We start from the raw sequence: 115,343 nt of genomic DNA, 5'->3' as shown, positions 1-115,343 counted from the left end.
CTGATAATCGCAGTGCCGGATGCGCACTTCGTTTGAAGGATGAGCTAAACGGTCATGAATTGTATCTACGCACAGGTACACCTATACACCCAATGTCTCCGATCACCAAGCTAATGTGGCTTCGTGAAGAGCAGCCTGACGTATTCCAACAAACCTATAAATTTATTTCCATTAAAGAATACATATTCGCAAGATTGTTTGGCGAATACGTCATCGATCATTCCATTGCCTCTTCCACAGGCATGCTCAATCTAGAGAATCTAGAGTGGGATAAAGAAGCTTTAGAGATTGCTCATATTACAGCGGATCAACTCTCGCGGCTTGTTCCCACCACACAGATCATGCAAGGGCTGCTCCCTGGTCTAGCTGAGGAACTTCTGCTGCTCCCTACAACCCCATTTGTTATTGGCGCCAGTGACGGCGTCCTGTCCAATCTCGGCGTAGGTGCAATTGAACCCGGTGTAGTGGCCGCTACGATTGGTACGAGTGGAGCAATTCGTACCGTGGTGGATCACCCGCTCACCGATCCCAAAGGACGGACCTTCTGTTATAACTTAACTCCAAAACATTGGGTAATTGGAGGACCCGTCAACAATGGCGGTATGCTGTTCCGTTGGGTAAGGGATGAGTTCGCGGCCTCTGAAGTTGAAACCGCCAAACGACTAGGCATTGATCCTTACGAGGTTCTGACTCGTATTGCAGAGCAAGTTCCTGCGGGAAGCGGTGGACTTTTATTCCATCCTTACTTGACTGGAGAACGGGCGCCGCTGTGGAATCCGGATGCCCGCGGCTCCTTCTTTGGCCTTTCTATGAACCACCATAAGGAGCATATGATTCGATCAGTACTAGAGGGCGTAATCTTCAATATGTATATGGTTCTCCTTGCTATGGAAGAACAAATCGGACGCCCAAGCAGAATCCTTGCCACTGGCGGATTCGCCCGCTCCTCAGTGTGGCGGCAGATGATGGCTGATATCTTTGATCAGGAGGTTGTCATTCCGGAGAGTATCGAGAGCTCCTGCCTCGGTGCGGTTGTACTTGGCCTTTATGCTACGGGTCGTGTAGATTCCTTTGATGTGGTGTTTGACATGATTGGTTCAACCTATAAGCATGAGCCAATGGATGAACATACCAAAATATACAAGCAGCTGCTGCCGATCTATATTTCTGTCTACCGTAGTCTCGAAAGCCAGTATCAAGCCATTGCAGAATTTCAGCGAGAACAAGCTGGAGAATAAGGCAAAAATAAAAAGCGTCGGTCTACCCACATATGTGAGAAAACCGACGCTTTTATATTTCCTTGCAATAGACTATGCACTTTTGGATCCTGCTTTTGCTTTCTGTGGACCCGATCCGAAGATGATCCAAGCCGATTTAATATATCGGAAGGCAAAGGCGACTACCACCCATGAACCTAACAACGCAAAGAGCCAACCCCCAGCGATCGCTGCGGTATATGCAAGAGAACCCCCGTGAAACGGTAATTTTCTATAGAAAAATAGCAGTAACGGATGCAGTAAATAGATTCCGAAAGAGCAAGCTCCGGCAGATAACAACAGTCTTGTGAGCAAGCCTCGGCCCGCTCCGTACAATAAGAAGGAGACTTGTAACAACACCACACAAGAGAGTAGCGCATGAAGGTTAGAGAATCCCTCATACCATAAACTATTGATGACTGTTTTCTTCGTATAGTTGTTAAACCATAACTCTACATGAACAACCCCTGCTACGATCCATAACAACCACAACGTAATCCATACCGGACCTTTACCGGCGCGCCAGCCTTCACGTGAAGGTACCAGCCATTTTTTCAAAGAAGGATAATATACTGCAATCCCAGCACCCAGCAAGAAATACGAGAAATAAGTGATTGCCAGACTGCCCTTGGACAACTGCCAATACCCGTTATTAGTCATGTATTTATTCAGCAGCACAAAACCCCATTGTAGAGCCAATCCGATTAGCGGTGCCCAAGCCGCCAGACGACGAACCTTTTGCAGACACCACAGAATGAGCGGAAACAATACGTAGAACTGAATAATGATAATAATATAATACAAATGCGTGTATGCTGTTCCTGTCCACAAATACTTCCAAAGCTTAGAAGCCATCTCCCCTGGAGGTAAACTCCATGTATGTCCCGCCGTCATTTTTAATGCAAAATACAACAGTGAAAATAGTACATAAGGCACGATAATATAAAGCAGCCTTCTACTGTAGAACTTCCCCAGCGTCTTTCCGCCCAGAGGACGATCAATATAGTTATAGAACAGCACGAACCCACTCAAAAATATGAATGAAGGTACAGCGAACTGGCTGAATTTATTAATAAATAAGAACGGATGAAACATGTTTGTACCTAGTGTCTCCGCCAACGTTCGCGAAGTAGCATGAATAGCCAGCACTGCAAAAATAGCAATCGCTCGAAAAATATCCAGCTGCGGAATTCTTTCTTTTTGTCTCATTATCTTTCCTCCTGTTAAGCTCCGCATCAAAATGATGCCAAATCAAGTATTAACCTTCCTCATCTCCTCCGAGGCATGTCCTGACCTTACCTTGGAACTAGACTCTAGAGACCGAGGAACACTTCCCAAGAAGATCCATGACTTAGGAATTCGGCGAAAAGCAAACTGCACCATGAACCAGCTTCCTCCCATTGCAACTACAAGTCCTCCATAGATGAAGAAAACATAAGTTAGCGATTCGAGGGGAATATGATATCGGAACCTGCGATATATCGCCAGCAATAGCGGATGAATCAAATAAATTGCAAATGACAACTCACCTAAACGAGTCAAGAAAGCAACGATCACACGAGGGGCCCTACGATAAAGCAAAAATGTAGCGTACAACAGAACCAATGCCGATAACATCGTATGAACATTCCATAACAGCTCGTACCACAGCGAATCCGTCCACACCCCAAAATGGCGGGCTACATACCATAACTGCACATGGATAAAGGCTGCAATTAACCACAAGCTCACTAATAAGGCAGTCCACCTCTTTTGCTTGTCAGCCAGCTCACTCCATGGCTTTATCAGCCACAGCTTCACCTTCTCAAAGTGAATGGCGAGATAAGCACCCATCATATAATAAGCTAGGTAGGAGATTGCCAAGCTCCCTTTTTCAACAATGTGCAATTCGTACTTATTCCAAAAAATAAAACCCCACTGAAGCGCCAAACCCACCGGTATCGCCCATTTCATTAAGAACCGGGAACTCTGCAGTAGCTTAAGCAGCACTGGAAAAAGCAAATAAAACTGAATGCTAATAAAGACAAAATACAAATGCGCATATGCGGAACCCGAGAATAACGCTCTAGAAAAGCTTAACAAGTTATCTCCAAGGCTCTGCATCAATCGTCCGTTCACATATAGAGTTAGTGCATAATAGCCCATAGAAGCTAGCAAATAAGGCAGTAAGATATACTTTAATCGCCGACGATAGAAATTAATGATCAAGCTACGTGTCACAGGACGACCATAATAATTATAAAACAATACGAAGCTGCTAAGGAAAATAAATGAGGGCGTACCGAATTTAAAGAAAATGTTAATCCAGTTCAGCCAGTAATAATAAGGTGAATGCAGTGCCTGCTCTCCAGCAGCAAAAGATGAGGCATGCACATGCAGCACACCTAATATAGCTAGAGCTCTGAAAATATCCAGCTGGGGCAGCCTTTCCTGTCTCACAGTATTCATATTAAATTCCTCTTCTCTACTATGATGGTTGTTCATAGAGACGCTAAGCGGAATGTGGAAACTGAACATACCAGGAAGTCTGCACTTGCTGAATTTACATTCTGATATTTGACGCTGAATGCCTAGCGTGGGATTTACGTGATTACTAAGGTTAATTATACCGCCTACATCCGAATAAAAAACTTAAGAAGATCTTAAAGTTTTCTTAATATGCTTCTCCAAGACGCAAGAAACCCTGCAGATCCTGCGCTAAAAAAACGCAATATGAAACTGCAGGGTTTACGAAGCATCTTTTACACTTGTTCCGAAGAATCTTCCGATGAAGCTGGACGTAGCTCTCGCAGTGGATTGCCTCCTACAAAAGAGCCAGCCGCCACATTCTTGTGTACTACTGATCCTGCGGCAACAACTGCCCAATCACCGATGGTTACACCGGGAAGAATCGTTGTATTCGCGCCAATCAATACATTTTCACCAATCACTACTTCTCCCAGGCGATACTCCTTGATTAAATACTCATGCGCCAGAATCGTCGTGTTATAACCGATAATAGAGTTCTCACCCACCGTTATTTTTTCCGGAAAAAATACATCCACCATCGCCATCAGACCGAAGGAAGTATGCTTGCCTACCTTCATCCCGAGAATCCGACGATAGATCCAGTTCTTTAACGGTAGAATCGGGCAATAACGGGCAATCTGAATAAAAATAAAGTTGCGGACACCCTTCCACGGGCTGACCGTACGGTAAATGTACCAAAGTGAGTTATGACCTTCTACAGGATATCGGGTTACGTTTCTCACGATTCACTCGTTCCTCGCTCCACAATTTCTATAATATCCTTCATGTTATGGATGATATAGTCGGGATCATACTTGCGGAGAGTCTCTTCGCCTTTTAAAGACCACGATACTCCAGCCGCATATACACCAGCAGCTTTTGCTGACTGAATATCAACCGTACTGTCACCCACCATAAGAGTTTTACGAGGATCAACGCCAAGGTTATTGACTGCTGTCAGAACAGGCTCTGGATGTGGCTTTGGTTCAGTAACATCGTTCACCGTCACAATCGTATCCATGTACTTTAGCAAATCAAACATCTCAAGTGACTTAATCGTTGTTGGACGAATTTTTGTGGTCACAATCCCCATTTTAATTCCACGACGTAAGAGCTCTTCCATTGTCTCATTCACTTGAGGAAAGGGACGTACTAACTCATCGTGATGTTCATAATTATAAGAACGGTAGGATTTCTCAAGCGCACCACTTACATCCTCAAGTCCAGAGAAGACTCTCATCTGTTGCTGAAGGGTTGTGCCCATATGCGGAATAATCTCTTCCCTAGTGAGTGGAGCTAGACCATTGTCCTTCAGCGCGTACATAAACGAACTAATAATTAGCTCATTCGTATCGACAATCGTTCCATCTAGATCAAAAAGAACGCATTCTATCATAAGCTTTACTGCTCCTTCTTATCTCCGTCCGCAGGCTGTCCTTGCTCAGGTTGAGCCCCGTGACGAGCTTTCTGCGGTGTATTTACTGCGCTTTCAGGCACTATGGTATCTGCTTTGATCGGTTTAGTACATACGATAGGATCAGAATAATGTGCTTTAGGCTCTCCAGTGACCCTACGAATAATGATAAGCAGTACAGCTGCGACGATGATCAGTAGAGCAAGCAGCTGAGAAATACGAATATTTCCATAGCTTGGGTCCAAGTATCCTTGCTCAAAGCCTAACCATTCCATCGGTTTCCACAATCCGTTCATAAAGGATGCCAAGCCTGCACTTCCATTAAAGGCCAAGCTGTCCGTACGTATGGCTTCAATGAAGAAACGACCGATGGAATACCATATAAAGTAAGACATGAAGATCTCACCGGCACGCACAAACTTCTGGCGACGAAGGACCATGAGTAGCGCGATACCCAGTAAGCTCCAAAGAGATTCATACAAGAAGGTCGGATGATGAAAAGCATCCCCTATGTACATTTGGTTCACAATGAAGTCAGGTAAATGCAGTTTATCCCGTAAAAAAGACTCTTCAACCACGCTGCCGTATGCCTCTTGGTTGACAAAGTTTCCCCAGCGTCCAATCATTTGACCTGCAAGTAGTCCAGGTGCACAAATATCAACGATACGCCAGAAGGGGTAGCCTTTATAGCGGAAATAAATAATTCCGCAAATAATGGCTCCAATTAACGCACCGTAAATGGCGATGCCACCATTCCAGATCTTAAAGACATCTATTAAATTATCCTTATAATCCTCCCATTTAAACGCTACAAAGTAAATCCGTGCCCCAATAATGGCCGAAGGCACACCTAGCAGCAGCATATCCATAAAGAATTCTTGTGGTATACCAAACCGTTTGCCCTCGCGGATCGCAAGAAATAACCCCGCGAGTGCACCGAAACCTAGTATTAATCCGTACCAGTGTACTTGCAGTGATCCAATTGAGAAGACAATAGGATTTAGTGCTAATGGGAACATTCTCTCACACTCCTAATCGAGATCATCCATATCTTCAGATATGGTCGCAGTTAGCTTATTCGTGAACTGCAGGGCTGCATTAAAGCCCATTTGTTTCAGGCGATAGTTCATCGCTGCAACCTCTATAATAACTGCAAGGTTACGTCCTGGGCGTACGGGAATCGTTACAAGCGGAACATCAGTGTCAATAATCCGTGTCGTTTCCTCATCAAGTCCAAGTCGATCATACTGCTTGTCTTGCTGCCAAGCTTCCAATCTAACAACAAGTGTAATCCGTTTATGATTACGAATGGCACCCGCACCAAAAAGTGTCATTACATTAATGATACCTACTCCACGGATCTCCAGTAAATGACGGATTAACTCAGGGGCTGTACCATGCAGCTGGTTATCTGAAGTCTGACGGATCTCTACGGCATCATCAGCAATCAATCGATGACCGCGTTTTACAAGCTCAAGGGCTGTTTCACTTTTACCAATCCCACTACTACCCGTAATTAGCATACCTACACCATATACATCACAAAGTACGCCATGAATAGTCGCCGTAGGGGCTAATTTCCCTTCTAGGAAGCTCGTCAAACGGCTGGAGAAAATAGTCGTAGCCATCGAGCTGCGAAGCACAGGAAGAGCCTTTTCATTACTTATGTCAATTAACTCCTGAGGCACTTCCAAACCACGTGTAATTACAATACAAGGTGTGTTATCATTACAAATTCCACGAAGTCGACTTTTCCGCTCAGCTTCGGGCAGCATGGAGAAAAAAGCGAGTTCTGTTTTGCCTAGCAATTGAACACGTTCTTCTGGATAATATTCAAAATAACCAGCAATCTCTAGTCCAGGGCGATTCAGGTCATCGACCGTAATGGGTCTCTTTAGACCTTCCTGGCCGGAAATAACCTCTAATTGAAAATGCTGTACCAATTCAGATACTTTTACTTTCTTAGCCATGTAATTTCGTCCTTTCGTCACCTGCGGTATTTGTCCGCTTACTGCGTCCGGTTGGCAGCGATCTCTTTACATTCCGGAGGTAATTCTCCTGCTATCTTAATTGATAACGCTTATGAATGCAATCTTAGCGCCTAACCAAACAGGGGCCATCTAAACAATAAAGCCACCCTTTCGGGTGGCTTTATCAAGAGAGAAAAGATCTTTACAATCTTATCCCAACAAAATGTTAGCTTCGGATTCTTTATCAAAGAAGTGAATTTTGTTCATATCAATAGCCAATTTAGGCTTGCTGCCTTCGCGAGTAGTGGAACGTCCATCTACACGAGCGATTACAGTAGATTTACCAAGGCCGCTCAAGTAAAGGAGCATTTCGTGACCAAGGTTTTCAGTAACATCAACCAAAGAAGTGAAGATTGTGTTCGGGGAAGCTTCCAAGAATACTGGCTCTTCATGGATATCTTCTGGACGAACGCCCATGATTACTTCTTTACCGATGTAACCTTTGTTGCGGATGATTTGAGCTTTTCCGCCTGGTACTTCAACATCAAGGTTCTCAGCACGGAAACGGATAGAACCGCTCACTTCGGACAAAGTACCATTGATAAAGTTCATTGTAGGGGATCCGATAAATCCAGCTACGAACAAGTTTGTAGGTTCATTGTACAACTCTTCAGGGGAAGCTGCTTGTTGAATGATACCATCATACATAACTACGATGCGATCACCCATTGTCATAGCTTCTGTTTGGTCATGCGTTACGTAGATACAAGTAGTTTCAAGGCGCTTAACCAGTTTAGTGATTTCAGCACGCATTTGACCACGAAGTTTAGCATCCAAGTTGGAAAGAGGCTCATCCATCAAGAAGACTTGTGGATCACGTACGATAGCGCGTCCCAAAGCGACACGTTGGCGTTGACCACCGGAAAGCGCTTTTGGTTTACGATCTAGCAAATGCTCGATATCAAGAATTTTAGCAGCTTCGCGAACTTTCTTGTCGATTTCATCCTTCTTCACTTTACGAAGTTTCAAACCGAAAGCCATGTTTTGGTATACGCTCATATGCGGATACAGGGCGTAGGATTGGAATACCATCGCGATATCGCGGTCTTTAGGTGCAACGTCATTAACTACACGATCGCCAATGTACATTTTACCTTCGGAGATTTCTTCCAAACCAGCGATCATACGCAAAGTTGTGGATTTACCGCAACCGGAAGGTCCAACCAATACTAAAAATTCCTTATCTTTAATATCAAGATTGATATCGATTACTGTTGCTTTATCTGAACCCGGGTATTTTTTGAAAATATGCTCTAAACGTACGCCTGCCATTGTATTTCCCCCTCGAGTTAATTATTAATTAGTTAATATAAAAATTCTGTTTCCTTGTACATTTATATTACCCCAGTCGGGACACTATGGCTATTTGTAAGGTTCACAAAAAACCTATTTCCTTTTCGTCACTTTATACAAAAGCATAGTAAGCTTAACAATAGCAGCGTCCCCAAAGCTTCGTACATCTGCTCCGGTCTCTTGTTTTATCTTATCCAGACGGTAAAGCAGCGTATTTCGATGGATATACAACTTCTTGGCGGTTTCACTTACATTACAGTCCATCTCAAAAAAGGTCTCCAAAGTCAGCAGCATTTCTTTATCTGATAGTACAGAGGAGTAGTCACCAATTTGTCCAAGTAACTGTTTGCGGCGTACATCAGGAATGCTGTTAACCAGACGTTCCAAATGCAGTTCCCAAGGTAAATGAATATACTCTCCTACTTGAAAAATACGACCGAGTACAATCGTCTCCCTGAGCAAAGCTACAGATCCAGTCAATCCCTTAACAGGGACTATAGCCGGAGCTACTGCCAAATGGAATACTCCTACCCATTCACTAGCTATCAGCTCATGTAACCCCATACTAGTCTGTGCTAGAAGATCATCCACACTCTCTTCTTCATCATCCTTATCATCCCCGCCCGTAAGTAATTCTTTACGAGCTAAAATTAACCATTCCTTCTCTTGAAGGGGAATGAGCAGAATTTCGTTCTCAAAATAGCTACGCAGTAATTTCATCAGTGAACGATAAGAGATCTGTGGACTATGGGCAATCTCACTACTAAGGAGGAATGGAATCATATCTCCGAACAGACGTCCCTTTAGGGTGATCTCATCGGGAATTTCAGTGTCATTCTTCTCTTGCTCTAGCTCCGTGTTCAACCAAGCGCCAAGCTGCCGCGCCTCCACTTCACCTTCTTCTCTAAGCCCTGTAGCTTTAAGTGCAATAGCAAAATTTCGAACTGCATAGTTGACCAGTTGTACTTCCAGAGAAGTGAGCCCCTCCATTTCTACCCAGACAGCGGTTATACGTCCGTCACTCTCATACAAAGGTGCCCAGAGATGACCCTCATGGATTACCAGCTGATCCTGTCCTTCTAATCCCATGCTAAAAAGAGAAGCTGAATGCTGCCTCCCTAACTGCTTGATTCCGGTTCTCTTTCCGGTGAGCTGCTCTAATTTTTTCCGCAATGTCTCACTATCCATAGTCACCATGCTCCACCACTTTTGCTCTTTTCGCCTATTTTAGCATATTCTTTTATATTATGTTAATCGCTACAGTAGCGCGCTACTATAATACAACCATAAAACACAAAAAAAGCCACCACCATAAGGTGATGACTTTCTGTTTGGGATGAGCCATGAAGGACTCGAACCTTCGACACCCTGATTAAAAGTCAGGTGCTCTACCAACTGAGCTAATGGCTCATAAATGGTGGGGGATGATGGATTCGAACCACCGAACACGTACGTGAGCAGATTTACAGTCTGATGCGTTTGGCCACTTCGCTAATCCCCCAGGAAAAAGTGGCTCGAGACGGATTCGAACCGCCGACACGAGGATTTTCAGTCCTCTGCTCTACCGACTGAGCTATCGAGCCATATTAAATTGACATAAAAATAAAGTGGTAGCATTAAACTTCCCACCCTAGTCTTGTGGAAAAAAATGGCGGAACCGACGAGATTCGAACTCGCGATCTCCTGCGTGACAGGCAGGCATGTTAGGCCAACTACACCACGGTTCCGCATTGATAATAATGGTGCCGGCGAGAGGACTTGAACCCCCAACCTACTGATTACAAGTCAGTTGCTCTACCAGTTGAGCTACACCGGCACGGTGTAAAAAGTAATTCTAAAAAAGTAATAATGGTGGAGGCTGAGGGGATCGAACCCCCGACCCTCTGCTTGTAAGGCAGATGCTCTCCCAGCTGAGCTAAGCCTCCAGGTATTATGGTAGCGGCGAAGGGGATCGAACCCCCGACCTCACGGGTATGAACCGTACGCTCTAGCCAGCTGAGCTACACCGCCACAATAATTAGAAATGCTATGGATTGAAAATGGCGGAGAGAGTGGGATTCGAACCCACGCACCGCTTACGCAGTCTAACCCCTTAGCAGAGGGTCCCCTTATAGCCACTTGGGTATCTCTCCAAACGATATCAGTACCACAGCAATCCAAACAGGAATTTGACTCCCTGAAAACTGAATCCGAATTGAATTTGCGTTCTAAGTATAGGATAAGCCCTCGACCGATTAGTATTGGTCAGCTCCATGCATTACTGCACTTCCACCTCCAACCTATCTACCTCGTCGTCTTCAAGGGGTCTTACTAATTGGGAAATCTCATCTTGAGGGGGGCTTCACGCTTAGATGCTTTCAGCGCTTATCCCGTCCGTACGTAGCTACCCAGCCATGCTTCTGGCGAAACAACTGGTGCACCAGCGGTACGTCCATCCCGGTCCTCTCGTACTAAGGACAGCTCCTCTCAAATTTCCTGCGCCCACGACAGATAGGGACCGAACTGTCTCACGACGTTCTGAACCCAGCTCGCGTACCGCTTTAATGGGCGAACAGCCCAACCCTTGGGACCTACTTCAGCCCCAGGATGCGATGAGCCGACATCGAGGTGCCAAACCTCCCCGTCGATGTGGACTCTTGGGGGAGATAAGCCTGTTATCCCCAGGGTAGCTTTTATCCGTTGAGCGATGGCCCTTCCATGCGGTACCACCGGATCACTAAGTCCGACTTTCGTCCCTGCTCGACTTGTAGGTCTCGCAGTCAAGCTCCCTTATGCCTTTGCACTCTTCGAATGATTTCCAACCATTCTGAGGGAACCTTGGAACGCCTCCGTTACTCTTTAGGAGGCGACCGCCCCAGTCAAACTGCCCGCCTGACACGGTCCCCGTACCCGGTAAGGGTACTAGGTTAGAACCTAGATACGATCAGGGTGGTATCCCAACGGCGCCTCCACCGAAGCTTGCGCTCCGATTTCTACGGCTCCCACCTATCCTGTACAGATCGTACCCAAATTCAATATCAAGCTGCAGTAAAGCTCCATGGGGTCTTTCCGTCTTGTCGCGGGTAACCTGCATCTTCACAGGTATTAAAATTTCACCGGATCTCTCGTTGAGACAGCGCCCAAGTCGTTACGCCATTCGTGCGGGTCAGAATTTACCTGACAAGGAATTTCGCTACCTTAGGACCGTTATAGTTACGGCCGCCGTTTACTGGGGCTTCGGTTCATAGCTTCGGGTTACCCCTAACCACTCCCCTTAACCTTCCAGCACCGGGCAGGCGTCAGCCCGTATACTTCGCCTTGCGGCTTCGCACAGACCTGTGTTTTTGCTAAACAGTCGCTTGGGCCTTTTCACTGCGGCCCCCTCGTGCTATTCACACTACCGGGGCACCCCTTCTCCCGAAGTTACGGGGTCATTTTGCCGAGTTCCTTAACGAGAGTTCTTCCGCGCGCCTTAGAATTCTCTTCTCGCCTACCTGTGTCGGTTTGCGGTACGGGCACCTTCTCCTGGCTAGAGGCTTTTCTTGGCAGTGTGAGATCATGACCTTCGCTACTGTAATTTTCGCTCCCCATCACAGCCCAGCCTTAACGATGTGCGGATTTGCCTACACATCAGCCTCACTGCTTAGACGGACATATCCATCAGTCCGCGTCACTACCCTCCTGCGTCACCCCATCGCTCATAGCGGATTACGGTGGTACAGTAATTTCAAACTGTTGTCCTTCGACTACGCCTTTCGGCCTCGCCTTAGGTCCCGACTTACCCTGAGCGGACGAGCCTTCCTCAGGAAACCTTGGGCTTTCGGCGGATCAGATTCTCACTGATCTTTTCGTTACTCATACCGGCATTCTCACTTGTATGCTGTCCAGCGCTCCTTACGGTACACCTTCAACCCACATACAACGCTCCCCTACCCCAGATACATACGTATCTAGCCATAGCTTCGGTGGTGTGTTTAGCCCCGTTACATTTTCGGCGCAGAGTCACTCGACCAGTGAGCTATTACGCACTCTTTCAATGGTGGCTGCTTCTAAGCCAACATCCTGGTTGTCTGTGCAACTCCACATCCTTTCCCACTTAACACACACTTGGGGACCTTAGCTGATGGTCTGGGCTGTTTCCCTTTTGACAATGGATCTTAGCACTCACTGTCTGACTCCCGGCAATAAGTATATGGCATTCGGAGTTTGACTGAGCTTGGTAATCCTTGCGGACCCCGCACCCAATCAGTGCTCTACCTCCACTACTCTTATACCGAGGCTAGCCCTAAAGCTATTTCGGGGAGAACCAGCTATCTCCGAGTTCGATTGGAATTTCTCCGCTACCCCCACCTCATCCCCGCATTTTTCAACATGCGTGGGTTCGGGCCTCCAGTGCGTGTTACCGCACCTTCACCCTGGACAGGGGTAGATCACACGGTTTCGGGTCTACGTCCACATACTAAATCGCCCTATTCAGACTCGCTTTCGCTGCGGCTCCGTCTTCTCGACTTAACCTTGCATGTTAAACGTAACTCGCCGGTTCATTCTACAAAAGGCACGCCATCACCCATAGATAGGGCTCTGACTTTTTGTAAGCACACGGTTTCAGGTTCTATTTCACTCCCCTTCCGGGGTGCTTTTCACCTTTCCCTCACGGTACTGTTTCACTATCGGTCGCCAGGTAGTATTTAGCCTTAGCAGATGGTCCTGCTGGATTCATACGGGGTTTCACGTGCCCCGCACTACTCGGGATCCGTCTCGGAGAGAACACAGTTTAGGTTACAGGGCTTTTACCTCTATCGCGGGCCTTTCCAGACCTCTTCGCCTACCATATTCCTTTGTAACTCCATGTGAGACGTCCCACAACCCCTAAGAGCAAGCTCTCAGGTTTAGGCTGTTCCGCGTTCGCTCGCCGCTACTGACGGAATCACTATTGTTTTCTCTTCCTCAGGGTACTTAGATGTTTCAGTTCCCCTGGTCTGCCTCTACATCCCCTATGTGTTCAGAGATGAGTAACTGCGAATTACCACAGCTGGGTTTCCCCATTCGGACACCCCCGGATCAAAGCTTGCTTACAGCTCCCCGAGGCAGTTTCGTTGTTCGCCACGTCCTTCGTCGGCTCCTGGCGCCTAGGCATCCTCCGTGTGCTCTTATTAGCTTAACCTTGATTTTTCCTAAGAAAAATCTCACTAATAACATTTACTTGTTTACACAAGTTGCTAAAAGATGTTCTAAAACGCAAATTCGTTTCGGTATCCAGTTTTCAAGGATCAAGTTTAAAGAAGGTATTGAATTAAAATTATGGTGGAGCCAAGCGGGATCGAACCGCTGACCTCCTGCTTGCAAGGCAGGCGCTCTCCCAGCTGAGCTATGGCCCCATAAAAGGATATAATGTCATATGGTGGGCCTTGGTGGACTCGAACCACCGACCTCACCCTTATCAGAGGTGCGCTCTAACCAACTGAGCTAAAAGCCCATATAACATATATAATATTGTGAATCAACCAAAGAATGGTTGTCCGCTTGGCGGCGTCCTACTCTCCCAGGACCCTTCGGTCCAAGTACCATCGGCGCTGGAGGGCTTAACGGTCGTGTTCGGGATGGGTACGTGTGGAACCCCTCCGCTATCGCCACCAAACGCATACGAAAGAGACTTGCTCTTTCAAAACTGAACACGAGTGAGTGTTCGAACCCGAAGGTTCTATTGTGGAAGTTTAACTTCCGATTTGAATGTCTTCATTGCAGAAGACGATTCTCCATAGAAAGGAGGTGATCCAGCCGCACCTTCCGATACGGCTACCTTGTTACGACTTCACCCCAATCATCTACCCCACCTTCGGCGGCTGGCTCCCTTGCGGGTTACCCCACCGACTTCGGGTGTTGTAAACTCTCGTGGTGTGACGGGCGGTGTGTACAAGACCCGGGAACGTATTCACCGCGGCATGCTGATCCGCGATTACTAGCAATTCCGACTTCATGCAGGCGAGTTGCAGCCTGCAATCCGAACTGAGACCGGCTTTGATGGGATTGGCTTCACCTCGCGGTTTCGCTTCCCGTTGTACCGGCCATTGTAGTACGTGTGTAGCCCAGGTCATAAGGGGCATGATGATTTGACGTCATCCCCACCTTCCTCCGGTTTGTCACCGGCAGTCACTCTAGAGTGCCCAGCTTAACCTGCTGGCAACTAAAGTTAAGGGTTGCGCTCGTTGCGGGACTTAACCCAACATCTCACGACACGAGCTGACGACAACCATGCACCACCTGTCTCCTCTGTCCCGAAGGCCGCCACTATCTCTAGTGGATTCAGAGGGATGTCAAGACCTGGTAAGGTTCTTCGCGTTGCTTCGAATTAAACCACATACTCCACTGCTTGTGCGGGTCCCCGTCAATTCCTTTGAGTTTCAGTCTTGCGACCGTACTCCCCAGGCGGAGTGCTTACTGTGTTAACTTCGGCACCAAGGGTATCGAAACCCCTAACACCTAGCACTCATCGTTTACGGCGTGGACTACCAGGGTATCTAATCCTGTTTGCTCCCCACGCTTTCGCGCCTCAGCGTCAGTTACAGCCCAGAAAGTCGCCTTCGCCACTGGTGTTCCTCCACATATCTACGCATTTCACCGCTACACGTGGAATTCCACTTTCCTCTTCTGTACTCAAGTCACCCAGTTTCCAGTGCGACCTCAGGTTGAGCCCAAGGTTTAAACACCAGACTTAAATGACCGCCTGCGCGCGCTTTACGCCCAATAATTCCGGACAACGCTTGCCCCCTACGTATTACCGCGGCTGCTGGCACGTAGTTAGCCGGGGCTTTCTTCTCAGGTACCGTCACTCCGATAGCAGTTACTCTACCGGACGTTCTTCCCTGGCAACAGAGCTTTACGATCCGAAAACCTTCATCACTCACGCGGCGTTGCTCCGTCAGACTTTCGTCCATTGCGGAAGATTCCCTACTGCTGCCTCCCGTAGGAGTCTGGGCCGTGTCTCAGTCCCAGTGTGGCCGTTCACCCTCTCAGGTCGGCTACGCATCGTCGCCTTGGTGGGCCGTTACCCCACCAACTAGCTAATGCGCCGCAGGCCCATCCCTCAGTGACAGATTGCTCCGTCTTTCATTCTTTCTTCAGGAGAAAAAAGAAATTATCCGGTATTAGCTACCGTTTCCGGTAGTTATCCCAGTCTAAGGGGCAGGTTGCCTACGTGTTACTCACCCGTCCGCCGCTAAGTTATCTTGAAAGCAAGCTTTCAAAATAACTCCGCTCGACTTGCATGTATTAGGCACGCCGCCAGCGTTCGTCCTGAGCCAGGATCAAACTCTCCAATTAGTATTGAAAAGAGCGATATGCTCATTTTGAAACATCTGACGAGAAAATTAATTCTCTAATCTTGGATTTCACTTTCGTGATTTCCTACTCACTCGTTGTTCAGTTTTCAAAGATCAATGTCTCATCTTTCGTTGTCGTTGCTTGTCAGCAGCGACCTTTATAATATATCACAGCACCTTTGTTTTCGTCAAGCGTTTTTTTAATTTCTTTTTTTCGCTTACCGTTTCAGCAAGTTGTTAATCAACATCTTGTCCAAAGGGGCGAGACTTAATGTATCATATTTTTCAAACTCACGTCAAGCATTAAAACAAAATAATTCTTAATCCTATTAACATTACTACGCCTGGAAGGCCAAGAACCGTTACTGCGCCTATGGTTGCGGGATTCAAGGGAATATGAACTTGTGTGATTAAACCCGAGAAATTCACTACATATATCGCGAGCGCAGCCAGTACCAAATGAGCTCCGAACAGACTAAGCCATCCAAAGCCAAGTTTTTTCCGGAATACAATTACACTCAACAATACAACCGATATGACCAGTACTCCTATAGCTAACATTCTTAGCATGTTGATCCCTCCTATATTTCCATTTGGTTAGCGCCTACATCTGACTGCTATTTAATCCAATGCTCTTTGCATGTTTAAGATGTATCTGATACTTGCGCTCTGCTGCCTCTAAAATATAAATAGCATAATCAATTTGATCTTGACCCAACGCTTCATCAAACATTAGGTACGCTCTCTCCCACTCAGATTGCGCCTTACGAACCTCCAGCAACGTTTCCCAGCCCTCCGTATCTTTTCTACCCTGTTCTTCATCTACTCCCCGCCACAATGAGCTCCACCATCCCATTACTCATTCCTCCTCAGAATAATTTCGATGCAAAATTACATCTCGTTATTCTCATTCATATCGGGATAGGGACAAACTTAGAACAAAAAAAGGAGGCCCAGGGGGCCTCCTTTTGAAAAACACGACTTTAGAGCTACTAGAATAGCTCACGACGACCTTCCAACGCTTTGGACAAGGTAACCTCGTCAGCATATTCAAGATCGCCACCAACAGGCAAGCCATGGGCTATTCTGGTGATTTTAATCTCAAAAGGCCGAACTAAACGAGAAATATACATCGCCGTTGCCTCACCCTCAATGTTGGGGTTAGTCGCCATGATAAGCTCACTCACTCTTTCATCACTCAAACGAGTCAATAATTCCTTCAAGCGAATATCATCAGGGCCAATACCTTCCATAGGTGAAATCGCACCCTGAAGAACGTGATAATACCCATTAAACTCTTTGGTTCGTTCTATTGCCACCAAATCCTTGGAGTCTTGGATCACACAGATTACTGAAGGATCTCTAGTTTTGTCCTGACATATCTTACACGGGTCCGTATCCGTAATATTACAGCAGACGGAGCAATAATGAAGATTACGCTTGACACTTACTAGCGCTTTAGCAAAATCAATGACGTCATCCTCTTTCATGTTAAGCACATGAAAAGCTAACCGGGCGGCTGTCTTCGGCCCAATCCCGGGCAAGCGCGTAAAAGCATCGATCAGCTTGGCTAGCGGTTCGGGATAATACAAATTAATAATTCTCCTTTAGACGAAAGTGGAGTGAGTGAATTAGAACAAGCCTGGGATCTTCATTCCACCAGTAAATTTACCCATATCATTGTTCGCAAGGTCTTCAGCTTGAGTCAAAGCATCATTAACTGCAGTGATTACCAAATCCTGTAGCATTTCAACATCTTCCGGATCAACAGCTTCTGGCTTGATTTGGATAGAAAGCAACTTTTTGTGGCCATTAACTTGAACTGTAACTACTCCACCACCTGATGAGCCTTCAATCACCTTGCCACCTAGTTCTTCTTGAGCCTTAAGCATTTGCTCCTGCATTTTCTTAACTTGCTTCATCATTTGGTTCATATTATTCATACATCATCTCTCCTTTGGAATGCGCAATTTGCGCTAGTATGCTTACATTACTCTTTTATGACAACAAGGTCTTCTCCAAAAAGCTGGATAGCCTCATCAATCCAAGGTTCAGATTTCGCATCTGCAGTATCATGTTCATGCTCTAGCCGCAACTCTTCTTTGCTAGGCTGTCCCACTGACTTCTGAGCGGCTTCGTTCCAATCGCGCTGCATTATAGTTACCAGTCTATAAGGTTTACCAAGACGCGCTGCAAACACATTCTCAATGACCTGTCTGTTTGCTGGCTTCTCCGTTGTATCACGATGAATCGTGTTCTTAAACGCAACAAGCACAGCGTCGTCCATTACAGATACAGGTTCTCCGTCTACAAACCACGCATGAACCGTTACCTTCTCCTCTTTTACCCCTTGCAAGACAAGACTCCACTGTTTATAGATAGCTGCAAAATCAGGACTATCCTTACCAGCAATAAACTTATCAACATTTGGAGGCATTTTGGAGGTTGCAGAGATTCTAGGCGCAGAACTTGGAGTCGGATTCGATTTCGCAGAAGAGGCACCATCTCGCCCACCTCCGGAAATACCACCGGCCTGCAATGCCTGCTCCAGCTTTTTCTCCAGCGCAGTAATCTGTCTCTTGAGCAGATCCAGTTCACCAGAGTGGACTGCAGGAGCATTCGCCCCTGACCCAGCCTGCAATGCACCTAACGGAGCAGCTGATGCGGTCTCACTTTCCTCTTGCTGCAAGCTACAAAGCTTCATCAGTGCGACTTCAAACAAAGTCTGCGGATGAGTAGCATATTTCATTTCACCCAGGTACTTATTAAGTGTATCTACGATCTGAAACAGACGATCCCGGGAAAATGCGGTGGCCATATCTTTAAACTCGGCGGGATTAAGCACTCGCTCCGTCAGTTGATCGGCCCCAGGTACCATCTTAATCATCAATAAATCACGGAAATAATACATAAGATTCTCTAGACATTTATCAGCACTCTTACCTTCATGCATAAGCTGTTCAACAAGCTCCAGCAGAAGACCCATATCACCTTCCAATATGGCAGTGGCAAGACGTGCAAATTGCTCAGAGGGTATCCCTCCGGTCATCCCCAGCACTTGTTCGTACGTAACTTTGCCATCTGTAAAAGATGAAATCTGATCCAGCAAACTCACTGCATCGCGCATACCCCCATCAGAAAGGCGGGCAATATACTGCAATGCGTTAACATCGGCTGTAATCCCTTCCTTCTCACAGATAGCACTTAGATGTGCTGTCTGCTCTTCCAAAGCTACTCTGCGGAAGTCAAAACGCTGACAACGAGAAATGATCGTCGCTGGCAATTTATGAGGTTCCGTAGTCGCAAGGATGAACATTGCATGTGACGGCGGTTCTTCCAATGTCTTTAATAGCGCATTAAATGCTTCTGTTGTCAGCATATGCACTTCATCAATAATATACACTTTACGGCGCACCTCGGTAGGTGCATATTTCACCTTGTCCCGGAGGTCACGAATCTCTTCTACGCCCCGGTTGGATGCCGCGTCTATTTCCTGCACATCCATCACATTACCTGCAGTGATTCGCAAGCAGGAAGGACACTCGTTGCAAGGCTCCGGACCTGGCCCACGTTCACAATTGACCGCTTTCGCTAAGACTTTAGCAGCACTTGTCTTACCAGTTCCCCGCGGACCACTGAACAGATAGGCATGCGAAACCCGCTGTTCACGAATTGCGTTCTGCAGCGTTTGGATAATGTGCTGTTGTCCAACCATGTCTTGAAACGACTGCGGCCGCCAAGCACGGTACAGCGCGATATGTTCCACTATGCATTACCCTCTCTTAGGCTGCCTCTTTCCCGGCATTTGTCGCAAATTTATTATACTATATTCATCGGCTATTGACCAAAAACAAAAAGCATCTTTGCTTGTGGCAAAGATGCTGTTATAAACAGAATTATAAACCGTGCACCTGTTATTGATGACTACGATCCAAGCGGCAACCCTACATGACTGCTCGGGCTAGGCCACCCTCCGGCACAAGAGTAAACTTACTTATGGCTGCTTCCTTCCGGACCTGACCAGGTTCATAAGCACTCATTGCGGAGGACCCAACCGTCAACACAGCCCGTAGGAACCAAGGCCTCACATCGATAGCACCTCTAACAGGAATTCAACCTCGCTACAGCGGATTGCGAGTTACAGGGCACCGCTACCTCCCCGTCTAGCACGGCGAAGATAAGTATAGCTCACGCTCGGACAAAAATCAACTCCAAGACATAAAATGAGCCCCCAGCGAGAAAGCTGGGAGCTCGATCTAACCATTAAGCCGCTAAGCGGCTATTCCAATTAGATACCGTATTTCTTCTTGAATTTATCAACGCGACCGCCGGCATCCAGGAACTTCTGCTTGCCAGTGAAGAAAGGATGGCAGCTGGAGCAAATTTCAACACGAAGCTCTTGTTTAACAGAGCCAGCTTCGAAAGAGTTGCCACATGCGCAGGTTACCTTAGTTAAGTTATACTTTGGTTGAATTGCTGCTTGCATTTTGAATTTCACCTCTCATGCCCTAAGCCTCATGCGGACCCAGAGTTATATGATTACACTGTGGTATTTTAGCACGAAAAATTCAATTGATCAATATGTTTCATTGGTAATTCATTGGTACATTTAATCTATTAAATGTTGAGTTGCCGTTGCTTTACCCGAGCCATATTTGCTGGTGGTACATGTGTGTAAGAACCAATAACAACATCCGGCAATTCGTCCCGGAAAATTTCCAGCATCGTCTTCATGCCGAGAATTTCACCTTTAGCAGGAGGAATTAACTCCAGATAACTCTCTGGATCAATGTTCAGATTACGCATCTGAATAAACTTCAGATCCGTACGTCTTACAAACTCCACCATCGCCTCAATCTCTTCTTCGCGATCAGTTACTCCAGGGAAAATCAGATAGTTGATCGATGTGTAAACACCTTGCGAGGCAGCATATTTCAAAGACTTCTCTACATTAGCCAATGTGTAGCCACGTGGTTTGTAATAAGCATTGTAATGATCATCTAGAGCACTAATCGTGCTGACACGCATCAAATCCAGCCCAGCATCGACGATTCCACGAATATGATCGCTTAAGCCAGCATTGGTGTTGATATTAATGTAGCCCATGTCAGTAATCGAGCGCACTTCACGGATTGCTTCTATAATAAGTTTTGCCTGCGTAGAAGGCTCACCTTCACAGCCTTGTCCAAAACTGATAATCGATTCAGGCGTCTTCAAGTGCTCCAACATAACTTGTGAAATTTCATTGACCGTTGGCCGGAAATTCATACGAGTCTGCGGAGACACAAAACCACTATCATCAGGTTGCTCAGAAATACAGCCAAAACATCCAGCATTACATGAATAAGAGACAGGTACACCGCCCTCCCAACGCCCTAAGAAGGTGTTGGAGGAAGTCAGGCATTCATAACCAAGCGCACAGTTAGAAAGATGCTCATAGAGACGGTTATCAGGATATTTGGCAGTCAACTCGCCAACGCTTACCTCAAGATCCTGTTTATCACAGTTCAGTGGGTTCCACTTCTCCGGATTATCGGTTGGATCCGCCGCAACATAGAACCCGCCATCCTTCCACACTACAGCCGAATACCCAAACAGAGGAAGCTTGTAAGACTTATCTGTCTTTACATACCCAGGAAGACACAAGCGAGTATAGCCCTGAGGCAGCAGCGCGCCTACAGCCTGTGAGCCATCCGGCAACGCCATCATTTCACCTGTCTCAGGATCCATACCCACAGCCCGCGTACTAGGCAAGCCCACAAGAGTGGCGCCTTCAGGCAGCGGAATCAACTCTTCCTCCAACATTTCAACGATCATATCCCCACTACGGGCTAACCCGTACAGTTCTGGATGATCATATACGTTTCCTTGCCCGTCGGCATATACCAAATACATGTTAGTCTCCTCTTATTATCAATTCTCAAGTTGTAGGTACTGAAGAAGTCTTTGCCCGTGTTGTGCGACGAGCAGCCGTACCACTGTTGGAAGTTCCTCCGCTACTTGCAGTTCCATTTGGCGATTGTTTAGCTCCCGCAACGTCAAATGATGCTAAGAATTCAGCATTAGTCTTTGTATCACGCAGCTTTTTGATGAATCCCTCCACAAAATCGTAGGATTCATTCATATTTTTGCGAATCGCCCAGATCGTATCAAGCTCTTCTTTGCTCAAGAGCACTTCTTCACGACGTGTACCTGAACGACGAATATCAATAGCAGGGAATATACGGCGTTCCGCCAATTTTCGGTCCAAATGAAGCTCCATATTACCAGTACCCTTAAACTCTTCATAAATAATATCATCCATACGTGATCCGGTATCAATTAAAGCAGTTGCTAAAATAGTCAGTGAACCGCCCTCTTCTACATTCCGTGCAGAGCCAAAAAACCGTTTCGGCCGATGAAAGGCTGCTGGGTCAATCCCCCCACTAAGCGTGCGTCCAGATGGTGGAACCACAAGATTATACGCACGTGCAAGACGGGTAATGCTGTCTAAAAGAATAACTACATCCTTCTTGTGCTCAACTAAACGAAGAGCTCTTTGCAACACAAGTTCGGCCACTTTAATATGATTCTCTGGAAGCTCATCAAACGTCGATGCAACCACTTCGCCTTTTACTGAACGCTGCATATCAGTTACTTCTTCGGGACGCTCATCTATTAGCAATACAAAGAGTTCAATCTCAGGATTATTAGTGGAAATACTATTGGCAATTTCTTTCAAGAGGAGCGTTTTTCCTGCTTTAGGAGGTGCTACAATCAAACCCCGCTGCCCCAAACCTACAGGAGCGAGCAAATCCATTATTCGGGTAGACAAATGAGTAGGGGATGTTTCAAGCGGTAGCTTGTCTTGCGGATAAAGTGGTGTTAATGCTGGAAAATGTAGTCGCTCCGCTGCGCTAGCAGGGTTCTCGCCATTAACGGCATTGACTTGAAGCAGGCCAAAATATCGTTCATTTTCTTTCGGCGTCCGGCATTTCCCAGATACAAGATCTCCGCTTCTGAGATCAAACTTCCGAATTTGTGAGGCTGAGATATAAATATCTTCAGCGCTAGGCAAATAGTTAATCGGCCTTAGAAATCCATAACCCTCGGGTAGAATTTCCAGTACGCCTTCCATAAACATAAGACCGCTTTGCTCTGCCTGTGCCCGAAGGATCGCAAAGATCAGTTCCCGTTTCTTCAGCTGTCCGTAATAAGGGATCTGGTATTTCTTGGCCAGCTTATACAACTCGGTCAGCTTCATTTCTTCCAAATCGGAAATTTGAAGATCCATGTAATAACCACCTATTCAATTTTTAAATGAGTTCGCCCTAGTCTATCTACTAGGCAAAATGATGAGTCTATTAAAATGCCCATTAGGATATTAATACCCAATTTGGAAGGATATATGCGGTAAATAAGCAAATAAACCTCCTCCCAAACGGGATATCCTAATTTTATTCATTCTCACGCCAAACATGAGCACCAAGTTGTCGAAGGTTGCTCACTAAATTATCATAACCACGGTCAATATATTCTACGCCGGTCACCTCGGTGATCCCATCCCCTACTGTCAATCCAGCAATGACAAGAGCAGCGCCTGCCCGTAAATCAGTCGCTTTCACCTTTGCAGCGTTAAGCTTACCACCCTCAATAATTGCAGAACGGCCTTCAACGCGTATTTTCGCGCCCATCCGTACCAATTCTGGCACATGTTTAAAACGGTTGCTGTAGACGAAATCGCTAAGCACACTAACGCCTTCCGCCTGTGTCAACATACTTGTCATAGGAGATTGTAAATCTGTAGGAAAGCCAGGATAGGTCAACGCTTTGACATCTGCGTGCTCATATTTAGCTCTACCTATAACGCGAATACTTTCGTCAAGCTCTTCAATATCAACGCCCATCTCTAAAAGCTTGGCCGTTAAAGCTTCCAAGTGCTTAGGAATAACGTTATCTATCAACACATTACCACGCGTAGCCGCAGCGGCAATCATATAAGTTCCTGCTTGAATCCGATCGGGAATAATGGAGTGACGGCAACCGTGCATCTCCGATACCCCTTCGATTCTGATGGTTTCTGTACCGGCGCCTTTAATAACAGCGCCCATAGAGTTCAATAGGGTTGCTACATCTATAATCTCAGGCTCTTTAGCCGCATTTTCAATAATTGTGGAGCCTTTGGCACGTGAAGCCGCCAGCATGATGTTAATAGTGGCACCTACGCTTGATACGTCTAAATAAATCTTCGCACCGCGTAGCTCTTTAGCATATAAGTGGATAGAACCATGTTCGTTGGTAACTGTTGCTCCCAGTGCCTCGAATCCTTTGATATGCTGATCGATTGGACGAGGTTCGAAGTTACAACCACCGGGTAGACCTATTGTCGCTTCTTTGAATCTTCCAAGTAGAGCTCCCATCATATAATACGAAGCTCGAAGTTTCTTAACCGGACCATTAGGCATAGGTATAGATACAATACGCGAAGGATCAATTTTCATCTGGTTGCCTGACCAAGATACACTTGCGCCAAGCTCTTGCAAGATTTCGGAGTAAACGGCTACATCACTAAGGGACGGTAAATTATCAAGAACAACTTCAGATTCGGCCAAAATCGCCGCAGGAATAAGTGCAATAGCACTATTCTTTGCTCCACTGATGGTTACAACGCCCTCTAGCGGACGTCCACCGCCAATCATTAATTTTTCCATAGATTTATCAATTTCCCCCTACGTGTATTGCAGCTGTGTGGGCAATACGTGCTGTGGACTTTTAGTGATGAAAATGGAAAGACACCGGCTAAGCGGTGTGCTTTCCTCATCAAACTATTCAACTGGGCAGAGCTACACCCTGCCCTTTACAAATTGCTTGTCCACCTGTGGCGGAAGCTAACAATGATTAGGCTTTGTTGTTGGATCCAAATTCGCGGATTTTACCGATAACGGTTTCTTTGATCGCATCGCGACCTGGTGCGATGAATGTACGTGGATCGTAAGCATCAGGTTTAGCAGCTAGAACTTCGCGAACAACTTTTGCGAACACGATTTGGTTCTCAGTGTTTACGTTGATTTTGGAAGTACCCAAGGAGATAGCTTTCTTGATGTCATGTTCAGGAATACCTGTACCACCATGAAGAACCATTGGGATGTTAGTAGCGTCGCGGATTTCTTCCATTTCTTTAAATCCGAGGTTAGGCTCGCCATGGTAAGGTCCATGAACGGAACCTAGTGCAGGAGCCAAAGTGTCGATACCTGTTTCTTTAACAATACGTACGCACTCATCAAGCTTAGCATACATGATGCCGCCGATAACGTCGTCTTCTTGTCCACCAACAGTACCTACTTCTGCTTCTACAGAAACACCTTTAGCGTGAGCATATTCAACGACTTTTTTAGTCATATCAATGTTCTCATCGATTGGGTGGTGGGAACCGTCGATCATTACGGATGTAAATCCAGCATCAATTGCTGCTTTACATTTATCAAAGCTAGATCCATGGTCAAGGTGGATCGCTACAGGAACTGTGATATTCATATCGATAATTAGACCTTCTACCATTTTAACAACAGTAGTGAAGCCGCCCATGTGACGTGCTGCGCCTTCGGATACACCAAGGATTACTGGTGATTTCTCTTGTTCAGCGGCACCAAGAATAGCTTGTGTCCACTCCAAGTTGTTAATGTTGTACTGACCTACTGCGTATTTTCCTTCAAGTGCTTTGTTCAACATGTCTGTCATAGATACTAATGGCATGGTTTCATCCTCCTAAGAATGTTGGTTGGCTATGTTTTTAAACCGACATCACATACAGGCTTATTATAACACATCCTGAGTCAAATACTAAATAGGATAAACAAAAAAATGTCCCGGTGGGACGATTTTTATCCAGCCCGTATAGCATTTGCACTCAAACTGTTTATAATCACCATAACCAAATAGAATCGATACAGAAAATATCACTTTAACTGCATTGATCTACAGACTTATTATGAAGATGCATATTGACCGCTACCCGCATTTCATCGATGTCAAATGGCTTTGTGAAATGCATCAATGCGCCTAGCTTGGTTGCTTCCTTAATCATATCCAGCTCCCCATAAGCGGTCATCATTATGACCTTAATGGATGGATTTAGTTCCTTCAGATGCTTCAGAATCTCGAGTCCATCCATTCCCGGTATTTTCATATCGAGCAAAACCAAGTCAGGAGACTCACTGCGAACAATGTCTAAGGCCAATTTTCCGTTAGCTGCTTGAAATGTCGTATATCCTTCGCTATTGAACACTTCCATAAGAAGAATCCGAATCCCATTCTGATCATCGACAATTAACACTTTCTTTTTTTCCATATAATACCCTCCCAGAGATTAAGCCAGATTGACTATACCGCGCTCTCCACAGCTAACGGCCCCTTCAGAAACTAACCCATACGAAACCTATTATTCGTGCTTCACTGCTCAAATCCTGCTAATTGGATAAAATGGGTAAATAAAGAGTCTGAATTACAGTGATGTCATTTACGGAGCTCTTCAAAATGGACAAACAGGCATAAACACCTTCGGCGTCCCTATAAGGACGGTAAGCGTTTAAGCGAAAAATATTAGACATATAGGATAGATGAACAACTTATACTTTCGAATAGTTAAAAAAAAAGAGCCTCCTATGGGAGGCTCTTCAGGTTTGATATAAAACCCGTAGGTTCCAATTATATTTACAAAATTACTGCTGTTCGGAATGAGTCAAAGAAGCTTTGACGAAATCACGGAACAACGGTTGCGGACGGTTTGGACGTGAAGTGAATTCCGGATGGAATTGAACCGACAAGAACCAAGGATGTCCCGGAAGCTCTACGATCTCAACTAAACGGCCATCTGGAGAGGTTCCGGAAATAACCAGACCTGCTTTTTCAATCTCATCACGGTACGTATTGTTGAACTCATACCGGTGACGGTGACGCTCATAAACCAGTTCATCATCGTAGCAAGACATTGCCAGGGAACCCTCAGCAATCTTACAAGGATACAAGCCAAGACGCATAGTACCGCCCATATCTTCAATATCCTTCTGCTCAGGAAGCAGATCGATCAGTGGATATGGTGTGTTCGGATCGATTTCGGAGCTATTTGCACCTTGTAGACCTAGAACAGAACGGCCATATTCGATTACGGAAACTTGCATACCTAAGCAAATTCCGAAGAAAGGTATCAATTTCTCACGGGCATAACGAATCGCGGAGATTTTACCTTCAATTCCCCGATCACCGAAACCACCAGGAACAAGAATACCACCAATACCACGCAGCATTTCATCCACGTTCTCATCCGTAATTTCCTCTGCATTCACCCAGCGAATCTTAACCTCTGCATTAGCAGCAAAGCCTGCGTGTGAAAGTGATTCAACAACGCTCAAATAAGCGTCATGCAGTGCTACGTACTTACCAACAATCGCAATTTCCACTGTTTTTTCAAGCTTCTGAATCCGTTCAAGCATACTTTCCCATTCACGCATATCTGGTGCAGGTGTCGTAAGCTTCAAATGATTAACAACAATCTCGTCCAATCCTTCATCACGAAGATTCAATGGAACTTCATACAACGTTGAAGCATCGCGGCATTCCACAACAGCATTAGCATCAATATCGCAAAAGAGTGCGATCTTCGCTTTCATATCTGCGGAAAGCTCATATTCCGTACGGCACACGATGACATTCGGTTGAATACCGATACTGCGCAGCTCTTTAACACTGTGTTGTGTCGGCTTTGTCTTCACTTCTCCAGCAGCCTTGATATAAGGAATCAAGGTTACGTGGATATACATCACATTTTCCCGTCCGATATCACTCTTGATCTGACGAATGGCTTCCAGGAACGGAAGACTTTCAATATCACCTACGGTTCCACCAATCTCTGTGATTACAACATCAGAGTTGGTCTCGCGGCCTGCACGGAACACGCGTTCTTTGATCTCATTCGTAATGTGTGGGATAACTTGTACAGTTCCGCCCAAATACTCTCCACGACGTTCCTTGCTGATTACGGATGAATAGATCTTACCTGTCGTCACATTGTTGTTCTTTGACAGATTAATATCAATAAACCGTTCATAGTGTCCAAGGTCAAGGTCAGTCTCCGCACCGTCATCGGTTACGAATACTTCACCGTGCTGATAAGGACTCATCGTTCCAGGGTCTACGTTAAGATACGGATCAAATTTCTGAATCGTTACCTTTAGACCTCTGTTTTTGAGCAGCCTGCCCAGCGAAGCGGCGGTAATGCCCTTGCCCAGGGAAGACACAACGCCACCCGTTACAAAAATATACTTTGTCACTGTAAAACCCTCCTAAATAAAGTCCAGACATAAAAGCGGCGCATGGTGTTTATCGTAACCCGTTTTACTATCATCAAAACAGGGGAAATCAAAAGTTTGATTCACCGGGGAAAACATAAAATGTCGTCCCGCAAATTACATAAAACTACAGCTACTTTGCATCTAAAAAAACAAAAAAGTGACACCCGTAGAACCGGGGCACTTTTTATTTTAAGAAACGCGTTTATTAACTTACATGATAAGCCCATGCAATAGTTTACTCTGACGTTCCCCCACTGTCAAGGGAGGAATTATACCATCAGCAAGACTCTTTGAAATTATTTATCTTACTTGTCAGCTTCTGCATCGTCTTCATCTGAGTCATCTTCTGCATCGTCTTCATCTGAGTCATCTTCGTCTATGTCATCTTCATCGATCACGACATCTTCGTCGACTTCTTCTTCGCTGTCGTCGTCGGAATAGAGGTCGTCGCGATCTTCGTCGATAGCGTCGAAATCCTCTTCTTCAGCAGCGTAGTTTTCTTCTTCTTCAGCAAAGTCGTCATCTTCCAAATCATCGTCTTCATCGTTGATGATACGCACGCGTTTGGTGTTACCAACCGGATCATCAGAGCGCTCTAGAGGATACCAGCGTTTCAATCCCCAAAGGTTGGTTCCGACACAGGCAAAACGCCCATCAATGTTAATCTCGGTATATAACTGGGCAATAGTATCTTGGCTTTGTTGATCGGTCATGCCGCGCAACTTGGCTACCTCGACCATCAGATCACGGTAATAATACGGTGTATTGGCTGCCTTAAGCACTAGAAAGGCCAAATCCACCATCGGCATTTCTTTAACTTTCTCAGGGTCTAGCTTTAAATTGAGTGGCGTACTCACTAAAGGACACTTCCTCTCACGCATTGTTCACATTACGGTTTATTTCAATAATATCCATTAACAAAACTAAGTAAAACCTATTTGACAACAAATTGCAAGTCAAAAGCGGTAACAGCTGACAGAAAGAGCCTTCAGGCTGTTATCCATAGCAGAAACCTGTCTCCATCTTGAAGAAGGATAAGCCCATAACATATGTACCCGTGTGAAACTTATAATTCCTTTTAAATAAAAAAAGGCGGAGGAAACCCTCCGCGCATGACTGTATCCACGCCAAGGATCGGCTCCTTACGTGATGTTACAAAGAGAGTGTTAATCTCTTCTGTCTATTTTATGTAAAGCGCCGTCTTTTGACACGATGGGCAGCCCATTTCGTTAAAAAAGGGCAAGTTCCCATTCGGACCCCCTCTTCCACTCATACAATATGGCAGCAGGGCACCGAGGAGGGGACAGCGAAACCTATGGACTATTACAAATTTTGGCACATGCTTCTTGAAGAAATATCGGTTGCCCCCAACAATGGTGAGCGGCGTATTCTTACCTTCAATGATCCCCGCCAGTATGCCGGAGCTTTTACACAATGGAAGGCGCTGAAAGCGAAGCAGCCTGAGCTGCGGCAAGTGCAGGTATCTCCGCTGATTCGGGCCTTTTTTGTGCCTGCTGCCGGAGCTGGAAAACTAATGAACCGATTTGCAGATCTCCTAAATGTCGAAGAGGATCTACAAATACAAATCCATTCTATAGCTAACGAAAAAAGCGGAACCGCTACACTCCCTTGGGGAGTAAAAGCCATTCATGCTCCTCAGGCATGGTCCAAATCAACTGGAGTTCACGTCAAAATCGGCGTAATCGATACAGGAGCTGATTACCGCCATCCCGATCTGAAGCATTCATTAGCCTCTGGGGTCAACCTACTACACCGCGGAATGTTGCCGCTGGATGATAACGGGCACGGAACTCATATCGCCGGGACCTTAGCGGCAGCAGGGGGAAATCGTGGGATGATGGGTGTAGCACCACGGGCACTACTATATCCAGTCAAGGCTTTTGATCATAGTGGATCAGCCTATGTGTCTGATATTGTGCTGGGTATTGATTGGTGCGTGCAGAACAAAATAGATATCATCAATATGAGCTTCGGAATGAAAACTAGAAGCAAAGCGCTTCACAATGTGGTTATTAAAGCGTACCGAGCCGGAATCGCTATCATCGCCTCCTCCGGCAATGACGGCAAACGTGGCGGGGACTATCCCGCACGTTATCCTGAGACGATTGCCGTGGGCGCCATCGATAAAAGACATCGTGTTGCCGGCTTCAGCAACCGCGGTTCTTATATCGATGTCTATGGTCCCGGCGAAGGCGTGACCTCCTGTTGGCTGAAGGAGGGCTACAAAGAGATGAGCGGCACCTCCATGGCGACCTCGCATGTCACGGGAGCCGCTGCACTGCTGCTCGCGGTGCGACCGGGGCTCTCGCCAAGGGAGCTGAAGCTGCTCTTGCGCCGTACCGCGTCCCCGGTGCGGCTGCGCAAGGGGCAGCGACGCGCATCCCTTGGCGGCGGCGCTGCCGATGCCCTACGCCTGCTGAAAGCAGGAGTGAGGGCCAAGCGGGCGGTATCCGCGAACGTATAGACCCCACCCGGGCACCGGGTGGGTCACTCTGACGTGAGCGCAGCTTGTGCCGGTGCGAAGAACGGCACAAAATAAAATCCGCCTCCCAGAGAACCGGAAGGCGGATTTTTTGTCGTTTGATGCCCCAATTACATGCGGTCTGGTGCGGAAACACCAACAAGACGCAGGACATTAGCAATGGTGGTACGCGCAGCACCAAGCAGTGCAAGTCGTGCCACGGTTTGAGCGGCATCCTCAGTGATTACACGTTCAGCTTTGTAATAACTGTGGAACATCGCAGCCAGCTCATATACATAACGGATGAGGCGATGTGGAGCATAACCTTCAGCCGCAACAGCAATTTCTGCTGGGAGCTCACCAATTTTGCGCAGCAGGTCATATTCATGCACTGCTGTCAGCTTGGAGAAGTCAATCTCAGCGTAATCAGGAATGGAGATCCCTTGCTCCTCTGCCTGACGGAAGATGCTGCAGATACGCGCATGCGCATATTGAACGTAGAATACAGGGTTCTCATTAGAAGTAGAGATCGCCAAGTCCATATCGAAATCGAGATGGGAATCCATGCTACGCATGGTGAAGAAATAACGAATCGCATCGATTCCTACTTCTTCCATCAAATCTTCCATCGTAACCGCTTTGCCGGTACGTTTCGACATTTTAACCTTTTCACCATTCTGGAACAGGCTGACCATCTGAGCAATCAGAACCACTAGCTTCTCAGGATCATTGCCAAGTGCTGACATCGCCGCTTTCATCCGCGGAATATAGCCATGATGATCCGCACCCCAAATGTTAATCATTTTATCGTAACCACGGCCATACTTATCGCTGTGATAAGCAATGTCCGGTGTAAGGTAGGTGTATGTGCCATCGTTCTTAATCAGAACGCGGTCTTTATCATCGCCATACTTAGTCGTTTGCAGCCAGGTTGCCCCATCCTGCTCATAAACTTCTCCACGATCACGAAGCTCATCTAGCGAGCGTAACACTTCTCCGTTCTCGTACAGGGAAGTCTCACTGAACCAGATATCGAAGTTTACGCGGAATAGTCCCAGATCACGTTTGATTTTATCGAGCTCTTTATTAAGTCCATAAGTCCGGAAAAAAGCTGCGCGGTCACTCGGGCTCATTTCGAGTAGTGTATCACCCTTTTCAGCCACAAGCTCTTTAGCAAATCCCTTAATATCCTCGCCATGGTAACCGTCTTCAGGCATTTCTGCTTCTTGGCCCAGCTCCTGCAGGTAACGAGTTTCAATGGATTTGCACAGGTTGACCACCTGGTTACCGGCATCATTAATATAATATTCCCGTGTCACCTGATAGCCTGCATAATCAAGTACGTTGCAAAGCGCATCGCCGACAGCAGCACCACGAGCATGTCCTAAATGAAGGCTACCCGTTGGATTAGCGCTGACGAACTCCATTTCAACCTTCTGACCTTGACCGATGTTAATACGGCCATAATCATCACCCTGCTCAGCAACAAGGCTGATAATTGGATACAAATAATTCTTGGACAACGTAAAGTTAATAAAGCCTGGTCCGGCAATCTCAGCTTTTTCAATAGAAGCGCTGCTAGTATCCAAATGTTCTATAATTGCCTCAGCAATTTGGCGCGGGTTACGTTTTGCGATTTTGGTCAGCTGCATAGCAGCGTTCGTAGCCAAATCACCGTGTGCCTTATCTCTTGGTACTTCCAGTACGATATCCGGAACCTCTTCCGGTGCAACAATTCCTGCATTTACAATTGCATCGGCAATGGCTTCTTTTACCCGTTCATTCACTAGCTCCAACGGATTCTTTCTCTGTGTCATAATTTCGGTTCCTCCTGTATATGCAAACTAATAGCAAACTTTCCTGACAATTCCTCGTATACGTACAAATCATATTCCCATGCAACCGTTAGGGAGCGCCCTTCGCGCACCACGTCCAGCTTGTTCGTTTCTGTAGAAAGATTAAACTGTGTATATGGTGAACGATAGAATCCCGGCAGACGCCGTCCGGATTGAAAGCTCTGTTCCGACTGTATCCCACCGTGGCGGATTAGCTTTAGCTGATTGCCTGCAATCTTTATTGTTGTACGAACAGAAATTTCCTCTCCTCGAGGGCCTTGCTCTAACTCTTCATATTGAATATATAGATGCGGTCCTTTGGATACTACCTCTCCATTCGCTTTCATAACATTCCGCTGACCATCTTGAAGGCTCACGAGCGTAATAGAGACGTCATATTTGTTAGACTGTAGTTCGGGCATCACACGTTCCTCCATTCTGCAAGCCTCTGCATTCTGCATAAGAAAAACGCCTGTCGTAAAACTTAAACATTTTTATATTCATTCAAAGGCCTATTCGCTTTCCCATTGTACACTATATCCAGTTCAAAGAAGCATTTCAATCTCAGAATCCATTAGATCTAGCTTAGCTCATAAAATTTTACCATATTGATGGATAAAAGCACACTTGGAACATGTAGTAAAACTGTACACAAGTGCAACCAACTTCATAATCACAAAAAAAACGGTTCCCTTAGGAACCGTTTAGAAAACTAAAAACTATGCTCGCTACCTTTACTAACCCGCCCGTTACAAGGACAAAATTTTCAACGAAAATCTAAGTTGCCAAGATGCGCCGCCATCTTTAGTTACATATAACGATGAATAATCGCGTTCGCGAACGGCTAGCCAGCCTTCTTTATTGCTAGTGAACGAGATTACTCCTTCATACCCAGCAATCGCCGGAAGATTGGTCCACTGCTTACCACCGTTATATGTGCGTCCTACCGCTACTTTTTCTGCTGCGTCGGAATAACCCACCAAGAAGGCCGTATTGTTCCCTATCAGCTCCAAATTTCCCGGTCTGCCAGACGCAGGCCCTTTATTTACTACAGCTCTTCCACTACCCGGAGCAGGCCCACCCCCAGCAGTTTCCTGAGCGATCACTCTATTCCAGCTTTTACCCTTATTCGTACTTGTATATAGGGAGTATGAGGTTTGACTCATCCCTGAGCCGCCATAGAGAACCACATCAACTTGATCTCCCTTTGAAGTGATTTGCCCATACTCTGGATCGGTAAAGGCTACCTTTAACGATAAACTCCAAGTTTTGCCACCATCTGCGGTCTTCATTACCCGGTAGCTGGTTCCAGGCACAGTTACAACGGCCCAGCCGGTATTACGATCACTGAAATAAGCACCGCGTGTATTGGATGGGGTTGAAATCTTACTCCAGCTAAGTCCCCCGTCCTTGGTGTAATACGTTGATGCCCTGTTATACCCGAAACCAATCTTACTGTCGATAAAATCGATTCTTTCAAAGCTAACAGCTTTATTCGAAAGTCTTTTCCATTCTGAGCCGCCATTAGAGGTACTGATTAAATATCGAGCTTGACCGTCTTCTACAGAAGCAAGGGCAAAACCATGCACGTTATCGGGAAAATCAATCTGTTTAAAGCTCCATTGGCCTTCATAAATTTCTTGAAAATTGCAGCCTCCATCAGAAGTGCCAATCATAAATCCATTGCCTGCTGCCCGTCCGATATTTCCATTCAGAAACTGAACATCAGAAAAGGTAAGCGGTGTGGATACGTCTCCTGAATGCTTGTTTTGCAGAGACTGTAGTAGCCCATGATCTCCAGTGCCGCACGCCGCTGGTGTAGCCGATGCCGCAGCATGTACAGAAGAAGCTGATGCACCCCAGCCTAAAACCATTATTAGCGTCGCCGAAAGGGCGGTTATTGTCGATCTGTGAATCTTTTTCGTCCAGTTCATAATGACACCTCCTATTGTATATATACCCTCGCTTTCAATCTCTACTCTTTTATACCTCCTGAAGCACGCATGATCCACCATTGAATAGTCACAAAATGGAAACAGTTTGTCATCTCCTATTTAAATCTCCTCCGGTGATAGTCCCTTTAACAGATCACCTAGTTATACAATGAATATCCTTCCAGTTCCTTTCCCATAATACAAGGAGAAGGGAGTCTGGTGTCATGTCACGTGAATCAACGAGTCCACCCAAACGAAAAAGCCGCTTCCGCCGTTTATTCCGGCTGCTGGTAGCCATGATTATATTGTTTCTACTGACCACGGGAGCTCTGCTCGGTTACCTATACCAAAAAGATCTCCCTCCCATTAGCGACGATGTGCGCTCCAAGCTACTCGACTCCAGGGGCAATATTCTTGCCACCTTTACCTCAGACGGGCGTAGCCGTGAACCGGTCAAATTAAGTCAAATTTCTCCCCTGCTCATTGAAGCCACACTAGCCGTCGAGGATCGTAAGTTTTACGAGCATTCCGGATTTGACATGAAGGGAATGGCTCGGGCCGTGCTCGTCAATCTGGAAGAGGGAAACCGAACGCAGGGGGCTAGCACGCTAACTCAGCAGCTCGCGAGAAATCTTTATCTATCCCACGAGAAGACGTGGACGCGTAAAGCTAAAGAAGCCTTGTATACGATGCAGCTCGAGATGAAATACAGCAAAGATGAAATCTTGAACATGTATTTAAATAACATCTACTATGGCCATGGTGCCTATGGCATTGAAGCAGCCTCTCAAATGTATTTTGGTAAATCTGCAGCAGACTTAGACTTGGCAGAGAGTACCATGCTAGCTGGAATTCCAAAAGGACCAACCTATTATTCGCCGTACAATCATTTAGACAACGCTAAAAAACGCCAAAAAATCATTTTGACTGTCATGACCAATTTAGGAGAAATCACACAAGAAGAAGCAGGACAGGCTGTTCAGGAAGACTTGAACTTAAAACCACAAGGCCAGAAGGATAACACTGTGGTTGCACCTTATTTCAGAGATTATATCCGCAATCTGGCCACAGAATCTCTTCACATCAGCAGTGATGAGCTGGAACAAGGGGGACTAAATGTTTACACTACCCTTGACCCTGACATGCAGCATGCCGCAGAACAAGCAGTCGACAAAGAGATGGATCAAAAGAGTGATCTGGAGACCGCTCTTGTTTCCATCGATCCTCGCACTGGCCACATTAAAGCTATGGTCGGCGGAAAAAATTATCGTACCAACCAATACAACCATGCTCTAGCCACCACACGTCAGCCTGGCTCGTCCTTTAAGCCGATCATGTATTTAGCAGCACTCTCTTCTAAAGAGATGACTGGTCTTTCCGTTTTCAAAAGCCAGCCAACGATGTTCCATTATGATAACAATCGCAAAACCTACCAGCCTCGGAACTTCGGGGATAAGTATCTGGGCGAAATCAATATGCGACAAGCCATTGCAGCATCCGACAATATCTATGCTGTGAATACGATCATGAAGATCGGCGCAGATAAGGTGAGCGAGATGGCAGGCAAGATGGGCATTGATAGTCCGCTTCAAAGCGTGCCGTCACTGGCACTCGGTACCTCACCGATCAGTCCGCTAGAAATGGCTGCGGCATTCGCTGTTATTGGAAACAGTGGTCAGAAAATGCCCACCACAGCCATTCTAAAAATAACGGATTCTAATGGTATGGTGCTGTATGAAGCACCACAGCCAAAGGGTGAAGCCATTGTAGAACCTTCTGCCGCCTATGTGTTGACCCGTTTAATGGAGGGGGTATTTGAGACTGGGGGGACAGGAAATCGCGTAGCTTCTATAATCAAACGTCCGGTAGCCGGGAAGACTGGAACTACGGATACAGACGGCTGGATGGTAGGCTTCACCCCCGAGCTGTCCACTGCAGTTTGGGTTGGATATGACAAGGGGCGCGACATCACAACTACCGATGGCCGACGGGCAGCTCCAATTTTCGCGGAGTTTACTGAAAAAGCGTTGGAAAATATCCCGCCTAAGATTTTTCCCATTCCAGATGGCGTAGTCAGTGTATACATCAATCCGCAATCCGGTAAGCTAGCTACAGCAGCCTGTCCCGAAAAAGAACTGGAGACTTTCATTAGTGGAACTGAGCCCACCGAATACTGTGATCAACATGGCAAAGCTCCCGCTGTCGATGATGTACAAAGCAAAGTAGATCCTGCTGAAGAAAGTCGTTCCCTGTGGAACAATATTAAACGCTGGTGGTTGAATTAACCTCTTCATTAATTGAAGAGGTTTTTCTTTTTTATTACTTATTTATTGTAGAATCCATAGGATGGCCAAACTCGATTTTCACTTCTCCCACAAAGGATGTAACCGCTTCATTAATTATATTCACCCCATTCTCTTAACTCACAATTACTGCTATAATAGTTAGTAGCAACCAAAATATAAAGATGTAAATGAGGGACATGGGATGAAGGATACAGGCATGATCCGGAGTTTAGACAGTCTTGGGAGAATTGTGGTTCCCGCAGAAATCCGTATGACTCGTAATATCGACATTGGTGATCCTATCGAATTTTTTATATTAAACGATAACACCATCATACTCAGGAAGTACACCTCGACAGAATGTACGTTTTGCAGAAGCCACGACCATGTCACCTACTATAAAGAGCAATTTATTTGCAGTAGCTGTCTAAAAGAAATTGCCGACCCTGAACGCATGTCTCAAGTGCCTGAGGCGCGCCAAGATTTTGCAGGCGAAGTGTCAGAGCACAGCAGCACGATCCGGAAGACGAAGACAGAGGATATGTGCCAACGCCTGGAGCGGGCCATAGAAGAACATCCATATGCCAATCAGAAAGAGCTTGCTGAAATTCTTGGGATCAGTCAAGCTAGAGTAAGTCAACTAAAACGCAAACTTAGTACGGCAGGCAAATCGTAAACTAATTCATTGTGTTCAATTCAAAAAGGCTTCGACTCTCCTATTTCAGGATGTCGAAGCCTTTTTCTGTATCAGGTAACCTTGACCGGGTAATCGTTCCTACTCGGTCAGTGCAGCCTTAAGCTCATCGGAGGACGCAGTCCACCATGCCTCATTATGAGAGATCAAGAGGGATTTGAGGGCAGCTTTTTCAACTGTGCCAAGCCCTCCCACATCGATTTTGCGTTTTAGAGCAGCATCCAACTTATTGACATGCTCGGCGAGAATTTTCCAACCGCGACGTGCTTCCGTATCGATCCACATTTCGCAGGCCGTTATTCCACCATAGAATTGACTATCCTGTGTACGGTCCACTGCTACCCATACTACCCAAACCTGTCTACCATTAGGTACATCTTCACGGTTCATGGAGAATTTAATCCCCTTTTCAACCTTACTCTTGGCATGCATGGCACCAATATCAATGACTGCTTCACCGCCATCAATAATGACAGGCGATACGTTATTGAGCTCTATAGAGCCCGCTCCAAAGCCTTTATGTTTACTTTTGGCATTCACAATATTTAAGGCAATCTGTTTCTTGCCTTCCGGTTGTATGTTGTCCACGAGTGCACACCCTTCCTCTTACGAATAATTTAATTTTAGCTAATAATGCGGCGATTGCAAACATATACATCCCGTAGATGCTTGTCACGGGAGGAATCACACTATGAAGTCACTGTCATTAAGGTACATCATCATCTTTGCGACCCTGGCCACCCTCGTGCTATTAGGAGGCATATGGGTCTATTCGGGGGATAACTCCACATCTTCTGTTACTAGCTTTGTTTCAAAAGAGGCCAAGTCCTCAAGCGGCACAGCTCCTGCAGCTGCACCACAGCAGACACTGCCTGATAGCGCCCCCGTTCCAGCAGAAGAGGCATTAAGTCAACGAGTTGTCGAGTATCACATCGATGTTCAGCTTGTTCCTGATACAGAAACCTTAATCGCTTCTGAGACGGTAACCTGGACACACCCCGGTGTAAAACCGGTAAGTGATCTATATTTCCATATGTATCCAAATGCTTTTGCTTCACCAGATACTACCTTTATGAAGGAGTCCGGAGGAACGCTCAGAGGTGACACCATGCCAGAGAATGGCTTCGGAAGTATGACTTTAACCGATTTGCGCACAACAGAAGGAACATCACTAATGCAAAGAGTGCAATTTGTACAACCCGATGATGGTAACGTCAACGATAAGACACTCCTAAAGGTACATCTCCCACAGCCGGTTAATGGTGGAGAAAGTGTCACGCTTAAACTCCAGTACGAGGTTCAGCTCCCCAAAATATTTGCCCGTATGGGCGCATCCGGCAATTTCGTGATGGCTGGGCAATGGTTCCCTAAACTTAGTGTATACGAGCCTATGGGCACACGTGGGGTTAAGGAGGAAGGCTGGGATTTGCATCAGTACCACGGCACCTCTGAGTTTTACAGCGATTTTGGCATCTTTAATGTAACGATTGCGGTTCCTTCCGACTACACGGTAGCTGCGACCGGATTTCCTGTGAAGAATGCCAAGCTAAAGCAAGATCAGAAAATATATCAGTTCTACGCTGACGATGTCCATGACTTTGCGTGGGCGGCATCCCCTGATTTTACAGTAGCCGAAGAAGCCTTCTCTACGCCAGAAGTGCCTGGTGTACGGATTAAGGTCTATCTCGATCCATTACACAAAGACTTAAAGGAACGATACCTTCAGGCCGCTAAGGCAGCTCTGACCTACTTCAGCAAATGGTATGGTCCTTATCCCTACTCGACTCTGTCTATTATCGTTCCGCCTAAGGAGGGGAATGGGGCTGGAGGAATGGAGTATCCAACACTCATTACAGCGTTTGGAGCCACAGACTCATCTCCTGACACCTCACTTGAAAGAACCGTCGTTCATGAAATTGGCCATCAATACTTTTACGGCATGGTAGCCAGCAATGAATTCGAAGAGGCTTGGCTAGATGAAAGCTTCACTTCTTATGCTGAAGACAGACTCATGGAGCAAGAATATGGCATCAAAACGAATCTCCCTCTTCAGTCCAGCTTGGTGACCAAATCAGAGCCGCTAAATTTAGAAACATGGAAATATGCCGGGGCAGAATCCTATAGCCGGAATGTGTATATTCGCGGAAAGCTAGTACTTAAGGATATTGAACGCCAAGTAGGCACTAAGGCAATGAACAGCATCATGTCCACTTACGCACGTAAATTCCGTTTCCAGCACCCCACTACGTCTGACTTTCAAAAAGTCATTGAGAAGGTAACCAAAAAATCATGGCAGCCTTATTTCGAAGATTATATTTATGGTGGTGGTGCTCCTGATTTCTCAGTAGATACGATTACGATTAAAAAGAATGGCAACAGCGATGCTCAGAGCTATGAATCCATAGTAAAGATTACAAACAAAGGGAGCCATTACGTTGACGTTCCCATTAAATTCACATTCGCCGATGGCTCTGCTACAGAGCGGTTCTGGAGCGGTGAAGGAGCAGAGACTACCTTCCAATTGTTAAGCGATAAGCTTCTGCTCTCTGCTGAGGTTGATCCTGAGCATACCATTCTGTTAGAAAACAAACATCTTAATAACTTCAGACTGGCGGAAATAGAGCCCAAAACGCTCTCCCGCTGGACATTAAGTGTAACTAAACTAGTTGAAACCGTGCTCGGAACTCTTGTCTGGTGAGGTGAATGATTGTGAGAACATCGATAACCCGCGGCTGGCAAAGCATGAAGGAGCAATTTTATATTCTGATTCTGCTCTTCATCTACCGACTGCTCTGGGGCTACTTTATGTACGGCTTCATCCGATCTGCTATCGTTCCAATTCTACTACGTTATCCAGATAAAGACGCTGGGGGCAGCGGAATGGGCAGACTACTCTATTATGTCGAAGGGCAGTTCAGCTTGAACACAGATCCTGCGATACGTACTTGGTTATGGATGTTCCTAGGGCTTGTTGTCTTACGACTGCTACTCTCCCCCTTCATAAGGGCAGGATTACTGCATGAACTCCATCAGGAGCGAAAAGGAGAGCGTGGCCTGTTCTTTTTTCCAGGTATGAAGCTTTATGGATTTCCAGTGTTTATCTTCAGTCTAATCGAATGGGCGCTGGCTCTACTTCCGTTATACTGGCTTGCTCCAAAAATGTACGGGCTATTCTTGTCCTCCTTTCTGAACTACTCTTTGTTACTTCATCTAGTTCCATACGTATTGGCATGGCTTATATACATCTTTATCGTGCGCCTGTTCCTTCTATATATGCAGTTTGGGTATACCAGCGGCACGGGGATGTTCTCCTCCTTATTCATTTGCTTGAAGTCGCTGATTCCGGCAATAGGAATTTCAATCATACTTGGTGCAGCAGGCCTGATCCTTTTGCTAGTGTGCGGAATAACGGGTATCTTCTGTCCTGGCCTACCAGCACTTCTTATTCGTCAACTTTCATCACTGCCCTCAACACTCTTCAAAATGTGGGGAATTTCAGCTCAATATCATCTATGGCACAGTAAAGCATTTCCACAATAATTTGAAGCATTACAGAACATAATATAAGAGTCCCGGTTCCTAAATCAGGAGCTGGGACTCTTTCGCGTTATAGACAAATTATGAGGATTTGCAAAATCGTAAAGACTTTGTTACAATAAGTCCTGTTCCATTGGTAACAAGTTTGTAATCATTTGAAACGATTTCTACATAACTTCATGTATTTGTCGTAGTCATGTCGATAAGTCACTATCTGGTGCATAAAACGCCGAATTCCTTGCACCGGGAAGTGGGGGAACCATATTTTGGGTGAATTGATCTCGCTTTGCAGTGATCATAGGGGAACCTTCTACCGAATCCTTAAGCTAACCTCACAGGCATTGGAAGGGGTACAATTTTTTTGAAGAATTTAAGAAAAGCATGCGTCGCTGCGGCGCTAGGACTTGTGATGGCGTTCTCTATTGGTGGAGGAAGTGCCTTTGCAGATTCTAAGATGGACAGTGTTATTTCAAAGACAATTGGAGTTGCCTATAAAACCGGAGGCACTAACACTGCCGGGTTTGACTGTTCTGGATTTACTACGTATGTATTCAAGAAGGTGGGTCTTTCTTTGCCCCGTACTTCAAAAGCTCAATATAATGTTGGAACTCCTGTAGCCAAAAGCAAATTGCGTTCAGGTGACCTAGTTTTCTTTAACACATTGGGCAACGGCGTATCCCATGTCGGCATTTATGTTGGAAACGGAAAATTCGCACAATCATCATCTTCATATGGCGTGACCATCACTTCACTTAGCCAGTCCTACTGGGCCAATCGCTACGTTGGTGCTAAAAGAGTAATGAGTACTTCCTCATATCAAGCTATAGCCTACGATTAATACTTCCCCACAACTATAACCTCACAATTACATTATATAGACCTGGGTTTGATTATTGACTTAATCGAATCCAGGTTTTCTTTTGCCTTATTATATTCTTTACACCTCTAGAACGGACTTTAAACACTTTTATTTGATAAAAATTTCAATAAATATAAAAATTAGTTTAATATTATCGCTTACATATGCATTTTGTCTTTAAAAAAACGAATTTTTCTGCATGATTATGTTAAAAACGATTGCCAAGCGGCACTCTGTTTGTTACAATAACTGCAGTAAGATTTTAGTAACATTTTTGTAATCATTAAGTTGTTATTTACAAAGGTTTTGTCATGTATTGATTACAAGCTATTCCTAATCAACAGTATCAGCCGAGTTTCCTAACTATTAGGAAAACGGGGGAACCAACTTTGGGTGAATTGACCTCCATTTTTAGAGGGGTCATAGGGGACCTTCAACCGAACCCTTAAGCTAACCTCGTAGGCATCCGGAAGGGGTATAAACTTTTGAAGAAGAAGCTAGCAGCAGCAGTACTTAGCTTTTCCATTATTTTCACCATCGGAGCAGGAAGCGCTTTCGCGGATTCCAAAATGGATAAAGTGATCGACAAGACCATCGGAACTAAGTACGTATCCGGCGGCATCTCCACAAATGGATTTGATTGCTCCGGATTTACAATGTATGTATTTGATAAAATTGGTATAAACCTACCACACCAATCAGGTTCCCAGTATCAAATGGGTACTGCTATCTCCCAAGATGATTTAAGATCTGGAGATCTTGTATTCTTCAATACAAGTGGTAAGGGTGTCTCCCATGTCGGTATTTATGTCGGTGAAGGCAAGTTTGCACACGCATCTTCCTCACGCGGTGTAACGATTAGCTCCCTGAGTGATAGCTACTACGTGAAACGCTACATCGGTGCTAAACGAATTATGAGCACAGATGCTTATCATTCTGTTGCTTCTGAGACAGAAGATAATGATGATGTTCAATAAGTAAATCGTACATAGGCTCTTTTCCAAGATGTTGATTCTTGGGGAAGAGCTTGTTTTTTGTCTTATTTAGTATTTACCCCTCTCAGAATTTGTAAAACAATAATCTTCATAAATTTCTGAGTCGACCATGCCTCTTTTTGTATATAATTAGTTACAAGCATAAACGCCTTCGATGTCCTTATAAGGACCATAAGTATTTTAAGCTAGAAATATAAGACATTTTAAGTCCCCCCCCGTGAAAGGAGGTCCTTGACCTTATGATAAATCCCTCTGTTACTTTTCATGTAGCGCCTATGGAGACCAGTCACGCGGAAGAGATTTGCAACTGGGATTACACTGCCCCTTATAATATTTACGGCTGGATGCCGTGGGAGCAAATGCAGGCTCTTGGAATCGAGTTCGGTGACCCGCAGCTACGGAATGAGCAATATGTCTCCATATTAAATGGGCAAGGGATTTTGTGTGGATTCGCGCAGTTGTTTCCAATGGAAGGTATTGTTCGCTTGGGGATTGGCATGCGCCCTGATCTATGCGGTCAAGGTCTAGGAAAAATATTCATGGATGCAATCGTGCAATCAGCCTTGCTTCGTTATCCTGAGCGTGAGATTGATCTAGAGGTATTGACCTGGAACCAGCGGGCGATCCGAACTTACCAAAAGTGTGGATTTACGATTACCGATACGTATGAGCGCCTAACCCCCACAGGAAACAAACCTTTTTATTGCATGGTCTATGATAAATAATATTAAATTCCATATTTTTCAATGATTTGATGGCATTATCGTTCATTTTTTTGTCACAAACCCTATGATAACGCTTCACCTTGAGCTATAATGTAGGGAGCAGCTTACATAGAAGGGACGAACTGGGATGCAGAAATGGATCATGAGCGGTTTGTTTTTTGCCGCCTGTGCCTTTGCGGTAGTACTTATGTTTACACTTCCAGGTAAAGAAGAGGTAGCTGAACAGAATAAACCGACGATGCCGGAAGTCCAATTGGATGCGGCAAAGGCCGAAGCAACCGTGAAAGCCAGCTGTATCACCTGTCACGGCGATCAGCTTCAAGGTGGAGTTGGACCCAGTCTTCAAAATGAAGGCGGTCAGCATGATGCTGAAGAAATCTACAGTATCGTCACTAAAGGACGCGGTCAAATGCCTTCCTTTAAAGAAAAGCTAGCCCCTGAGGAGATTGCAAACGTCGCCCTCTGGCTCTCAGAGAAAAAGTAACAGTAACTACTACCTAAGCAACTAAAAACGCCCGTGCCAGAAGATAGTTCACTATCTGCGCACGGGCGTTTATTTATGAGTTTGGGTGACACTAACGATTTTTCTCAAAGGCTTCATTAAATTCATGTGCCTCTCGAATATCTAGAGCTGTAATACCGTCTTCCTCATTTGATTTCAGTCGTAAAGTCACTGTCTTATAATTAATCGTAATATGTGGATGGTGATCAAAGGCTTCTGAAATGGTGGCTACTTCATCAACGAAAGCAATACCCTTCATATATTGGCTGAACATATATTTTCGCACCATGGTATTCTCTTCCAGCTTCCAACCTTCCAGCTTGCTGATCTGCTCACGCAGTTCTTCTTCCGTAAATAACAATTCGTTTCCTCCCTTACTAAAAATTGCAGTAAAATCCGCAGGTCCCTTTACTCGTCATATTCGTTAAACAAAACATCCCTTAGCTTCTGAGGTCCAAGGGATGTGCCAGGATAAAGGCAATATTTTCGATTAAATGTATTCAAGAATCCCAGCGATTATAACTCGGCTACACCAATTTTAACACGGGCTACTAACTACGGGCAAATTACGCCCCGCCGCCCCCTCTTCTTAAATCAAAACAACAGAGGCTAAATCCTCTTCTCCGACTAAAATATTAATGCGGTGCGTGTCCTTATCGTAGATGATAACGCCGCTCCCCACCTCAATCATAGGTTCATTACCCAGCGCGAAGAAAAGATCCTCAGCCAGTGCCTCCCATACCTCCATCTTGGATTCCTGCGGCAATTCTTGCCACTCTTCTGGATCCATTTCAAAAAATAAGTACCCATCGGAAATTCTTCCGACAGCCTCAGTCAAATCCGTTAGGATTTCACCGTAATCTCTACCATGCTTTACACCCACATGTATCACTCCGTTTTCTCCACAGATGAATAATTACTTACCTTATCCATTATAGCCGAAAAAATGACTTCACAAAAAACGGAATGATGTCGATAAATAAGAATATACGTTATTCGGTTTCGAACAGAGTGCCTTGCCGCTGTTTCAAGGATGATATACGCGGCTTTGTCGGAACACATCTTATAATCTCATGGACGAGGTGCATAATGGAAATTTCAACAATACTTGGTTTAATTTTTGGTCTAGTTGCAGTTATTTGGGGTATGATCCTCAAGCACGCTCCTCTTCACGCTTTAGCCACACCTGCTGCTTACGTTATTATCTTAGTGGGTACGGCAGCTTCCATCTTTATGGCCTTTCCGTTCTCGGAGGTCAAGAAGATTCCAAGTCTGTTTAAAATGATTTTTGTCAAAAAGAAATTAATCAGTAAATCCGAATTAATTACTATGTTCATGGAGTGGGCTTCTATTACACGGCGTGAAGGTCTGCTGGCTCTTGAGTCGAAAGTCGATGAAATAGAAGATAACTTCCTCAGAAATGGCATGCGGATGATTATTGATGGAAATGATCAGGATTTTGTCCGCGATGTTCTCATGGAGGACATCCACGCCACAGAGGATAGACATAAAGCAGGCGCACTCATTTTCTCACAAGCAGGTATGTATGCTCCTACACTTGGCGTACTCGGGGCCGTTATCGGACTTATAGCCGCTCTGGCTGATATGAGTGATATGAACAAATTGGCTGCAGCAATCGGGGCTGCCTTCATCGCAACACTACTCGGTATCTTTACAGGTTACGTATTATGGCATCCTATTGCCAATAAGCTAAAACGACTTTCCAAACGTGAAATTGAAGTTCGAATGATGATGGTCGAAGGTCTTTTGTCCATACAATCCGGTGTATCCACTATTGCCATCAATCAGAAGCTTGCTGTCTTCCTGACACCTTCGGAACGAGCTAAGTTAAATGATGAGAAGGAGAGTGGATCGGGTGAGCAAAAAGACTAGACGACACGAAGAGCATGAAGAACACGCCGATGAATCGTGGCTACTGCCTTATTCTGATCTTATGACCCTTCTGGTAGCCTTGTTCATCGTAATGTATTCTATGAGTGCAACGGATGCCAAAAAATTCGAAGAGATGAGTCAAGCCTTCAGTTCTGCTCTTAATGGCGGTACAGGTGTTCTTGAAGAGCGGGCGGCAATGCCATCTAAGAGTCAAGAGGATTTAGGAAAAAATGATCAAATGGATAAATCAGTAACCAAGAAAAATGAACAAACAGAAATGGCTAAGCTGCGGCAAAAGGAACAAGAGGATTTAGAGAAGCTTAAGAAGCAGTTTGATCAATATATCAGCAAGAACGGCCTTACCGATCTACTCAGTACTAAGCTCAATCAATCCCAGCTTATGATTACGATAAGTGATAACGCGTTGTTCGCATCCGGACAGGCAGTAGTTAAAGATGATTCTCGGCAATTAGCAAAGTCCATCTCAACCATGCTGCAGCAATTCCCGGATTATGACGTAGTCGTGCAAGGACATACCGATAATATCCCTATCTCTAATAGCGACTATTCTTCCAACTGGGACCTGAGCGCCGATCGCGCCCTTCAGTTCATGAAGATCTTGCTAACAAATACGAACCTGAATCCACGGAAATTTAGTGCGATTGGATACGGGGAATACCACCCCATTTCTGAAAATACAACAGCTGTTGGACGAAGTAAGAACCGCCGGGTTGAAGTATCCATTATTCGTAAATATCAAGAAACCAAAGAGTTCTCAGGTATTGCTCCTTCCGATGAATAATGGTTATCCTATTACAAACATAAAGAGCTGTCCCAAGGTCTTAGACCGATGGAACAGCTCTTTTTTGATACATTGTATTCAAATCTAGGCTTTTCTAAGTTATAGAAGTTCGTAGTTCAGTGTAGCTCCAAGTTCTTGCTTCTCTTCAGCAGACAGCTCACGCCATTCTCCTGTTTGTAATGCCCCTAGACGAATATTCATAATCCGAATGCGTTGAAGCTTTCTAACCTCGTAGCCAAAAGCGCTGCACATACGGCGGATCTGACGATTCTTACCCTCCGTCAAAATAATACGGAATACACGCTCTGTAATACGAGTGACCTCACAAGGTAGCGTCTTCTCACCTAATATCTTTACGCCACTGGACATGCCGGTAATAAATGATGGCGTAATCGGTCTGTCTACAGTAACAACATACTCTTTTTCATGCCGACCTTCGGACCGTAAAATCTTGTTAACGATGTCCCCATCGTTGGTAAGCAAAATCAATCCTTCTGAATCCTTATCGAGTCGCCCAATCGGGAAGATTCGCTCATGATGACCTACAAAATCAACAATATTCCCCTTAATATGCTGCTCTGTAGTTGAAGTGATACCCACTGGCTTGTTTAACGCAATGTAAACCGTCTGGCTTGATGTTTCAAGCGCAACACCATCTATTCTCACATCATCGCCTGGAACGGCCTGACTGCCAAGCACAGCAGGTTCTCCGTTGATCGTAACTCTACCACCTTCCACCAGCTTATCTGCTTCACGGCGTGAACAGTACCCTGTCTCACTGATGAATTTATTAATTCTCACGTTGTCCTTCACTCCGTTCATCCTTAATATTAAGCCAAGGGGTATCCGTACCAGCTGCAGGCAGCTTGATCATAACAGTTGTCCCTTGACCCACTTCACTTTGTATTTCCAAATGACCCTTATGAGCCTGAATAATACGTTGGCTAATCATTAGCCCTAAGCCTGTTCCCGACTCCTTATTGGTGAAGAAGGGCTCACCCAGCTTAGGCAGCATATCCTTAGGAATTCCTTCGCCTTGATCTGAAATAAGAATGAAGACAGAATCCAAGGTATTTCTTAACTCCATTGAAATCACACCACCATCAGGCATAGCTTCAATAGCATTTTTGACGATGTTAATAAACACCTGCTTTAGCTGGTTCACTTCACAATGTACGGTGGATGGATATTCAGAGAATGTCGCACTAAACTGAATCCCAAACAAATGAGCTTGACTGTCTAATAGAGAAACCACATCACCAAGGATATCCCGCACATCTTTTTCCTGAAAATGAACAGCTTGAGGCTTGGCCAAAATCAAAAATTCACTTACGATCAGATTAATCCGCTCGAGCTCGGACAACATCAGTTCAATATGGAGGGGGACCAAAATCTGCTTTTCTTGTTGAAGCTGCAGAAATCCTTTTAGCGTCGTAAGAGGATTACGAATCTCATGGGCTACTCCCGCGGCTAATTGGCCAACTGTAGTCAGCTTCTCAGAGCGTCTAAGCAGTTCCTCCATTCGGTTACGTTCCGTCATATCACGTGAGACGTGAATAAAGGAATGTGGGTACCCGTCTTCATCACGAATCACTGAGGTACTAACACTAACTTCAACAATTGTTCCATCACGTTTAAGTCTTACGGTTTCAATTGGTGGTAGAACCGCACCACTCTTTAACGCATCAAGCCGCTCTTCCTCCTGCTTAAGCGCTGTCGCAGGCACAAGGTAAGGCTTATTCCCTAGCACCTCTTTGGCACTCCATCCATACAGCTCTTCGAAGGCTCTGTTCGTACTAGTAATTCGGCCGTCCATATCGATGGTATGTATCGCATCAGAGGTTCCATTAATAACCGATTCCAAATGCTCCTTAACTGCTCGGTTCTCTTCCAGTGTCTGTTTGAGTCGATTAGTGCGCTGCATGAGATGAGCCGTCATAGCGTTGATTCGTAGTGCCAGTTGCCCTAATTCATCCCGGCTAGTTACCTTAAGTGGAGGCTCGAATTTCCCTTTAGCTACATCGTTCACTTTGGCAAGTATCGCCTGAATAGGACGAGTAACAAATCCAGACAGTATGTAACTACATAACAAGAATAATGTAAGTAATAACAGTGAAGTTGTCAGATTATTAATTAATTGTTCATGAACCACAGATGAAATCACGGTGTAATCCAAAACGACTCCAATCACATAAGCTTTCAGTCCAGGAGATTGGATAGGAATGAAGCTTTTGAGCACTCTTTTTCCAAGCACTTTCGTCTCCAGTGTAACCGGCTTCTGCTTCTCCTGAGCCAATAGCATCGCTGTTCTATCCTGCTCCACATTACCATAAGTATAGGTGCCGTACTTAATGGGACGGTTACCAAGATTCTTATTCAATGTGTCAGTTCCGTCAGCCTTCATACTTGCTGAACCAAATGTTACCGGGTTAAATCCTGTGAGTTCTAAGATCCCTGGATTAGCTTCTTTAGTCTGCGCTGCGATTTGATCGGGATTGGTAATCTTGACATAGTCGCTGGCTGCAGTATTGAGAATAACAGGATTTATGATGTAGTTGCTCTCTTCATCATGGTAATATCCCCATTTTTCAATGAAATCAAGATTGTAGGTTGAATAATCAAAAGGGCCTGACCAAAAATGGTCCATGGCCTGCCCCTGACCCACGGATACCTCCTGATTATCGAACAACTCCAAAAAGGCCAGATACCAGTACCCCCAGTCCTTTGTGGACACCCCAATATCACTAGGTAGCGAAGACCTCGCTATTACAATATCGTTATCAGTCTTTACCAGAATTGAAATATTAGACACGCCCACCTTGGAAGTTAGGGCCTTAAGTTCTTCATTCGTCACATTCCTATAGTCGGGGTCCAGCTCTTCGGAGGCAAAGATAGCCGCCATCCTTAAATTATGCGCAATTTGATATTCTACATAGTTAGAGCTATAGTTACTTTGTTCTACAGAAACGGCCATTTGCATAGCGGTTAGTTGCATATTATTAATACTTTCATTCCGTAGATTATTTTGGGCGGCATAAAGGTTAAATGTCAGGTTCAGTGCTAAAATTAGCAACACCGCCCCAAAAATAATAGCAGATAGTTTTGTCTTTATGGACAAACTGTTTGTTCACCTCTTATCCACTGGTAAATCCTTGCGGGGCCTACAATAAACATCATACCTTTTGCCCTCACATTTGAAAAGACATTTCAATGTAGCGTTCCAATTCAAGAAATATTGAAATTCAAAAGGTCTTTCTCTACAATATACAAGTATAAATGCCTTCGGCGTCCTTATACGGACGGCGAGCGTTTAAGCGCGAAATATAAGGACAAAGTATAGCGTGAAACGTATACTTTCTTATATTTTAAGAAACCATCCACAGCTTATGCACATATAAACATTTTATTATAAAACGATGTGTACAAAAATGTGTATAAGTAGGCGGTTATCCACAGAGTTATGCACATTTTGTTAAGAACGAATATTTGTTCGTTGTACAATGGATATAAAGGAAGGGAAGATGATCTTGAATATTAAAGCAGGTGAATCGCTAGATGATATGCGAGCGGTTCATGAATACTGGATGAGGCAGGCGATAGCAGAAGCCCGCAAGGCTGAAGCATTAGGGGAGGTTCCCATTGGGGCGGTCATCGTACGGCATGGTGAAATTATCGGACGTGGATACAATTTAAGAGAAACTACAATGGATTCTACAGCTCATGCAGAAATGGTTGCCATTCGTGAGGCCAGCAATGTCATGAACTCATGGCGACTGCTGGATTGCCAGCTGTATGTTACTTTAGAGCCTTGTCCTATGTGTGCGGGAGCGATTGTACAATCAAGAGTACCCCTCACTGTATATGGCACTCCTGATCCTAAGGCTGGATGTGCCGGGACCCTCATGAATTTGCTTGAAGAACCGCGTTTTAACCATCGCACCGAAGTGATTCAGGGGATTTTACAAGAAGAATGTGCAGACCTACTGACCTCATTCTTTCGTCGTTTACGTCAAAAACCATCGAAACAAGCATAAACGCCTTCGGCGTCCTTATAAGGACGGTAAGCGTTTAAGCGAGAAATATAAAACATAAAGTATAGGTGCTAAACTTATACTTTCTTATATTTAAAAAAAGGAGAGACCTGAAATGACCCTTACTTTATATCATACCTCACATGGTATCTATATTTCTCCTCTAGAGCTAAAGGATACAGAGAACTTACTGGAGCTGCGTTTGAATAATCGGTTAACACATGAACCATTTGAACCAAAACGCGATGAGCAATTCTACACTTTGGAGAGTCAACAACGGATCATCAATCAGCGTCTGGTGGATGCTCAGGAGGACAAAGCCTATATGTTCGGTGTCTATCTGCTTGATGGACAACTAATAGGTCAAATCACGCTATCTAATGTCTCAAGAGGTATAGCTCAATATGCTGATTTAGGCTATTTAATGGATTATCGGATGCAAGGAAAAGGTTATATGACGGCAGCGGTCGGATTAATTCTAGGCTATGCTTTTCGAGCTTTAGGTCTTCATAGGGTTCAGGCAGCCATCTTATTGCATAATGAGGCTTCCCGGAGGGTGCTGGAGAAGAGCGGATTTAAACCTGAAGGTATCGCCCGCCAGTATCTCAAAATAAACGGTCAGTGGCAGGATCATCAAACCTACTCAATATTGGCCGAAGATGTATTACCGGATGAACATAAATAACTTCCTACTGACTCGTTCAGAATTAAAATCTTTTTTTCTAATAAAAAGACCCGCATGGGCGTATATCATACGCAACATGCGGGTCTTTCTCTCGTAACTTCTTATTAATAAGTCCCCAAGCTACCGAATTGCTCCTCTAGTTGATCCATTGTAATTACATCATCGCCCTGAGGAATACCAATCTTGAACTCTGGCTTCTCGTTAATCTTGCCATATTGACCTGTTCCGTTTACAGAGAAGGCTACGTTCGTGCCATCTTCCGGATCATTTACTTTAATGTCCATCAATAAATCCTGATACACAGGGAATCCGTCTTTATTGATCGCTGTATTGTAGTGGAACTGATTAATTGTAAGATACTTATCAAGATCCGCCAAACTCTTATCGAATTCAGTTCTAGTTTCACTTGATGTGATCTCTTCTTTAGCCTTAGCCAGATCAGCATCATTAATCTGCAGCATATCCTTGTATTCTTCCTTGCTCACAATATCAATGATTTTAGGCAGGGCATTATTCACAAAGATGGTGATTGCTTCTTTAACATTATCGTTTGTCACTTGGAACTGAACGACTTGTTTAGCTTCAACACCTTCTGGTAAATTTGCTTCCTTTGGACTAAGCTCTTTGAAATACTTTCCTTCATCATATTCAGCTAGTACAGTGTCCATCACTTCATTAGAGAACTTTTGCATTTTCTGCGTATCCAGAGAGCTTGGATTAAACTCAGCACCCTCTTGCTCTGCCAACGCCTTCAGATCCACCTCTACAAACTTGTTAACGATTGTCTCCGGAATCGGGAAGAACGGAATCGATGGAATCTTAACATACAACTTCTCAGTGGTCATCACCATAGGGACATTGAAGCTCATGCTCATATCGCCCTTGAGATTCAGAACCATAGTTAGCTCTGTCTGCATTGGATCAGCCTGATAAACCCCGTCGACGGTAATATCAGCATTCTTGAGCATGCTGAGTACCTGTGTGGTCATTGCAGCAGATTCAGCATCAGCAGTCTCGATGGTTAGATCATTGATCGAGAATTTACTCTTCATCTCATATGAAGACATCGTAGTCGCTTTTGACGCGGCTGATTTTAAGGCCTCTTTTGGCGCCTCCTGTTTACTTGCACATCCTGGCAGAATTACTGCTGCTGTAAGCAACAGTGCCGCGGCCGATAAACCCCATTTTTTGTTCATTATTTTTCTCCTCTCCCATGTAAAAAAAATCTCCCCCACTTATCATAAACTATTTGTAAAAATCAAGAAACACTTCTTTATAATTCTTATTGTTTTTATTTGTTATCCTTGCGGATTATGATGGTCTACATGATTAGCCTGCTTCACCTTTTTAGAGCCAGAAAGTGGTTCTGGTGCAGAAGAATTATGCTCCTTTCTACGCTGGCCATCGTTGGGCTGTGCCCCGGGAACTGGAATACTTTTTGGCTTTGACATTGTTCATTCCTCCTAAGGATTAGTTATATTCTGTAGAGCCTGAGCACATTCGTGAATTTGCCGTGAATACTGCTGTGCTAATAGCTGTACTGCATCACTATGCTCATCAATATGAATTCCACTCTGCTCCACATCAAGCAGATCAACAGCGACCTCCCTGCTATCTACATACCTGCAACGAAAATCAAGTGAGTACCCTTGACGTCCTGCTGCATTAAAATGAATAAGCAGACTATTCGGATCACCATCATCCGCTAGTACATTGAAACTGTCCCCATCCTCCATTAACGCAGGCAGGCGTTCTTGCCAGGCCGAGACAAGATTATGCTGATCTACTTCCAATTGTCTGTCCATAATTATGATCATCCTCCTTCTCTAATACATTGCGGAGAAATCAATCTTTTTATTCTCAATGGAACTAGGTTCATCAAACAATAACTAAAACTGTACCAGTTCAAGCACAACAAAAAAACCGCCTCCAAAGGAGACGGTTTCTATCTGCTTATTTCTTAAAGTTCATAATAAAGGAATGGCGGAGAGGATGGGATTCGAACCCATGTGGGCTTGCACCCTAACGGTTTTCAAGACCGCCCCGTTATGACCGCTTCGGTACCTCTCCAAATGCATATAAATTTCACATGCATTAGTAATTGTACCATATGGTGCGAAGAAAAAGCAACTATTTTCTTAAATAGTTTTAGGTTGGATCGATTTTACATTGCGCATATACGGTTGTAGACATTCCGGAATCAGAACACTACCATCCTCTTGCTGATAATTCTCAAGAATTGCTGCAACAGTACGCCCAACAGCCAAAGCAGATCCGTTCAGTGTATGAACAAATTCAGGTTTGGATTTCGGATCTTTACGGAAACGAATATTTGCCCGACGCGCTTGGAAGTCCTCCGTATTTGAGCAAGAAGAGATCTCACGGTACATTCCACTCTCAGGCAGCCATACTTCCAAATCGTACGTCTTAGCCGATGTAAAGCCCATATCAGCTGTACATAGCCCAAGTACGCGATATGGCAATCCAAGAAGCTGCAGCACACGCTCAGCATCTGCTGTCATTTTTTCTAACTCCTCATAAGAGGATTCAGGTGTAGTAAGCTTCACCAGCTCTACCTTGTTGAATTGATGCTGACGGATCAGACCGCGAGTATCACGGCCAGCTGAACCCGCCTCAGAACGGAAACAAGAGCTGTATGCTACATGATACTTAGGTAGATCTGCTGCTGTCAAAATCTCTTCGCGATAGTAGTTGGTTACAGGTACTTCCGCTGTAGGAATCAAATAGTATTCAGTGTCACGTAACTTAAACAGATCTTCCTCAAACTTAGGAAGTTGCCCCGTTCCGTACAAGCTGTCTTTATTCACAATGTAAGGCGGCAGCATTTCTTCATAGTTATGCTCACCACTGTGCAGATCCATCATAAAGTTAATAAGCGCCCGCTCTAAACGTGCTCCCAGTCCTTTATAAAAAACAAACCGAGATCCCGTAACCTTCGCTGCAGCTTCAAAATCAATAATATCGAGCTGCTGCGCAAGCTCCCAATGTGATTTCGGAGTAAATCCGAATTCTTTTGGCTCCGACCAGCGACGCAATTCAACGTTATCATCCTCAGATTTACCAACTGGAACTGAATCATGAGGAATATTCGGAATACTCATAGTAAGTTCAGCAATCTGAACTTCCAATTCACGCACTTCGTCATCAAGCTCTTTAATTCGGTCAGATACCGTACGCATTTCTGCAATTAGGTCATCTGCTGGCTCACCATTCTTCTTCTTCTTCGCTACTTCACCAGAAACCGTATTACGACGGTTCTTAAGACCTTCTGTTTCTTGCAGTAATTCACGTCTGCGTAGATCAAGTTGTGGAAAATCAGCAATTAAATCCAGTGATTTACCCCGTTTCTCTAAGGCTTGTTCAACTCGAGCGTAATCACTGCGTAATACTTTTACGTCTAACACAAAGTTTCCCTCCTGAAAACAGCCTAAACTCTTTCAAATTGCTGCTTACAGCTTTGAAAGAGTCAGGATGTTCTTATATGCGATTCTGTTGTTGCACTTGCATAGTAGCCTCTACCATATCAGCAAAATATTGATGCAGTCTGAAATCATCGGTCAATTCTGGATGAAAAGAAGACACCAGCAGGTTACCCTCCCGTGCAGTTACAATCTCATCATTATAGACTGTAAGCACTTCTACACCGGGGCCTACCTCGTTGATAAGCGGTGCACGTATAAAAACAGCACGAACCGGCTCATCAATTCCTTTAACCTCCAGATCACATTCAAAGCTTTCCCGTTGACGACCGAATGCATTCCGAGCCACCGTAATATCCATTAGCTCCAAATGCCCTGGTTCGCCGCCGGCAATTTGTTTGGCCAGAACAATCATACCCGCGCATGTTCCAAAAATCGGCTTGCCCTGATTGGAGAAATCACGTATGGCTTCGATGAAGCCATATTTTCGCATCAGTTTACCGATCGTTGTACTCTCACCACCAGGAATAATTAGGCCATCAACCTCCTCAAGCTGCTCTACTCGCTTGATAGGTACGCCCACTGCTCCGGTCTTCTCCATACTAACAATATGCTCCGTAACTGCGCCTTGAAGCGCCAGCACTCCTATTTTCATCCGGCAACCTTCTCTCTATTAACGGCCACGCTCCGACATACGTTCAGCCGGGGTTAGAGTTGCAATATCAATCCCCTTCATTGGTGCGCCAAGGTTCTTAGATACTTCTGCAATCAGTTTGTAATCAGTATAGTGTGTAGTGGCTTCAACGATCGCACGGGCAAATTTCTCGGGGTTGTCCGATTTAAAAATACCTGAGCCTACAAACACACCATCCGCACCTAGATGCATCATCAGGGCAGCATCGGCAGGAGTTGCTACACCGCCAGCAGCAAAGTTAACAACCGGCAGCTTACCAAGCTCATGCACTTCAAGCAGTAGCTCGTAAGGAACTCCCAGGTTCTTAGCTTCATTATATAGCTCATCCTTGGACAAATTAGTTACTTTGCGGATTTGACTATTGATAAAGCGCATATGACGCACTGCTTCAACAATGTTGCCTGTTCCAGGTTCACCTTTCGTACGGATCATGGATGCACCTTCGTTAATACGTCTCAAGGCTTCACCCAAGTCTTTAGCTCCACATACGAACGGAACAGTGAACTCACGTTTATTAATATGGAAGACTTCATCAGCAGGAGTAAGAACTTCACTCTCATCCAAATAGTCAACACCCAAGGATTCCAGAACCTTTGCTTCTACGTAATGGCCAATACGAGCCTTAGCCATAACAGGGATACTTACCACTTTGATAACTTCTTCTACAATTGTAGGATCGGCCATCCGTGCTACACCGCCAGCTGCGCGAATATCAGAAGGCACGCGTTCCAATGCCATAACAGCTACTGCACCCGCAGCCTCAGCAATTTTTGCTTGTTCTGCATTCATGACGTCCATAATGACGCCGCCTTTTTGCATTTCTGCCATGCCTCTTTTAACTCGCGATGTTCCAGTTTCCATGTCCTAGCCCCCCGAATGATCTATCTTAATCTAACTTGTAATTTTACCCCAATGAAGGGAAATATACAATCCACTTACTCGGATTTAACGCAATTTTCGATGCTAAATTCATTAGAACAAGTTCTTGATCCCTGTAAATAAATCGCCGAAGAAATCTCCAATGGCTCTAAGGAATAAACTGAACCAACCGGCTTTCTCCGCTTCTTCAGCAGTAATCAGATTAACTGTCTTCTGCTGAACATCAGACATGCCTTCAACTTGGTAGGAATAAGTAACCTTACCCACTTTAGCAGATTGTTCTATAGGAGCAACTAAGGTTGCTGGATCATTTATTTCAACAGTTGTTTTAATTTGAGGGGAGGTTGTTCCCTTAGGGACGATAAACGAAACAGCTTCATCCGTAACTACAGACACCTTTTTATTTTTCCCTTTAAGAACTGGCACGGTTTCGTTGCCGGCTAACACTGCTTTAGGGGCCACGACCTGTTTAATTTCAAAATTATTAAATCCGAAATCAAGTACTTTCTTCGTCTCTGTAAAACGGTGTGGCTCTGTATTAGCCCCCATTACTACACTTATCAGACGCATGCCATCACGTACAGCTGTACCTGCAAAACAATATTTTGCTCTAGCGGTATGGCCTGTTTTCAAACCATCCAATCCCTCATAAGCATAAGCCTTAAAATTCTGGATACTCTTGTTAGCTTCCAACATCCAGTTAAAGTTAATCATTGGTGCGGTATCACGTTCACGGAACTTATACGACTGAACCGTTGTAAATCTATTAAAATCAGGATGATCAGTAACGATATATTTGGCAAGAATAGCAGCATCCATCGCTGACATTACGTTTTCTTTTTTATCAGTTGAGCGGAACTTCTTAGGCATGTCAGCTTTGTCTAATCCAGTAGAATTAACAAAATAGGCAGTTTTCATCCCCATCTTCTGGGCAGTCTGATTCATTAGCTCTACGAATTCCAATTCTGATCCGGAAACTAGTTCTGCCAAAGCTACTGTAGCATCATTTGCAGATCCGACAGCCATTGCTATATACAGCTCTTCAACCGTATGCTCGTCATTTTCCGCTAGAAAAATACGTGATCCAACCTGTTTAGACGCATTTTCCCCTACTATGACTTTTTGATCCCATGAAAGCTGTCCAGTCTTTACCGCTTCTGCTACAAGATACTCTGTCATCATCTTAGTCATACTAGCTGGAGGCAAAGCCTCATCTGCATTCATAGATAAAAGAATTTCACCTGTTGTTGGTTCTATTAGAACCGCTGATTTCAAATTTAGACCCAGTGATTCCACAGAAGGGATCTTTACTGCTTTCTGAGTCGTCTGAGTTGCAGTACCAGCTTGTATTGTCGTTGTCGTACCTTCCTCAGCGAATGCCGGAAGTGGAGTGGAAACTAACATATTTAAAAGTAGACCTACTGTGACTGTCTTAATCATAAATTGCTTACCGTTAAATTTCTGTTTGTGCTTCAATGATTACTACTCTCCTTTAAACCTCATATCAATAGCTTGTTCTATTCTAACACAGGGGTACACGCAAAAAAAGACAGACAGGACGAAATAGTCCTGTCTGTCCAAAAAATAGTCTTTCTAGTCCATTACACGGAATAGTTTGGCGCTTCTTTCGTAATTTGCACATCATGTGGATGGCTTTCGCGAAGTCCGGCACTTGTGATGCGAATGAAAGAAGTGTCATTCCGAAGTTCTTCGAGTGACTTGGTCCCACAGTAGCCCATACCCGAACGCAGTCCGCCAATCAATTGATGAACGGTATCCGAAAGAGGCCCTTTAAAAGCGATACGACCCTCAATTCCTTCAGGAACAAGCTTCTTATCGTCATCCTGGAAATAACGATCCTTACTACCTTGTTTCATGGCACTCATACTGCCCATACCACGATATACTTTAAATTTACGGCCTTGATAAAGCTCCGATTCTCCTGGGCTTTCTTCTGTACCCGCAAACATACTTCCCATCATTACTGCATGAGCACCAGCGGCAATAGCCTTAGTGATTTCACCGGAATACTTGATTCCACCGTCAGCGATGATAGGAACTCCGTACTCACGAGCAACCGTTGCACAATCATAAATGGCTGTAACCTGCGGAACACCGATACCAGCGATAACTCGTGTTGTACAGATAGATCCAGGTCCAATACCTACTTTAACTACAGAAGCTCCAGCTTCAATAAGTTCACGGGTTGCTTCACCTGTAGCCACGTTACCAGCAACAATCGTAAGATCAGGATACAACTCACGAATTTGGCGAACCGCTTCAATAATATTAATGTGGTGACCATGTGCAGAATCGACGACGATCAAATCCACACCTGATTTCACTAACGCTGCAGTACGCTCGAATGTATCTTTAGAGATACCAACAGCTGCTCCAACCAGTAAGCGACCCTGTGCATCTTTCGCTCCGTTAGGGAACTGAATCGCCTTCTCAATATCTTTAATTGTGATTAGGCCCTTAAGAACGTTATTCTCGTCCACCAGCGGCAATTTCTCAATTTTATGACGTTGTAAGATGCCTTCTGCTTCTTGAAGTGTCGTACCTACAGCAGCAGTCACGAGATTCTCATGTGTCATAACTTCTTTGATTGGAATATTAAAGTCATGAATAAAACGTAAATCTCTATTAGTTAGAATACCGACCAGTTTGTTGTCACTGTCTACAATCGGTACTCCGGAAATACGATATTTACCCATCAGCAGTTCAGCATCGGATACCAGATGTTCTGCTGAAAGAGAGAATGGGTTAGTAATAACTCCGCTCTCAGAACGTTTTACACGATCCACTTCTTCCGCTTGCTGCTCTACAGGCATATTCTTGTGAATAATCCCGATACCACCCTCACGAGCAATAGCAATGGCCATAGCCGCTTCTGTGACTGTGTCCATACCTGCACTCATAAGCGGGATGTTCAACTTCACATTCTTACTTAGAACTGTAGTCAAATCTACTTCCTTCGGCAGTACCTCAGATTTACGCGGAACCAGCAGCACATCATCAAAAGTCAGACCTTCTTTACCAAACTTATCTTTCCACACCTGGGTCATTCCTCCTCGGTTGTTTTTAAATTATACCCGCCTACAAACTTTATAAAAGAAGAACCTTCGACTTTAAGTCCATTCACGACAGACAACTCTGTACATCTGGAAGTTGAACAAGTTCATATCTTCAATTTAGGTTTGAGATGCTTATCCAAAAATATATTATTGCCATCTTAGCAAAGGGCATTTGGACTGTCAAGAACATTACATCATCAGAGTAGGTATTCAAAAAACGACTCACGCGTAAGCGAATTATTGGACTATTGTCCGCACAGAGTGGACATTTAGTGGTGAAATTATACAATCCACCATACCCATCACCAATGCTTACACCTATCTCTAATGTAGTATCTCAAAATAAACCCTAATGAATTCTTCAATAATACAACAAAAAGACCACTGTCGATTACTCAACAGTGGTCTTGCGTGCTTGGCAACGTCCTACTCTCCCAGGACCCTTCGGTCCAAGTACCATCGGCGCTGGAGGGCTTAACGGTCGTGTTCGGGATGGGTACGCGTGGAACCCCTCCGCTATCGCCACCAAACGGGCATTTACATCGTAAATGCTCAGGCTTGATGCCTGAAAACTGAATCCGAATTGAATTTGCGTTCTAAGTATAGGATAAGCCCTCGACCGATTAGTATTGGTCAGCTCCATGCATTACTGCACTTCCACCTCCAACCTATCTACCTCGTCGTCTTCAAGGGGTCTTACTAATTGGGAAATCTCATCTTGAGGGGGGCTTCACGCTTAGATGCTTTCAGCGCTTATCCCGTCCGTACGTAGCTACCCAGCCATGCTTCTGGCGAAACAACTGGTGCACCAGCGGTACGTCCATCCCGGTCCTCTCGTACTAAGGACAGCTCCTCTCAAATTTCCTGCGCCCACGACAGATAGGGACCGAACTGTCTCACGACGTTCTGAACCCAGCTCGCGTACCGCTTTAATGGGCGAACAGCCCAACCCTTGGGACCTACTTCAGCCCCAGGATGCGATGAGCCGACATCGAGGTGCCAAACCTCCCCGTCGATGTGGACTCTTGGGGGAGATAAGCCTGTTATCCCCAGGGTAGCTTTTATCCGTTGAGCGATGGCCCTTCCATGCGGTACCACCGGATCACTAAGTCCGACTTTCGTCCCTGCTCGACTTGTAGGTCTCGCAGTCAAGCTCCCTTATGCCTTTGCACTCTTCGAATGATTTCCAACCATTCTGAGGGAACCTTGGAACGCCTCCGTTACTCTTTAGGAGGCGACCGCCCCAGTCAAACTGCCCGCCTGACACGGTCCCCGTACCCGGTAAGGGTACTAGGTTAGAACCTAGATACGATCAGGGTGGTATCCCAACGGCGCCTCCACCGAAGCTTGCGCTCCGATTTCTACGGCTCCCACCTATCCTGTACAGATCGTACCCAAATTCAATATCAAGCTGCAGTAAAGCTCCATGGGGTCTTTCCGTCTTGTCGCGGGTAACCTGCATCTTCACAGGTATTAAAATTTCACCGGATCTCTCGTTGAGACAGCGCCCAAGTCGTTACGCCATTCGTGCGGGTCAGAATTTACCTGACAAGGAATTTCGCTACCTTAGGACCGTTATAGTTACGGCCGCCGTTTACTGGGGCTTCGGTTCATAGCTTCGGGTTACCCCTAACCACTCCCCTTAACCTTCCAGCACCGGGCAGGCGTCAGCCCGTATACTTCGCCTTGCGGCTTCGCACAGACCTGTGTTTTTGCTAAACAGTCGCTTGGGCCTTTTCACTGCGGCCCCCTCGTGCTATTCACACTACCGGGGCACCCCTTCTCCCGAAGTTACGGGGTCATTTTGCCGAGTTCCTTAACGAGAGTTCTTCCGCGCGCCTTAGAATTCTCTTCTCGCCTACCTGTGTCGGTTTGCGGTACGGGCACCTTCTCCTGGCTAGAGGCTTTTCTTGGCAGTGTGAGATCATGACCTTCGCTACTGTAATTTTCGCTCCCCATCACAGCCCAGCCTTAACGATGTGCGGATTTGCCTACACATCAGCCTCACTGCTTAGACGGACATATCCATCAGTCCGCGTCACTACCCTCCTGCGTCACCCCATCGCTCATAGCGGATTACGGTGGTACAGTAATTTCAAACTGTTGTCCTTCGACTACGCCTTTCGGCCTCGCCTTAGGTCCCGACTTACCCTGAGCGGACGAGCCTTCCTCAGGAAACCTTGGGCTTTCGGCGGATCAGATTCTCACTGATCTTTTCGTTACTCATACCGGCATTCTCACTTGTATGCTGTCCAGCGCTCCTTACGGTACACCTTCAACCCACATACAACGCTCCCCTACCCCAGATACATACGTATCTAGCCATAGCTTCGGTGGTGTGTTTAGCCCCGTTACATTTTCGGCGCAGAGTCACTCGACCAGTGAGCTATTACGCACTCTTTCAATGGTGGCTGCTTCTAAGCCAACATCCTGGTTGTCTGTGCAACTCCACATCCTTTCCCACTTAACACACACTTGGGGACCTTAGCTGATGGTCTGGGCTGTTTCCCTTTTGACAATGGATCTTAGCACTCACTGTCTGACTCCCGGCAATAAGTATATGGCATTCGGAGTTTGACTGAGCTTGGTAATCCTTGCGGACCCCGCACCCAATCAGTGCTCTACCTCCACTACTCTTATACCGAGGCTAGCCCTAAAGCTATTTCGGGGAGAACCAGCTATCTCCGAGTTCGATTGGAATTTCTCCGCTACCCCCACCTCATCCCCGCATTTTTCAACATGCGTGGGTTCGGGCCTCCAGTGCGTGTTACCGCACCTTCACCCTGGACAGGGGTAGATCACACGGTTTCGGGTCTACGTCCACATACTCAATCGCCCTATTCAGACTCGCTTTCGCTGCGGCTCCGTCTTCTCGACTTAACCTTGCATGTTAAACGTAACTCGCCGGTTCATTCTACAAAAGGCACGCCATCACCCATAGATAGGGCTCTGACTTTTTGTAAGCACACGGTTTCAGGTTCTATTTCACTCCCCTTCCGGGGTGCTTTTCACCTTTCCCTCACGGTACTGTTTCACTATCGGTCGCCAGGTAGTATTTAGCCTTAGCAGATGGTCCTGCTGGATTCATACGGGGTTTCACGTGCCCCGCACTACTCGGGATCCGTCTCGGAGAGAACACAGTTTAGGTTACAGGGCTTTTACCTCTATCGCGGGCCTTTCCAGACCTCTTCACCTACCATATTCCTTTGTAACTCCATGTGAGACGTCCCACAACCCCTAAGAGCAAGCTCTCAGGTTTAGGCTGTTCCGCGTTCGCTCGCCGCTACTGACGGAATCACTATTGTTTTCTCTTCCTCAGGGTACTTAGATGTTTCAGTTCCCCTGGTCTGCCTCTACATTCCCTATGTATTCAGAAATGAGTAACTGCGAATTACCACAGCTGGGTTTCCCCATTCGGACACCCCCGGATCAAAGCTTGCTTACAGCTCCCCGAGGCAGTTTCGTTGTTCGCCACGTCCTTCGTCGGCTCCTGGCGCCTAGGCATCCTCCGTGTGCTCTTATTAGCTTAACCTTGATTTTTCCTAAGAAAAATCTCACTAATAACATTTACTTGTTTACACAAGTTGCTAAAAGATGTTCTAAAACGCAAATTCGTTTCGGTATCCAGTTTTCAAGGATCAAGTCTTACTTGAGAGCTTAAACTCTCAAAACTGAGCAACGAGTGAGTAACAGGCCTAAACCTGAGTTGTGGAAGCTTAACTTCCGATTTGAATGTCTTCATTGCAGAAGACGATTCTCCATAGAAAGGAGGTGATCCAGCCGCACCTTCCGATACGGCTACCTTGTTACGACTTCACCCCAATCATCTACCCCACCTTCGGCGGCTGGCTCCCTTGCGGGTTACCCCACCGACTTCGGGTGTTGTAAACTCTCGTGGTGTGACGGGCGGTGTGTACAAGACCCGGGAACGTATTCACCGCGGCATGCTGATCCGCGATTACTAGCAATTCCGACTTCATGCAGGCGAGTTGCAGCCTGCAATCCGAACTGAGACCGGCTTTGATGGGATTGGCTTCACCTCGCGGTTTCGCTTCCCGTTGTACCGGCCATTGTAGTACGTGTGTAGCCCAGGTCATAAGGGGCATGATGATTTGACGTCATCCCCACCTTCCTCCGGTTTGTCACCGGCAGTCACTCTAGAGTGCCCAGCTTAACCTGCTGGCAACTAAAGTTAAGGGTTGCGCTCGTTGCGGGACTTAACCCAACATCTCACGACACGAGCTGACGACAACCATGCACCACCTGTCTCCTCTGTCCCGAAGGCCGCCACTATCTCTAGTGGATTCAGAGGGATGTCAAGACCTGGTAAGGTTCTTCGCGTTGCTTCGAATTAAACCACATACTCCACTGCTTGTGCGGGTCCCCGTCAATTCCTTTGAGTTTCAGTCTTGCGACCGTACTCCCCAGGCGGAGTGCTTACTGTGTTAACTTCGGCACCAAGGGTATCGAAACCCCTAACACCTAGCACTCATCGTTTACGGCGTGGACTACCAGGGTATCTAATCCTGTTTGCTCCCCACGCTTTCGCGCCTCAGCGTCAGTTACAGCCCAGAAAGTCGCCTTCGCCACTGGTGTTCCTCCACATATCTACGCATTTCACCGCTACACGTGGAATTCCACTTTCCTCTTCTGTACTCAAGTCACCCAGTTTCCAGTGCGACCTCAGGTTGAGCCCAAGGTTTAAACACCAGACTTAAATGACCGCCTGCGCGCGCTTTACGCCCAATAATTCCGGACAACGCTTGCCCCCTACGTATTACCGCGGCTGCTGGCACGTAGTTAGCCGGGGCTTTCTTCTCAGGTACCGTCACTCCGATAGCAGTTACTCTACCGGACGTTCTTCCCTGGCAACAGAGCTTTACGATCCGAAAACCTTCATCACTCACGCGGCGTTGCTCCGTCAGACTTTCGTCCATTGCGGAAGATTCCCTACTGCTGCCTCCCGTAGGAGTCTGGGCCGTGTCTCAGTCCCAGTGTGGCCGTTCACCCTCTCAGGTCGGCTACGCATCGTCGCCTTGGTGGGCCGTTACCCCACCAACTAGCTAATGCGCCGCAGGCCCATCCCTCAGTGACAGATTGCTCCGTCTTTCATTCTTTCTTCAGGAGAAAAAAGAAATTATCCGGTATTAGCTACCGTTTCCGGTAGTTATCCCAGTCTAAGGGGCAGGTTGCCTACGTGTTACTCACCCGTCCGCCGCTAAGTTATTTTGAAAGCAAGCTTTCAAAATAACTCCGCTCGACTTGCATGTATTAGGCACGCCGCCAGCGTTCGTCCTGAGCCAGGATCAAACTCTCCAATTAGTATTGAAAAGAGCGATATGCTCATTTTGAAACATCTGACGAGAAAATTAATTCTCTAATTTTGGATTTCACTTTCGTGATTTCCTACTCACTCGTTGTTCAGTTTTCAAAGATCAAGTTCTCGTTGGCGCCGTTTAATGTCTCAGCAGCAACTCTTATACTATATCATGTTCGGCCGTTTAATGTCAAGCTCTTTTTTTAAACTTCTTTTTCGAGCTCGGCTTGTGTTTCTCGGCCAGAAATAGAATATATCATGTATAGAGATTCATTGCAACACTTTTTTTCAAACAAATTAGTATTAAGCTATATATCCTCATAACGATACCAGAATCTTTACCTTCTGATCAACAGTAGCCAAGGAGAACCGCCGCTAGACAGCTCCCCTGTGCTCATTGTTGTATAAATGCTATTCGTTTGTACGGTTACGCATATGCGGGAACAGCAGTACATCACGAATAGATGCAGAATTGGTAAGCAACATGATCAAACGGTCTACACCGATTCCCAGTCCACCTGTAGGAGGCATACCATATTCCAAAGCACGGATAAAGTCATCGTCCATTTCATGAGCTTCGTCATTACCTTGCTCTTTCTCCTGGATTTGCGCTTCAAAGCGTTGACGCTGGTCGATCGGATCATTCAATTCACTAAATGCATTCGCATGTTCACGACCCACAATAAACAATTCAAAACGATCGGTGAAGCGTGGATCCTCATCGTTTTTCTTCGCCAGTGGTGAGATTTCAACCGGATGTCCCATTACAAAGGTAGGCTGAATCAGAGTTTCCTCTACAAATTGCTCGAAGAAAGCATTAAGGATATGACCGAAAGACATGTGCTTCTCTACAGGTACACGGTGCTCTTTTGCCAGAGCCTGTGCTTCCTCATCTGTCATATGAACACTGAAATCAACACCGGTTACTTCTTTAACGGCATCAACCATAGTTACACGACGCCATCCTGGTGACAGATCTACCGGCTTGCCTTGATAGTCGACCTGTTGAGTTCCTAATACCTCTTGGGCAATATGAGCGATCATATTCTCCGTAAGGTTCATGATGTCCTTGTAATCAGCATAAGCTTCATACAGCTCAATCATAGTAAACTCAGGATTGTGACGAGTCGAAATTCCTTCATTACGGTATACACGACCGATTTCGTATACTTTTTCCAGTCCACCAACAATAAGACGTTTCAAATGAAGCTCAATAGCAATACGCATATAAAGCTGCATTTCAAGCGTGTTGTGGTAAGTAATGAACGGACGCGCTGCAGCTCCACCGGCAATCGCATGAAGTGTAGGTGTCTCAACTTCAAGATAGCCAAGTGAATCCAAATAACGACGCATAGATTGAATGATTCTTGAACGAGCAATAAAGGTCTGTTGAACTTCCGGATTAATAATCAAATCAACATAGCGCTGACGGTAACGCAGCTCTACATCTTTAAGACCATGATATTTCTCAGGAAGCGGCAACAAGGACTTGGACAAGACTTCGAGATTATGCACTTTGATGGAGGTCTCGCCTGTTTTGGTTTTGAATACTGTTCCGCGAACGCCGATGATGTCTCCTAGATCGAGAACATTGAACGCTGCGTATTGCGTTTCAGGAATGCTGTCTTGACGAACATAAAGCTGAATTCTTCCACTGAGATCTTGGATATGCGCAAAACTGGCTTTACCCATAACACGTTTTGCCATAATGCGACCCGCTATGCTGACTTCAACAGATAGCTCGTCCAATTCTTCTTTAGAAAGTCCATCATACTTCGATACTAGGTCGCCAGCGTTAGCTGTACGCTCATACTTTTTGCCGAAAGGATCGATACCAAGTCCTCTTAGCTCGTCCAATTTGGCACGGCGGATTTGCAAAAGCTCACTAAGTTCGTTCTCTGCATTCTCCACATTATTCATTTCCTCGGTCATGCTATTCATCCCCTTGCAGATATAAATCCCTTATATTTTGAAAAAAAGCTTCCCTAAGGAAGCTTTCCCAAACAATGTTCCCTTATCTGCCTGCATACAAGAAAACTACTTATACATTCGGCAGCACATCTATTTACAGACTATAAGATCTGTACACTACTTCATTCTGATATCGAGAATTTTATATTGAATAACGCCTGCAGGTGTATTAACGTCAACAATCGTGCCTATTTTCTTGCCGATGATGGCTTTGCCTACTGGACTTTCGTTGGAGATCTTATTATTCAGTGGATCGGACTCCGCTGTACCTACGATCGTGTATTCCATAGTGTCACCATATTCCAAATCTTCAACACTTACAGTAACACCGATACTTACCACATCAGTAACGATCTCGTCGCTATTAATGATGCGCGCGTTGCGAAGCATCTTCTCCAAGGTGATAACGCGTCCTTCGATAAAAGCCTGCTCATTCTTCGCGTCTTCATACTCCGAGTTCTCACTGATATCTCCGTAGCCAATCGCTACCTTAATCCGTTCAGCAACCTCGCGGCGTTTCACAGATTTGAGGAATTCCAGCTCATCTTCCAGACGCTTTAGCCCGTCCGGCGTAAGGATGACTTCTTTATCGCTCATCTCAACCGATTCTCCTGTCGTATACATTTATTGAAAACACCATACTATATGCTAATCTAGGAGGATAAGAACCCTCCCTGCTGCATTGCTCTTACTGTAACGGCGATTTTATACTGTGAAATTATATTGGAACCGCTACAAAATGTCAATGACACCACATATAAAGTGGGATGTGTTCAAAAAGCGTAAGGAAAACAACGTTTATACTGCGGAAGCAGACATTTCATTACCCTTATTCTCTTCTTCATGCTTTAGTTGAACGACAAAATCATTCAAAATCTTCACCATTCCATCACGTTCTGTCTCTAACATGAGCACATCCTTTACTCGTGCAGCAGACTTCAGGCCTTTTAAATACCAAGCCATATGCTTACGCATATCCCGAACGGCTACTGCTTCTCCCTTAAGTGCAACCAGCCGATCCATATGAAGAATGGCAACCTTAATCTTCTCATCCAATCCAGGTTCAGGCATCAGTTCCCCGGTGCTTAAATACTGAATCGTACGGTACAGCATCCATGGGTTACCTAGCGCACCACGCCCGATCATCACGCCATCACAACCGGTCTGATCAAGCATAGCCCGAGCATCTTCAGGTGTATTGACATCACCATTGCCGATAACCGGAATGGAGACCGCTTCTTTTGCCATCTTGATATAATTCCAATCTGCACGCCCCGTGTAGAGTTGCTCCCGTGTTCGTCCATGTACACTGACAGCCTTGCCACCGGCACGTTCTACTGCACGTGCATTATCTTCGACAAAAATATGCTCGCTATCCCAGCCAATCCGCATTTTCACGGTTACGGGTTTATCGACAACATCGACAACTGCAGAGACCATTTCATAGATTTTATCGGGATTCAAAAGCCAGCGGGCTCCCGCATCACATTTAGTTACTTTAGGCACTGGGCATCCCATATTGATATCGATAATATCAGCATTGGTTTCTTTATCAACCACTTTAGCTGCTTGCACCAGTGATTCTCTATCCCCGCCAAAAATCTGCAAACTAAGCGGTTTCTCCCGTTCATCTACAAACAACATTTCGCGAGTACGCGTATTCCCGTGAATAATAGCCTTGTCGCTCACCATTTCCGCACAGACTAAACCTGTACCAAACTCTTTAGCGATTAGACGAAAGGCCGGATTGCACACCCCAGCCATAGGTGCCAGAACAACTTGATTTTTCATCTCAATGTCGCCAATCTTCAGCATTCGTATCACTTCCATTATTCCTATTTAAATTGCTTAAAAATTATGAGTCAGGGTTTACCAATTCTTCGGTTGTAACCCCTAAGACATTCGCAATTTTATCTAAAATTTGATCTTCCAAACGTCTATTGCCCCTCTCGACTGCGCCAAGCACAGCCAAGGAAATCCCAGTGAGATCCGCAAGTTCCTGCTGAGTATAGCCTTTTAGCTTGCGGAATGCCCTGACCCTCCGTCCCATACGCTTGTTGTCCACAACCGAATTCCTTCCTTTCCGTCTATGTCTTGAAGCGCTGCTGTAATCAACTTGCGGAGTCCGGAAGACTGTTCATTCTGTGGAACGATATCACTGAGCGGAAGCATTACAAATGCACGCTCAAACATACGCGGATGCGGTAACGTTAAATGCGGAGTATCAAGTGTCTGGCCCTCTACCCACAATAAATCTAGATCTACCGTTCTCGGTCCATAGCGAATATCCCGGATACGACCCAGTTGCGTTTCGATCCCCAGCATTACTTCCAGCAAGGTCTCTGGCGCAAGCGTCGTGCGCAAAGCTGCTGCCATATTAAGAAACTGCGGCTGATCTAAATAACCTACTGGCTCTGTCTCGTAGACATTGGAGCAGCGAACTACCGATATTTCATCATGATTATTCAGTCTGTTCAAAGCCTCTGACAGCGTGCCCTCACGGTCGCCCAAATTAGCCCCTAAAGCAATATAAGCCTCTGATTCTTCAGAGGTGGAATGTATATTCATGGACTTTGTTCTCACTTTCTAGTTCTGCGCAGCTCCACAGTCACTCCCTGAAAATGAATGTCGAATGGCGGATGCGGTTTAGTTACCTTTACCGTTACTGCATTGATAACAGTATAAGTGTCCAGTACGGAGGATGCAATATATTCTGCCAGAGCTTCAATTAACTTAAAGGACTTTATTTCGACAATGTTTTTGACCAGTTCATGCACTTCAGCATAGTTTACGGTTTGGTTCAAATCATCGTTCTGGCCCGCTCCCTGTAGATCGAGTTCCAGCTCCAAATCAATGTAAAAACGTTGGCCCAGCTTACGCTCTTCTTCAAACACACCATGATATCCGTAATATTCCATTCGATGCAGTGTCATTTTATCCATCTTTAAACCCGCCCTTTTTATAAAATATCTTTATTCACGCACCAATGGAGGTGCAGCATACAACATCGCATCACACATCTTAACCGTTCGTTTTATTAGGGACACATCATGCACTCGTACGATCTGGCAGCCCTGAGCAATACCAAAGGCTACTGTAGCTGCGGTACCTTCCACAACATCATCAGCGGGCAAATCAAGTACGGTCCGGATGAATTTTTTGCGTGAAGTCGCCAGTAACAGTGGATAGCCAAACTCAGTCAACCCGTCCAAAAGCATCATCGCCTGCAAATTTTCATTAAAATCCTTCGCAAAGCCGATCCCTGGATCCAAGATGATATTGGCCGGCTTCACTCCTGCGGCTAAAGCAAGATCAATACTTTCCTTAAGGTCTGCCGACATATCCGCACTTAGATTCGTATAATCACGGTCCTGCCGGTTATGCATCAAAATAATGGGACAGTCCGCAGCAGCTGCCACTGCCGCCATTTCCGGATCAGCTTTACAGCCCCATATATCATTAATGATATGGGCACCAGCAGCAATAGCTTGGCGTGCCACTTCAGCTTTGTAGGTATCTATAGATAACGGAATATGCGGTGCCGCTCGATGAATACTCTCGATGACAGGCAATACACGAGCTAATTCCTCTTCAAGCCCCACTGGTTTATGACCAGGACGGGTAGATTCTCCACCAATATCTATAATATCAGCACCGTCTGCGGCCATTTGTAGCGCATGCTCTACTGCTTTGTCCGGATCATCCCAAAGTCCTCCATCTGAAAAAGAATCCGGGGTTACATTCAGGATGCCCATAATCAGCGTTCGATTTCCCAATTCCAAATCAGTAATTCCACAGCGGTATGTCCGCTTGAATATGGCTGGTCTCATTTCGGTATTCCCGTCCTTTCTCTATAGAATGAAATCAAATCCGAAGTCATTCTGCCGCAAAGGCCATCGCCTACGGTAAATTTTTTATCTTTTTCCCAAAGCGTTGTGACCGGGACAATTTCTTGTACGGAATTAGTAAGAAATACTTCGTCGGCTATTTTCAACTGCTCCCAATAATATGCGCCCTCTTCTACCCTAATTCCAGCACTACGAGCCAGCTCCATTACCATTTCCCGGGTAATTCCCGGTAGAATCCCAGTTGAGATATCTGGAGTGTGGAGAATATTGTTTTTTATAAAAAAGATGTTGCTGACAATGCCCTCTGCTATGACCTCTTGTGCAGTCAACATCAGTCCTTCAGCACCATTCGCCGCAGAAGCATAGCCCCTAAGCTCACGCTTGGCCAAAATATTATTCATATAATGCAGAGACTTGAATCGCACTGCTCCCTCCGGAGTGTTACGCCGTAAGGACAACAATTGCAGGCCTTTGCCTTCGCTATATATCTTTTCGGATACTTTCGGCAGCGCTTTGATGTACAGCAAATGATTGGGTTCGCAATAGTCGCCTGCAGGTAATCCGAGAATATCCTCACCAGCCGTCACGGTATAGCGTATATAAGCTTCTTTTAATTCATTTTTGTCCATAACACGTTGGATCCACTCCTGCAGCTGTTCAACATCCTGCGCAAATGGAATACCAAGCTCCTTGCAGCCCTCTGCCATACGCTTCAAATGACGCTCCAGCAGAAAAGGCACTCCCCCATACGTCCGAAAGGTCTCGAACAATCCTATGCCGTATAAAAAACCGTGATCCAGGGCGGAAACCACGGCTTGTCTTGCATCAATGACACCATTGTTAAATCCTATATATTTCATGCCGTTTCTCCGGCTCTCCGTTTCAAGAAATTACGCAGCATCGTATGACCATGATCCGTAATAATCGATTCCGGATGGAATTGCACACCTTCGATAGGGTATTCTTTATGGCGCAGTGCCATAATCTCCCCTTCTTCGGTCTCCGCTGTAATCTCCAGACAATCCGGCAGACTCTCGCGCTCTACAATCAAAGAATGATATCTTGTTGCCGTAAAAGGAGACTCCAGACCTTCAAAAACCGACGTGCCCTTATGATGAATCGGGGATGTCTTTCCATGCATCAAACGCTCTGCACGAATAACATTTCCACCAAATGCTTGGCCTATCGCCTGATGCCCAAGGCATACGCCGAAGATCGGAATAATACCTTTGAAATGATGTAACAATTCCAAACTGATCCCCGCTTCATTAGGTGTACATGGTCCTGGAGAAATTAAGATATGATCGGGAGCCATTTTTTCAATCTCTTCAATGGTAATTTCGTCGTTGCGGTGTACTTTAACCTCTTCCCCAAGTTCACCCAAATACTGTACGAGGTTATACGTAAAGGAATCATAATTATCGATGACCAAGATCACAGTGTTTCTCCCCCTTCGGCGCCGCTGGTAGTTTGGGATTCCTGCTGTAACTCACTACAGAGTACTGCCTTCACTACCGCTTTGGCTTTATTATGGCATTCACGGTATTCACGATATGGATCAGAGTCGATCACGATGCCCGCACCTGTCTGAATATATCCGACCCCATCCTTTACAGCCAGTGTTCTAATAATAATATTTAATTCCATATTTCCGTTATAGTCAATAAAGCCCATGGATCCTGTATACGGCCCACGCCGAACCGGTTCCAGCTCTTCAATGATTTCCATTGTTCTTACTTTGGGCGCGCCTGTAATCGTTCCCCCTGGGAACAATGCTGCGATTACAGCATAAGCATCCTTATCCGGTGCGACCTGGCCCTCTACCTGCGAAACGAGATGCATCACATGAGAGTAGCGCTCCACCGTCATTAGCTCAGGCACGCTGACGGATCCATACGCAGCGACACGCCCGATGTCGTTGCGCTCCAGATCGACAAGCATAATATGCTCGGCGATCTCCTTTTCGCTCCCGCGAAGCTCCGCCTCCATGGCGGCATCCTCCGCGGAAGTCAGGCCTCGCCGCCGGGTGCCGGCGATTGGCCGTGCGCTCACTTTGTCCCCGTGCAGCTTGACGAGCAGCTCCGGTGAAGCGCTGGATAGCGCGAAGCCGGGCGACCGCAAGAGCCCCATGTACGGGGACGGATTGAGCTTGCGCAGCCATTCGTAAACATCCTCCGGCGAGGACTTCAGCTGCGCCTCCTGGCGCAGCGAGAGGTTCACTTGAAATACATCGCCTTGGCGGATGTATTCCTGAACGTCCAGCACGGCCTGTTGGAACTTCTCAGGTGAGAAGGCCGAGGTCATACCCGGCCACTCCCCTGAGGAATCTGTGAGGGCCTCAATGCTACCTTTGACCTCTTCGTTCAATCCCGAAGCAGTGGATATCAACTGCCACTGCTCTACCATTCGCCCAGCCTGTTCTATAGCACCGAGATAAAGGTTCTGCAAATCCTCCATCCCACATTCTGCTGGAACCGGGACATGAACAGCACAATAAAGCACATGCTCTTCGTGATCATAAATCCATACCTCATCCATCCTCATAAAGAGATAATCAGGAAAACCGGGATCATCTTGTGCGAGAGACGGTAAACGCTCCAATGAGCGAACCACATCGTACCCTAGAAATCCAATACATCCACCGGTAAATGGAGGAATGCCCTGAACGTTTAGACTTGGCGAGGTGAAGCCTGACATCCACTGCTGTAGCAGCTCTAGCGGCTGACCTATCAGCGTTGTAGTCTCATGTGAACCCTCATCGGCTGTATGACCCAATGATTCGGGAGAAAGGCTAAACACCTCAGCGCCTTCTCCCTTGCCTTTTAATATTGATACAGGATTTAAACCTAAGTACGTATAGCGGCCACCCTTGCCACTCTCCAACACTACGGAGTATTCGGAAGCTAGTTCCCAGGCCTTCTTCCAGGATGCGGGCAATTCCCCCGAGCACTTGGGTGATTTTATAATCAAGGGGAACATGCTCCAGTCTTCAGCTGCCCATTGTTCCCACTCATTCCATGTCGTTATGATTTCCAAAGCCATCCTCCTAAAAGTTTTATGAAGCAATTACATCATAGACATCACTTCGCAATAAAACTTACTTCGTAAGCATTTGCTTAGTTTTGTCTAGCATAATCCTACAGTTTAATCTTCGGGACAAAACTTACTTCGTAAGCATTTGCTTAGTTTTATCTAGCAATCACTTATTATTAATCATCAGTAGTATATTGCCTGTCAGTATACTGTACTTAAGGCATTATTGAAAAGCCCCCAGCTATAGGAAATTAATATGGCTTTTGAGTCTTCGGTAAAAACCTTAGCATTTTTCAAAAATATAAAATTAACACGTCTAGGGTGTAGTATATCCACAGAACCTTTTGCCCATATAATCAACGAAAAGAGTCTCCATCACCACCAGAAAAGTGGTATGAAGACTCTTATAAATTACGTTATTGCAAACAATTACGCTTCGAAATTATAAAGTGGTGTACTCAGGTAACGTTCACCATTACTTGGGATGATGACAACTACCTTCTTGCCAGGACCGAGGTCTTTAGCAACCTTAAGTGCTGCAAATACTGCTGCACCGGAAGAAATGCCAGACAAGACGCCTTCTTCTTTAGCTACACGGCGTGCAGTTTCGAATGCTTCATCGTTCTCAACATGGATGATCTCATCATAAATGTCCTGGTTCAGGATTTCAGGAATGAAGTTTGCTCCGATACCCTGAATTTTGTGAGGGCCTGGTTTGCCTCCTGCCAAGATTGGAGAAGCAGCAGGTTCCACAGCATAGATCTTCACGTCAGGATATTTGCTCTTCAGCACTTCACCTGCACCCGTGATCGTTCCACCTGTTCCGATACCTGCAATAAAAGCATCCAGTGGGCCTCCGATGGACTCAATAGCTTCAACGATTTCAGGTCCAGTGGTCTCACGGTGGATCTTCACGTTCGCTTTATTCTTGAATTGCTCCGATGGGAAATAGCTTGGGTTCTCTTTCAGAATTTCTTCCGCTTTCTTAACCGCACCATTCATGCCTTCCGATCCTGGAGTCAGAACCAATTCTGCTCCGTATGCACGAAGTAGATTACGGCGTTCCAAGCTCATGGTTTCCGGCATTACGATAACTGCCTTATAGCCTTTAGCCGCAGCCACAAGTGCCAAGCCAATACCAGTGTTACCACTGGTTGCTTCTACAATTGTACCTCCAGGTTTCAGTAGACCTTCACGTTCAGCTTCTTCAACGATGCTGATTGCGATACGGTCTTTTACGCTTGATCCCGGATTCTGATATTCCAATTTCAAATAAATATCTGCGGAGCCTTCCTGTGCCAGACGATTCAAACGAACGAGCGGAGTACCTCCGATCAATTCTGTTACGTTGTTAACGACTTTAGCCATGAGCAAAAACCTCCTTAGAATGATAAATGCGATATAAGAACGTAAATTGTGACTTTACTCTTCTGTATGTGTGTCCCTATTATGCAATAATAACTGCTATAAAGGGGTATAGATATTGGACCACCGTTAGTTATTTCCGACTAAAACGGTAGGTTTTACGTTAATATCATATTATCAATCTTGCAGGCTGTTGTCAATATTTATTGCCACATCATATTTCGTGCGCAAATCACTCTCCACTTGCTGTAGAGGGGGTGCTTGCTCCAACGCTAGCTCTTGACGTATCAGCGCCCGAATTTCCTTTTGATCAGGAATATTTTGTGTGTGAATACTCTCTAGTCGAATGATAGCGAAGTCGTCCTCCGCCTGAATCGGCCCCGCTATATCACCCTCATCCAAACTAGCAGCGGTCTTAAGCAGTCCCTCAGGCCAAAAAGGATCGTCTTCCTCTACTTTGCCCAAACGGCCTCCTTGCAGCCGACTCTCTGCATCAATGGAAACTTCCCTAGCTAAATCAGCAAAATTCTCGCCCTGCTCCAAGCGATCCATTACTTGCTCGCCTTCGTCATAAGATGAAACCTTAATCATGGAGAGTTCCAATTCCCTTTTGGGAGTGAAACGCTCCGTGTTTTGGTCTAAATAAGTATCGATATCAGCTTCCTTAATCGTAATACCATCAGTGGCTATTGCTTGTAAGGTCAGACGATAAGCCGTTTCTGCGAACACTTCCTGACGAGATAACCCCAGCTGAGACTGCATTTGTGCATAATACTGTTCTTCCGATCCGTATCCAACCATAGTTCGTGCAAGTTCTTGCTCAACCTCATCGTCGGTCACGGTAATCCCCAGAGCCTTTGCTTCCTTCTCCACAACAATATGATTGATCATTCCAACCAGCACTTCGTGGCCATGCTTTTTTTTGAGCTCATCCATCCACTGCTTATCTGTTATCGGTAATCCGCCTGCAGTCGCTGCATCCGGTGTTTCGTTTTCTGTTGTATCCCCTTTTAGAAGAGCCATGGCGCGTAAGCTCCAGAACAATAGGCCCCCGAGCATTAAAGTTGCGACAGCCAGAATAACAACCGTATTGCGAAGTGCACGTTCCTGTCTCGTCATCATCCCATGCCCTACGATTTCGCTTGTTCTAAAATGACCTGTAATTCGTCCTTATTAAAAACATAAGCCTCGTTGCAAAAATGACATACAACTTCAGCCTGCTCATCTTCTGCAATTAATCTCTCCAGTTCATCTTGCCCTAAGCTAACCAATGTCTGCTCTACCCGCTCACGCGAACATTGACAAGCAAAGTTAATATCCAGTTCATCCATAACTACCGCATCCGGCAAAAGAAAACGCAGCATTTCTTCTGGCTCTAGACCCTGATCAAGAAGTGTTGTCACGGAAGGCATAGCCCCTAGAGCTTTTTCGATCTCCGTAATCTCCGCATCCGTCAGTCCTGGAAGAAGCTGCACGATAAACCCTCCGGCTACAATCACTGACTCATCGGTATCCACTAATACACCTAATCCAACTGCAGCTGGGGTTTGTTCAGAAACAGCGAAATAATAAGTGAAATCTTCCGCAAGTTCTCCGGAGATGATAGGAATACTACCTCGATAAGGTTCCTTCAAACCTAAATCCTTTATAATATCTATGAACCCTTCAGTTCCTACGGCTCCAGCGACATCCAATTTGCCCATACTATTGCTAGGTAAGTGAATGTGAGGATGGTGTACATAACCGCACACTTCTCCCAACGCATTGGACTCCGCAACGATTTGCCCGATCGGTCCATCCCCTTTGACCATGATACATAGCTTCTCTCTTCCTTTGAGCATAGCGCCCATCATGGCTGCAGCGGTAACTGTACGTCCAAGTGCGGCTGTAGCCGTTGGATACGTATCATGTCTGCGCCGCAATTCCTCGACCAATTCTGTTGTGCGGACAGCAAACGCTCTCACTTTACCATTCATAGCTGTTCCACGGATAAGTCGATCCTTCTTTTTTTCCATTGGGTGCATAGCCCTCCTATCTCTTCGCCCTTTAGGCTTCTTTATCTTTATTGGTTACGGTCATAAATAATTCGTAATCCTTCTAGTGTTAACATAGGATTTACTTCGTCGATACAATCCGTCTCCCCCGCAATTAGCGAAGCGAGGCCTCCAGTAGAAATAACCTTCAGTTCCGGAGCGTTCATCTCGATTTTGATACGCTTTACAATCCCCTCGACTTGGCCTGCATACCCAAAAATAATACCAGCCTGCATAGCGTGAACTGTATTACGTCCGATAACCTTTTTAGGCTTCTCCAACTCAATTCGTGGCAGTTTCGAAGCCCGCTGGTATAAGGCCTCTGTAGAAATAACAAGACCCGGAACAATCGCTCCTCCAAGATAATTAGCCCCTGCATCGATACAGTCGAAGGTCGTAGCCGTACCAAAATCAACAACAACAAGCGGACATTTATATTGTTCAATCGCAGCCACAGCATTAACAATCCGGTCTGCGCCAATCTCACGCGGATTCTCATAGCGAAGATTAAGTCCCGTTTTTATCCCTGGTCCTACGAGTAACGGATCTTTGCCTATATACTTTATACACATATCCACGATAGTCTTAACCAGAGGTGGAACTACCGAGGATATAATTACACCTTCCACATCTTTAACAGAGATCCCTGACATCTGAAAAAGATTGTGTATCAGCACTCCATATTCGTCCACGGTGGATTGGCGCGCAGTACTTAGCCGAAAATGATGCAACAATTCGCGCTTTCTGTATACACCGAGAACAATATTGGTATTACCGACATCGACAGCAAGCATCATGATGAGGACCCTTCCTTCTTGGCATTAAGGTCTAGACTAATATCCAGACTGGAGAAGGAGTACGTAAGGCGTCCTACAGAAATCACATCCACACCTGTTTCTGCGATCCCACGAACCGTTTCTAACGATACATTGCCGGAGGCCTCTGTCTTGACATGTGGAGCTTTAGCTTTAATCCTAGCCACCGCTTGCTTCATCATCTCGTTAGACATATTATCAAGCATAATAATATCAGCACCTGCTGCCAGCGCCTCTTCGACTTGCTCTAAGTTCTCAGTCTCTACTTCAATGCTCATCGTATGTGGAATGTTCTTCCGCGCACGACCTACTGCCTGCCTAATACCACCTGCACCTTTGATATGATTGTCCTTGATCATAACCGCATCATATAGACCAAAGCGATGATTAAAGCCTCCACCAACACGAACTGCATATTTTTCCAGCATACGATGTCCTGGTGTAGTCTTACGTGTATCTACTAGACGAGTCGGTAATCCATCGAGCACCTGTACGAAAGATGACGTACGTGATGCTACACCGGAAAGACGCTGCATCAAGTTGAGTGCAAGCCGTTCACCCGTAAGAATTGCATGTGTGCTTCCCTCTACCTCAATAATTACAGTCCCTTTTGTCACTGCTTGACCTTCTTCTACAAGGGCTGTAAAGCTAAGCGTAGGATCAACAATTTCAAAAACCAACTCTGCAATCGGGATACCACAAATTACGCCATCTTCTTTAGCATGAATAATCCCTTTAGATTCATGGCCAACAGGTATTGTCATTTGTGTTGTTACATCACCGGAACCAACATCTTCCCGTAGCCAAGCCTTAATGGATTGTACTAGTTCTTCATTGTAACCATTAAACATCATCGCTTAATTCCTCCACTATTCCCAGATCGCGAATTTGAAGCAGGTGCTTGCGCCACTGATCATCACTTCGCTGCGGGTAATCCTCACGGTAATGTGCCCCGCGACTCTCTTCCCGTGCTAGAGCAGACTCTGTCACGAGCAAACAGCAGGTCAGCATATTAGCGAACTCGTATTCCTCTCGTTTAGTCAATACGGATCCAAAGATGGGTAGCTGCCGTTTCAATTCTTCTATTCCCTTAGACAAGGTCTCTTCATTACGTCGTAATCCAGCATATCGAACCATTACCTTTTGTAGCTTCAAACGCCGTTCCACAATAGCTTGAGTTGGCGAATCAACACGCCCTTCGTTGCTACTAACTGATGTAGCATCACGTCCAAGCGGAGATAATTGGCGAATCCGCTCAATAATACGATGTCCAAAAACAACTGCTTCTGATAATGAATTGCTTGCTAATCGATTAGCCCCATGTACGCCTGTGGAAGAAACCTCCCCGCAAGCAAACAAGCGAGGAATCGTACTCTCCCCATTTAGATCGGTCTTAATGCCCCCCATCATATAATGCGCAGCTGGAGCCACTGGAATCCAATCACTTGTAATATCCAGTCCATAGCCCATACAGGTCTCATGTATTGTAGGGAAACGATGCTTCACCATTTCTGGGGATTCATGCGTAATATCCAAATAGACAAACGTTGACTTTGTAAGCTCCATTTCACTTACAATAGCCCGAGCTACAATATCTCGTGGGGCTAGCTCAAGCAACTCATGATATCGTTCCATGAACCGCTCTCCATTAATATTGCGCAATACCGCTCCTTCCCCACGGACTGCTTCGGAGATTAGGAATCTAGGAGCTCCAGGATAACTCAATGCTGTAGGATGAAATTGAATAAATTCCATATCTCGTATATGAGCCCCGGCACGATAAGCAATGGCTACCCCGTCGCCTGTAGCTACTTCAGGGTTGGTAGTGTATCTAAATAATTGTCCTGCTCCACCAGAGCACAAAATAGTCGCATCCCCTTGCAGGAATAACCGTCCGCCGCCGGGACGCTGCAACAATGCGCCTACACATTCTCCACCTTCAGTGATGAGATCAATGACATAATGATCATCCCACACCTCAATGTTCTCATGTTCAGCTACCTGTTCAGCCAAGGCACGAACAATCTCATAACCTGTAGCATCTCCATTAGCATGCAAAATACGACGGTGACTATGCGCTCCTTCCTGCGTCAAAGCCAGTACCCCATCTTCCTTATCAAAAAGAGTACCTAAACGAATTAGCTCATGAACTCTATCTGGTCCTTCATTAACAAGTGCATCGACAGCTGTGGATGAGCACAGACCTGCTCCCGCCATTAATGTATCCTGCCGGTGGTAAGCAGGGGAATCGTCCTCAGCTATTACAGCTGCGATCCCCCCCTGTGCATAGCGAGTATTACTCTCCATTACTGATTTCTTTGTGATCATAATGACACGCCGATCTTCACTAGCTTTAATAGCTGTGAACAATCCGGCAATCCCTGAACCGATAACAATACAATCTGTCTTTACTTTAGGAATATCCCGAAGATCAAAATCAACCAAATATTGTGGAATCATGACCGCGTTTCACCTGTTTCAACGAAAGAGTAGCGCATACTACCGGACTTGTAGCATGCGCTCTAGGGAAGTTCTGGCCTTGTCGGCGACAGCAGGCGGTACATAGATTTGTGGCTTCATCGTCTCCAGGCATTTCACCAGTTTTTTTAGATTGTTAACTTTCATATTAGGACAAACAAGAAATTTTGTAGCAAAATGGAATTCTTTATCCGGACTATCTTTACGAAGCTGATATCCTGTACCATCCTCAGTTCCAACGATAAATTGCTTACGGTCAGATTTCCGGCAATACTCGAGAATGGATGTAGTACTACCTACATAATCACCCATGGCCACTACTTCCGGACGACATTCTGGATGAACTACAAATTCTGCTTCTGGGTATTTCGCTCTCATTTCTACTACATCTTTAACAGTCAACATATCATGAGTGTTGCAATAGCCTTCCCAGATAATCAGTTTTTTGCCGGTCTGATCTTGTACGTATTGACCAAGATTCTTATCGGGTACCCAGATAATTTCTTCAGCATCGAGGGATTCGATTACTTTCACGGCATTGGCAGAGGTACAACAGATATCAGTTTCCGCTTTAATCTCTGCAGACGAGTTGATATAAGTCACCACTTTAGCATTTGGATGTTGCGCTTTAAGCTTACGCAAACCGTCTACATTAACCATATCAGCCATTGGGCAGCCTGCACGTTCATCAGGAATAAGGACGGTTTTGTTTGGAGCCAGAATTTTAGCACTTTCCCCCATGAAATGAACACCGCAGAATACGATAACCTCTGCATCAGTCTCTGCAGCCTTCTGAGCGAGTAAAAAAGAGTCTCCCCGGAAATCGGCAACCTCCTGAATTTCATCACGTTGATAATAATGAGCTAAAATGATTGCGTTTCTTTCCTTCTTAAGCTGTTCAAGACGTATACGAAGTTCTCGATTCTGTTCCTGCTTACGCTCAAGTGCCAGAGCTTCCACCGATTGTTCTCCCCCTTAAATCTTCGCGGCTTTACGCCGGTGCGATGTTATCAAATGGCATGAGCCATCATCCGAAAAAATGAATAAGCTGATGTTAATAGTAAGTAATATTAATCACTAATGTACACAACGTTCCAGCCCCTGTCAATGTGACTAGACAGGCTTCCAAGCATGAAATTACCTAAAAATTAAAATAAAAAATCCGGAGAGCAATTACGCTCTCCGGATTAATTTACATCTTATGAATAGTGATCCTGCTTAGGTAAGGCTAGTTCCGCCGCCTTTATTGTCATCATCAGATCCGTCATTACCCTCAGATTCAGGTTTGTTCGGGATTTCCTTTGATAGGTTCGGAGGCGTGGAATCAGTATCTTCAGACTTGCCTTGAATGCGGACACGCACATCACCGATATTATCAATGACAGGTTCGCCAACTTCAAGCGCAACGCCTTCGCCACCCTCAGCCTTACCATCTTCAGAAAGGAATCCTTGTTCAATCAGCTCTTTAATCTGATCAAGCTCAAGTGTTTCCTTCTCAAGTAACGTATTGGCAATCAGGTGCATTTCTTTAGAGTATTTGAGCAACAGTTCTTTACAACGTTCGTAGCTAGAAGTAATAAAGTTCTGCATTTCTTGATCAATCTCATAAGCGATGGAATCACTATAATTCTGTTCATGCCCAATATCACGACCCAAGAATACTTGGCCTTGAGAAGAGCCGAACTGCATAGGTCCAAGCTTATCGCTCATACCGTACTCCATGATCATGGCACGAACGATGCGCGTAGCCTGTTGGAAGTCACTGTATGCGCCCGTACCGATCTCACCAATAAACAATTCTTCGGCAACACGTCCACCAAGTAATCCAGTAACCTTATCCAAAAGCTCCTGCTTGGTAACGATCATCCGATCTTCCTTCGGAAGCATAATAACATATCCACCGGCACGTCCGCGTGGGATAATTGTAACTTTATGCACCATATCAGCATGCTCAAGGAAATAACCAGCTATAGTATGGCCTGCTTCATGGTAAGCAACAATGCGTTTCTCACGGTCACTGATAACCCGACTACGTTTCTCAGTACCCACGATAACACGGTCAATGGCTTCATCCACTTCAATCATGGAAATATCTTTGCGGTTACGACGTGCAGCTAGCAATGCTGCTTCATTTAGCAGATTCTCTAGATCAGCACCCGTGAATCCAGTTGTGCGTTTAGCGACAACATCCAGTCTTACATCTTTCGTAAGCGGCTTGTTACGGGCATGAACCTTAAGTACAGCTTCACGGCCTTTTACGTCAGGGCGGTCAACCGTAATTTGACGGTCGAAACGTCCTGGACGAAGTAATGCAGGATCAAGTATATCAGCGCGGTTAGTTGCCGCAACAATAATAATGCCTTCGTTACCACCGAATCCATCCATCTCAACCAGCAATTGGTTAAGTGTCTGCTCGCGCTCGTCATGTCCGCCGCCGAGTCCGGCGCCGCGTTGACGACCCACAGCATCAATTTCATCAATGAAGATAATACATGGCGCGTTCTTCTTAGCGTTCTCGAACAAATCACGTACCCGAGAAGCACCGACACCCACGAACATTTCTACAAAATCGGAACCGGAAATACTGAAGAAAGGAACACCGGCTTCACCTGCTACTGCACGTGCAAGCAATGTTTTACCTGTTCCCGGAGGGCCTACAAGCAGTACGCCTTTAGGGATACGTGCACCGACAGCTGCAAATTTGCGCGGATCTTTCAGGAACTCAACGACTTCGACAAGCTCTTGCTTCTCTTCGTCCGCCCCTGCAACATCCTCGAAGCTGATTTTCTTCTTCTCTTCATTATATAACCGAGCCTTGCTCTTGCCGAAATTCATGACTTTACCGCCGCCACCTTGCGCCTGGTTAAACAGGAAGAAGAACAAGATGAACATAATGACTAGCGGGATAATAGAAGAAAGGAATGTCAGCCAAATGCTGGTACCTTCCATTTTCTTCTGAGTTAATTCAATCCCATTAACATCACTGGCTTGAATCAGTTCATTAATAGCAGCATCTGTTGGAGGAATATATGTGGAGAAGCTTTTCGATTTAGTATCGGCAGGCAACTCTCTATATTCGCCTGTAACTAAAAAGGCATTACCCTCAAACTGAACCGTCAAATCCTTCACATTGTTGCTCTTGATCTCCTGCCGTAACTCGTCGTATCTAGGGAAATCGGCGGCTTCATTTCCATTGCTCACAAACTGGACAATACCCACCACGACTAAAAATAAAATCAAATAAAAACCAGAATTCCGGATGAACCGATTCATCCCCTACCTCCTCTCGCAACACTCAAGTTATTGTACCATAGCCTCTTGGGACACCTCAAATAAAGGAAGCCAAGGGTGCCCGATCCGTATGATCAAGGCAATCAATAGTTCAATTGGAATAAATCTCAGGCTTCAGTACTCCAACATATGGGAGGTTCCGATACCGCTCGGCATAATCCAATCCGTAGCCTACTACAAATTCGTCTGGCAACACGAAGCCTGTATAGCTGGCTTCCAGATTAACCGTACGACCTGAGGGCTTATCAAACAAGGTAACCACATTGATAGAAGCAGCATTGCGGTTGCGGAGTAGCTCAATCAAATAGCTGAGCGTAAGGCCACTGTCAATAATATCTTCAACGATCAAGATATCGCGGCCTTCTACCGATACATCTAAATCCTTAATAATTTTGACAACACCAGAGGACTTGGTGGATGCTCCATAGCTAGATACTGCCATGAAATCCATCTCAACAGGTACTGTAATGGCTTTAACCAGATCTGCCATAAATATAAACGCGCCTTTTAGTACACAAATGACTAAAGGGGTACGTCCTGCGTATTCTTCGCTCAGTGTTCGACCGAGCTCCTTAATTTTCTGCTGAAGTTCCTCTTCGGTGATCAAGACTTCTTGAATATCATTTTGCAACTTGCGAAACCTCCTAAGTTATACTATGAAAGACTTACATCGACCATTACGTTTCTTCACGGTCATCCAGCTCTGCTAGAGACAATAGAAGTACCGAGGTCGTTTGCCGCCCTACTGCGGCATGCATCGAGCGTCTTACGCCCGGAATCCAGACGATATTGCCCAAACCATCACAAACGAGGGGGATCATTGAGCGTTCAGCAGCAGGTATTTTATCATCAATATAAATATCTTTTACCTTTTTGCTTCCGTTTAATCCCATGACTCTTATGGTATCTCCAGGCAATCGGGAACGTATCGTTAGTGGAAAGACCAGTTCATCACGGTCAAACCAAGCCGACATCTTCCCATAATCCTCCCCCTGTACAAAAAAGTTTTCTCTCTCCAGCACCGCCATCGACATCACCTTACCTATTTCCTCCAGCTTAAGCTCGGAATCCGGTAAAAACAGACGATATGTATAGCTTGCCTGTTGCTGCGCGGGCTTGGACGAGAACAAGATGATATCATATTGCCGCACACAAGTCAGGCCTCCACCTAAATCCAAACTCCAGGTGGTGGGATAGCTCTGCAGCGTTCCCCGACGTACAGATTCAATCTTGGAGAAATCAAGGGCAGATAGATCCGCCGACAGATAATTTAATATTAGTTTAATCAAACGCCGTTGTAAAGCGGAGGGTATGGCCGCAAATGAAGCTCTGTTAAAGGTATATTTCCCTTCCCCTTCCGAAACCAGCTCCTCAAAGCATTTTACCGCAGATGCCTCCATATATTCATCCTCAGCTCCTGCAATTTCCGCAAGCTGCACAAGTGACTGTCTCACTCTGCCGTTATACCTTTCCAGAAAAGGAAGAACTTCCAATCGAACAGCATTCCGCTTGTATTTCGTCAGCAGATTAGTTGCATCCTCGGCATAGGTGAAACCTTCATTCTGACATAACCCAAGAAGAGCCGTTTTGTTAATACGTAGGAATGGACGAATGAGTTCCACCTTTTTTTCTGTTCTTTTCCACTTGATACCGGACAGCCCCGATAAACCGCTTCCTCGCAATAGACGCATAATCACCGTTTCTGCCTGATCATCCGCATGATGAGCCAGAGCAACGGAGCGCGCCCCATAACGGTGTGCGGTATCAATCAGAAATTCGTATCGCTTCTCGCGTGCTGTCCCCTCAGGACCGAGTCCACTCTCTTTAGCCAAAGAGGGAATATCGAATTCTGCCAACTCAAAGGGCAGTCCCAACTGTTCAGCCATACCACGTACTAGCTCTGCCTCTTCCTTAGACTCCGCTCTAAATCCGTGATTCACATGAGCGCATATTAAGGTAAGTGGCATAACGTTTACTGCTATTTCATGCAAAACATGCAAAAGAGCCACAGAATCCGGGCCGCCGGAAACTGCGACTACAATGGTGTCATGGGGCGCCCACAGCTCGTGCTCGGCTGCTGACTCCAATACTGACTCCACCAGTCCATTCATTTGCTCCATATGCGGCCCCCCTTTTCTCTAACTATATGTATAAGTTCAAAACCGAAATACCCAATAAATTGTAAAGGCAAGCACAAACAAGGATAACCCAAAAGCATTTTTGAGCCAGCGAGGTGTGTCCATACTATCAGGACGCTTTCTACGCGAATTGTAAATATGGTTTCGCCAGAGCTCTGTAGCGTCTGCGGAACCGGTGAAACCTCCTTTTAACGCCAAACAAATCCAAGAGGATAGTTTCTTGTCGGGTAGATTTCTAGCCAGCTTAAACAGCTCATCTACACTTCTTGTCTGCGGCAGCTGTAGCGCAGCTTTCTTGAGCCCCTCTTCATTCAAAAGACGGAGGCACAGTACAGCAAAAGCGAATAGATCATAACCCTCATCACTCGTGCGGCTGCCTGCATTCCAAAAGCCACGGTCATGCCATTCGGTAAACTGCTTCACACTGCGACCAATAGGACTTGTGCCCCCAAAGTCGATCAGCTCCACTTCGCCGTACTTTGATACCATGACGTTCTCCGGCTTCAAATCCCCGAACACAAAACCGCATTCATGCAGCGTGCGCAGCTTATCAAGCAGACCAAGCCCTACCAGGCCTAACCAGTCGGGACCGTTTTTCGATAAAAAATGATGCAGAGGTTTGCCTTCAACATACCTCATTACATAGAAGGGGACATTATCCCCATTCGCAAAATCATCCGCTTCCAAAAAATAAGAAGACAATGGATTCTCACGACGAGCACGATGCTCATTCCGCTTTCGCCGTGATTGCAGCGAGGTTAGTACATTGATCTCCGATTGAAGTTCAAGTGTATCGTATCCGATTTTTAGCGCGTACCTTTCCCGTCTGCCTTCTCTTTGCACAAGATATACGGTTCCGTTCGCGCCCCTTCCCAGCATCCGCTCAACGACATAACGGTTACCCCGCCATTTGCCGTTAATTAAGGTACCAGTAGGATAGGACGGATTAGACGACATACCCACCAATCATCCCTTCTCTTTCGTCGTGGTCATCACTTAGTCGGCGTCCACGATGTTCATCCAGTGTATCATAACGATAATGTTCAAGCACCTTGAAAATAGCTGGACCCGTCGGTGTCGCGCCTCTCATGTGTAATTTAGAGAATAACGTACGAATACCTGACATGTCATGGGTCCAATCTAGATCAAGCTTGGCATCTTCGCTGCTGTTATTTCCAGGATAATGGAACACAGCAATCTCACTCTTACCTTCCCGTGCTTCCAAACTGAGCGCCAAATCGCGGATAGCATCTTCCACAGCACCCAGTTTAGGTTTCATACTAGCACTGGCATCGATAAGAAGTGCAATGCGCAGCGGTGTTGTTTCTGTCAGTTCATCTACAACTGTAACAACCTGTGAACGTTGAACAGGAGGTAACTGATCCAATGAGCCATCGCCTAGTATCTTTTTTACCTCTTTATTAACCGCCTGCTGGATCGTCTGAACCACGGTCTTGCGTGTCATCATCTGAATCGTCTGCGCCAGTTGTGGCGTTCCGACTATTCGGCTAAGGCCTCCCCCGGCCTTGGCAATGTCGGCAATCTCCCGGCTTCCGAGCTCGCCGATCGTACCATAATCAACTACACCAACCACATTTACGGTGATTCCCTCCTGCAGGGCATGCGCCGCTGCCAACACCGGACTTTCTCCTACATTCGAACAACCGTCAGTAATGAGCATAATTTGCTTCATAACCCTCAACTCCCCCTTTGTTTGAACCTCTGTTTCTAGCATATCCAGAAATGAGAGATTTCAAACGGTCGCTTTTGTTGGGGAAATTTGTGATCTGAACTAAGGGGATAGTGAATAGGGGAACTGCGAGAAATGTTTGGGCTTTCGATCGCTGTTATTATTTGATTTCTCTATTAAAACCGCCCTCTGCGGTTGAAATCAAATAATAAAGGCGAACGCTCCGCTTCTACAGCTCCAAACTTTCTCTCCGTTCCGTACCTTCACTAGTAAACAGTTTAGATTTAAAAAATTACGCGCCAAAGTCAGCGAAACTTTGAAACGTAAATAGTAGAGACCGGCGAGTTTCACATCACAGACTCGCCCCGACTTCCAAGCACGCACGACACTTCGCGCGTACTTAAACCTCCTATAGCAGCACGGCGCATTGCGCGCACTGCAAATATATAGGCAACACGACACTTCGTGCGTGCTTAAACACACAAGCAATACGGCCCTTCGCGCGTACCAAACATAAAACCTAAGCCTAAACCGAGAAAATTCCTAACTCACCGTACGCGGACGCTCCATTCGGCCGACACCAGGCATATGCAGGCTGGACCATTCCGGATGGAAATGATCTACACGACTGACGACAATTGTCATGTCATCATGGATCTCATTGCCCTGATAACGGATTACCTTATCTAACAGGCTATCCGCCAAATCTTGAGGATCATCCCCCTCAAGCTCTTGGATCAACCGTTTCATCCATATCTCCTTATTAACGGCATATCCTGGCGCATCATAAATACCATCCGTCATCATAATCAAAATATCACCGGCCCGAAGCTGCATGCTGATCAGATCCACATCGATATCTTTAATGATTCCTATAGGCAGATTGCTAGAGGTTATTGGAATGACCTCACTACCCCTCCGGATAAAGCTCGGTGCGGAAGCAATCTTCATAAAAGTTGTCTGTGCGGAATACTGATCGATCAAAGCCATGTCAACGGTAGCGTAGAACTCGTCAGGAGAACGTAATAAGAGAATAGAGTTTACCGACTTTACAGCCAGCTTCTCATCCATACCGGATTGCAGTAGCTTTTCTAACATACCGAGGGCGGCACTACTCTCCATTCTCGCCCGCTCACCATTTCCCATTCCGTCGCTAATGGATACTGCAAAGGTGCCGTTTCCAAGCTCTACGGTACTGAAGCTATCGCCAGATAACATATCTCCTCCTTTAGAAACAACGGCCACTCCTGTGTTTATCTCAAAGGCTTTGGCTGAACCGAAGGTAACCATCGACAATCCTTCCCGAGGATGGACTGCCGTCTCGCTCATGACAGCAATATTCTCATCTAGTATGTCGGAAAGGAGCGGAGCGATCATTTTACGGCATTCATCAAAACCACGAGTATAGGCATGCACCACCTCTATTTCTACACGCCCAGGATCTAAACTTAGGATTTCGATACTATGAATAGACAGCCCTAATTTCTCCAATGTCTCACGGATTTGAGCTTCCTGACGATACATAGCCTGTCCCTCACGTTTTATTTCACGCGCCAGGTCCTCCATAACCTGTGACACGCCCGATAACTGCTCGGCAACAAATTGACGACTATCGTATATTTGTCTTTTCCATCGCATATCATGTTGGTAAAGATCATATTGTCCTTTCATGACTTCAAGCACTTCACCAGTTTTACCGCAAATCCGGCTCCATTCCGGAGGCAGCTGAGCTGCCGTAATATCAGGGCATTCCTCAACAGTAGTCATCATATCTGTCATGTATCTATACGTCTGATAGAATTTTGCATCCCAGCAGTGGGAACGCCGAATGCATCCTGCACAGGCCCCCTCTGTCACCGTACTCATGAAATCCTCCATCTCACGGTCTGACTTCCCTACTTCTCCGGCACGTGGAATCTGCCCAAAGCTGCTCGACAGCTGCTGGAATACCTGTGAGAATTGCGTCACCCGTTCTGCCGTTAAATCCCTGACCCTTCGCGCATATTCGTGTTGCGATCGGCTATGATCTGACGTGCCAGGAACATATTTAGCAATGGCAGATATCATCGCCTTAGGCGTTATAAGAAATAGCACTACCGCTACGCAGGTTTCCCATGTTGAGGCCATCATATCACCCGGACCCGTAAAATAGACGGAAAGGATCGTGGATCCTAGCAACATCCCGATAGATACTGCACCTTTTCGACCACCTTGCATCATTCCCGCTAGCATTCCAGAAAAAGCAAGCAGGCTCATCTGATAGATAGCACTAATATCCGCCAAACTGAGAATCAATCCGGTCACCACCCCAACAGCAGCCCCAAGAGGAGCCCCCCCTGCCATGGCGAAGAGTAGAATCAAATATCGTGACAATATATGCTCCAAAGACAAACCATTAAGGGTCCAGCCCACAAGGCCCGTCATTACTGAGGCAAGTAATATAATAAGGCACAGAATCTCCTCGTTCCTGAGCGCTCTACTTTTTTGCTTATAGGTTAGTAGAGGCAGCGCTTGAATGAACACAAGTGTAAGCACAAAACCTAGTAAAGCATCTAGTGTTGTCATCATAAGCGGATACCAAGAAAGAGAAGGTCCAATAACAATCTGGAACAAGCCAACCATAAACGAAGACACGAACACCATAAGTGGTGCATAGGATAAATCTATTCGTTCATAACTTTCCAAGCCTTTATAAACTAAAAAGAAAATAATCAGCTCAGCAGTAGTAACCAAAGCTCCAGGGAATGGAGTAAAGAGACTTCCAGCTATAATGGCTGCAGCTACAGGTAGAATAGAGTCGCGACGCATAAACACAATGACGGCAAAGTATGCGACAGCAAAAGGGGATAGTTCGTCCAGAATCATGGCTCTACCCAGCAGAAACCCCATGAAACTAAGCAATAGCATCCATTTCTTCGCTGCTATTAGCTGAACATACCGCTGCTTCTGACCCCAAGCTGTAATACGCGTGCGCAATGCTTGTCTCTGCTTCTTATCTTCACTTCCCACTCTTGTCCACTCTGGCAAATTTACCACGTTGCTTTTACTCATTCCCCTACACCACCCGTTTAAGAATTTATGGTACTCATTATATAACCGGGGAATTGAGAAAGTTTGTCAGAAATGGAGGGACACACACAAGAAATTTCCGACAAAAAAGCCTTCATTCATGATCTGTAAAAAAGCGGTTCTATCCCTTGCGGGACGGTAGGTTGATTGGTTTCAAGATTGTTTACAACGTAATTTCACGCGCTGACGCGGCGGTTATTCGTCAGCGATTGCCCTAGAGTTATGTGAGAATGACATGGATGCTGTCGGCAATTTTATATGACATGACAAAAAAACCGCAAGGGCGAAATGCCCCTGCGGTTATTTATGATGTACAGGTATTGGATTACACGCGTTTGGCTCCACGGCCTCCGCGCTTTCCTTCTGTGTTCTTCTTAATCGAAGATATCCGTTCTTCGCTGTCTTTCAGGAATCGCGACATTTTATCCTCGAATGAAGGTTTACCGGCTGCAGGCTTAAATGGACGCCCACCCCGTTCACGATTGAATCCACCGCCGCCTCCACCACTGCCGCCTCCACCGCCGAAACGGTCTCCGCCGCTAGGACGTTCTGGTCTTGGAGCTCTAGGCGGACGTACTTCCGATGCTGGCTTGTCAACAGCCTGCTTAATGGAAAGTCCGATCTTGCCGTCCTTATCGACGTTGATCACCTTGACTGTTACTACATCACTAATCTTCAGATGATCGTTAACATCCTTGACATAATTATCGGCGATTTCCGAGATGTGAACGAGACCTGTGACACCTCCTGACAGATCCACAAATGCTCCGAAATGCGTGATGCCTGTCACTTTGCCTTCTAACTTGGTGCCCACTTCAATTGCCATAGAATAAAATGATCCTCCCTTAAAAATATACAGACGAATATTAAGGTCATCCTGTCTGCGGTGATTTGATTATACAGTAAAGAGCAAAGCAAGGCAACAGAGTAAAAGCCTCTTTTCGCCGCTATTATTGCTCTGATTGCTCTGTTCGAATAGGAGTTTCCCCTTGAGGATAGATATTGTACCATTTACGTGCTAATTGGCCAATATACTCGTCATCATTAAGTCTGGATAATTCATATTTTAATTGAGTTAAAGATGCCATGACATCCTCACTAGTCTCCTGTTTCTTTGCAAGTTCCTCACCCTTGTCCGCAATGACCGCACTTTGAGCGAAGTAAGTATAACCCGCCCAACCAAAAAATACTGCCACAAAGACAATCCACATAAATCTTCTTCTCTTCGCGCCTGCGGCCGAATTTTTGCTATGATTACTTTTCTCTTCCGCAGTAAATCTGTTCATGCAACGTACCCCCTAATTCAAGGTCAGCGTTTCCGCCATTTGGTAATCCATTCAGTGATCTTCACAATCCAGGCGCTATGTGTCAGCCGCGATAACTGTGGAGAGATCCACCTAACAGGTAATACCCAAATTGGTTTGGTCAGACGCAGCAGAAGCTTAAAGATGAACCGCAGAATACGACCTAGTAGCTTTAGCAGCCCTAAAATAAATCGCCAAAGCCAGAGAAGAGGTGTACCTATCAGGATCTCCACAAGTCTCCACAGCAACCTGCACATATACTGAACCGATTGAATTAACCTTAACACAAAACGCCGCACCGTAACACTGAAGATTAAAAAATAGATCCATACTCCTAGAAACAAACCTAGAAAGACATAAAACCGCAATTGTCCTTGATTTCCGGCATACAGCATACGAAAAACGAGCAAGGCGGCCCAAAGCCAATACAGTAGATCTAGCATGGCATTCAGCCATTTGGGAAAATTGAACTTCAGCGACAGCACCCGGTAGCTGTCATAGGCCAGTCCCATTGCCAGCCCGGCCATGATCATGTAGAACAGCGTCACCCACTGGACTGCAGGATTCATTTAAATAGCTTACCGAGCAGACCTTTATTTTTGCCCTGCGATCCGGGATCGAGATAAATCAGGGAATGTACATTGCCCTCTAGGGACAACATTCCGTTCTCCAGACTTAAATTTTTGATATGTAAATGATTCCCGCGAATGGTGAGATGGCCGAGTTCTGTACGAAGCAAAAATTCCTCGCTGTCGAAGCTCTCCACATTTTGCACGCCCGTCAACTCCAGTTGCTTCCGACTGCGCATGTGCAGATCATGCTGTTTGTTTACCTTTCCTGGCTCAATCATAGCATGTACCCCTCCTTCTTACCTCTAATCTATGGCAGAGGCAGAAGTTATAGAACATCCCGTCCCACTAAAAATAATAGAAACAAAAAGAAGGCACAACTCTACAAAATGTAAAGTTATGCCTTCTTCTATTACTCTTACCAGTCCAGTCCGCTGCTTTTGGCAACAGGCTCTTCCCGAACTAGAGTATACATACCAGCGGCCTCGTCCTTGCGAGTCGTTTCGACCAGCTTTTCTACTTTGACCGTTACAAGCTTTTGTCCAAATTGTACAGTAATCTCGTCACCGATCTTAACTGCACTACTAGGTTTAGATTCCCGCCCGTTAATCAGTACCCGGCCTTGTTCGGACACATCCTTGGCCACTGTACGGCGCTTAATTAAACGGGACACTTTCAGGAATTTGTCAAGACGCATTAGTTAACGGCTTCTTTAAGCTTGTTACCAGCTTTGAAAGCCGGTACAGTCGATTCTGGAATTTCAATCGTAGTGCCCGTTTGCGGGTTGCGACCAGTGCGTCCTGCACGTTTGCGAGTTTCAAAAGTTCCGAAACCGATCAGTTGGACTTTATCACCTTTTGCCAAAGCTTCTGTAATCTCACCCAAGAATCCGTTCAATACTGCTTCTACATCTTTTTTTGCCAATCCGTTTTTCTCGGAAATGTTGTTTACCAAATCTGTCTTGTTCATAATTTAAAGTTCCTCCTAGGATACGAAAAAATAAATGAAACGAGAATCACCACCATAATATGGGGCGAATCGCATTTCGTCTTTATGTTATTCTTGATGTCACCTTAAAATCCTGCCACGATTCGTCGTTTTTTTAAAAAAGAAGCAGTTATTTCTCAGAAATCGTCGCAGAATCTATTCTATAGCACTATTAAACTACTGGCCACATTCTAAATCAGAAAATAAAAGCTACATCCACAGCATTGCCCCATTTTTGAGTCCATATACCGTAAAGAGGCTGTGAATTACTAGACTTTTCGCTCCTCAGCCTTAGCCTCTTGCCACAGTTCTTCCATCTCTTCCAAACTACTATCCTTTACGCTCGTTCCCTTGCGCTGCAAGCTTTGCTCAATATATTGAAACCGGCGCACAAATTTGCGGTTAGTCCGGGTTAATGCCTCTTCCGGATCTGCACCGATAAAACGAGCGACATTCGTAACTGCAAACAACAAATCCCCAAGTTCCAGAATTTGATCATCTGTCGCCGCATCTGTGTCAATCGCCTCCTGCAGCTCATCAATCTCCTCACGAATCTTGGCTATGCAATCCGTAGCGTTGTCCCAGTCAAACCCCACCTTGGATGCTTTTTTCTGAAGCTTGTATGCCTTCATAAGAGCAGGCAGGTCACGCGGAACACCACTAAGAACGGATAATTCCTCTGGCTTCACACCTTTACGCCGCTTCTCTTCTGCCTTCATGCCCTCCCAGTTCTTCAGCGCTTCTTCGGCATCATTCGCATTGGTATCCCCAAATACGTGAGGGTGACGGAAGATAAGCTTATCATTCAGCCCTTCAATGACGTCATACACGTTAAACGTGCCAAGCTCCTCCTCCATTTGAGAGTGAAGCATAATTTGCAGCAAAAGGTCGCCCAGTTCCTCTTTCATATGATCGGGATCATCCTCATCAATCGTTTCAAGGACTTCATAGGTTTCTTCGATTAAATTTTTGCGCAGGGATTCATGTGTCTGCTCCCGATCCCATGGACAACCTTCCGGGCTTCGAAGAATATCGACAATCTCATGCAGACGGGCAAAGGTACGATTCCTTAGATTCTCGTCACGATTCGCAGGTACATAAACTAACGACAGGTTGCCATAACCGTCGAGTCGATCCAGTTCGTACAGTGGGACTCTTACAATACTTTCTTCGTTCTCGACACCGAGTGCATGCCCCACAACAACTTCATATTCAGGCGGGTACAGCTCCATCAAACATAATTTTGTCTCCGAGGCTGTGAAGCTATCGTACACCTGACCAATCAGAGTATGTAGTTCAGGCTGAAGCTGAGCACTGCGAATGCCTGAAGCATCTAGTAACTGAAACCCTTCAATGGGGTCAAACCCCAGTCGAACAAACGCCTCGTCGAGAAAGCTCTCTCCACCCAATATTTGCAGTTCAATGCCTTCCTCAGGGCACCGCTCGCGCAGCTGCGAAACCGCTGATTCCGCAACCATAGGATGACCCGGAACCGCGTAAACAATATCTGTACCGTCTGCTGATGCTTGAGCCTCTTCAATCAGTTTTGAAGTAATCGCTGCATACACCTCTGGAAACGAGGATAAAGATTCATACAATCCATCAAAGGACTGGGAAGTTATTTCAAGCTCGGAGAGTGCAGCCATGACTGGATGCTCTTTTGTGCGGACATAGACAACGGATGCTGCCTTCAGCTTCTTTATAATTCCTAGCGTCAATCGATCAGGGTTGCCTGAACCCAGACCGACGACCGTTAATGTTGCACTCATGTCTGTTCCTCCTCTTAAGCGGCTGTCTCAGCAGACCGCATTTTTATATTGTGATGTAAACGTTGATTAAGGGAATAAGCGCAGCTTCTTCAGCTTGTCCGCCAGGGACGGGCCGAAGCCTGGAAGCTGGCGAAGCTCGCTCTCGCTAAGGAGCCGAAGGACTATAGCCCCTACGGCAAAGACAGCGCAGCCTGCGAGCACCCCGAGCAGGCTCTGCGCCAAGCTGGCAGTGCGCCCGCCGCCGATGCCAGCGGCTGTAGCCGCAGCGTCCACGCCCCAGCTGGTGGCTGCAGCGGCAAGAGCCAGGCCCGCTGTGAGCAGCGCGGGCCGTGCCAGGGCATCTGCGAGGCGAAGCCGCAGATGGCCCTGGCGATACAGCAGCAGCACGTTGAGCGCTGCTGCGAACGAATGCGCGGCCACGCCAGCGATGGCTGCGCCGGTAATGCCCTGCTGCGGAACCAGCAGCAGGTTCAGGGCCGCCTTGAGCAGCGCGGCGGCCAAAAGGTGCAGGGCCGGGGCGCGCACGTAGCCGAGGCCCTGCAGGAGTGCAGCCGAGATGATGCTGACCGTACCGCCAACAGCGGTTAAGGCCAGCCAAGTCATAGTGCTGCTGCCGGCGGTGTCGCCATAAAGAGCCATATTAATCGGCTCAGCAAGCACTGCAAGGCCCGCTGACGCTGCCAGCCCTAGCAGCCAGAACCAACGCAGTGACAAGCTGCAACGGTTCTCGATCAGCTTCATGTCTCCCTTGTACTTCGCCTCTGCTAAGGCTGGTATGAACACGACAGACAAAGAAGTGGCAATCATCGTTACAATCTGCACTAGTGGCAAACCACGATTGTATACACCAAACTGTGTCATTGCCTCCACTTCGCTTCCTACAGAGGATAGCAAGCGAGGTACAGTGAATACATCTACAAGACCGATAAGAGGCATTGCGAGCGCACCAAGCATCACGGGAATTCCATAAGCCAGCAAGGCCCCTGCTTTAACGCCCATAATCCGTTGATTTGAACGCCCCTCATTATCTGCATTGGGCAGCTTTAAACCCTGACTTTCGACAGAAGCGGCAGCATCTAAAGGGGCCCCTTGTCTTAACACCCGCCGATGACGTCGCAAAAATAGCAGCATAATCACAAGCCCTGCTGCCCCTCCCCCGGCTGAGCCAAGCAATGCGCCAGCAGCAATGCTCTCAGCGCCTGCACCCAGTGAGGTCAGGTATAAGAGCAGTACAATCATTACTGTAACACGTACGGACTGCTCTACAATTTGTGACACAGCCGTCGGAACCATATTATGAAGACCCTGAAAGTAACCCCGAAGAGCTGACATGATTGGAACAACCGCAAGTCCCCACGCACTTGCCCGCAAAGCGGGCATCACATGCGAGTTGCCGACCCACCCAGCTATAATCGGCGCACCTGCATAGGTGATTGCTCCGATAACCAAACCGCTTATGGCTGTTATAACCGCAGATAACCGCAGAATCCGCCGACCCTCGTCATCCCGCCTTCCTGCAGAGGCTTCAGCGACAAATTTGGATATGGCCGCTGGCAGACCCAGCATCGCTACCGTCAACAACATCGTGTACAAAGGATAAACCGTGTTGTATATACCAAATACCGCATCTCCGCCTAGATTTTGCAGCGGGATTTTTTGGAGTGTACCTATAAGCTTTGAAATAATCGCTGCTGCACTTAGAATAAATGCCCCTTGCAGCAATCGTGATGTTTGTGAGTTCGATTTCATAAAGTACCTGCTTCTACAACTTTAATGGGATGAATTTCTATATTATAACGTATGTATACCCACAAGTAGAAACGGTTTTGTAAGAACGACAAAACCCCGTTTGCCCTTTGTATATCTTACCAAAAGGAAAGCGGGGTCTACATTACGGTTATTGCTCCATTTGCTTGCCAAGGAATGCGGCGGCGGTTTCGGCCATTTTCACTTCCATTGACGACATTTTCGCTGAATCATCCTTACTTACCATCACTACACAACCAATAGGATCTCCACCGGAAATGATCGGTGAGGCTACATATGAGGACACCAAATCCGGATGATCTTTAGCGATTTCATAACTGCCTTCGTTGGTTTCCAGTACAGTCTTACGACTATCCATGACCTTCTCCAAAAGAATTCCTACTTGTTTTTCCAAATAGTCTTTCTTGGAGCCACCAGCCAGTGCAATAAAGGTATCACGATCAGCAATCATCGTAATATGCCCAGTACCTTCGAACAAGGACTCCGCGTACTCTTTTGCAAAGTCACCAAGCTCGCCAATCGGGGAATATTTCTTGAGTATGACTTCACCGTCCCGATCGACGAAAATTTCCAGTGGGTCGCCTTCTCTAATCCGTAGAGTACGTCTAATTTCTTTGGGAATAACCACTCGTCCGAGATCATCAATACGCCGAACAATTCCAGTAGCTTTCATTTCACATGTGCCCCGCTTTCTTAAGAAGTATGGTCTTACTACTGTCCATTATGGGAAAGGATAATCCCAGTGATTTATCGTAATATCTGACCATAGTATTCATCTCTTCCCAGATCCTTATACATAAGCTGACATGTATTAATATCTGCATCAAGATAAAGGCCGTTCTGAAGATGTTTCTTCGAAATAAAAAGCCATCTTCACATTAAGTGAGGATGGCTTTTCTAAGGTAAGCTTGTCCATTTTTACCGATGTTTATTCAGCAGCTTTTGTAGCACTTGGGGATGCGCTTGGCGCTGTAGTGGCTTCTGTTCCGCTATTTTTTGTTCCGGATTCATCTGCGGCAGCAGAGCTCTTCGGCAGATTGATGCTCTCAATAATACCTTCCAGATCTTTCTCCATGAACGCTTCTAGGTTCTTGGACACAATGGAGCTCTTAATGCCTTCTTTTTGTTCATCCGTTAACTGATCAAAGGTTTTGTCGGTACGGGACTCCACTTTGATAATGTGGTAACCATAAGAAGTCTCTACAGGATCACTAATGGTATTCAAAGGCAAGGTTTGAGCAGCCTTCTTAAACTCGTCTACATACGTTCCTACAGCTTTATCTTTATATTCTCCGCCTGTTTCCTTAGAGCTTGTATCGTCAGTGTATTCCTTAGCGATTGCTGCAAAATCAGCTCCGCCGTCCAGCTTTGCCTTAACTTCCTTCGCGATTTTCAGTGCTTCTTCGCTAGTGCGCTCTTTGTTGTTAGCATCTGTCAGACCGATTAGCACATGGCGCAAAGTCGCTACCGTAAAGTCACCTTTTGTAGCTTCAAATTCTTTGACAACCTGATCATCTGTCACTTTAAGCAGCATATCCTGATAAACCGTCAGCACACGCTCCATATAACTATGGATATCGCCCTCTGTAACGTCTGCGTCTTTAAGTGTTTTCTTATAAGTGTCGCCCAGAGCTTTCTTCAAGTCAGCGATTTGGCTATCAGCCTCTTTCTTCGCCTGCTTCTTCGCTTCATCCGTTGCTTTGGAAGCCAAATATTCAAAGCCTACTTCCTGCTTCAAAATAGATTCCTTAAACGCCTCAATCTCTAAATATTGCGCTTGCTGTGGGGAGAGGAATTTCATGATTTTTTGATCCATAGCAAATTCCTTCTCTGTGATTGTTCCACCTTTATAAGTCGCAACTGCCTTGCTATCATCAGCACTACTACCGCATGCTGCTAGCATAGAAAAGGAAACCGCTGCTACCAATGAAACGAGCAGTACTTTCCATGATTTTTTTTTATTTAACGACATTGTGTAGTTCTCCCTTCGATTTAAAAGACTGTTTAGCTTCCTTAAGAAACTGTTCAAGCAAGTCAAGCAGCTGTTTATCACTTAAGTCTTTCGACTTTACTCGGATACTGGCTTTAGCATCTCTATCGAATTGTACACGTCTTTCGAAGCTATTTCCAACTTTGGCGAGTTTAGCCGTATCCAGAGCGCCAAGACTTCCCTCATAGAAATTCAGGGTAACATCATCACCACGTCTGATCATGGAATCAATACCATACATTTTTCCATACACTTTTAGACGAGCCACAGTTAATAGATTAACAACTGCTTCAGGCAGTTCTCCGAACCGATCCAAGAGCTCATCCTCAAGCTCAGAAGCATCATCGAAGGATGTTACTGCCGCAACTTTTTTGTAGATTTCAATTTTCTGGATACTGTCGTAAATATACTCGGACGGCAGATATGCGTCAATCGACAAATCAATGACGGTATTGCCCTCTTTGAGCGAGGTGTCTTCCTCTCCAAGCACAGTAACCTTACGCTTGCGGATCTCCTCCGCCAGCATTTGTGAGTATAGATCAAATCCCACGGATGCAATAAAGCCATGCTGTTCTGCACCAAGTAAGTTACCGGCACCACGAATAGATAAATCCCGCATCGCTATTTTGAAACCAGAACCCAGTTCCGTAAATTCCTTAATAGATTGCAGCCGCTTCTCTGCCACTTCAGTCAGAACCTTGTCCCGCTGGTAGGTAAAATAGGCGTACGCAATCCGGTTGGACCGACCTACACGTCCACGTAATTGATAGAGCTGAGACAAGCCCATCTTATCGGCATCATGCACAATAAGTGTATTTACGTTAGGAATATCTACACCCGTCTCAATAATACTTGTGCTGACCAGCACATCGTATTCTCCATCAAGAAAATCAAGGATCGTCTTCTCCAGCTCCGCTTCCGACATTTGGCCATGTCCGATGCCTACCCTAGCCTCAGGAACAAGCATAGAAATTTGAGCGGCCATTTCTTGAATGCCCTGCACACGATTATAGAGATAGTAGACTTGACCGCCACGAGCCAATTCACGCTCTACAGCTTCCCTCGTAAGCGTCTGACTATGCTCAACAACATAAGTCTGCACGGGGAAACGGTTCTCAGGCGGCGTCTCAATAACAGACAAATCACGCACTCCCAGCATCGACATATGCAATGTACGAGGAATTGGAGTTGCTGTCAGGGTAAGAACATCTACATTCGTTTTTAACTTCTTCAGCTTCTCTTTATGAGTCACGCCAAATCGCTGTTCCTCATCCACGATCAATAAACCTAAGTCCTTAAATACAAGGTCCTGAGACAATAAACGGTGAGTACCAATAACCACGTCAACCGTTCCTGCCCGAACGCCTTTAATCGTCTCATTCTGCTCCTTACGGCTGCGGAAACGACTTAGGACCTGAATATTTAGCGGATAATTTGCGAAGCGTTCCCGGAAGGTCTCATAATGCTGCTGAGCTAGAATCGTTGTCGGTACCAGTACAGCCACCTGTTTACCTTCAATCGCTGATTTAAAGGCTGCTCGTATAGCTACCTCCGTTTTACCATATCCAACGTCTCCACAAAGGAGCCGATCCATTGGACGATTCTGTTCCATATCCTTCTTAATCTCTTCAATCGCTCGAAGCTGATCCCGAGTCTCCTCGTAAGGGAACATTTCTTCAAATTCACGCTGTTCCTGTGTGTCCTTCTCAAAACCATACCCTGCTGCACTTTGGCGTTCAGCGTACAGTTTGATTAGATCATCAGCAATATCCTGAACGGAAGAGCGGACCTTATTGGTCACCCGCGTCCATTCATTACCGCCTAATTTATATACTTTCGGCTCTTTATCTTCTGAACCGACATATTTCTGAATCAAGTCAATTTGCTCAATCGGAACCGAGAGCTTATCGCCACCCGCATATAAAATATGCATATAGTCGCGATGAATACCGCTGACCTCCAGCGTGCCGATCCCCATATACTTACCGATACCATGGTTCTGGTGAACGACATAATCACCAATTTTCAGCTCAGTATAACTCTTGATCCGTTCAGCATTATCTATCCCTTTGGAGATCTTTCGTGCCTTCCGCTGCTTCTGAGAGAACATCCCTCCTTCAGTGATAACGGCTAAATGAATAGAAGGCAGCTCAAAGCCTGAACCCAGGTTTCCTTGTACGATCGTTGGCTCATCAATGCCGTAGTCGTAAAGGACTCTGCGCACACGTTCAATCCGTTCTTCACTGCTCGCAAGCATCATTACCTTTACACCAGACTTCTGCCAACGCTCCATTTCCGATTTAAGCACATTCATCTGACCATGGAAATCCTGCATCCCACGACTAATAAACCCAAGAATGTTCTGTGGTTGAATGTGTGGGACCTGGCGCAAAAAGATCGACATAAACAGGCTTTGGAACGGACGTTTGTACATCACAACATCTGTCTCAACAGAGAGATCCAGATCCGGCAATGTTTTGCCGTTTTGCATCAGATGGAGGTTCCATTCCGATTCATCTCTTTCGAGCTGTTTCGCCGTTTCAAGCAGTCTTGTCGGCTCATCGAGAATAAGGATCGTATCCTGGGCCATGTAATCAAATAAATGAGAGCGTTCAGGGTATAAAAGACTGATATATTTATAGATTTCAGGAAAATAGGTTCCTTCGCGCAGCATTTCTAGCTCGCGTCCAATTTCTTCTTTTAGACGCAACTTAGCCTGCCGATCCGCCATTTTCTCAAGCTGTCGTTCCAGCATAACCGATGCTTCAGCAGAAGCAGATTCCTGGCGAAACCTGCTCGCTATAATCTCTTTAGCCGGTGTGATCTTCACACTTCGTACTTTATCAATAGAACGCTGATCGACTGGATCAAAAGTTCTGATCGAATCAACCTCATCATCAAATAACTCAACACGATATGCCAAAGGAGAAGTCATTGGATAAAAATCAATAATTCCTCCTCTTACGCTCAGTTCACCGCGATTCTCAACCCGCTCTACTCTTTCATAACCCATTTCGATCATGGACATCAAGAATTCATCCAGAGCAAGCGTTCCATCCTGAGAAACCGTAACCTGTGCCTCTGCCATAACCTCTGGTGCAGGGAGCAGTCTGCGCACTCCCGAGTAGGGAACTACAACAATACCACGGAAGCCCTGAGCACATTTGGTCAGTACATCAATACGCTGGGCTAATGTCTCTGGACTTGAGACAGCCGCTTCCGCAGCCACAAGTTCATTAGCAGGATAGAGCAGAACTCGTTCCGGGGAAAGCGCTTCCTGTAAATCATCGGCCATTTTCTGAGCCGAAAACATATTATGAGTCACCACAAGCAAGGGACGAGCTGTCTCTTCATGCAGTGCTGCAAGCATGATCTGTCTAGCTGAACCTGTAAGCCCCGATATGAGCTGCTCTTTCATACCTGCAGCTACACCCTGGGTGATAGACTGGAAATCGGGATCCTTGGAAAAAGCTTCTATAATACCTTGTAACAACAGGCGCACCTCTCTTACTAAACAGGCTAACGGAAGCCAAAGCCACCGTCACCTATTATGATTGGAATCGAAAAGAAGCCTCAGCTGTAACGCCAAGGCTTGCGGATGACGATAGAGACAGGCGCTATCACCTACTGAAGCGGACTCGTCAGCAGGCTAAGCTCCGGATTATGCTCTAAAGCCTCCTTGCAATAGTCGCAAGTCACCTTTACCGTGATCTCACCTTCTGAATTATACGCTATTATATCTCTGCGCTCCGCAGGGGTCAAGGAATGAAGGCCCAACTGCATTTCTGTTACATCACTTCTATTAATGCTGCCTAGAGATGTCTTGCAGTGCCTACATACATAGTTTATTGCCATCTATATGCCTCCTGAAGGTACTATATACCTTCAGTATGTCCGGGGAGCATCATCTTTAGCCTCATAACCAACAGAGTTTACAGATCAACCATTGAATTTAGCCATCGTCTGTTCGAATGAATTCTGTAAGCTGAACTCCAGTGCATCACAAGTATTAAGGATCATCTGCTTCAGAGGATCGCCTTCCTTTTTAGGAAAAGAAGAGAGAACATAATCCACTATTGCAAAACCCGGTTCAGGGCGAGAAATACCCATGCGTACCCGATTAAAGCTTTGTGTACCTACATGCTGAATGATCGATTTAATTCCGTTATGCCCGCCAGCACTACCTTGATAACGCAAGCGAATTTTTCCGATTTCGGTATCCAGATCATCGTAGACGACGATCATATCTTCTAGTTTAACTTTGTAATAATCCATATAAGCGCGAACGGCCTCACCGGACAAATTCATAAAGGTCATCGGTTTAATCAATACGGTTTTGACTCCCCCGATAACCCCTTCACCGATCACGGATTTACATTTGCTTTGGTTGAAGGAAATCCCGTTCTGAGCCGCAAGCTCATCCAATGCCATAAAACCAACATTATGCCTTGTTTTCGCATATTGTGTTCCCGGATTTCCCAATCCGACAATCCATTTCATTATCGAACCTTTCCTTTCCATCGGGCTCTCCGGCAAGAGAAGTCCGTTTTTGGTACAATAGATCTTATCTACATATCTCTGTGCAACCAGAGCGAAATTATACTCCGAAGACAGGTGATAACCTATGCTACATCAAAGTGGAATCTTAACACATCAGCGCGATTTTCAGTACCATATCCAATATGCTGTGCCTGTGGAAATATACAGAGGCGACGTGCACATTGACATTGGTGTATTGACAGCAGTGGACGAAGGATTCGTGGAGCTGCAAGGGACACTCTATAACCGCAGCATATTCACCTTCGTCTCCCGCGCCGGGTATTGAAGCCAGCGCTTCTACCTGCATCACGCCGATAAGGGTTACATCTCCGAGAGTGGAGGTGTAACCCTTTTGTACAATATAAGAATGTATAAGTTTCACGCTATACATTATCCTTATATTTCTCGCATAAACGCTTACCGTCCTTTGGGGACGTCGAAGGCGTTTTTGCTTGCTATTTATTGATTATATTTATTCAATTTCAAACAATTTACTAATCGACAACTCTTCATGAACGCGGATAATTGCCTCACCCATAAGTGGAGCCACGGACAACACTTTGAGTTTAGAAGTTGGGTTCGCGCTGCGAATTGGAATCGTATCTGTCACGATAATCTCTTTAATTGGAGAATTCTCCAGACGTTCATGTGCAGGACCAGACAATACTGGGTGTGTACAGCAAGCGTATACTTCCTTCACGCCGCCTTCCATCAAAGCATTAGCACCAAGTACAATGGTTCCAGCAGTATCGATAATATCATCGATCAGAATGGCTGTTTTACCTTCAATATTACCGATAATGTTCATGACTTCGCTGACATTCGGCTCTGGACGACGCTTGTCTATAATTGCAAGCGGAGCGTTCAGGAAATCAGCAAGCTTTCTTGCACGTACTACACCGCCGTGATCTGGCGATACGACAACTGGGTTCTCGATTTGTTTGGAACGGAAATACTGAGCCAGGATAGGAACTCCCAGCAAGTGATCCACTGGAATATCAAAGAATCCCTGAATCTGCATAGCATGGAGGTCCATCGTAATTACACGGTGGGCGCCGGCTTTTTCAATCAAATTTGCTACCAGCTTGGCCGTAATAGGGTCACGGGAACGAGCTTTCCGATCTTGACGAGCGTAACCATAGTAAGGGATAACCACATTGATGCTTTTTGCGGAGGCGCGTTTGAGTGCATCCACCATAACTAAAAGCTCCATTAGGTTGTCATTAACCGGGCCGCAGGTGGATTGAACAATATACACATGACAACCCCGAACGCTCTCTGACAGCTTGACCTGAATTTCTCCATCGCTAAAACTTGTAGTATGCGATTCACCCATCGGAATTCCGATGTAATCAGCGATTTGACTAGCAAGCTTTGGGTTGGAGTTACAGGTGAAAATCTTTAATTTGGAATCACAATAAGTCATAAAATTTAAACCCTCCGTGACGGAATTTAGCTTTCCAAAGGCGCCGGCGCGGAAATATAAGTCCGTCCGGCGCTTCTTAGCAACGCTTTACGATGGACTCGAGTGGTCTTTCTTCGCTTTTGCACGGGAACGGATCTTCTCTGCATATCCCGGTTTATTCTCCTGCCGTACTCTGGCAACAGCCAGATCGTTCTCTGAAACGGAACGCGTAATTGTCGAACCAGCTACAACAAAAGCCCCCTTGCCCACAGAAACCGGTGCAATAAGGTTAACGTTACTGCCGATAAAGGCATCGTCTTCAATTGTTGTCGTAAATTTATTATACCCGTCGTAGTTAACAGTAATCGCACCGCAACCGACGTTTACATTCTTACCCACAGATGCGTCGCCAATATAGCTAAGATGCGACACCTTAGAACCGTCACCAATCGTAGCATTCTTGATCTCGACGAAATCTCCAACCTTCACTTCTTCTCCAAGTATAGAACCTGGACGCAAATAGGCAAAAGGCCCAACGGTAGTCCGTGCGCCAACTTGTGCTTGATTCAATACGGACTGCTTAATCGTCGCGTCGTCCATGATCTGACAATCTTCGATTTCACTTGCCGGTCCGATCACACAGTTCTCACCGATTACAGTTTTACCCTTCAAGATGGTTCCTGGATAGATCGTTGTATCCGACCCAATGACTACATCTGCTCCGATATATGTGGAGGCAGGATCGATTATGGTTACGCCACCCAGCATATGTTTGCGGTTGATACGTTGACGCATAATACCTTCCGCATCAGATAAAGCTAAACGGTCATTAACACCAATAGACTCGTTAGCATCCTCAGTCTGGAATGCTAGAACAAGATCACCTTGCTCACGCAGAATACTGATAACATCTGTCAAATAATATTCCTGTTGATTATTGCTGTTAGTAACCTTCTCTAAAGCCGAAAATAACTTGATGTTATCAAAGCAATAAATTCCTGTGTTGATTTCATGAATAGCTGCCTGTTCGGCATTACAATCTTTCTGTTCTACGATCTTCATTAAGCCGCCATCTTCACTACGTATAATCCGTCCTAATCCAGATGGATCATCCATTACTGCGGTTAATACAGTCGCTGCCGCCTGACGCTCCTCATGCAGAGCCATCAATCCTATCAGCGTCTCCGATGTAATAAGCGGAGTGTCACCATAAGCAACAATCGTCGTTCCTTCTTCACCACCGAGCAAATCCTTAGCTTGTTTGACAGCGTGACCAGTACCGAGCTGAGTTTCCTGCAGCACGTATTCCGCACTTTGCCCTACATAGGCCTTAACCTTCTCTGCGCCATGCCCAACAACAACAACGGTGCGCTGGCATCCGGTCGCTTCTACTGTATCAAGCACGTGCCCTACCATTGGCTTACCGCAAACGGGGTGCAGCACCTTATATAATTTAGATTTCATTCGCTTGCCTTGACCTGCGGCAAGAACTACAGCCATTCTTTTCAAGAATGCCAACCTCCTACTCTTGAACTCACTACTGAATATATCTCATTCCGGGCAAAAAGAAAAGAGAACCATGAAGTCATGGTTCTCTTTTCTATAAACCCCATGTTAGAAAAGCATTTATCGCTGCCTTTCGAAGATGTCGTCAAATCCTTCACTAGCGCTAGCTTTTCTTGCAAGATCAAGCTGCTTAAGTCATGAAGTATATTCGGTATGATCTTATCAAAAACGGCGGATCCTACGCCACCCAAAAGGTAGCCGTCTTCCGAGGCAGCCTAAGCTCCCTCTTCAATAACTTCTTCTTCTTCAGTAGCGGCGCGATCGTACTCGGCCAGAACCGCGGATTGAATCTTCTCGCGTGTTCCCGAAGAGATCGGGTGAGCGATATCGCGGAATTCGCCATCCGGTGTACGCTTGCTGGGCATTGCAACAAACATCCCGTTATTACCATCGATGACGCGAATGTCATGAACAACAAACTCGTTATCGATTGTAATGGATGCGATTGCTTTCATTCTCCCCTCAGAGTTAACGCGGCGGAGTCTGACATCCGTAATTTGCATGTGTGTGTTCACCACCTTTTTCCATCAGAGACTTGGTGTATAATTCCACACAGCAAAGCGAATTCCTTCTTTTTGATTCCATAAAATACCTAAAAAAGAAATATATTTTTTAGGATCTGTTGTTTTCGACACGCATCGGGTGATTTTCTTAATATCCCTTACGTTTTCGACAATTTCCACGCTTTTTGAAAACAAAGAAATGCCAATCTATCAAGAGGAAAAGTAGTTACCCGGATGCGCGGAAATCCGCCGCTCTTTCGAGTCTACCTCGCTTAGTTTCACTAAAGAAACATAGTCATGCAACAGACGCTCTTCCGTCTCTACTGCGCCTGATTCGACCAACACACCCACTCCAGCAACTTCGGCATTGAACTCACCGAGTAAATCAACCATCCCTCGAACGGTCCCGCCTGCCTTCATGAAGTCATCTACAATGAGTACCCGTGATTTCTCCTTGAGTGCTCGTCTAGAAAGAGACATGGTGTGTATGCTCTTATGTGATCCAGATACATAATTAATGCTTACTGCTGAGCCTTCTGTAACCTGATGATCACGTCGTACCAGCACTACTGGCAAGCCGAGCTGTGCTGCCGTTGCATAGGCTAGCGGAATCCCTTTAGTTTCTACTGTCATCACCACATCGATTTCCGATCCATAAAAGGCCGTTGCGATGATCTTCCCTGCTTGCTCCATCAAAGATGGCAGTCCAAGCAGGTCCGACATATACAAATAACCACCAGGCAATATCCGATCTGTCTGTTCCAGCTGCACACATAAACGTTTAACAAAAGAGAGCGCCATTTCTTTAGGCATCACAGGAATATAACGTACTCCACCTGCTGCACCGGCTAAGGTCTGAAGCTCTCCAATGCCCTCACCTTCAAATACTTCTTTTATGATCGCCAAATCTTCACTGATGGAGGACTTAGCCGCTCCATACCGATCGGCAAATATAGACAGCGGCAGTAGGTCATGTGGCCGCTCAAGTAAAAACTGAGTCATGTCTACCAAACGTTGGCTTCTTTTTAATTTCTTCACGGAATGCTCCTCGCCAAAACCGAATATTTTATGAAAAATATATCACTTTTGTACGGGTTTACACAAGAGAAGCATACTAATTGAGTGATCTCACTGCATAGACTTCCTTGCAGAACCCTCGCAGTCCATTATAAATTCTTGCTACTTTAGACTGCTTGGACACTAAACCGAACACTGTAGGACCGCTGCCGGACATTAACACTCCGTCTGCTCCGAGCTTAACCATCGCCTCTTTGAGCTGCTGGACCTCTGGATGCAGCTTTAGGGTAACATCCTCAAGCACATTGCCCAGATGATTACACACGCCCCCAAAATCTCCAGCTTCGATCGCGTCCTGCATCTTTCGAGCCGAAGGATGAACAGCTATATTATTGCTCCGCACACGTCCGTATACTTCCGCAGTCGATACATTGATAGGTGGCTTAGCTAATACTACCCAGCATTGCGGAGGGTTCTTAATCGGCGTCAGCTTCTCGCCACGACCTGTTGCCAAGGCAGTGCCACCTGTAACGCAGAAAGGCACATCTGAGCCAAGCTCAGCGCCAAGCTCCTGCAGCTCCTGCGCAGGTATACCTAGGCGCCACAGTCGGTTCAGACCACGTAGGGTAGCCGCTGCATCACTGCTGCCGCCAGCCAGGCCAGCTGCGACCGGTATTCTTTTATCCAGATGGATATGTACACCACTCTTCACGTTATAACGCTCTTTAATAAGCCTAGCCGCTTGAAAGGCCAGGTTCTTCTCATCTAGAGGAATATAACCCGCTTGACTTGATATTATAATAGTATCCCTTGGCAGCTCAGACAGCTCTAAACGGTCTGCTAGATCTACCATGGTCATAATCATTTCCACCTCATGAAAACCGTCAGCACGCTTGTGCAGCACATCCAGCATCAAATTAATTTTAGCTGGTGCCTTCTCATACATTTTCAAGGCGTTCACCCACCTTCAGCTTTTCCCGTAAAAACAACTTAACATATTATATGAAAAACTTCTAATGAAGTCCAATAATAAAAGGGTGTCGCCAGTTAGACGCACCCTTTTTCGTTAAATAATTGTTCACACGCTAAAGATTAAGATTTCCGGGCAGCCTCTTCAGCGAGCTGAATCGCTCTTTTTACCATATTACCTGCATCCTTCGCCCGTATTCCTCCCCAGCCTTCACGTTCCACAGTTTCGTAAAAACCAAGCTCCTTGGCTAACTCTGTCTTTAGTTCTTCCGACATCACGCCTCGTTTTCTGCGGCTCATTACGGAATTCCTCCCTTATGAAAGAAAATGATAAACCGATTGCTCAATTAGTATGCTTGCTAAGAACAAGGATCATTCACTGAATATTAACCGCAAAAAAAAGAAACGGTCGTCCTTTTTGAAGGACAACCGTTTCTGATACAAATAAAAAACAGCCTCCAAAGGAAGCTGCCCGTGAAACATTAAGCTTTAATATACATAATCCGCATCTGCCCATCGTCTTCACATACTGTGATTTCCACAGATTCAGTAAGGATATCGGCATAGCTATAGGAGACTCGCTTGAATGTTTGCTGCTCCTGATCCAGTTTGACAATAAATACAGAAGGGTACGTTTCTTCCAGGACACCGGTGCGTTCTACGGTTTTACGACGACCTCCGTTTGCACGCAACGTGATCTTATGACCGACGTGAGCTTCGAGACTGCGTTTGATTTCCAACAGCGCGTTATTAGCCATTGCCTGACGACCACCTCTTTTCTTGTCCATTATACAACTTCCCCAGGTGTTTGTCAAAGCAAATAAATAATTATAGATGATGAATATTTGGTTGTCAACGGAATTTTTTTGCGGAGAATCAGAGGCGAACTAATAGCCTTGTTATCTGTAATAGGTTTACCACAAAGCAAGAAAAATAACATTGTCGATCTTTAAAGATAACTACCATTTCACACAAGCACAATCGCCTTTGGCGTCCCTATAAGGACGGTTAGCGTTTATGCGGGAAATATAAGGATAATGTATAGCGTGAAACTTATACTTTGTTATATAAAAAAAAGGGTTAAGCTCATCGCTCACCCTTTCTTCGCGTTACTCTATTCGGCCACTCCAAATTACCTATTAGCTTTGAAAATAGACCAGTACCTGTCGATTAAATTGCGGAAGGTGTCACTTTTAGTGCTGACAGGTTCTGCAGACGTGGCATCCCAATACGGAAGCTACCACGGGTCTCAATACCGCCGATTCCCTGATTACCACTAATGGTGTTGTTCAAAACCTCACTCAGATTCACCGTATCCCTAATGGGCGTGAACGACGATTTTGCCGCTACATAAACTGGGTCTAAGGCATGGATCAATATCCGTCCAGGAGAACTGGCGAAGTTCGCCCCTGCCCCCAGCAGTGCTTCAAAATGTGACTGACAAGCACCTGCAACAATCGTCAACGCATCAAAATTTCGCTCATAATCCCTAGCTACCCTAATAGCAGCTACGAAGTTTTGCGAATTTTTATAGCTGCTCAGACTGTGAAGATCGTAAGTATGCTGTTGCTTCAGCACCCCGTCATGACCGGTAATCACCACAATATCTGGACGCACGCGGGGCAGCAGCCGGTATAAAGTGTCAGCCATTGCGGACTCATGAACATGATGACCTTCAGCAGGGATCCGCAATTGCTCGTATAAGCTAAGGCTCTTATTCAAATACGCTGGATCGCCATCCAGATGCAGTACTTTCCCCGGTACTTCAAAATAAGCAGCTTCCTTGGGCGATGGAGCCCATGCTCCTTCTGATAGAGCGCTCCCGCTCCGCTGACTTTGCTCCTGTCGGTCTTTCCGCAGCTGTGTCAGTGATTCATTCGCTTTAATCTGTGCCTGCTGTCCTCGTTCCGTAATTCGGGTAGGAGGCACTTGAACCAAGTCATTCAGAGGAGAATCCGCCAACAGACGGAAATCTGTGCCTTTAATGACGGCTCTGTCCTGCACAATATGATCTACACGAAAAGTCAAATCTCCGCCATAAGATTTACGAACGACCAAGTCTCCTAAATTCATTACAACCACCACCTCTACCCCATCGTATGGGCAAAGGCCTCAGTTGGTTCATAACTAGCTATGTTTTTAGCTTATTCAATTCCAGCAGCCAACAGAACACCGCTCAATCGGGCGTATTCTTCTAGACTTAACGTTTCTCCACGACGGGTTGGTTCAATACCAGCTTCTGCGAGTAAAGCCTCCAGACGCTCACGTCCCTCTTCCGGGAAGTAACGAGCCTTGAGATTGTTAGCAATCGTCTTGCGACGCTGTGTGAAAGAAGCTTGGACGACCTCAAAGAAGTGCTTCTCACTCTCAACTTCTACCGGTGGACGCTCTCTTACCTTTAGACGGATTACAGCGGACTCCACATTAGGTTGAGGAATGAACACCGTACGCGGCACAATGCAGACGAGCTCAGGCTCGCTGTAGTACTGCACGGCAATGCTAAGGCTCCCGTATTCCTTTCCTCCCGGAGAAGCGGCCATACGCTCCGCAACCTCTTTCTGAATCATTACAACAATGTTATCAAGCGGTAGCTTCTCTTCGAGCAGCTTCATCAGAATCGGAGTAGTTACATAATACGGCAGATTGGCAACTACGCTTACCTTGTTCACGGATGCAAAATCTTCTTTGAACAGCTCCTGCAGATTTACATTCAGAACATCATCATTACGAACCTTAACATGCGGATAAGGGGAAAGTACGTCCCTTAAAATAGGAATCAGCCTACGGTCGATCTCCACAGCAGTCACCGCACCAGCGGTTAGCGCCAAACGCTCCGTCAGGGCACCAATCCCAGGACCGATTTCCAATGCCCCTGATTCACTATCTAGCCCAGCAGCGTCAACAATCTTGTCCAATATATTTTGATCAATCAAAAAATTCTGTCCTAAGCTCTTCTTGAACTTGAATCCATAACGTTGAATAATTTCTTTCGTCCGTTTTGGAGTCGAAATTTCCTCTCTACCACTCATGAAGTAATGCCCCCCTGATCAATTTGGGCGAGAGCTCCGGCAAATTCCTCCCGCGTAATTCCAAACATCGCCAGCCGCTTGTACAGCTGCTTGCCATTACAATATCCGATTCCAAGCAAATTACCAAGTGCCATACGTCTTTCAGCTGCCCGAGGGTGTACAAGCATTCCAGCGGCCATTAGATCATCAAGTCCGATTAAAGCAGGTGCACCTTCAAAAGAGGTATGTACATTCCGCAGCGCATGACGAATCGCTTCTGGAGAAGCGTTCTCCACACCGATATCTCCCTTGCGGGTTGCGTCCTTCTCCGGAATGAAGGCATGCTTACAGCCCGGCACCTTTGCGGACACGATCTTACGAATTCGTTCACCTGCGTAATCCGGGTCAGTAAGGATAATCACTCCTCTACGCTCCATAGCAAGCGCGATCTTCGCAATTACGGTCCGGTCCACAGCCGAGCCCCCTGTTTCGATCGTATCTGCTTCAACAGCGCGTTTAACAGCGACGGTATCACTCTTACCTTCAACGACAATTAATTCCTTAATCATATCTCTTGACTCCTTCCAAAAAAAGCAAAAAAGAAGAGGTTTCGCTCCTCTTCTTTTGGTTAAAGAATGTATAAGTGATGAGCGGTTGCTCTGCGATCAACGAAATGATCATCTGGCGTTCCTTAACGGTTATCATCACTATAGCTTATCAAAGAATAATTTGCAAAAGCTTCAGCCTAGTTTAACTCCGGCTTCACAGGTCCAATAACATAAACGGTACGTGATTTACGACCGAAATTACGGACATGGCTCAGTGAATCGTAATAGACATCTACTTTATTGCCTTTAATGGCACCGCCAGTATCTTCTGCTCGGCGGAACCCAAGCCCCTCGATATATACCCACCAGCCAATAGGGATTACATTCGGGTCTACCGCAATTGTACGACCTTCCGTTACGCGTGTTCCGGAGGCAGTTTTGGTACCAATACCTGGCTCTTCTGATGAATAAGCTGTCATGGAGACGTTCTTAATCATCTTCTTGTACTCAAAGTCTACGCCAGCCTTGCTTGTGACGTTATTAGTCTTGGCGCTAACCTTAGCCGTTTTTGAAGTGGTGTTTGATTTGGAAGTTGTTGTAGTCTTAGCTACAGCCGGCTTAGGAAGTGCTTTGGTACCAACGGCAATAATCTTATCTTTCGTTACCGTTTGTACTTCCTTACCAATCATGCGCATAGAGGCCAGTTCTCCGTCTTGGTAGATCTTCTCAATATGCTGAATCATGACGCCTGGTTTGCCTGCCTGTGCCACTCTAACTGTTCCCACAGTAAGGGAGGGGTCTGCTGTCTTGATGACTCTGAAGGGTAAGTTAGTTGTTCGCTGTACGGTCTGTTTGTTGATGCGAACAATCTTAACCTCCATGTTTGCAGAAATGGTGGTGTCTAACGAAGGGAAAATCTTATCATGACCTTCTAGGGTAATGCCCATTTTCTCAATTGCTTTACCAATTGTGTCTTCGGTCGTATATAACGTTTTTGTTGCTCCATCCGCAGTAAGACTAATTTTCTGCGCACGATTGATAACGACACGGTCACCGTCTTTTATTTCATCACTCAGACCTAAAGATAGTTCATCATGCGGCTGCAGCGAAATTTGCTCTTTCTCCAACACATCACCAAGAAGCGCTTCCCGCGTTTCAAGCGTCTGTGTTTGCCCGTCTATTACTAAAAATAATTGTTTGTTACTTTGACCGTGTACGTACAGCAGAATAAGTAGCGCGATAGCGACTGAAATCACGCCTGCAAGTAAAAGTACGCGAGTATTTACTTGCTCCCACCGTAATGCGAAAGACCTGCTGGATGACTGCGAATCATGGGATACTTCTGGTTGGAATACGCCCATTCTCTCCATCCTCCTTACATAGCCCCGTCGTCAATTGTATATCATGAGGACTGAATTCCTTTGACGAAACTATTTGAGATTGTCACAGGACACGCACGTAATAACTTAGCGTCTCCTGCTCATGGATCGCCTGCTCGGCACAGCTACTCCCACCCCTGTTATATAACAGTATGTGGGCAACATTCTATTTATTCAAAAATAAAAAAGCCTAAAAAGAGTTCAACTGAGGACTCTTTCGTGGCTTCTCCAATATCAGAATAGAGAATGCTTGTGCACGAGGTTGCCTCTCTTACTTGCGCTTACGGGGTTAGCTGTCGGGTTCGGACGAAAGAGAGACGCCCTATTTCAGGTCACCCGCTCATGGCGGTTGCCCTTAAATTCACCCCAAAGACCACGTGAAGAAATCAAATACTGTCCTACGGCACGTCTAAACCGTATTTAAAATACAGGCATGCGGCAGGTCAATATTGGTTCCCCCGTTCTCCATACGGAGACTCAGCGAGACGATCCATGAATCAATGGCTGTCACTATAACACAGCTCACATCACTGAAAAGATGATATCCTGTTTTGATGCATGTTGTAAAGGACGATTCAACCACGTTTACGCAAAAATATGGTTAAAATATTGTAATATTCAGCCGTTTTTATATTAAAAAAGTTTAATATATCGGCCATTCTCTATTTTTCGCCTGTTTTGCTCCCGTTTTCACTCAATCCCAAATCGTTCCAGTGCGTTCGCATACGTTATTTTAGCCAATTCTTCCCATGTTAACCCTTTAATTTCAGCTGCTGCCTCTGCTACAAGCTTCACATGAGCGCTCTCATTTCGCTTCCCGCGGAAGGGGTGTGGAGTCAAATATGGAGCATCGGTTTCGATCAATAATCGGTCTAGTGGGGTCTGCGCAAGCACTTCTTTTGGCACTCTTGCATTTTTGAACGTAATGGGTCCTCCAAAGGATAAATGAAAACCAAGATTCAAGCACATTTTAGCTGTTTCCCAGCTTCCTGAGAATGAGTGCATCACGCCTCCAACCTCATTTGCTTTTTCCTCCCGTAAAATCCGTACAACATCCTCATGGGCATCACGATCATGAATACAAATCGGCATATTTAATTCACGGGCTAGTCCAATTTGCTTGCGAAAAACTTCATGTTGCACATCCTTGGGAGAAGTATCCCAGTAATAATCCAGTCCGATTTCACCAATAGCCACTACTTTTTTATGACTGCATAGAGAAGCGATCCAATCGAGATCTCCTTCTTTCATATCAATCGCATCCTGAGGATGCCAACCCACTGCCGCATAAATATAATCATAAGATTCCGCCAGCTTCATCGTTGAGGGAATCGTCTCCCGATTAAATCCGATATTAATCATCTTGCTAACTCCTGCTTCTACAGCACGAGCGATAACTTCTTCGCGATCCTCGTCGAATTGAGGTGCATCCAGATGCGTATGTGTGTCAAACAGAAACATTTTAACCCTCACTCCTTGTTCTTTTTTAAATATAAGACAA

General features: G+C 45.7%; 100 protein-coding genes, 11 tRNA genes, 6 rRNA genes, 1 other RNA gene and 3 riboswitches (1 of these 121 running past the window's edge). Of the genes, 15 read left to right on the top strand and 103 right to left on the bottom strand.

The features are described 5' to 3' along the window. A protein-coding gene (gene gntK / locus MKX41_RS25390) for a gluconokinase (RefSeq protein WP_340975075.1) crosses the window boundary here: on the top strand, positions 1–1,238 show its 3' portion. It extends 292 nt beyond the left edge of the window; only the last 1,238 of its 1,530 coding nucleotides appear in the window; the start codon falls outside the window, past its left edge; its stop codon occupies positions 1,236–1,238. Positions 1,239–1,310: 72 nt separating this feature from the next. On the opposite strand, the gene MKX41_RS25385 is transcribed toward gntK, so the two are convergent. From MKX41_RS25385 to rpoE, 35 genes are all read right to left on the bottom strand, one after another. Continuing rightward, complete coding sequence (locus MKX41_RS25385) at positions 1,311–2,465, bottom strand: acyltransferase (protein WP_340973643.1); 1,155 nt, start codon at positions 2,463–2,465, stop codon at positions 1,311–1,313. A gap of 42 nt (positions 2,466–2,507) precedes the next feature. After that, positions 2,508–3,704 (bottom strand): acyltransferase, encoded by a 1,197-nt coding sequence (locus tag MKX41_RS25380; protein ID WP_340973641.1) that lies wholly within the window; start codon positions 3,702–3,704, stop codon positions 2,508–2,510. A gap of 293 nt (positions 3,705–3,997) precedes the next feature. Then, entirely contained in the window at positions 3,998–4,507 is a 510-nt protein-coding gene (locus tag MKX41_RS25375; RefSeq protein ID WP_179281711.1) for an acyltransferase, read from the bottom strand. After that, positions 4,504–5,160, bottom strand: coding sequence for a pyrophosphatase PpaX (gene ppaX, locus MKX41_RS25370; protein WP_076286834.1), 657 nt, complete (start codon positions 5,158–5,160; stop codon positions 4,504–4,506). The genes MKX41_RS25375 and ppaX overlap by 4 nt, the downstream gene beginning before the upstream one ends. A gap of 5 nt (positions 5,161–5,165) precedes the next feature. Beyond that, positions 5,166–6,197: a prolipoprotein diacylglyceryl transferase gene (lgt, locus tag MKX41_RS25365; protein WP_042183990.1), complete on the bottom strand. Its 1,032-nt coding sequence runs from the start codon at positions 6,195–6,197 to the stop codon at positions 5,166–5,168. Positions 6,198–6,209: 12 nt separating this feature from the next. Beyond that, positions 6,210–7,148 carry an HPr(Ser) kinase/phosphatase gene (gene hprK, locus MKX41_RS25360; RefSeq protein WP_042183988.1) on the bottom strand — a complete coding sequence of 313 codons (939 nt, stop codon included), beginning with the start codon at positions 7,146–7,148 and terminating at the stop codon, positions 6,210–6,212. A 210-nt stretch (positions 7,149–7,358) separates the two neighbouring features. After that, the gene (locus MKX41_RS25355; RefSeq protein WP_042123255.1) at positions 7,359–8,480 is read right to left on the bottom strand and encodes an ABC transporter ATP-binding protein; all 1,122 of its coding nucleotides are present in this window, start codon (positions 8,478–8,480) and stop codon (positions 7,359–7,361) included. Positions 8,481–8,594: 114 nt separating this feature from the next. Further along, positions 8,595–9,698 carry a PucR family transcriptional regulator gene (locus tag MKX41_RS25350; protein ID WP_339302258.1) on the bottom strand — a complete coding sequence of 368 codons (1,104 nt, stop codon included), beginning with the start codon at positions 9,696–9,698 and terminating at the stop codon, positions 8,595–8,597. A gap of 140 nt (positions 9,699–9,838) precedes the next feature. After that, positions 9,839–9,911, bottom strand: a tRNA-Lys gene (locus MKX41_RS25345). Between the two features lie 5 nt (positions 9,912–9,916). Next, a tRNA-Tyr gene (locus MKX41_RS25340) sits at positions 9,917–10,002 on the bottom strand. A 9-nt stretch (positions 10,003–10,011) separates the two neighbouring features. After that, positions 10,012–10,084, bottom strand: a tRNA-Phe gene (locus tag MKX41_RS25335). 66 nt (positions 10,085–10,150) lie between these two features. Next, positions 10,151–10,228, bottom strand: a tRNA-Asp gene (locus MKX41_RS25330). Between the two features lie 13 nt (positions 10,229–10,241). Next, positions 10,242–10,317: transfer RNA gene (locus MKX41_RS25325), tRNA-Thr, on the bottom strand. Between the two features lie 33 nt (positions 10,318–10,350). Beyond that, positions 10,351–10,426, bottom strand: a tRNA-Val gene (locus MKX41_RS25320). Between the two features lie 8 nt (positions 10,427–10,434). After that, a tRNA-Met gene (locus MKX41_RS25315) sits at positions 10,435–10,511 on the bottom strand. 30 nt (positions 10,512–10,541) lie between these two features. Next, a tRNA-Ser gene (locus MKX41_RS25310) sits at positions 10,542–10,633 on the bottom strand. A gap of 82 nt (positions 10,634–10,715) precedes the next feature. Further along, positions 10,716–13,644, bottom strand: a 23S ribosomal RNA gene (locus tag MKX41_RS25305). A 138-nt stretch (positions 13,645–13,782) separates the two neighbouring features. Beyond that, a tRNA-Ala gene (locus MKX41_RS25300) sits at positions 13,783–13,858 on the bottom strand. A gap of 21 nt (positions 13,859–13,879) precedes the next feature. Beyond that, positions 13,880–13,956, bottom strand: a tRNA-Ile gene (locus MKX41_RS25295). A gap of 45 nt (positions 13,957–14,001) precedes the next feature. Then, positions 14,002–14,118 (bottom strand): 5S ribosomal RNA (gene rrf / locus MKX41_RS25290). A gap of 124 nt (positions 14,119–14,242) precedes the next feature. Beyond that, positions 14,243–15,800, bottom strand: a 16S ribosomal RNA gene (locus MKX41_RS25285). The 16S, 23S and 5S rRNA genes sit together here with 10 tRNA genes alongside, the layout of an rRNA operon. Positions 15,801–16,102: 302 nt before the next feature. Beyond that, complete coding sequence (locus MKX41_RS25280) at positions 16,103–16,360, bottom strand: pro-sigmaK processing inhibitor BofA family protein (RefSeq protein ID WP_371915754.1); 258 nt, start codon at positions 16,358–16,360, stop codon at positions 16,103–16,105. Between the two features lie 43 nt (positions 16,361–16,403). After that, positions 16,404–16,655 (bottom strand): DUF2508 family protein, encoded by a 252-nt coding sequence (locus MKX41_RS25275; protein ID WP_339268124.1) that lies wholly within the window; start codon positions 16,653–16,655, stop codon positions 16,404–16,406. A 136-nt stretch (positions 16,656–16,791) separates the two neighbouring features. Beyond that, positions 16,792–17,391 carry a recombination mediator RecR gene (recR, locus tag MKX41_RS25270; protein ID WP_042123249.1) on the bottom strand — a complete coding sequence of 200 codons (600 nt, stop codon included), beginning with the start codon at positions 17,389–17,391 and terminating at the stop codon, positions 16,792–16,794. Between the two features lie 39 nt (positions 17,392–17,430). After that, the gene (locus MKX41_RS25265) at positions 17,431–17,742 is read right to left on the bottom strand and encodes a YbaB/EbfC family nucleoid-associated protein (RefSeq protein WP_042183982.1); all 312 of its coding nucleotides are present in this window, start codon (positions 17,740–17,742) and stop codon (positions 17,431–17,433) included. A 47-nt stretch (positions 17,743–17,789) separates the two neighbouring features. Continuing rightward, on the bottom strand, positions 17,790–19,565 hold the full coding sequence (gene dnaX / locus MKX41_RS25260) for a DNA polymerase III subunit gamma/tau (protein WP_076301044.1): 1,776 nt from the start codon (positions 19,563–19,565) through the stop codon (positions 17,790–17,792). A 137-nt stretch (positions 19,566–19,702) separates the two neighbouring features. Then, an RNA gene (gene ffs / locus MKX41_RS25255) (signal recognition particle sRNA large type) lies at positions 19,703–19,971 on the bottom strand. Between the two features lie 116 nt (positions 19,972–20,087). Continuing rightward, positions 20,088–20,285, bottom strand: a complete 198-nt coding sequence (rpmE, locus tag MKX41_RS25250; protein ID WP_042123239.1) for a 50S ribosomal protein L31 — start codon at positions 20,283–20,285, stop codon at positions 20,088–20,090. A 131-nt stretch (positions 20,286–20,416) separates the two neighbouring features. Continuing rightward, on the bottom strand, positions 20,417–21,694 hold the full coding sequence (locus MKX41_RS25245) for a radical SAM protein (RefSeq protein WP_340973635.1): 1,278 nt from the start codon (positions 21,692–21,694) through the stop codon (positions 20,417–20,419). 25 nt (positions 21,695–21,719) lie between these two features. Then, entirely contained in the window at positions 21,720–23,072 is a 1,353-nt protein-coding gene (gene rho / locus MKX41_RS25240; RefSeq protein ID WP_042123234.1) for a transcription termination factor Rho, read from the bottom strand. 163 nt (positions 23,073–23,235) lie between these two features. After that, the gene (locus MKX41_RS25235; protein WP_060623903.1) at positions 23,236–24,489 is read right to left on the bottom strand and encodes a UDP-N-acetylglucosamine 1-carboxyvinyltransferase; all 1,254 of its coding nucleotides are present in this window, start codon (positions 24,487–24,489) and stop codon (positions 23,236–23,238) included. Between the two features lie 187 nt (positions 24,490–24,676). After that, positions 24,677–25,531: a class II fructose-1,6-bisphosphate aldolase gene (gene fba, locus MKX41_RS25230; RefSeq protein WP_036679934.1), complete on the bottom strand. Its 855-nt coding sequence runs from the start codon at positions 25,529–25,531 to the stop codon at positions 24,677–24,679. Between the two features lie 208 nt (positions 25,532–25,739). Beyond that, positions 25,740–26,126 carry a response regulator gene (locus MKX41_RS25225; protein WP_042123230.1) on the bottom strand — a complete coding sequence of 129 codons (387 nt, stop codon included), beginning with the start codon at positions 26,124–26,126 and terminating at the stop codon, positions 25,740–25,742. Positions 26,127–26,496: 370 nt separating this feature from the next. Next, positions 26,497–28,104, bottom strand: coding sequence for a CTP synthase (locus MKX41_RS25220; RefSeq protein WP_042183974.1), 1,608 nt, complete (start codon positions 28,102–28,104; stop codon positions 26,497–26,499). Between the two features lie 326 nt (positions 28,105–28,430). Continuing rightward, positions 28,431–28,982 carry a DNA-directed RNA polymerase subunit delta gene (gene rpoE, locus MKX41_RS25215; protein WP_042183972.1) on the bottom strand — a complete coding sequence of 184 codons (552 nt, stop codon included), beginning with the start codon at positions 28,980–28,982 and terminating at the stop codon, positions 28,431–28,433. 458 nt (positions 28,983–29,440) lie between these two features. Between rpoE and MKX41_RS25210 the strand changes: the two genes are divergently transcribed. Next, positions 29,441–30,610 carry a S8 family peptidase gene (locus MKX41_RS25210; protein WP_340973632.1) on the top strand — a complete coding sequence of 390 codons (1,170 nt, stop codon included), beginning with the start codon at positions 29,441–29,443 and terminating at the stop codon, positions 30,608–30,610. A gap of 128 nt (positions 30,611–30,738) precedes the next feature. Here MKX41_RS25210 and argS read toward each other — a convergent pair whose 3' ends face one another. The 3 genes from argS to MKX41_RS25195 form a co-directional block, all read right to left on the bottom strand. Continuing rightward, positions 30,739–32,424, bottom strand: coding sequence for an arginine--tRNA ligase (gene argS, locus MKX41_RS25205; protein ID WP_076121339.1), 1,686 nt, complete (start codon positions 32,422–32,424; stop codon positions 30,739–30,741). After that, a complete protein-coding gene (locus MKX41_RS25200) occupies positions 32,421–32,864 on the bottom strand; it encodes a DUF1934 domain-containing protein (RefSeq protein ID WP_339248356.1) in 444 nt (147 codons plus the stop codon). Before MKX41_RS25200 ends, argS begins: the two co-directional genes overlap by 4 nt. A gap of 327 nt (positions 32,865–33,191) precedes the next feature. After that, complete coding sequence (locus tag MKX41_RS25195; RefSeq protein WP_340973631.1) at positions 33,192–34,376, bottom strand: sialidase family protein; 1,185 nt, start codon at positions 34,374–34,376, stop codon at positions 33,192–33,194. 224 nt (positions 34,377–34,600) lie between these two features. Between MKX41_RS25195 and MKX41_RS25190 the strand changes: the two genes are divergently transcribed. Next, positions 34,601–36,661 carry a transglycosylase domain-containing protein gene (locus MKX41_RS25190; protein WP_340973629.1) on the top strand — a complete coding sequence of 687 codons (2,061 nt, stop codon included), beginning with the start codon at positions 34,601–34,603 and terminating at the stop codon, positions 36,659–36,661. 202 nt (positions 36,662–36,863) lie between these two features. Continuing rightward, the gene (locus tag MKX41_RS25185; RefSeq protein WP_076286897.1) at positions 36,864–37,337 is read left to right on the top strand and encodes an AbrB/MazE/SpoVT family DNA-binding domain-containing protein; all 474 of its coding nucleotides are present in this window, start codon (positions 36,864–36,866) and stop codon (positions 37,335–37,337) included. 99 nt (positions 37,338–37,436) lie between these two features. On the opposite strand, the gene MKX41_RS25180 is transcribed toward MKX41_RS25185, so the two are convergent. Next, positions 37,437–37,943 (bottom strand): YwhD family protein, encoded by a 507-nt coding sequence (locus tag MKX41_RS25180; protein WP_076286896.1) that lies wholly within the window; start codon positions 37,941–37,943, stop codon positions 37,437–37,439. Positions 37,944–38,046: 103 nt separating this feature from the next. Between MKX41_RS25180 and MKX41_RS25175 the strand changes: the two genes are divergently transcribed. The 6 genes from MKX41_RS25175 (at position 38,047) to MKX41_RS25150 (ending at position 43,955) form a co-directional block, all read left to right on the top strand. Continuing rightward, positions 38,047–40,053, top strand: coding sequence for a M1 family metallopeptidase (locus tag MKX41_RS25175; RefSeq protein WP_340973627.1), 2,007 nt, complete (start codon positions 38,047–38,049; stop codon positions 40,051–40,053). An 11-nt stretch (positions 40,054–40,064) separates the two neighbouring features. Beyond that, positions 40,065–40,895 (top strand): hypothetical protein, encoded by an 831-nt coding sequence (locus MKX41_RS25170; protein ID WP_340973626.1) that lies wholly within the window; start codon positions 40,065–40,067, stop codon positions 40,893–40,895. A 214-nt stretch (positions 40,896–41,109) separates the two neighbouring features. Beyond that, positions 41,110–41,248: riboswitch (cyclic di-AMP (ydaO/yuaA leader) on the top strand. A 53-nt stretch (positions 41,249–41,301) separates the two neighbouring features. Then, positions 41,302–41,730: a C40 family peptidase gene (locus MKX41_RS25165; RefSeq protein ID WP_340975071.1), complete on the top strand. Its 429-nt coding sequence runs from the start codon at positions 41,302–41,304 to the stop codon at positions 41,728–41,730. Between the two features lie 359 nt (positions 41,731–42,089). After that, a riboswitch (cyclic di-AMP (ydaO/yuaA leader) is annotated at positions 42,090–42,231 on the top strand. 5 nt (positions 42,232–42,236) lie between these two features. Continuing rightward, a complete protein-coding gene (locus tag MKX41_RS25160) occupies positions 42,237–42,728 on the top strand; it encodes a C40 family peptidase (RefSeq protein ID WP_042183954.1) in 492 nt (163 codons plus the stop codon). Positions 42,729–42,985: 257 nt separating this feature from the next. Then, a complete protein-coding gene (locus MKX41_RS25155; protein WP_340973625.1) occupies positions 42,986–43,471 on the top strand; it encodes a GNAT family N-acetyltransferase in 486 nt (161 codons plus the stop codon). Between the two features lie 127 nt (positions 43,472–43,598). Beyond that, positions 43,599–43,955, top strand: a complete 357-nt coding sequence (locus tag MKX41_RS25150; protein WP_042183950.1) for a c-type cytochrome — start codon at positions 43,599–43,601, stop codon at positions 43,953–43,955. Positions 43,956–44,046: 91 nt separating this feature from the next. Here the strand turns inward: MKX41_RS25150 and MKX41_RS25145 are convergent, their stop codons facing one another. Beyond that, entirely contained in the window at positions 44,047–44,334 is a 288-nt protein-coding gene (locus tag MKX41_RS25145; protein ID WP_340973622.1) for a 4a-hydroxytetrahydrobiopterin dehydratase, read from the bottom strand. Between the two features lie 228 nt (positions 44,335–44,562). Further along, positions 44,563–44,856, bottom strand: coding sequence for a hypothetical protein (locus MKX41_RS25140; protein ID WP_042131745.1), 294 nt, complete (start codon positions 44,854–44,856; stop codon positions 44,563–44,565). Between the two features lie 206 nt (positions 44,857–45,062). Between MKX41_RS25140 and motA the strand changes: the two genes are divergently transcribed. After that, complete coding sequence (gene motA / locus MKX41_RS25135) at positions 45,063–45,866, top strand: flagellar motor stator protein MotA (RefSeq protein WP_076286892.1); 804 nt, start codon at positions 45,063–45,065, stop codon at positions 45,864–45,866. Then, positions 45,850–46,668: a flagellar motor protein MotB gene (gene motB / locus MKX41_RS25130; protein WP_042183946.1), complete on the top strand. Its 819-nt coding sequence runs from the start codon at positions 45,850–45,852 to the stop codon at positions 46,666–46,668. The genes motA and motB overlap by 17 nt, the downstream gene beginning before the upstream one ends. Positions 46,669–46,767: 99 nt before the next feature. Here motB and rluF read toward each other — a convergent pair whose 3' ends face one another. Further along, complete coding sequence (rluF, locus tag MKX41_RS25125) at positions 46,768–47,469, bottom strand: 23S rRNA pseudouridine(2604) synthase RluF (RefSeq protein ID WP_340975069.1); 702 nt, start codon at positions 47,467–47,469, stop codon at positions 46,768–46,770. Continuing rightward, positions 47,459–49,786: an ATP-binding protein gene (locus tag MKX41_RS25120; RefSeq protein ID WP_340973621.1), complete on the bottom strand. Its 2,328-nt coding sequence runs from the start codon at positions 49,784–49,786 to the stop codon at positions 47,459–47,461. The genes rluF and MKX41_RS25120 overlap by 11 nt, the downstream gene beginning before the upstream one ends. Before the next feature lie 403 nt (positions 49,787–50,189). On the opposite strand from MKX41_RS25120, the gene tadA reads away from it, so the two are divergent. Both tadA and MKX41_RS25110 read left to right on the top strand, forming a co-directional pair. Then, complete coding sequence (gene tadA / locus MKX41_RS25115; RefSeq protein ID WP_340973619.1) at positions 50,190–50,702, top strand: tRNA adenosine(34) deaminase TadA; 513 nt, start codon at positions 50,190–50,192, stop codon at positions 50,700–50,702. Positions 50,703–50,814: 112 nt separating this feature from the next. After that, a complete protein-coding gene (locus MKX41_RS25110; protein WP_340973618.1) occupies positions 50,815–51,384 on the top strand; it encodes a GNAT family N-acetyltransferase in 570 nt (189 codons plus the stop codon). A gap of 104 nt (positions 51,385–51,488) precedes the next feature. Here MKX41_RS25110 and MKX41_RS25105 read toward each other — a convergent pair whose 3' ends face one another. From MKX41_RS25105 to pth, 48 genes are all read right to left on the bottom strand, one after another. Next, positions 51,489–52,580: a hypothetical protein gene (locus MKX41_RS25105; RefSeq protein ID WP_076301053.1), complete on the bottom strand. Its 1,092-nt coding sequence runs from the start codon at positions 52,578–52,580 to the stop codon at positions 51,489–51,491. A gap of 102 nt (positions 52,581–52,682) precedes the next feature. Further along, positions 52,683–52,835, bottom strand: a complete 153-nt coding sequence (locus tag MKX41_RS25100; protein WP_042183936.1) for a small acid-soluble spore protein P — start codon at positions 52,833–52,835, stop codon at positions 52,683–52,685. Positions 52,836–52,847: 12 nt separating this feature from the next. Beyond that, the gene (locus MKX41_RS25095; RefSeq protein ID WP_042183934.1) at positions 52,848–53,189 is read right to left on the bottom strand and encodes a hypothetical protein; all 342 of its coding nucleotides are present in this window, start codon (positions 53,187–53,189) and stop codon (positions 52,848–52,850) included. A 176-nt stretch (positions 53,190–53,365) separates the two neighbouring features. Further along, positions 53,366–53,454, bottom strand: a tRNA-Ser gene (locus MKX41_RS25090). Positions 53,455–53,522: 68 nt separating this feature from the next. Beyond that, positions 53,523–54,809 carry a serine--tRNA ligase gene (gene serS, locus MKX41_RS25085; RefSeq protein ID WP_076301054.1) on the bottom strand — a complete coding sequence of 429 codons (1,287 nt, stop codon included), beginning with the start codon at positions 54,807–54,809 and terminating at the stop codon, positions 53,523–53,525. A 73-nt stretch (positions 54,810–54,882) separates the two neighbouring features. Further along, entirely contained in the window at positions 54,883–55,479 is a 597-nt protein-coding gene (gene pdxT / locus MKX41_RS25080) for a pyridoxal 5'-phosphate synthase glutaminase subunit PdxT (protein WP_340973615.1), read from the bottom strand. 18 nt (positions 55,480–55,497) lie between these two features. Next, entirely contained in the window at positions 55,498–56,379 is an 882-nt protein-coding gene (gene pdxS / locus MKX41_RS25075) for a pyridoxal 5'-phosphate synthase lyase subunit PdxS (protein WP_042123186.1), read from the bottom strand. 111 nt (positions 56,380–56,490) lie between these two features. Then, positions 56,491–57,837: a D-alanyl-D-alanine carboxypeptidase family protein gene (locus MKX41_RS25070; protein ID WP_340975067.1), complete on the bottom strand. Its 1,347-nt coding sequence runs from the start codon at positions 57,835–57,837 to the stop codon at positions 56,491–56,493. Positions 57,838–57,998: 161 nt separating this feature from the next. Then, positions 57,999–59,456 (bottom strand): IMP dehydrogenase, encoded by a 1,458-nt coding sequence (gene guaB, locus MKX41_RS25065; protein WP_149647701.1) that lies wholly within the window; start codon positions 59,454–59,456, stop codon positions 57,999–58,001. Between the two features lie 431 nt (positions 59,457–59,887). After that, positions 59,888–60,004 (bottom strand): 5S ribosomal RNA (gene rrf / locus MKX41_RS25060). A 73-nt stretch (positions 60,005–60,077) separates the two neighbouring features. After that, a 23S ribosomal RNA gene (locus MKX41_RS25055) occupies positions 60,078–63,006 on the bottom strand. Positions 63,007–63,238: 232 nt separating this feature from the next. Beyond that, positions 63,239–64,796, bottom strand: a 16S ribosomal RNA gene (locus MKX41_RS25050). Positions 64,797–65,202: 406 nt separating this feature from the next. Further along, on the bottom strand, positions 65,203–66,723 hold the full coding sequence (lysS, locus tag MKX41_RS25045) for a lysine--tRNA ligase (RefSeq protein ID WP_179085871.1): 1,521 nt from the start codon (positions 66,721–66,723) through the stop codon (positions 65,203–65,205). Between the two features lie 156 nt (positions 66,724–66,879). Continuing rightward, on the bottom strand, positions 66,880–67,359 hold the full coding sequence (greA, locus tag MKX41_RS25040; RefSeq protein ID WP_042183910.1) for a transcription elongation factor GreA: 480 nt from the start codon (positions 67,357–67,359) through the stop codon (positions 66,880–66,882). Between the two features lie 201 nt (positions 67,360–67,560). Then, positions 67,561–68,577 carry a tRNA dihydrouridine synthase DusB gene (gene dusB, locus MKX41_RS25035; protein ID WP_042183908.1) on the bottom strand — a complete coding sequence of 339 codons (1,017 nt, stop codon included), beginning with the start codon at positions 68,575–68,577 and terminating at the stop codon, positions 67,561–67,563. A 40-nt stretch (positions 68,578–68,617) separates the two neighbouring features. Next, positions 68,618–68,812 (bottom strand): helix-turn-helix domain-containing protein, encoded by a 195-nt coding sequence (locus tag MKX41_RS25030; protein WP_234540301.1) that lies wholly within the window; start codon positions 68,810–68,812, stop codon positions 68,618–68,620. Beyond that, positions 68,779–69,330: a 2-amino-4-hydroxy-6-hydroxymethyldihydropteridine diphosphokinase gene (folK, locus tag MKX41_RS25025; RefSeq protein ID WP_339268091.1), complete on the bottom strand. Its 552-nt coding sequence runs from the start codon at positions 69,328–69,330 to the stop codon at positions 68,779–68,781. Before folK ends, MKX41_RS25030 begins: the two co-directional genes overlap by 34 nt. 11 nt (positions 69,331–69,341) lie before the next feature. Then, positions 69,342–69,704: a dihydroneopterin aldolase gene (gene folB / locus MKX41_RS25020; protein WP_042183904.1), complete on the bottom strand. Its 363-nt coding sequence runs from the start codon at positions 69,702–69,704 to the stop codon at positions 69,342–69,344. A 30-nt stretch (positions 69,705–69,734) separates the two neighbouring features. Next, the gene (gene folP / locus MKX41_RS25015) at positions 69,735–70,592 is read right to left on the bottom strand and encodes a dihydropteroate synthase (RefSeq protein ID WP_340973612.1); all 858 of its coding nucleotides are present in this window, start codon (positions 70,590–70,592) and stop codon (positions 69,735–69,737) included. Further along, positions 70,589–71,470, bottom strand: a complete 882-nt coding sequence (locus tag MKX41_RS25010; protein ID WP_340973611.1) for an aminotransferase class IV — start codon at positions 71,468–71,470, stop codon at positions 70,589–70,591. Before MKX41_RS25010 ends, folP begins: the two co-directional genes overlap by 4 nt. Next, positions 71,467–72,048, bottom strand: coding sequence for an aminodeoxychorismate/anthranilate synthase component II (gene pabA, locus MKX41_RS25005; RefSeq protein WP_042123170.1), 582 nt, complete (start codon positions 72,046–72,048; stop codon positions 71,467–71,469). Before pabA ends, MKX41_RS25010 begins: the two co-directional genes overlap by 4 nt. Next, on the bottom strand, positions 72,045–73,652 hold the full coding sequence (locus tag MKX41_RS25000; protein WP_445671326.1) for an anthranilate synthase component I family protein: 1,608 nt from the start codon (positions 73,650–73,652) through the stop codon (positions 72,045–72,047). Before MKX41_RS25000 ends, pabA begins: the two co-directional genes overlap by 4 nt. A gap of 420 nt (positions 73,653–74,072) precedes the next feature. Continuing rightward, entirely contained in the window at positions 74,073–75,011 is a 939-nt protein-coding gene (gene cysK / locus MKX41_RS24995; RefSeq protein ID WP_042123166.1) for a cysteine synthase A, read from the bottom strand. Positions 75,012–75,185: 174 nt separating this feature from the next. Next, on the bottom strand, positions 75,186–76,130 hold the full coding sequence (locus MKX41_RS24990; RefSeq protein ID WP_340973608.1) for a peptidylprolyl isomerase: 945 nt from the start codon (positions 76,128–76,130) through the stop codon (positions 75,186–75,188). 8 nt (positions 76,131–76,138) lie between these two features. Next, positions 76,139–77,023, bottom strand: a complete 885-nt coding sequence (hslO, locus tag MKX41_RS24985; RefSeq protein ID WP_042183894.1) for an Hsp33 family molecular chaperone HslO — start codon at positions 77,021–77,023, stop codon at positions 76,139–76,141. Between the two features lie 47 nt (positions 77,024–77,070). Next, the gene (locus tag MKX41_RS24980; RefSeq protein ID WP_042183892.1) at positions 77,071–77,838 is read right to left on the bottom strand and encodes a type III pantothenate kinase; all 768 of its coding nucleotides are present in this window, start codon (positions 77,836–77,838) and stop codon (positions 77,071–77,073) included. Next, a complete protein-coding gene (gene nadC, locus MKX41_RS24975) occupies positions 77,835–78,710 on the bottom strand; it encodes a carboxylating nicotinate-nucleotide diphosphorylase (RefSeq protein WP_042183890.1) in 876 nt (291 codons plus the stop codon). The genes MKX41_RS24980 and nadC overlap by 4 nt, the downstream gene beginning before the upstream one ends. Further along, the gene (gene nadB / locus MKX41_RS24970; protein ID WP_340973606.1) at positions 78,700–80,316 is read right to left on the bottom strand and encodes an L-aspartate oxidase; all 1,617 of its coding nucleotides are present in this window, start codon (positions 80,314–80,316) and stop codon (positions 78,700–78,702) included. The genes nadC and nadB overlap by 11 nt, the downstream gene beginning before the upstream one ends. A 39-nt stretch (positions 80,317–80,355) precedes the next feature. Then, on the bottom strand, positions 80,356–81,294 hold the full coding sequence (gene nadA / locus MKX41_RS24965; protein WP_042183878.1) for a quinolinate synthase NadA: 939 nt from the start codon (positions 81,292–81,294) through the stop codon (positions 80,356–80,358). A gap of 258 nt (positions 81,295–81,552) precedes the next feature. Beyond that, a complete protein-coding gene (gene ftsH, locus MKX41_RS24960; protein ID WP_042183872.1) occupies positions 81,553–83,607 on the bottom strand; it encodes an ATP-dependent zinc metalloprotease FtsH in 2,055 nt (684 codons plus the stop codon). Positions 83,608–83,716: 109 nt separating this feature from the next. Continuing rightward, complete coding sequence (gene hpt / locus MKX41_RS24955) at positions 83,717–84,256, bottom strand: hypoxanthine phosphoribosyltransferase (protein WP_042183870.1); 540 nt, start codon at positions 84,254–84,256, stop codon at positions 83,717–83,719. 46 nt (positions 84,257–84,302) lie between these two features. Further along, positions 84,303–85,745 carry a tRNA lysidine(34) synthetase TilS gene (gene tilS / locus MKX41_RS24950; RefSeq protein ID WP_340973603.1) on the bottom strand — a complete coding sequence of 481 codons (1,443 nt, stop codon included), beginning with the start codon at positions 85,743–85,745 and terminating at the stop codon, positions 84,303–84,305. Positions 85,746–85,781: 36 nt separating this feature from the next. Further along, positions 85,782–86,720: a serine/threonine protein kinase gene (locus MKX41_RS24945; RefSeq protein WP_188114442.1), complete on the bottom strand. Its 939-nt coding sequence runs from the start codon at positions 86,718–86,720 to the stop codon at positions 85,782–85,784. Then, complete coding sequence (locus MKX41_RS24940; RefSeq protein WP_042183866.1) at positions 86,710–87,456, bottom strand: VWA domain-containing protein; 747 nt, start codon at positions 87,454–87,456, stop codon at positions 86,710–86,712. The genes MKX41_RS24945 and MKX41_RS24940 overlap by 11 nt, the downstream gene beginning before the upstream one ends. Positions 87,457–87,996: 540 nt before the next feature. After that, positions 87,997–90,504 (bottom strand): stage II sporulation protein E, encoded by a 2,508-nt coding sequence (spoIIE, locus tag MKX41_RS24935; RefSeq protein WP_149643863.1) that lies wholly within the window; start codon positions 90,502–90,504, stop codon positions 87,997–87,999. Positions 90,505–90,847: 343 nt separating this feature from the next. Next, on the bottom strand, positions 90,848–91,348 hold the full coding sequence (locus MKX41_RS24930) for a S1 domain-containing RNA-binding protein (protein ID WP_036678766.1): 501 nt from the start codon (positions 91,346–91,348) through the stop codon (positions 90,848–90,850). A gap of 124 nt (positions 91,349–91,472) precedes the next feature. After that, on the bottom strand, positions 91,473–91,808 hold the full coding sequence (locus MKX41_RS24925) for an FtsB family cell division protein (RefSeq protein WP_042183861.1): 336 nt from the start codon (positions 91,806–91,808) through the stop codon (positions 91,473–91,475). 23 nt (positions 91,809–91,831) lie between these two features. Beyond that, positions 91,832–92,395 (bottom strand): spore cortex biosynthesis protein YabQ, encoded by a 564-nt coding sequence (yabQ, locus tag MKX41_RS24920; protein WP_076286874.1) that lies wholly within the window; start codon positions 92,393–92,395, stop codon positions 91,832–91,834. Beyond that, positions 92,392–92,676, bottom strand: a complete 285-nt coding sequence (yabP, locus tag MKX41_RS24915) for a sporulation protein YabP (protein ID WP_042123140.1) — start codon at positions 92,674–92,676, stop codon at positions 92,392–92,394. The genes yabQ and yabP overlap by 4 nt, the downstream gene beginning before the upstream one ends. A gap of 137 nt (positions 92,677–92,813) precedes the next feature. After that, complete coding sequence (locus MKX41_RS24910) at positions 92,814–93,092, bottom strand: RNA-binding S4 domain-containing protein (RefSeq protein WP_042183857.1); 279 nt, start codon at positions 93,090–93,092, stop codon at positions 92,814–92,816. After that, complete coding sequence (locus MKX41_RS24905; protein ID WP_036678778.1) at positions 93,092–93,364, bottom strand: HU family DNA-binding protein; 273 nt, start codon at positions 93,362–93,364, stop codon at positions 93,092–93,094. The genes MKX41_RS24910 and MKX41_RS24905 overlap by 1 nt, the downstream gene beginning before the upstream one ends. 287 nt (positions 93,365–93,651) lie before the next feature. Next, positions 93,652–95,151, bottom strand: coding sequence for a nucleoside triphosphate pyrophosphohydrolase (gene mazG / locus MKX41_RS24900; RefSeq protein ID WP_340973598.1), 1,500 nt, complete (start codon positions 95,149–95,151; stop codon positions 93,652–93,654). A gap of 66 nt (positions 95,152–95,217) precedes the next feature. Continuing rightward, positions 95,218–96,900: a putative polysaccharide biosynthesis protein gene (locus tag MKX41_RS24895; protein ID WP_340973596.1), complete on the bottom strand. Its 1,683-nt coding sequence runs from the start codon at positions 96,898–96,900 to the stop codon at positions 95,218–95,220. Between the two features lie 148 nt (positions 96,901–97,048). Continuing rightward, complete coding sequence (gene spoVT / locus MKX41_RS24890; protein WP_042123132.1) at positions 97,049–97,591, bottom strand: stage V sporulation protein T; 543 nt, start codon at positions 97,589–97,591, stop codon at positions 97,049–97,051. Positions 97,592–97,846: 255 nt separating this feature from the next. Further along, positions 97,847–98,890, bottom strand: a complete 1,044-nt coding sequence (locus MKX41_RS24885) for a peptidylprolyl isomerase (RefSeq protein WP_042183851.1) — start codon at positions 98,888–98,890, stop codon at positions 97,847–97,849. Then, complete coding sequence (mfd, locus tag MKX41_RS24880; RefSeq protein ID WP_340973592.1) at positions 98,877–102,401, bottom strand: transcription-repair coupling factor; 3,525 nt, start codon at positions 102,399–102,401, stop codon at positions 98,877–98,879. The genes MKX41_RS24885 and mfd overlap by 14 nt, the downstream gene beginning before the upstream one ends. 131 nt (positions 102,402–102,532) lie before the next feature. Then, the gene (locus MKX41_RS24875; RefSeq protein WP_042123127.1) at positions 102,533–102,763 is read right to left on the bottom strand and encodes an anti-sigma-F factor Fin family protein; all 231 of its coding nucleotides are present in this window, start codon (positions 102,761–102,763) and stop codon (positions 102,533–102,535) included. An 84-nt stretch (positions 102,764–102,847) separates the two neighbouring features. Then, a complete protein-coding gene (pth, locus tag MKX41_RS24870; RefSeq protein WP_042183849.1) occupies positions 102,848–103,408 on the bottom strand; it encodes an aminoacyl-tRNA hydrolase in 561 nt (186 codons plus the stop codon). A 124-nt stretch (positions 103,409–103,532) separates the two neighbouring features. Between pth and MKX41_RS24865 the strand changes: the two genes are divergently transcribed. Beyond that, positions 103,533–103,733 carry a hypothetical protein gene (locus MKX41_RS24865; protein WP_042183847.1) on the top strand — a complete coding sequence of 67 codons (201 nt, stop codon included), beginning with the start codon at positions 103,533–103,535 and terminating at the stop codon, positions 103,731–103,733. Positions 103,734–103,919: 186 nt separating this feature from the next. Here MKX41_RS24865 and MKX41_RS24860 read toward each other — a convergent pair whose 3' ends face one another. The 12 genes from MKX41_RS24860 to MKX41_RS24805 all read right to left on the bottom strand — a co-directional run bounded on the left by MKX41_RS24860 (position 103,920) and on the right by MKX41_RS24805 (position 115,303). Beyond that, entirely contained in the window at positions 103,920–104,873 is a 954-nt protein-coding gene (locus MKX41_RS24860; RefSeq protein WP_036678796.1) for a ribose-phosphate diphosphokinase, read from the bottom strand. A gap of 87 nt (positions 104,874–104,960) precedes the next feature. Beyond that, a complete protein-coding gene (gene glmU / locus MKX41_RS24855) occupies positions 104,961–106,361 on the bottom strand; it encodes a bifunctional UDP-N-acetylglucosamine diphosphorylase/glucosamine-1-phosphate N-acetyltransferase GlmU (RefSeq protein WP_042183845.1) in 1,401 nt (466 codons plus the stop codon). 272 nt (positions 106,362–106,633) lie between these two features. Beyond that, positions 106,634–106,921 (bottom strand): septation regulator SpoVG, encoded by a 288-nt coding sequence (spoVG, locus tag MKX41_RS24850; RefSeq protein ID WP_020425826.1) that lies wholly within the window; start codon positions 106,919–106,921, stop codon positions 106,634–106,636. Between the two features lie 210 nt (positions 106,922–107,131). Next, a complete protein-coding gene (gene purR, locus MKX41_RS24845) occupies positions 107,132–107,959 on the bottom strand; it encodes a pur operon repressor (RefSeq protein WP_042183840.1) in 828 nt (275 codons plus the stop codon). 76 nt (positions 107,960–108,035) lie between these two features. Further along, a complete protein-coding gene (gene ispE / locus MKX41_RS24840; protein ID WP_042183839.1) occupies positions 108,036–108,890 on the bottom strand; it encodes a 4-(cytidine 5'-diphospho)-2-C-methyl-D-erythritol kinase in 855 nt (284 codons plus the stop codon). 140 nt (positions 108,891–109,030) lie between these two features. Then, positions 109,031–109,207, bottom strand: a complete 177-nt coding sequence (locus MKX41_RS24835; RefSeq protein WP_340973589.1) for a small, acid-soluble spore protein, alpha/beta type — start codon at positions 109,205–109,207, stop codon at positions 109,031–109,033. 182 nt (positions 109,208–109,389) lie between these two features. Further along, positions 109,390–109,665 (bottom strand): biofilm formation stimulator Veg, encoded by a 276-nt coding sequence (gene veg / locus MKX41_RS24830; RefSeq protein ID WP_019914493.1) that lies wholly within the window; start codon positions 109,663–109,665, stop codon positions 109,390–109,392. Positions 109,666–110,077: 412 nt separating this feature from the next. Further along, positions 110,078–110,980: a sporulation peptidase YabG gene (gene yabG / locus MKX41_RS24825; protein ID WP_042183835.1), complete on the bottom strand. Its 903-nt coding sequence runs from the start codon at positions 110,978–110,980 to the stop codon at positions 110,078–110,080. A 71-nt stretch (positions 110,981–111,051) separates the two neighbouring features. Next, positions 111,052–111,936, bottom strand: coding sequence for a 16S rRNA (adenine(1518)-N(6)/adenine(1519)-N(6))-dimethyltransferase RsmA (gene rsmA, locus MKX41_RS24820; RefSeq protein ID WP_042183833.1), 885 nt, complete (start codon positions 111,934–111,936; stop codon positions 111,052–111,054). Then, on the bottom strand, positions 111,933–112,484 hold the full coding sequence (gene rnmV, locus MKX41_RS24815; protein WP_340973587.1) for a ribonuclease M5: 552 nt from the start codon (positions 112,482–112,484) through the stop codon (positions 111,933–111,935). Before rnmV ends, rsmA begins: the two co-directional genes overlap by 4 nt. Positions 112,485–112,660: 176 nt before the next feature. After that, on the bottom strand, positions 112,661–113,824 hold the full coding sequence (locus MKX41_RS24810; protein ID WP_149643867.1) for a 3D domain-containing protein: 1,164 nt from the start codon (positions 113,822–113,824) through the stop codon (positions 112,661–112,663). 281 nt (positions 113,825–114,105) lie between these two features. After that, positions 114,106–114,335, bottom strand: a riboswitch (cyclic di-AMP (ydaO/yuaA leader). Positions 114,336–114,532: 197 nt separating this feature from the next. Beyond that, positions 114,533–115,303 (bottom strand): TatD family hydrolase, encoded by a 771-nt coding sequence (locus MKX41_RS24805; protein WP_042183828.1) that lies wholly within the window; start codon positions 115,301–115,303, stop codon positions 114,533–114,535. Between the last annotated feature and the right edge of the window lie 40 nt (positions 115,304–115,343).

This window comes from Paenibacillus sp. FSL R5-0475, from assembly GCF_038004585.1.
GTDB lineage: Bacteria > Bacillota > Bacilli > Paenibacillales > Paenibacillaceae > Paenibacillus_AQ.
Note: the sequence above shows the minus strand (reverse complement) of the source record. Positions and strands in the feature narration are given on the sequence as shown.

Excerpts from the sequence above, each read along its gene's own strand:
- MKX41_RS25385 (WP_340973643.1), bottom strand. The coding sequence starts at position 2,465 with ATGAGACAAAAAGAAAGAATTCCGCAGCTGGATATTTTTCGAGCGATT.
- MKX41_RS25380 (WP_340973641.1), bottom strand. The coding sequence starts at position 3,704 with ATGAATACTGTGAGACAGGAAAGGCTGCCCCAGCTGGATATTTTCAGA.
- ppaX (WP_076286834.1), bottom strand. The coding sequence starts at position 5,160 with ATGATAGAATGCGTTCTTTTTGATCTAGATGGAACGATTGTCGATACG.
- lgt (WP_042183990.1), bottom strand. The coding sequence starts at position 6,197 with ATGTTCCCATTAGCACTAAATCCTATTGTCTTCTCAATTGGATCACTG.
- hprK (WP_042183988.1), bottom strand. The coding sequence starts at position 7,148 with ATGGCTAAGAAAGTAAAAGTATCTGAATTGGTACAGCATTTTCAATTA.
- MKX41_RS25355 (WP_042123255.1), bottom strand. The coding sequence starts at position 8,480 with ATGGCAGGCGTACGTTTAGAGCATATTTTCAAAAAATACCCGGGTTCA.
- MKX41_RS25350 (WP_339302258.1), bottom strand. The coding sequence starts at position 9,698 with ATGGTGACTATGGATAGTGAGACATTGCGGAAAAAATTAGAGCAGCTC.
- MKX41_RS25280 (WP_371915754.1), bottom strand. The coding sequence starts at position 16,360 with ATGTTAGCTATAGGAGTACTGGTCATATCGGTTGTATTGTTGAGTGTA.
- MKX41_RS25275 (WP_339268124.1), bottom strand. The coding sequence starts at position 16,655 with ATGGGATGGTGGAGCTCATTGTGGCGGGGAGTAGATGAAGAACAGGGT.
- MKX41_RS25265 (WP_042183982.1), bottom strand. The coding sequence starts at position 17,742 with ATGAATAATATGAACCAAATGATGAAGCAAGTTAAGAAAATGCAGGAG.
- rpmE (WP_042123239.1), bottom strand. The coding sequence starts at position 20,285 with ATGCAAGCAGCAATTCAACCAAAGTATAACTTAACTAAGGTAACCTGC.
- MKX41_RS25245 (WP_340973635.1), bottom strand. The coding sequence starts at position 21,694 with ATGTATTTGGTATATGCCGACGGGCAAGGAAACGTATATGATCATCCA.
- rho (WP_042123234.1), bottom strand. The coding sequence starts at position 23,072 with ATGGATCTTCAAATTTCCGATTTGGAAGAAATGAAGCTGACCGAGTTG.
- MKX41_RS25235 (WP_060623903.1), bottom strand. The coding sequence starts at position 24,489 with ATGGAAAAATTAATGATTGGCGGTGGACGTCCGCTAGAGGGCGTTGTA.
- fba (WP_036679934.1), bottom strand. The coding sequence starts at position 25,531 with ATGCCATTAGTATCTATGACAGACATGTTGAACAAAGCACTTGAAGGA.
- MKX41_RS25225 (WP_042123230.1), bottom strand. The coding sequence starts at position 26,126 with ATGGAAAAAAAGAAAGTGTTAATTGTCGATGATCAGAATGGGATTCGG.
- MKX41_RS25210 (WP_340973632.1), top strand. The coding sequence starts at position 29,441 with ATGGACTATTACAAATTTTGGCACATGCTTCTTGAAGAAATATCGGTT.
- argS (WP_076121339.1), bottom strand. The coding sequence starts at position 32,424 with ATGACACAGAGAAAGAATCCGTTGGAGCTAGTGAATGAACGGGTAAAA.
- MKX41_RS25200 (WP_339248356.1), bottom strand. The coding sequence starts at position 32,864 with ATGCCCGAACTACAGTCTAACAAATATGACGTCTCTATTACGCTCGTG.
- MKX41_RS25195 (WP_340973631.1), bottom strand. The coding sequence starts at position 34,376 with ATGAACTGGACGAAAAAGATTCACAGATCGACAATAACCGCCCTTTCG.
- MKX41_RS25190 (WP_340973629.1), top strand. The coding sequence starts at position 34,601 with ATGTCACGTGAATCAACGAGTCCACCCAAACGAAAAAGCCGCTTCCGC.
- MKX41_RS25185 (WP_076286897.1), top strand. The coding sequence starts at position 36,864 with ATGAAGGATACAGGCATGATCCGGAGTTTAGACAGTCTTGGGAGAATT.
- MKX41_RS25175 (WP_340973627.1), top strand. The coding sequence starts at position 38,047 with ATGAAGTCACTGTCATTAAGGTACATCATCATCTTTGCGACCCTGGCC.
- MKX41_RS25165 (WP_340975071.1), top strand. The coding sequence starts at position 41,302 with ATGGCGTTCTCTATTGGTGGAGGAAGTGCCTTTGCAGATTCTAAGATG.
- MKX41_RS25155 (WP_340973625.1), top strand. The coding sequence starts at position 42,986 with ATGATAAATCCCTCTGTTACTTTTCATGTAGCGCCTATGGAGACCAGT.
- MKX41_RS25150 (WP_042183950.1), top strand. The coding sequence starts at position 43,599 with ATGCAGAAATGGATCATGAGCGGTTTGTTTTTTGCCGCCTGTGCCTTT.
- motA (WP_076286892.1), top strand. The coding sequence starts at position 45,063 with ATGGAAATTTCAACAATACTTGGTTTAATTTTTGGTCTAGTTGCAGTT.
- tadA (WP_340973619.1), top strand. The coding sequence starts at position 50,190 with ATGATCTTGAATATTAAAGCAGGTGAATCGCTAGATGATATGCGAGCG.
- MKX41_RS25110 (WP_340973618.1), top strand. The coding sequence starts at position 50,815 with ATGACCCTTACTTTATATCATACCTCACATGGTATCTATATTTCTCCT.
- MKX41_RS25105 (WP_076301053.1), bottom strand. The coding sequence starts at position 52,580 with ATGAACAAAAAATGGGGTTTATCGGCCGCGGCACTGTTGCTTACAGCA.
- MKX41_RS25100 (WP_042183936.1), bottom strand. The coding sequence starts at position 52,835 with ATGTCAAAGCCAAAAAGTATTCCAGTTCCCGGGGCACAGCCCAACGAT.
- MKX41_RS25095 (WP_042183934.1), bottom strand. The coding sequence starts at position 53,189 with ATGGACAGACAATTGGAAGTAGATCAGCATAATCTTGTCTCGGCCTGG.
- pdxT (WP_340973615.1), bottom strand. The coding sequence starts at position 55,479 with ATGAAAATAGGAGTGCTGGCGCTTCAAGGCGCAGTTACGGAGCATATT.
- pdxS (WP_042123186.1), bottom strand. The coding sequence starts at position 56,379 with ATGGAAACTGGAACATCGCGAGTTAAAAGAGGCATGGCAGAAATGCAA.
- MKX41_RS25070 (WP_340975067.1), bottom strand. The coding sequence starts at position 57,837 with ATGATTAAGACAGTCACAGTAGGTCTACTTTTAAATATGTTAGTTTCC.
- lysS (WP_179085871.1), bottom strand. The coding sequence starts at position 66,723 with ATGACCGAGGAAATGAATAATGTGGAGAATGCAGAGAACGAACTTAGT.
- greA (WP_042183910.1), bottom strand. The coding sequence starts at position 67,359 with ATGAGCGATAAAGAAGTCATCCTTACGCCGGACGGGCTAAAGCGTCTG.
- dusB (WP_042183908.1), bottom strand. The coding sequence starts at position 68,577 with ATGCTGAAGATTGGCGACATTGAGATGAAAAATCAAGTTGTTCTGGCA.
- MKX41_RS25030 (WP_234540301.1), bottom strand. The coding sequence starts at position 68,812 with ATGGGACGGAGGGTCAGGGCATTCCGCAAGCTAAAAGGCTATACTCAG.
- folK (WP_339268091.1), bottom strand. The coding sequence starts at position 69,330 with ATGAATATACATTCCACCTCTGAAGAATCAGAGGCTTATATTGCTTTA.
- folB (WP_042183904.1), bottom strand. The coding sequence starts at position 69,704 with ATGGATAAAATGACACTGCATCGAATGGAATATTACGGATATCATGGT.
- folP (WP_340973612.1), bottom strand. The coding sequence starts at position 70,592 with ATGAGACCAGCCATATTCAAGCGGACATACCGCTGTGGAATTACTGAT.
- MKX41_RS25010 (WP_340973611.1), bottom strand. The coding sequence starts at position 71,470 with ATGAAATATATAGGATTTAACAATGGTGTCATTGATGCAAGACAAGCC.
- MKX41_RS25000 (WP_445671326.1), bottom strand. The coding sequence starts at position 73,652 with ATGGCTTTGGAAATCATAACGACATGGAATGAGTGGGAACAATGGGCA.
- cysK (WP_042123166.1), bottom strand. The coding sequence starts at position 75,011 with ATGGCTAAAGTCGTTAACAACGTAACAGAATTGATCGGAGGTACTCCG.
- MKX41_RS24990 (WP_340973608.1), bottom strand. The coding sequence starts at position 76,130 with ATGATGACGAGACAGGAACGTGCACTTCGCAATACGGTTGTTATTCTG.
- hslO (WP_042183894.1), bottom strand. The coding sequence starts at position 77,023 with ATGGAAAAAAAGAAGGATCGACTTATCCGTGGAACAGCTATGAATGGT.
- MKX41_RS24980 (WP_042183892.1), bottom strand. The coding sequence starts at position 77,838 with ATGATGCTTGCTGTCGATGTCGGTAATACCAATATTGTTCTCGGTGTA.
- nadC (WP_042183890.1), bottom strand. The coding sequence starts at position 78,710 with ATGATGTTTAATGGTTACAATGAAGAACTAGTACAATCCATTAAGGCT.
- nadB (WP_340973606.1), bottom strand. The coding sequence starts at position 80,316 with ATGATTCCACAATATTTGGTTGATTTTGATCTTCGGGATATTCCTAAA.
- ftsH (WP_042183872.1), bottom strand. The coding sequence starts at position 83,607 with ATGAATCGGTTCATCCGGAATTCTGGTTTTTATTTGATTTTATTTTTA.
- tilS (WP_340973603.1), bottom strand. The coding sequence starts at position 85,745 with ATGGAGCAAATGAATGGACTGGTGGAGTCAGTATTGGAGTCAGCAGCC.
- MKX41_RS24945 (WP_188114442.1), bottom strand. The coding sequence starts at position 86,720 with ATGTCGTCTAATCCGTCCTATCCTACTGGTACCTTAATTAACGGCAAA.
- MKX41_RS24940 (WP_042183866.1), bottom strand. The coding sequence starts at position 87,456 with ATGAAGCAAATTATGCTCATTACTGACGGTTGTTCGAATGTAGGAGAA.
- spoIIE (WP_149643863.1), bottom strand. The coding sequence starts at position 90,504 with ATGAGTAAAAGCAACGTGGTAAATTTGCCAGAGTGGACAAGAGTGGGA.
- MKX41_RS24930 (WP_036678766.1), bottom strand. The coding sequence starts at position 91,348 with ATGGCAATTGAAGTGGGCACCAAGTTAGAAGGCAAAGTGACAGGCATC.
- MKX41_RS24925 (WP_042183861.1), bottom strand. The coding sequence starts at position 91,808 with ATGAACAGATTTACTGCGGAAGAGAAAAGTAATCATAGCAAAAATTCG.
- yabQ (WP_076286874.1), bottom strand. The coding sequence starts at position 92,395 with ATGAATCCTGCAGTCCAGTGGGTGACGCTGTTCTACATGATCATGGCC.
- yabP (WP_042123140.1), bottom strand. The coding sequence starts at position 92,676 with ATGATTGAGCCAGGAAAGGTAAACAAACAGCATGATCTGCACATGCGC.
- MKX41_RS24910 (WP_042183857.1), bottom strand. The coding sequence starts at position 93,092 with ATGCGTCTTGACAAATTCCTGAAAGTGTCCCGTTTAATTAAGCGCCGT.
- MKX41_RS24905 (WP_036678778.1), bottom strand. The coding sequence starts at position 93,364 with ATGAACAAGACAGATTTGGTAAACAACATTTCCGAGAAAAACGGATTG.
- mazG (WP_340973598.1), bottom strand. The coding sequence starts at position 95,151 with ATGAGTGCAACATTAACGGTCGTCGGTCTGGGTTCAGGCAACCCTGAT.
- MKX41_RS24895 (WP_340973596.1), bottom strand. The coding sequence starts at position 96,900 with ATGAAATCGAACTCACAAACATCACGATTGCTGCAAGGGGCATTTATT.
- spoVT (WP_042123132.1), bottom strand. The coding sequence starts at position 97,591 with ATGAAAGCTACTGGAATTGTTCGGCGTATTGATGATCTCGGACGAGTG.
- MKX41_RS24885 (WP_042183851.1), bottom strand. The coding sequence starts at position 98,890 with ATGTCGTTAAATAAAAAAAAATCATGGAAAGTACTGCTCGTTTCATTG.
- MKX41_RS24875 (WP_042123127.1), bottom strand. The coding sequence starts at position 102,763 with ATGGCAATAAACTATGTATGTAGGCACTGCAAGACATCTCTAGGCAGC.
- pth (WP_042183849.1), bottom strand. The coding sequence starts at position 103,408 with ATGAAATGGATTGTCGGATTGGGAAATCCGGGAACACAATATGCGAAA.
- MKX41_RS24865 (WP_042183847.1), top strand. The coding sequence starts at position 103,533 with ATGCTACATCAAAGTGGAATCTTAACACATCAGCGCGATTTTCAGTAC.
- MKX41_RS24860 (WP_036678796.1), bottom strand. The coding sequence starts at position 104,873 with ATGACTTATTGTGATTCCAAATTAAAGATTTTCACCTGTAACTCCAAC.
- spoVG (WP_020425826.1), bottom strand. The coding sequence starts at position 106,921 with ATGCAAATTACGGATGTCAGACTCCGCCGCGTTAACTCTGAGGGGAGA.
- MKX41_RS24835 (WP_340973589.1), bottom strand. The coding sequence starts at position 109,207 with ATGAGCCGCAGAAAACGAGGCGTGATGTCGGAAGAACTAAAGACAGAG.
- veg (WP_019914493.1), bottom strand. The coding sequence starts at position 109,665 with ATGGCTAATAACGCGCTGTTGGAAATCAAACGCAGTCTCGAAGCTCAC.
- yabG (WP_042183835.1), bottom strand. The coding sequence starts at position 110,980 with ATGAATTTAGGAGACTTGGTCGTTCGTAAATCTTATGGCGGAGATTTG.
- rsmA (WP_042183833.1), bottom strand. The coding sequence starts at position 111,936 with ATGAGTGGTAGAGAGGAAATTTCGACTCCAAAACGGACGAAAGAAATT.
- rnmV (WP_340973587.1), bottom strand. The coding sequence starts at position 112,484 with ATGATTAAGGAATTAATTGTCGTTGAAGGTAAGAGTGATACCGTCGCT.
- MKX41_RS24810 (WP_149643867.1), bottom strand. The coding sequence starts at position 113,824 with ATGGGCGTATTCCAACCAGAAGTATCCCATGATTCGCAGTCATCCAGC.
- MKX41_RS24805 (WP_042183828.1), bottom strand. The coding sequence starts at position 115,303 with ATGTTTCTGTTTGACACACATACGCATCTGGATGCACCTCAATTCGAC.